We start from the raw sequence: 115343 nt of genomic DNA, 5'->3' as shown, positions 1-115343 counted from the left end.
GACCTGATGCGCGAACTGGGGATCGATTCCTACCGTTTCTCCATCTCCTGGCCGCGGATCCAGCCGGACGGGACCGGAGCGTTCAACCCCGAGGGGCTGGACTTCTACGACCGGCTCATCGACCGGCTGCTCGAAGCCGGGATCGCGCCGATGGCGACGCTGTACCACTGGGACACGCCGCTGCCCCTGGAGCACCGGGGCGGCTGGCTGAACCGTTCGACGGCGGATCGGTTCGCCGACTACAGCGCCGCGGCCGCCGCCCGGTTCGGCGACCGCGTGACGCAGTGGGTGACGCTGAACGAGCCCGCCTCGGTGACCCTGAACGGCTATGCCCTCGGCGTCCACGCGCCCGGCCACGACCTGCTCTTCGATGCCCTGCCCTCGGTCCACCACCAACTGCTGGCCCACGGCCTGGCGGTCCAGGCGCTCCGCGCCGCCGGCGTCTCGGGTGCGGTCGGCGTGACCAACCTGCACTCGCCGGTGCGGCCGGCCAGCGGCTCGATCGCGGACAGGCTGCTGGCGAAGGTCTTCGACCTGGGACTGAACCGCATCTACGCGGACCCGGTCCTGCTCGGCAGTTATCCAAAGCCGCCCCTCGCCGCGCGCCCCTGGTTCCGGTTCCTGAACCGGATCTCCGACGCCGACCTGCGCACCATCCACCAGCCGCTGGACTTCTACGGGCTGAACTACTACTACCCGGTAAAGGTGGCCGCGGGCCACGGAACCGCGGAGAGCCCCGTCGGCACCGCGGAGGCGATGGCGCGGCTGCCGTTCCACTTTGCCGCCTACCCGGAGTACGAAACCACGGGCTTTGGCTGGCCGGTAGCCCCGGACCACCTGGGTCCGCTGCTGCGGGAGATGAAGGACCGGTACGGCGCTTCCCTCCCGCCGCTCTACATCACCGAGAGCGGCGCCAGCTTCCCCGAACCGGACCACGTGGAGGGGCCCGTGCCCGACGCCGGCCGGATCGGGTACCTTGCCGCGCACCTGGACCAGGCCCTGGCCGCGACCGCGCCGGGCGGCGTCGCCGAGGATGTCGAGCTGCTGGGGTACTACGTCTGGACGCTGATGGACAATTTCGAGTGGGCCGCCGGCTACTCGCAGCGCTTCGGCCTGGTCCACGTGGATTTTGATACCCAGGCCAGGACCCCGAAGGAGTCCTTCTACTGGTACCAGGCGCTCAGCCGGGCGCGATGGCGGTAGCCCGGGGTTCGTACCCTGACACCGGCGGCGGCGCTGCCTACCGGTTCTTGTTGGCGCGGTTGATCCGCTTTGCCCGCTCGATCTCATGCCGGAAGTACTTCCTGGCCCACAGGCCTCCCCCGGCGACAGCTACCGCCACCACCAGGAAAATGATCCATTCCATGCCGGACTCCTCTCTCCTCCTGCAACCGTAGCAGGGCTTTAAACAGAACAGCCCCGCTGCGGTGCAGCGGGGCTGTTCCTACCCATTCGGCGGCCGTCAGACGGCCAACCGGGCGGGGATCAAGCTCTGATCAGCAAGAATTACTTGATGATCTTGGTGACGCGTCCCGAACCAACGGTGCGGCCGCCTTCGCGGATAGCGAAGCCGAGGCCCTCTTCCATAGCGATCGGCTGGATCAGCGCAACGGTCATCTCGGTGTTGTCACCGGGCATAACCATTTCCGTGCCTTCCGGCAGGGTGATAACGCCGGTCACGTCCGTGGTGCGGAAGTAGAACTGCGGGCGGTAGTTGGAGTAGAACGGGTTGTGACGTCCGCCTTCGTCCTTGGAGAGGATGTAGACGTTGGCCTCGAAGTCGGTGTGCGGGGTGATGGAACCCGGCTTGACGACAACCTGGCCACGCTCGACATCGTCGCGCTTCAGACCGCGGAGCAGGAGGCCACAGTTCTCGCCGGCCCATGCTTCGTCGAGCTGCTTGTGGAACATCTCGATACCGGTAACCGTGGTCTTCTGGACCGGGCGGATGCCGACGATCTCGACCTCGGAGTTGATGGCGAGGGTTCCACGCTCGGCGCGGCCCGTAACAACGGTGCCACGGCCGGTGATCGTGAAGACGTCTTCGATCGGCATCAGGAACGGCTTGTCACGGTCACGTACGGGGTCCGGAACGGACTCGTCGACGGCTTCCATGAGGTCCTCGATGGACTTGACCCACTCCGGGTCGCCTTCCAGGGCCTTGAGGCCGGAAACGCGGATGACCGGGGCGTTGTCGCCATCGAAGCCCTGCGAGCTGAGCAGCTCACGAACTTCCATTTCGACGAGGTCGAGGAGTTCCTCGTCCTCAACCATGTCAGCCTTGTTCAGCGCGACCAGCAGGTAGGGAACGCCAACCTGGCGGGCGAGCAGAACGTGCTCGCGGGTCTGGGCCATCGGGCCGTCAGTGGCGGCAACCACGAGGATTGCACCGTCCATCTGGGCAGCACCGGTGATCATGTTCTTGATGTAGTCAGCGTGACCCGGGGCGTCTACGTGGGCGTAGTGGCGCTTCTCGGTCTGGTACTCAACGTGGGAGATGTTGATGGTAATGCCGCGCTGACGCTCTTCGGGTGCAGAGTCGATCGACGCGAAGTCACGCTTTTCGTTGAGAGACGGGTACTTGTCGTACAGTACCTTGGAAATGGCGGCCGTCAGCGTCGTCTTACCGTGGTCAACGTGACCAATGGTACCGATGTTAACGTGCGGCTTAGTCCGCTCGAACTTTGCCTTTGCCACAGGTTCCTCCTAGAACGTTTTCAAATGACTTGCCCTTCGCCCGCGCTTGTCGCGGCCGAAACTCCAGCAAGTCTACTTGGGGGGCTTTGGTTTGGTGAAATTGCAGAGTCAGGAACTAATACTAGTGCCTAGCGCCTGTTCGCGCTGGCGGCCGGCCCGGCCTGGCCGGACTGCAGCCGACCGGAATCCGGCCGCCAGCGCCAGGTGAATTCCCTGTGGAGGAAACGCACCCGAGTTATGAAGTTGCTGCGTGCAGTCCGGAGACTACTCGCCGCGGCTCTTCTGGATGATCTCGTCGGCAACTGCCTTCGGGACCTCGGCGTAGCTGTTGAACGTCATGGAGTACACAGCGCGGCCCTGGGTCTTCGAACGCAGGTCACCGATGTAGCCGAACATGCCGGACAGCGGAACGTGCGCGCGGATGACCTTGACGCCCTGGGCATCTTCCATGGACTGCATCTGGCCACGGCGGGAGTTGAGGTCACCGATAACTTCACCCATGTATTCCTCAGGGGTGCGGACCTCGACATCCATCAGCGGTTCAAGCAGGACAGGGTTCGCCTTGCGTGCGGCTTCCTTGAAAGCCATACGGCCGGCGATCTTGAACGCCATTTCCGAGGAGTCAACATCGTGGTAAGCGCCGTCAATCAGCGTTGCCTTGATGCCGACGACCGGGTAACCGGCCAGGACGCCGTCGTTCAGTGCATCCTGGATACCCGCGTCAACAGACGGGATGTATTCGCGCGGAACGCGGCCACCGGTGACCTTGTTCTCGAACTCGTACATCTCGCCTTCGGAAGTGTCCAGCGGCTCGATGGCGATCTGGATCTTTGCGAACTGGCCCGAACCACCGGTCTGCTTCTTGTGCGTGTAGTCGTGACGCTCCACAGCACGCTTGATGGTTTCGCGGTAGGCGACCTGGGGCTTGCCCACGTTTGCCTCGACCTTGAATTCGCGGCGCATGCGGTCCACCAGGATGTCCAGGTGGAGCTCGCCCATGCCGGCGATGATGGTCTGGCCGGTGTCTTCGTTGAGGGAGACCTGGAAGGTCGGGTCCTCAGCGGAGAGCTTCTGGATGGCCGTGGAGAGCTTCTCCTGGTCACCCTTGGTGTTCGGCTCGATCGCAACCGAGATCACGGGCTCCGGGAAGCTCATGGACTCGAGGACGATCTGGTTGGCCGCATCGCACAGGGTGTCGCCCGTGGTGGTGTCCTTCAGGCCGATCGCTGCGTAGATGTGGCCCGCGGTAGCGCCGTCAACCGGCATTTCCTTGTTGGCGTGCATCTGGAACAGCTTGCCGATGCGCTCCTTCTTACCCTTGGTGGAGTTGACCACCTGGGCGCCCGCTTCGACGTGACCGGAGTACACGCGGATGAAGGTGAGCTGGCCGAAGAAGGGGTGCGCGGCGATCTTGAACGCCAGTGCGGAGAACGGCTCGTCAGCGGAAGGCTTACGGGTCAGTTCCTTCTCTTCGTCGCGAGGATCGTGGCCGACCATCGGGGGGACGTCGAGCGGGTTCGGCAGGTAGTCCACGACGGCGTCGAGCATCGGCTGGACGCCGCGGTTCTTGAACGCGGAGCCGCAGAAGACCGGGTAGAGCTCGGAGTTGATCGTCATCTTGCGGATGCCGGCCTTGAGCTCGTCGATCGTGATCTCTTCGCCCTCGAGGTACTTCTCCATGAGCTCTTCGGAGGACTCGGCGACGGTCTCAACGAGGGCCGCGCGGTACTCCTCGGCCTTTTCCTTGAGGTCGGCCGGGATCTCCTGGATCTCGTACTTGGCACCCATGGTGACGTCACCCTTGGAGTCGCCGGGCCACACCAGGGAACGCATGTAGAGCAGGTCGACGACGCCGATGAAGTCGTTCTCGGCACCGATCGGCAGCTGCATGACGAGCGGCTTGGCACCGAGGCGGCTGATGATGGTGTCGACGGTGAAGTAGAAGTCAGCGCCGAGCTTGTCCATCTTGTTGACGAAGCAAATGCGCGGGACGTTGTACTTGTCGGCCTGGCGCCAAACAGTCTCGGACTGCGGCTCCACGCCTTCCTTGCCGTCGAACACGGCGACGGCACCGTCGAGGACGCGCAGGGAGCGCTCAACCTCAACCGTGAAGTCCACGTGGCCGGGGGTGTCAATGATGTTGATCTGGTTGTTCTCCCAGAAGCAGGTCACGGCGGCAGACGTGATGGTGATGCCGCGTTCCTTCTCCTGTTCCATCCAGTCGGTGGTCGACGCGCCGTCGTGCGTTTCGCCGATCTTGTGGTTCACACCCGTGTAGAACAGGATGCGCTCGGTAGTAGTGGTCTTGCCGGCATCAATGTGGGCCATGATGCCGATGTTGCGGACCTTGCTAAGGTCGGTAAGCACGTCCTGTGCCACGGTGTCTCCCTTTCGGATGGACTGCACGTTCGCCGCCGACTCGGTTGAGCCGACGGCGTCCGGGAAGTATTACCAGCGGTAGTGTGCGAAGGCCTTGTTGGACTCGGCCATCTTGTGGGTGTCCTCGCGACGCTTCACAGCGGCACCGAGACCGTTCGAGGCATCCAGGATTTCGTTCTGGAGGCGCTCGGTCATCGTCTTCTCGCGGCGGGCCTTGGAGTAGCCGACCAGCCAGCGGAGGGCGAGGGCCGTGGAACGGCCCGGCTTGACCTCGACGGGGACCTGGTAGGTCGCGCCGCCGACGCGGCGGGAGCGGACCTCGAGGGAAGGCTTGACGTTGTCCATGGCCTTCTTGAGGGCTGCGACCGGGTCGCCGCCGGACTTGGCGCGTGCGCCTTCGAGGGCACCGTAGACGATGCGCTCTGCGGTGGACTTCTTGCCGTCAACCAGCACCTTGTTGATCAGCTGCGTGACCAGCGGGGAGCCGTAAACGGGATCTAGTACTAGCGGCCGCTTGGGGGCCGGACCCTTGCGAGGCATATTACTTCTTCTCCATCTTTGCGCCGTAGCGGCTGCGTGCCTGCTTACGGTTCTTCACACCCTGGGTATCAAGGGCGCCACGGACGATCTTGTAACGGACACCCGGAAGGTCCTTAACACGGCCGCCACGGACGAGCACAATGGAGTGCTCCTGCAGGTTGTGGCCTACACCGGGGATGTAAGCGGTGACTTCAATGCCACCGTTGAGGCGCACACGCGCAACCTTACGGAGAGCCGAGTTCGGCTTCTTCGGGGTCGTGGTGTAAACGCGGGTGCAAACACCACGGCGCATGGGGCTGCCCTTAAGCGCGGGAGCCTTGGTCTTCGAGACCTTAGGCGTGCGGCCCTTGCGGACCAGCTGGTTAATCGTAGGCACTCTCGTGTTCTCCGTTTTATCCGGAGCGGCCGTTGGCGGCCGCTCTCTTGTCGCTGCGCCCCGCCGCTCGAGCTTTGAAGATCTCTCCAGAGCAGCTGAGGCGAAGCCTTAATAGTCGGACCGCATGCACGGGCCCCGGATTCTCATCCTGAAAGGCCCCTAGGCATGCGAAAATGTGGCATACGTTGCACAAGAACCCTGCAAACCGGAAACGTCGTCCTGGTTTAGCTCTTCAGCTCGAAGCTGTTGGCTAAACCGGCGCTCTCATCCACTGCCACAATAACAATTAGTCTCCAGTCTAACATGGACGGCCCCCAGCCCTTAATCGGCGCGGACCGGGGCCTCCACAGCGCCGCCCGCTCCCCCGTCCCTCCCCCCCGACGGTTGCGCCGTCCACGCCGTGACCGGCTTAAACGGAACGGTCCCCCACCGTGTGGTGGGGGACCGTCGCGGGACTGCTAACCCTTAGCGGAAGTCGCTGCCCAGGTCGTAGTCATCCAGCGGGATGGCGTGGAACTCGGGAGCTCCGTCGCCGCCCAGCGAATCGTAGGAGAAATCGCTGAAGGCGCTCGGGCCGGTAAACAGATTGGCCTTCGCTTCCTCAGTCGGTTCCACCGTGACCTCGGTGTAGCGCGGGAGACCCGTGCCGGCCGGGATGAGCTTACCGATGATGACGTTTTCCTTGAGGCCGAGCAGCGGATCGCTCTTGCCTTCCATGGCCGCCTGCGTGAGGACGCGGGTGGTCTCCTGGAAGGAAGCTGCGGACAGCCAGGACTCGGTCGCCAGGGACGCCTTGGTGATGCCCATGAGCTCGGGACGGCCGGAGGCCGGCGTCTTGCCCTCGGAAACCACGCGGCGGTTGGCATCCTCGAACCGGCTGCGTTCGGCGAGCTCGCCGGGCAGCAGGTCCGATTCACCGGACTCGATGACCGTGACGCGGCGCAGCATCTGGCGAACGATAACCTCGACGTGCTTGTCGTGGATACCGATGCCCTGGCTGCGGTACACGCCCTGGACCTCGTCCACCAGGAACTTCTGCGCGGCACGGGGACCCATGATGCGCAGCACCTGCTTGGGGTCGACCGGACCGTTGATCAGCTTCTGGCCAACGCTCACGTGCTCGCCATCCTCGATCAGGAGGCGGGAACGGCGCAAGACCGGGTAGGCGATCTCTTCGGACCCGTCATCGGGGGTGATGACCAGTCGCATCTGGCGCTCGGACTCTTCAATGGTGATGCGTCCGGCTGCCTCGGCAATCGGCGCAACACCCTTCGGGGTACGGGCTTCGAACAGCTCCTGGATACGGGGCAGACCCTGGGTGATGTCGTCGCCGCCGCCGGCGGAAACAGCACCACCGGTGTGGAAGGTACGCATGGTCAGCTGGGTACCCGGCTCACCGATGGACTGGGCGGCGATGATGCCGACGGCCTCGCCGATGTCCACGGTCTTGCCGGTGGCCAGCGAACGGCCGTAGCAGAGCGCGCAGGTGCCGACGCTGGACTCACAGGTGAGTACGGAGCGGACCTTGACCTCGGTGATGCCGGCTGCGAACAGTTCGGCAATGACAACGTCGCCGCAGTCGGTGCCGGCCGCGGCCAGGACGTTGCCCTTGGCGTCGACGACGTCGACGGCCAGGGTGCGGGCGTACGCGCTGTTCTCGACGTTCTCGTCCAGGACCAGCTCGCCGTTGGCGTCGGCCACGGCGATCGGGGTGACGAGGCCGCGCTCGGTGCCGCAGTCTTCTTCACGGACGATGACGTCCTGCGAGACGTCCACCAGACGACGGGTCAGGTAACCCGAGTTGGCGGTACGCAGCGCGGTGTCGGCCAGACCCTTACGGGCACCGTGCGTGGCGATGAAGTACTCCAGCACCGACAGGCCCTCGCGGTAGGAGGACTTAATCGGACGCGGGATGATCTCGCCCTTCGGGTTGGCCACCAGGCCACGGATACCCGCGATCTGGCGGACCTGCATCCAGTTACCACGGGCACCGGAGGACACCATGCGGTTGATGGTGTTCATCGGCGACAGGCTGTCACGCATCGCCTGGGCGATCTCGTTGGTTGCCTTGTTCCAGATCTCGATCAGTTCCTGGCGACGCTCGTCGTCGTCGATCAGGCCCTTGTCGTACTGGCCCTGGATCTTCGCGGCCATGGTCTCGTAACCGGCGAGGAGCTCCGGCTTGGACGCCGGAACCTCGATGTCGGAGATGGCGACCGTGACGCCCGAGCGGGTTGCCCAGTAGAAACCGGCATCCTTCAGGTTGTCCAGCGTTGCCGCCGTGACGACCTTCGGGTAACGCTCGGCGAGGTCGTTGACGATCCGGGACAGCTCGCCCTTGTCGGCAACAGCCTCAACCCACGGGTAGTCCGCGGGCAGCGTCTGGTTGAAGATGACCTGGCCAAGGGAGGTCTCGACCAGCGCGGTCTGACCCGGCTCCCAGCCTTCGGGAGCTTCCCAGCCGGCGTACGGGACGAAGTCGTCGAGACGGATCTTGATCTTGGAGTTCAGGTGCAGCTCGTGCAGGTCGAACGCCATGATCGCTTCCGAGATCGAGGAGAAGACCCGGCCTTCGCCCGCCGAACCGACACGCTTGGTGGTCAGGTGGTAGAGGCCGATGATCATATCCTGCGACGGCAGCGTCACCGGGCGGCCGTCGGACGGCTTCAGGATGTTGTTCGAGGACAGCATCAGGATCCGGGCTTCGGCCTGGGCTTCGGGGCTCAGCGGCAGGTGGACTGCCATCTGGTCGCCGTCGAAGTCGGCGTTGAAGGCGCCGCAAACCAGCGGGTGGAGCTGGATGGCCTTGCCTTCGACCAGCTGCGGCTCGAACGCCTGGATGCCGAGGCGGTGCAGGGTGGGTGCACGGTTGAGCAGCACCGGGTGTTCGGTGATGATCTCTTCGAGCACGTCCCAGACCTGCGGGCGGTAGCGTTCGACCATCCGCTTGGCCGACTTGATGTTCTGTGCGTGGTTGAGGTCAACCAGGCGCTTCATCACGAACGGCTTGAAGAGCTCCAGCGCCATCTGCTTCGGCAGGCCGCACTGGTGCAGCTTCAGCTGCGGACCGACGACGATGACCGAACGGCCGGAGTAGTCGACGCGCTTGCCGAGGAGGTTCTGGCGGAAACGGCCCTGCTTGCCCTTGAGCATGTCGCTCAGGGACTTCAGCGGACGGTTGCCCGGTCCGGTGACCGGACGGCCGCGGCGGCCGTTGTCGAAGAGGCTGTCAACGGCTTCCTGAAGCATGCGCTTCTCGTTGTTGACGATGATCTCCGGAGCACCGAGGTCAAGCAGGCGCTTGAGGCGGTTGTTCCGGTTGATCACGCGGCGGTACAGGTCGTTCAGGTCGGAGGTCGCGAAGCGGCCGCCGTCGAGCTGGACCATCGGGCGCAGTTCCGGCGGGATCACCGGGACGGCGTCCAGCACCATGCCGAGCGGGCTGTTGTTGGTCGTCAGGAACGCGTTGACCACCTTGAGCCGCTTCAGGGCGCGGGTCTTGCGCTGGCCCTTGCCGTTGGCGATGATGTCGCGCAGCATGTCGGACTCGGCCTGCATGTCGAAGGTTTCGAGGCGCTTCTTGATCGCCTCGGCACCCATGGCGCCTTCGAAGTACATGCCGTAGCGGTCACGCAGTTCGCGGTAGAGGCCCTCGTCGCCCTCGAGGTCGGCGACCTTGAGGTTCTTGAAGCGGTCCCAGACCTGCTCGAGGCGCTCGATCTCGGCGTCGGCGCGCTTGCGCACGTTGGCCATCTGGCGGTCGGCGGAGTCGCGGGCCTTCTTCTTGTCCGCGGCCTTGGCACCCTCGCCCTCGAGACGGGCAAGCTCGTTCTCCAGGTCGCGGGCGATCGTGGCGATGTCCGAGTCGCGGTTGTCGATCAGCTGCTTCTTCTCGATGTCGTGCTCAACCTGCAGGTTGGGCAGTTCCTCGTGGCGTGCATCAGCGTCGACGCTGGTGATCATGTAGGCGGCGAAGTAGATGACCTTTTCGAGGTCCTTCGGCGCCAGGTCGAGCAGGTAGCCCAGGCGGGACGGAACGCCCTTGAAGTACCAGATGTGCGTGACCGGGGCGGCCAGCTCGATGTGGCCCATGCGCTCACGGCGCACCTTGGCGCGGGTGACCTCAACGCCACACCGCTCGCAGATGATGCCCTTGAAGCGCACGCGCTTGTACTTGCCGCAGTAGCATTCCCAGTCGCGGGACGGGCCGAAGATCTTCTCGCAGAAGAGGCCGTCCTTCTCGGGCTTGAGCGTGCGGTAGTTGATGGTTTCCGGCTTCTTAACCTCGCCGTAAGACCAGCCGCGGATGTCTTCCGCGGTGGCGAGGCCGATCTGCATGAGGCCGAAGGAGGATTCGCTGGACATAGGGTCCCTGTTCTCTCTTGTTCTCTAAATTCTGAAGTCTTGGGTTACGGGAAGAGGGAGGTCGTCCACGACGGCGGGCGCGGGCCCGCCGTAGTGGACTCCCTGCTAGACCTCTTCTACGGAACTGGGCTCTGCACGAGACAGATCGATGCCCAGTTCTTCCGCAGCCGTGAAGACTGCGTCATCAGAGTCACGCATTTCAATTGTGGTTCCGTCCGTGGAAAGCACTTCCACGTTCAGGCACAGCGACTGCATTTCCTTGATCAAGACCTTGAAGGACTCAGGAACGCCCGGCTCCGGGATGTTCTCGCCCTTGACGATGGCTTCGTAGACCTTCACACGACCGTGGATGTCATCAGACTTGATCGTGAGGAGTTCCTGGAGCGTGTAGGCGGCGCCGTAAGCCTCGAGCGCCCACACTTCCATTTCACCGAAGCGCTGGCCACCGAACTGTGCCTTACCACCCAGCGGCTGCTGCGTGATCATGGAGTACGGGCCGGTGGAGCGCGCGTGGATCTTGTCGTCCACCAGGTGGTGGAGCTTCAGGATGTACATGTAGCCGACCGAGATCGGATCCGGGAACGGCTCGCCGGAGCGGCCGTCAAACAGGCGGGTCTTGCCCGAGGAGTTGATCAGGCGGTCGCCGTCGCGGGTGACGTTGGTGGAGTCCAGCAGGCCCGTGATTTCTTCCTCACGGGCGCCGTCGAAGACCGGCGTCGCGACAGTGGTCTGGCCACTTTCGCGCGGCAGGTTCGGCAGCTGCTTGACCCACTCGGGCTCGCCCTCGATCTTCCAGCCGGTCTTGGCAACCCAGCCGAGGTGCGTTTCGAGCACCTGGCCGACGTTCATACGGCCCGGGACACCCAGCGGGTTCAGGACGATATCAACGGGGGTGCCGTCAGCAAGGAAGGGCATGTCCTCGACCGGAAGGATCTTGGAGATGACGCCCTTGTTGCCGTGGCGGCCGGCGAGCTTGTCGCCGTCGGTGATCTTGCGCTTGGCGGCCACGTAGACGCGGACCAGCTGGTTGACGCCCGGGGGCAGCTCGTCGTCGTTGTCGCGGTCGAAGACGCGGACACCGATCACGGTGCCGGACTCGCCGTGGGGCACCTTCAGGGAGGTGTCGCGCACTTCGCGGGACTTCTCACCGAAGATGGCGCGCAGCAGGCGCTCTTCCGGGGTCAGTTCGGTCTCGCCCTTGGGGGTGACCTTGCCGACCAGGATGTCGCCGGCTTCGACCTCGGCACCGATGTGGATGATGCCGCGCTCGTCCAGGCCCGCGAGGACCTCTTCGGAGACGTTCGGGATGTCACGGGTGATTTCCTCGGCACCAAGCTTGGTGTCGCGGGCGTCGATCTCGTGCTCCTCGATGTGGATCGAGGACAGGACGTCCTCGGCCACGATCCGCTGGGACAGGATGATGGCATCCTCGAAGTTGTGGCCTTCCCATGACATGAATGCCACGAGCAGGTTCTTACCGAGGGCGAGCTCGCCCTGGTCCGTTGCCGGGCCGTCGGCGATGATGCCGCCGACTTCCAGGCGCTGGCCTTCGTTTACCAGAACACGGTGGTTGTAGCAGTTGCCCTGGTTGGAGCGGGCGAACTTGCTGATCCGGTAGTTGGTTTCCGTTCCGTCGTCGTTGAGCACGACCACGAGTTCGGCGGAGACCTCGGTGACCACACCGGCCTTCTTCGCGATGACCACGTCACCGGCGTCGACGGCGGCGGCGCGCTCCATACCGGTGCCGACGAACGGCGCCTCGGAGCGGACCAGCGGCACGGCCTGACGCTGCATGTTGGCACCCATGAGTGCACGGTTGGCATCGTCATGCTCGAGGAACGGGATCAGGGCGGTTGCCACGGACACCATCTGGCGCGGGGAAACGTCCATGAACTCGACGTCGGCGGCGGGAACCAGCACGGGCTCGCCTCCACCACCACGGGCACGGACCAGGACGGTCTCCTCGGCGAACTTCTTGTTCTCGTCGAGCGGCGCGTTGGCCTGGGCGATCAGCACCTCGGCCTCGTCGTCGGCGGTGAGGTACTGGACCTCATCGGAGACGATGCCGTCCTTGACCAGGCGGTACGGGGTCTCGATGAAACCGAACGGGTTGATCCGGCCGTAGGACGCCAGCGAACCGATCAGGCCGATGTTCGGGCCTTCAGGGGTTTCGATCGGGCACATACGTCCGTAGTGCGACGGGTGGACGTCACGGACTTCCATGCCGGCGCGGTCACGGGACAGACCGCCCGGGCCCAGCGCGGACAGGCGGCGCTTGTGGGTCAGGCCCGAGAGCGGGTTGTTCTGGTCCATGAACTGGGACAGCTGGGAGGTTCCGAAGAACTCCTTGATCGCTGCCACCACGGGGCGGATGTTGATCAGGGTCTGCGGCGTGATCGCCTCGACGTCCTGGGTCGTCATCCGCTCGCGGACCACGCGCTCCATGCGGGACAGGCCGGTGCGGACCTGGTTCTCGATGAGCTCGCCGACGGCGCGGATACGGCGGTTGCCGAAGTGGTCGATGTCGTCGATCTCGACGCGCAGCTCGTGGTCCTGGCCGTCGCGCTTGCCCATGAGGGTCTTCTCACCGGCGTGCAGGGCGACCAGGAACTTGATCATGGCCACGATGTCTTCAACGTGCAGGACCGAGGCTTCCTTGTCGCCAAGGGAGCGGTCGATGCCAAGCTTGCGGTTGATCTTGTACCGGCCGACCTTGGCCAGGTCGTAGCGCTTGGAGTTGAAGTACAGGTTGTCCAGCAGGGACTGGGCAGCCTCAACGGTCGGCGGCTCGCCCGGGCGCAGCTTCCGATAGATGTCCAGCAAGGCGTCCTCGCGGGTTTCGGTGGCGTCCTTCTCCAGCGTCGCGCGCATGGAGTCGTACTGGCCGAACTCTTCGAGGATCTGGCCTTCGGTCCAGCCGAGGGCCTTCAGCAGCACGGTGACGGACTGCTTGCGCTTGCGGTCGAGGCGGACGCCGACTTGGTCGCGCTTGTCGATTTCAAGCTCGAACCAGGCGCCGCGGGACGGGATGATCTTCGCGGTGAAGATGTCCTTGTCGCTGGTCTTGTCGGCGGTGCGCTCGAAGTACGCGCCCGGGGAACGGACCAGCTGCGAGACGACGACACGCTCGGTGCCGTTGACGACGAAGGTGCCCTTCTCGGTCATCAGCGGGAAGTCACCCATGAACACGGTCTGCTGCTTGATTTCGCCCGTGTTGTTGTTCATGAACTCGGCCTTGACGTACAGCGGAGCCGAGTAAGTGGCGTCCCGGTCCTTGCACTCGGCCATGGTGTACTTGGGGTCAGCGAACTCCGGCTCGGAGAAGCTCAGGGACATGGTGCCCTGGAAGTCCTCGATCGGGGAGATCTCTTCGAAGATGTCGGACAGGCCCGAGGTGGTGGCGACGCTGAGGTCGCCTTCCTCGACGGCTTTCGCGACGCGCGCCTGCCAGCGTTCGTTCCCGACCAGCCAGTCAAAGCTGTCGGTTTGCAGGGCAAGCAGATTCGGAACGTCAAGCGGTTCGTGAATCTTGGCGAAGGAGAGCCGGCGGGTTGCACCGTCGGTGCTGTCGGCATTGATAGCGGTAGCGTTGTTTACATTAGAGGTGCTCGAGGCGACCAAGAGGGATCCTTCCACAGACCTTCAGGCGTTTTCAGATCTCCCCCGTTATGCACCCTGCGAAAGTGACTCCGCAGTGCTACCAGTCCGGTTCCGCTATATGACCCGGGACCCGCACTGCCCATGCTGGTGCACGTTGTAGACGGCACATTGATGGAGCAGCTGCCAGGCTAAGCCCACCGCTATATGAAGGCTGAAGGTAAACAGGGAAGACGCAAATATCTACGATACGGCAAAGCAACCTACTTGTCTACCCCACTTGCGGCCACAATGCAAGCACGGCCCCCTCCCCCGGCAGCGCGGGCCGGCGGGAGCAAATGGCCCGGTGACGGGGGTCACGATAGCCTAGAAGGACACCGCCACAGATCGGAAGAGATAATCATGAGCAACTCCGCGGACAACAACGATGTTGTCATCCTCGCCGCCGCCCGCACCCCGCAGGGCCGGCTGAACGGGCAGCTGTCCGGCTTCACCGCCGTCGAGCTCGGCAGCCATGCGATCCGTGCGGCCCTGGCCGCCGGCGGAGTGCGGCCGGACCAGGTCGACTCGGTCATCATGGGCCAGGTCCTGCAGGCCGGCGCCGGGCAGAACCCGGCCCGCCAGAGCGCCATCGGCGCCGGCATCGGCTGGAATGTTCCGACCGTGACGATCAACAAGGTCTGCCTTTCCGGCCTCACCGCCGTGATCGACGCCGCGCGGCTGATCCGCAGCGGCGAGGCCGCCGTCGTCGTCGCCGGCGGCCAGGAGTCGATGAGCCGGGCCCCGCACCTGCTGCCGGGGTCGCGGCAGGGCTGGACCTACGGGTCGGTCCAGGCGCTCGATGCCGCCGCCCACGACGGCCTCACCGACGCCTTCGACGGGCAGTCGATGGGCCTGTCCACGGAAAGTAAGAACGTCACCCTCGGGATCGACCGCACCTCCCAGGACGAAGTGGCGGCGGCCTCGCACCAGCGTGCCGCCAGCGCCGCCAAGGACGGCGTGTTCGACGGCGAGATCGCCCCGATCAGCGTCAAGCAGCGCAAGGGTGAACCGATTCTGGTCAACAGTGACGAGGGGGTCCGTCCGGACACGTCCGTTTCCTCGCTGGCCGGTCTGCGCGCCGCGTTCGCCACCGACGGCACCATCACCGCCGGTAACTCCTCCCCGCTCTCCGACGGCGCCGCCGCCCTGGTCCTCAGCTCCCGGCAGTTCGCCGAGGACAACGGCCTGGAGTACCTCGCCGTCGTCGGCAAGCCCGGCCAGGTCGCCGGGCCGGACAACTCTCTGCACTCCCAGCCCTCCAACGCGATCAAGAGTGCCCTGGAGCGGGCCGGGTGGACCCCCGCGGACCTGGACTTCATCGAGATCAACGAGGCCTTCGGCTCGGTGGCCGTGCAGTCCCTCAAGGACCTCGACTACCCGCTGGAGCAGTGCAACATCCACGGCGGCGCCATCGCCCTGGGCCACCCGATCGGCGCTTCCGGCGCCCGCCTGGCCCTGCACGCGGCCCACGAGCTCAAGCGGCGCGGCACCGGCAAGGCGGCCGTCTCGCTCTGCGGCGGTGGCGGCCAGGGCGAGGCCCTGCTGCTGTACCGCGACTGATGAGCGAGCTGGCCTCGGGCGAGGGCCGCGGGGGCGGCGCCGGCAGGAAACGGTTCCTGGCCGACGCCGCTGCCCGCGGCCTGGCCGTTGACCTCGTGGAGCGGCAGGCCGCGGCCAGCCTGGAGGAGGCCGCCGCGATCCTCGGCATCCGCCCCGGGGACATCGTCAAGTCCCTCGTGGTCAAGCGCAAGGACGGCAGCTTCCTTTTTGCCTTGGTCCCCGGCGACCGGCAGATCTCCTGGCCCAAGCTGCGCCAGCTGGTCGGGGTCAACAAGCTCTCGCTGCCTCCCGCCGACGTCGCCCTCGCGGCCACCGGCTACGAGCGCGGCACCATCACCCCGCTCGGCAGCACCACCGCCTGGCCCGTCTACGCTGACGCCGCCGTCGCCGGGCGGCGGATCTCCGTGGGAGCCGGCGAACACGGCTACAGCGCCTTTGTCGACGCGGACGCGCTGGTGGCCGCGCTGGGCGCCGTCGTCGCGGACATCACCGAGCCCCTCTGACTGGTAGCACGCCCGGGTTAACTGCTCCCGAGCCCCCGGCCAGCTGCCTGGCGGGCCGGAATCAGGCGGTCACGGTCAGGGGCTCGCCGTTGACCGTCAGGCGCCAGTTGGCCTGGCTGAACACCGCCGCGTCCAGGGTGCCGCGGTCCACGACGTAGTCGATGATGCGCTGCCGGATTTCCTGCTGGCTGTTCGAGAGGACCGGGGCCGACTTGACCCCGGGGAACCCGCCGCCGCCGCTCTGCCGGTAGTTGTTGATGGCCATGGCGAACTCCATGCCCGCGGGGACGGGCGCGCCGTCGTAGCTCAGGTTGCGGATCCGGTCCCCCACCGGGCGGGCCAGGTCGATCTCGTAGTTCAGCGGCGCGTCCAGGCCGTAGACGACGTCGTAGTTGTAGTCCGGGGTCCCGTTGGGCGCCAGCGCCGTCGCGGCATTGGTGACGTCCGCGGCCCGGGCCGTCGTGCCGCTGACCGCCTTGAAGTACTGCGCCGACCACTCGAGGTAGTCCTTGACCTGCGCCCCGGTGACCTTGATGGACAGCAGGGTGTTGTCGAAGATGTACAGCCCGGCCACGTCCCGGATGGTCAGCGGTCCGGCTTTGACGTCCACCGAGCGGGAGAACGCTGCCGCGATGGACAGCACCGGCAGCCCGGCGGCCGGACCGTTCGCCAGTTCGGCCTTGACGGTGCTCGCCTGGACATAGTTGATCGCATCGATCGCCGCCGAGTCCTCCCAGCAGGCGGTGGCCGTGCTCAGCGGGGCGGTGGACGTGCCGATCACCTGGTTGACGTACTTCACCGTTGCCTCGTGTCCGGCCTGGACGGCGCTGACGACGGCGGGATCGGCGTCGACCGTTTTGGCGTCCAGCAGGTGAGCGTGCGCCGAGGCGACGAGCCACTGACCCCGGTGCTTGACCAGCTCCAGGTCCATGACGGACACGCGCATCCCCCACTTGAGGGGTTCGGTCAGCAGCACCGGCCGGCCGGTGGCCTTGTTGGTGACGAACCGCTCGGGGATCTCCAGGTGGGCATGGCCGACCAGTATAGCGTCGATCCCCGGGACCTCTTCGGCGAGCTGCGTGGAGGCGTTCTCGGGGAAGGGCAAGGCATCGCCGTAGGACGAGCCCGGGGTCGCACCGGAGTGGCTGGAGACGATGACGACGTCGGCGCCCGCGGCCTTCATCTCGGGGATGACCGTCTTCGCCTCCTCCACGATGCCGTTGAAGTCCAGCTTGCCTTGGACGTTGTCCCGGTCCCACAGGGCGCAGCCGGGGGTTACGAAGCCCACAAGACCGACGGTCAGCCAGCCGTTTTCGGTTTTAACCCGCTTGAGGACATACGGGGTGAAAGCGCGGCGGCCGGTGCCGGCGTCGTGCACGTTCGCGCCGAGCAGCGGGAAGTCCAGCTGCTTCTCCCAGGTCCGCAGCATCGGGATGCCGTAGTTGAACTCGTGGTTGCCGAGCCCGACGGCGTCGTAGCCCACCGCGTTCATCGCCAGCGCCATCGGGTGCTTGACCGTCTCGGAGATCGGGTTGACCTTGGCGAAGTAGTAGGCCAGGGGCGTTCCCTGGATCGTGTCGCCGGAGTCGATGGTGAGCGTGTTGGCGGCCCCGCGCTCGGCCCGGACGGCCTTGATCAGGGTTGCGGCCTGGGCGATGCCAACTTTGTTGCCCGCGGCGTCTGCGTAGGGCAGGTCCTTGAAGTAGTCCCAGTTGAAGACGTTGTTGTGCAGGTCGGTGGTGCCGAGCACGGTCAGGGTGAACTGCTTGCGGCCGTTGGCCGGGGTGGCCTGCGCAGCCGGGGCGGAGAGCGCGGCGGCCGCCGCACTGCCGCCGACGAAGGCCGCGGTGAGCATGGCGCGGCGGGAGAAAGCGGTGGAGGGATCAGTCATGGTGGGGGCTCCTTGGTAGCGGCCGGTCGGCACAATGCCACAGTCTAGGGCCGCTGTCCCGCCATGAAAAGAGAGCAGACAATCATTTGTGCTGCGTTCACCCGGTGCACACCGGGGACCGCCGCCGGGGCCCACGAGCCCGCAAACGCAGGAAACCCCGCCCACCGAAGTGGACGGGGTTTCCCGAAGGGCCGGCCCCCGTATCCCGGGGAGCCTTGGCGGGCCGTGTTACTTGAGGGTAACGGTGGCGCCGGCAGCCTCGAGCTGCTCCTTGGCCTTCTCGGCAGCTTCCTTGGTGGCGCCTTCGAGGACAGCCTTCGGTGCACCGTCGACCAGGTCCTTGGCTTCCTTGAGGCCGAGGGAGGTGATGGCGCGAACTTCCTTGATCACTGCGATCTTCTTGTCGCCAGCAGCTTCGAGGATGACGTCGAAGTCGGTCTTCTCTTCAGCCTCTTCAGCAGCGCCGCCACCGGCGGGGCCGGCAACTGCAACCGCAGCAGCGGTAACTTCGAAGGTCTCTTCGAAGAGCTTGACGAACTCGGAGAGCTCGATGATGGTCAGTTCCTTGAAAGCTTCAATGAGCTCTTCGTTGGTGAGCTTCGCCATGGTTGGCGTCCTTCCTATAGTGGTGCCGGTCGGCATGCGCCGTGTCCCCGCACCGGAGTCTGGTTTGTAAGAGAGTTAGTTCTCTTCGGCAGCTGCGGCTTCGGCCGGAGCTTCAGCTTCTGCTGCGGGGGCTTCTTCAGCGGCGGGCGCTTCGGCAGCTGCCGGTGCACCGTTCTCTTCTTCAAGCTTGAGGCGCAGAGCGTCGATGATGCGTGCAGCAGCGGCGGCGGGTGCCTTGAGGACACCGGCAACCTTGGCGAGCTGCAGCTCACGGGACTCGAGTGCTGCCAGGGCAGCAACTTCGCTGGCGTTCAGTGCCTTGCCCTCGAAGTAACCGGTCTTGATGACCAGCTGCTTGTTGGCCTTGGCAAAATCCGTCAGGCTCTTGGCAGCGGCAACTGCGTCACCCTTGATGAACGCGATTGCAGTGGGGCCGGCAAGCTGGCCGTCGAATGCTTCGACACCGGCTTCCTTGGCTGCAATTGCGGTCAGGGTGTTCTTGACGACCGAGAACTTGGTTTCCTGGCCGAGAGAAACACGCAGCTGCTTGAGCTGTGCAACGGTGAGCCCACGGTATTCGGTCAGGACAGCGGCGGTCGATTCCTTGAAATCGTTAGTGATCTCAGCTACTGCTGAAACCTTGCTAGGCGTTGCCATAACCCTCCTTCCGGGGATAATGCCGGTTTGTCCGGGTCCCCGCTCAGGTGAGCTAAAACTAAAAACGCCCCGCGCAGATGCACGGGGCTTGGCTCGACGCGGTCGTACCGCGGAACTTTGCTTCGTTCACCTGCGCCGGCCGCCCTATGTCAGGGTCCTTCGTCCGGAAACCCACGGGGCCTCCCGGCGCGGCTGCAGAATTGAGCCTTGCTTGGGAGAGTGGATTTCCAACAACCGACGGTCTTTGGTTCTCCCAGCTTACGGGACGCCCCCGGCATGCTCCAAATCGGCTCAGCTGACGCTGGGGCGCAGGTCCGGCAGTTCCTTCTGCCAGATGCCCGTCACCCCCGCGGTGGTGAAGCCAAGCTGCTGGTTGACCGTCAGCAGGTAGCGGTTCTCCGGCGCGTTCCAGGTGTAGAGCACCCGCGCGTCCGGGAACTGCTCGGTCAGGCGTTCCATGTTGGCAACCTTGATCAGCAGGCCCAGTTTGTTGCCGCGGTGCTCGGCCAGCACGACGGTATCGTCCTGGAAGACGACGTCGGGGCGCAGCGCCAGCACGCTGATGGTGGTCAGGCCGACGAGGGTACCGCTCGCGAGGTGCTCGACGGCGGTGACCACGGTCCGCCGGCCCTGCGCGATGGCGACCTCCTCGGCCTCGCGCAGGATGCCGCCGTCGAACACCAGGGTCCCGTCCTCGGCGCCCGGGATGCCGTCCTCCCCGGCGCTGTTCTCCAGGGCCGCGACGGCTTCCAGCCACTGTTCCGGGCAGCGGTCCGTCCAGTGGTGCAGCCGGTAGCGTCCCGCGTTGGCTTCCTCCGCCTCGGCCTGCAGTGCGGCAACCAGGCTGCTGTCCAGCGGCAGGGTGCAGGAGCTGAACTGCTCGATGTGCTGCAGGGTGTAGCCGGTGTGCTGGGCGAATTCGACCTCCCGGCTCTTGAGCGGGACGAAGCCCAGGCCGGAGCCGGGGATGAGCTGCCCGGCGGCGCTGTCGGCCAGGGTGGCGGCGGGGTGGTTGGTGTCGATCAGGATGGTGTGCCGGCCTTCGTCCCGGGCCAGGTGCTCGGCGGCCTCCAGCAGTTGCCGTCCGACACCGCGGCCCTGGAATTCGGGAAGGATGTCCAGGGTGAATTCCGCGAGTTCCTGGTTGTCCGCGAGCGGCAGGGCGATGTCCACGGTCCCGATAATCACGCCGTCGACCTTGGCCACCAGGATGACCTGGCGTTCGTAGGGGTCCGCCATCTCCAGGAGCTTCTCGAGCGGGGCGTAGGCGAGGTCGTCACTTCCCCACGTCTGCATCCGGACCTTGCGCCCCACTTCGACGGCGGCGATGAAGTCTGCGGCGTCGTCTCCGTCCAGCGAATCCGGGATCCACAGCTGCTCGACCCGTACCTCGTGCTCCATAGCGGGCATGTTCCCAGCCATCCTGCCGCCCGATGCTCCACCGGCCAATGCGCTACTGGCCGGTGCGGGCCCGGCTCGGGGCCGGGCCTTCAGGGCCAGCATATGCCGGTTCCCGCCCGCATTCCATGCCCTGCCCGGGCGGTTTCGGGTACTCCGGATCAGCCCCCGCCGGCCCCGCCGGCGGCCGGCAGCGTGCGCTGCCATTCGCCGTCCCAGCCGGCGGGCCGGAACCCGAGGGCGACGTTGATGGCGAGCATGTGGTCGTTCTCCGCCGCGTTGAACGTGGTAACGCGCTCGACCTCCGGGTAATCCGTGAGCCGCCGCAGGTTGGCGATCTTGACGAGCATGCCCAGCCGGTGGCCGCGGTGCGCTGCGGCCACGAGGGTGTCGTCCTGGTCGGCGAGCCACGGTTTCCCGGGCGCGAGTTCGAGCACGGTGTACGCCGCCAGCTCGCCGCTGCCGGTGTGGCGGGCGGCCGTCACCAGGGAGACGTTCCCGGCCCTCTTCCAGGTGTCCTCGACGTGCCGCACCCTGGCTGCGTCCCAGGTCTCCTCGTCGTAGCTCAGTCCTCCCGTGGGGGCGTCGGTGCTCATCCTCGACATGAGCTGCGCGAGTTGGTCGACGTACTCCTCCGGGCAGTGGTCGGTCCAGCGCAGCAGTTCATAGCCGTCGGCCCGCGCCAGCGCCTCGCCTTCGAGCCGGTCCAGTTCCGGGGCTGCGGCGGCGAGGTCCAGGCTGCTGTAGCGCTCGACCTGTTCCAGCCGGTAACCGGCGGCGGCGGCAAAGCGGACGCCCCGGGCCGAGGCCGGCACGGCGCCGGTCCCGGTCTGCGGGGTCATCACGTCCGGGCCCTCCGGGTCGAAGTCGGCCGGATGCTCGGTGAAGGTCATCAGGACGGTCCGGCCGTCTGCGCCGGCGAGGGCCTCGGCGTGCTGCAGCAGCGCCCGGCCGATCCCCCGGCCGGCGTAGGCGTTGAGGACGGCGACGTGCAGGAGGGCGCTGGTGCGGTTTTCCTGCTGCTCGAAGCGGACCCAGGATTTGGCCGCCATCTCGCCGTCGACGCGGACGAAGAAGAGCCGCGTGCGGGTGTACGGGTTGTCCCGCCAGTAGCGCAGCCGCCCCGCGGCCGGCGTGGCCCGGTCCAGGTGGCCCCAGGTTTCCAGGGTGAGCGCGTCGCAGAGCCGGCCGAACTCAACGAACTCGGCAGCGTCGGCGGCGTCGAGGGTTTCCGGCAGGTGCAGGGGTTCAATGGCGTAGGCGGCATTCACCGGGTCAGCCTAGCCGCCGCCGGGACATGGAAAAAGACCGCCCCGCCGAGGCGGGACGGTCTTTCTCTGCTTGCGCGGCAGGGCCGCGTCGAGGCTTAGGCCTCGGTCAGGACCTTGGTGACGTTGGGGTCAACCGAGATGCCCGGACCGAACGTCGTGGCGACGGTGGCCTTCTGGATGTAGCGGCCCTTCGAAGCGGAGGGCTTGAGGCGCAGGACCTCTTCCAGTGCGGCGGCGTAGTTCTCGGCCAGCTTCACGGCGTCGAAGGAAACCTTGCCGATGATGAAGTGCAGGTTCGAGTGCTTGTCGACGCGGAAGTCGATCTTGCCACCCTTGATGTCGTTGACGGCCTTGGTGACGTCGGCGGTCACGGTACCGGTCTTCGGGTTCGGCATCAGGTTACGCGGACCGAGGACCTTGCCCAGGCGGCCCACCTTGCCCATGAGGTCGGGGGTGGCGACGGCGGCGTCGAAGTCGGTCCAGCCGCCGGAGATCTTCTCGATCAGGTCGTCGGAACCAACGAAGTCGGCGCCGGCGGCGATTGCGGCCTCGGCCTTGTCACCGGTGGCGAAGACCAGGACGCGGGCGACCTTGCCGGTGCCGTGCGGCAGGTTGACCGTGCCGCGGACCATCTGGTCGGCCTTGCGCGGGTCAACGCCCAGGCGGAAGGCGACCTCGACGGTGGCGTCGAACTTGGACGGGTTGGTGTCCTTGGCGAGGGTCACTGCCTCGAACGGCGCGTAGAACTTCTCCGCGTCGATCTTGGCGGCGGCTGCCTCATATGCTTTGCTGCGCTTTGCCATGCTGCTTTTTCTCCTTGTGCAGTTGTGGTCTGCGGACCGCGCTGGGCCCTGCCACAGTCGGGCATCCGAAGGCTATTGACGGATTTCCGATATTCAATGTTCAGGTGGTGCCGGTCGCCCGGCGGTGCTGTCCGGCGTCGTGGTCGGTTTCCCGTCCCGGCGCCGCGTCAGCGGTGGGTACTAGCCCTCGACGGTGATGCCCATGGAGCGGGCGGTGCCGGCGATGATCTTCGCGGCGCCTTCGAGGCTGGTGGCGTTGAGGTCTTCCATCTTGGTGGAGGCGATCTCGTTGACCTGTGCCTGGGTCAGCTTGGCAACCTTGACGGTGTGCGGGGTAGCCGAACCCTTGGCGACGCCTGCGGCCTTCTTGATGAGCTCTGCAGCCGGCGGGGTCTTGGTGATGAACGTGAAGGAACGGTCTTCGTAGACCGTGATTTCCACGGGGATAACGTTGCCGCGCTGGGCTTCCGTCGCAGCGTTGTACGCCTTGCAGAATTCCATGATGTTGACACCGTGCTGGCCAAGCGCAGGACCGATCGGCGGGGCCGGGTTGGCGGCACCTGCCTGGATCTGCAGCTTGATGAGGCCGGTGACCTTCTTCTTGGGAGCCAATGTAGGGTCCTTCTCTCAATTACGTCCTGGGACACAGGAGCGTGCCTCAGGTGGTTGGCCGCCATGGCGAGGCGGCCGGCCGCTCCAGGGCTGCTAAGCGGGCAGCCCGGGGCGAATTCTGTGGGTGGTGCTAGATCTTGCTGACCTGGTTGAACGCCAGGGTCACGGGGGTCTCGCGCTCGAAGATCGAGACCAGCACCACGAGGGTCTGGGACTCGGGTTTGATCTCGGCGATCGTCGCGGGCAGGGTCTCGAACGGGCCCTCCTTGACGATGACGGATTCGCCGACCTCGAAGTCGACGGCCACGGGAGCCTGGTTCTGCTTGTTGACCGGCTTGCCCTTTTCGGCCTGCTCTTCCTCGAAGACGGGGGCGAGCATGGAGAAGACCTCGTCCAGGCGCAGCGGCACGGGGTTGTGGGCGTTGCCCACGAAGCCGGTGACACCCGGGGTGTGGCGGACGGCGCCCCAGGAGGCGTCGGTCAGGTCCATGCGGACCAGCACGTAGCCGGGGATCCGGACGCGGTTGATGACCTTGCGCTGAGCGTTCTTGATCTCAACGACTTCCTCCATCGGAACCTGGATTTCGAAGATGTAATCTTCCATGTCCAGAGTCTGGATGCGGGTTTCCAGGTTGGCCTTCACGCGGTTCTCGTAGCCGGCGTAGGAGTGGATGACGTACCAGTCACCCTCCTGGCGGCGCAGCTTGGCCTTGAATTCTTCGGCGGGGTCCACGGGAGCGGCAGCGGCGGCGGCGGCAAGGGCGTCGCCCTCCTCGGCTTCCTCGGCGTCGCCGGCAGCGGACTCTTCGACGTCGACGTCGGCTTCAGCGGCGGTCTCGTCGGCGGCGTCGGATTCGGGCGCAGCAGACGCGGCCTCGGACTCTTCCGGGGTTTCCACCACGGCGTCCTGGCTCTTATCCAGCTCAGTCTCAGTTACCTCGAGCTCCTGCTCAGACACTTGGTCTCCTGCTTCCTCATTGCCTAACATGCCTATTTAAATGACTCAATTCCGCACACCCCGCGGAAAGCCCGGATTAGCGGGCGTCCACGCAGTCTGCGGACCGGTCGCCTTAGCGGTCCGTGGCGCCCGTTCCGCCGAAGACCCAGCTCACTCCGGTCCCGAAGGCCAGGTCCAGCAGGGTGACGATCACCATCATGATGACCACGAACACCAGCACCACGAGTGTGTAGTTGATCAATTCCTTGCGGGTGGGTGCGACAACCTTCTTCAGTTCACCGATGACCTGGCGGACGAAGAGTGCAATCCGAGCGAAGAATCCTGCCTTGGGGGCGTTCTTGGCGGGGCGGCCCTTAGAGCTGCTGGCAGCCGTTTCGGTCACCTGATCCTCACTCATCCTTGCGATGTCGGACACCCGGCTCTGGACTGAACCATGGTTGCTGCGCTTGTTCCGGTGAAATCCGGAACAGCTTGCGCAGGGCAGACAGGACTCGAACCTGCAACCTGCGGTTTTGGAGACCGCTGCGCTACCAATTGCGCCACTACCCTATGGATCGAAAACCGGCCAAGACGCGCCTGTTCCGCAGGTTTCCCTGAGGCGCACGCCATCATCGTGTTTTCAACACCGGAGAACCAGTCTACGCAACATCTGCGTCCACGTCGAACCGGCCCGTTCCGCCCTGGCTGCCTGCGGCGTTTTGCACGCCGTGAGGCCGCAAAACCGCGCGGGTCACATTCGACCCCGGCACCCCGGAGGATCCGCAGATCAGCATAGAGTAGATTTCGTCGAATCCCACATCCAGCCCTGAGCTGTACGCGAAGAACGGACCCGCAATGCCTGCCGCCCGCATTTCCCAGCGCATTTCCGCCATAGCCGAATCCGCCACACTGGCTGTCGATGCCAAGGCGAAGGCGTTGAAGGCTGCCGGCAGGCCGGTCATCGGTTTCGGTGCGGGTGAACCCGACTTCCCCACCCCGGACTACATCGTGCAGGCCGCCATCGAGGCCGCCGGCCAGCCGAAGTACCACCGCTACTCCCCCGCCGGAGGGCTGCCCGAGCTGAAGCAGGCGATTGCGGCTAAGACCTTCCGGGACTCCGGCTACAAGGCCGAGGCATCGCAGGTGCTGGTCACCAACGGCGGGAAGCAGGCTGTCTACAACACCTTCGCGACGCTGCTGGACCCGGGCGATGAGGTCATTGTCCCGACGCCGTTCTGGACCACCTACCCGGAAGCGATCCGGCTGGCGGGCGGCGTCCCGGTTGAGGTCTTCGCCGGCCCGGAGCAGGAGTACCTGGTCACCGTGGAGCAGCTGGAGGCGGCGGTCACGGACCGCACCAAGATCCTGCTGTTCGTCTCCCCCTCCAACCCCACCGGCGCCGTCTACACCCCGGAGCAGGTCCGGGAGATCGGCCTCTGGGCCGCATCCCGCGGCCTCTGGGTGGTCACGGACGAGATCTACGAGCACCTCACCTACGACGGCATGCCATTCTCCTCGATCGCCACCGCCGTCCCGGAACTGGGCGACAAAGTGGTCATCCTCAACGGCGTCGCCAAGACCTACGCCATGACCGGCTGGCGGGTCGGCTGGATGATCGGCCCGGCCGACGTCATCAAGGCCGCCACCAACCTGCAGTCCCACGCCACCTCGAACGTCTCCAACATCCCGCAGATCGCCGCCCTTGCCGCGGTATCCGGCCCGCTGACCGCGGTCGACGAGATGAAGGTGGCCTTCGACCGGCGGCGCAAGGCCATCGTGGCCGGATTGAACGCGATCGAGGGCGTGGACTGCCCCACCCCGAAGGGCGCCTTCTACGTCTACGCCGACGTCCGGGCGCTGCTGGGCAAGGAGTTCCCGACGGCGAACGGCCCGGCCCGGCCCTCGACCTCGGCCGAGCTCGCGGCACTGATCCTGGACGAGGTCGAGGTTGCAGTGGTGCCCGGCGAGGCCTTCGGCCCGTCCGGCTACCTGCGCCTCTCCTACGCGCTGGGCGATGAGGACCTCGCAACCGGCGTCGGCCGCCTGCAGGACTTCCTCGGCAAGGCGAAGTAGCAGCCCTCCTACCCCGATGCGCTATCACTTTTAGTCCTCATCAGCAGGTTTTGAGGACCCCAAGTGATAGCGCATCTTTGGGTTAGAGCAGGCGGCGCTCCGCGGCCCAGCGGGTCAGCTCGTGCCGGCTGGAGAGCTGCAGCTTGCGCAGCACTGCTGACACATGGGTTTCGACCGTCTTGATCGAGATGAACAGTTCCTTGGCCACTTCTTTGTAGCTGTAACCGCGTGCGATCAGCCGCATCACCTCAAGTTCGCGGGCCGAAAGCCGGTCCAGTTCGTCGTCGGCGATCTCAGCCGGGGCGGTCCCGAACGCGTCGAGGACGAACCCCGCCAACCGGGGCGAGAAGACCGCGTCGCCGCCCGCCACCCGGCGCACCGCGTCGCTGATCTCGGCCCCGGAAATGGTCTTGGTGACGTAGCCCCTCGCACCGGCGCGAATGACCGAGACGACGTCCTCCGCGGCGTCCGAGACGCTCAGGGCGAGGAAGCGGGTGGTGCCCAGCAGCGCCGCGGAACCGGCCAGGACGTCGCGTCCGCCGCCCCCGAGCCCGCCGGGAAGGTGCACGTCGAGCAGGACGACGTCGGGCCGGGCCGCCGCGATGACAGCCACGGCCTCCTCCACGGTGCCGGCCTCGCCGACGACGAGGATGTCCGGGTCGAGGTCTGCCTTCAGTCCCGACCGGAAGATCGCGTGGTCATCGACGATCACCACCCGGGTGGCCGCGGCCGGCACGGACTCCGCACCGTTGCCCAATGGCTGGTTGCTCACTGTGGTTCCTCTCCGTTGTCGCCGGCACCGTAGGTCCCGTTGCCGTTGTTCCCGGCGCCGTGCGGGGCTGCCGCACCGGTGAGCGGAAGCCGGAGCCGCACCTCGGTTCCGTCGGGGCCGCTGGCAATAGCGGCGGTGCCGCCGTGGCGCCGCATCCGACCCATGATGGATTCCCGGACGCCCAGGCGGTCCGGCGGGATCGAGCCCGGGTCAAATCCCGGCCCGCGGTCCTTCACGAAGGCCTCGGCGGCGTCATCGGTGACTTCCAGGTAGACCGAGACTGCCCCGCCGCCGTGCCGGGCAGCGTTGAGCATGGCCTCGCGGGCCGCCTGGACGAGGGCTTCGGTACGCTCATCCATGCCGCAGTCCCCCACCGTCACGACCTCGACGGCGTGGCCCAGGGAGTCCTCGACCTCGGCGGCGGCCTCCTTGATCCGGTCCGAGAGCTGGCCCGCGCCCCGGTCCGGGTCGCGGTAGAGCCAGCCGCGCAGCTCGCGTTCCTGGGCGCGCGCCAGGCGGACGACGTCGTGCTCGTTGCCGGCCCGGCGCTGGATCAGTGCCAGGGTCTGCAGCACCGAATCGTGCAGGTGCGCGGCGATTTCAGCCCGTTCGGTAGCCCGCACGCGGCCGGCCCGCTCGGCCTCGAGGTCGCGCCAGAACTTCAGGCCCCACGGCAGCAGCACCAGGGCGACGCCGCCCAGCACGGCCACGGACGCCAGCAGGGCCAGCCAGGTCTGTTCCCACGAGCCGGAGCCGGAGACCATCAGCAGCACACCGGCCACCACCAGGCCCAGCCCGGCCGCGAGCCGGGCCCACCCGCCGGCTTGGTCGGCCTTGGCTTTGTCCATGATGCCCGCGCGCCGGGTTTCATCCAGCTGCATCCAGGCGATCGCCGCGCCGCCCAGAATCGCCGCCACCGGAATCAGGGTGCCGAGCGGGACATCAAGGCCCGCAAGCCGCGCGACCAGGATGCCCGCCGCCAGCAGCAGCCCGGCGCCCAGCAGGATTTCCTTGCCATAAGGCATGCCCGGGAGCCGGGGCCGCCAGGTTCCGGGACCGGCCCCCGGTGCGCCGGGGCCGGGTCCGCCGTCGGCCGGTGCGCTCACTGCCGGGGCAATGGGCGACGCCGGCTGCCGGGCGCCGCGTGTCGCGCTCTCATCCGCGGTGGGCACCATGATCCAGAGCCAGGCGTAGAAGGCTACTCCGGCCCCGCCCGCGAGCGCGGCGACCACCATGCCGATCCGGACCATCCGCACCGGCCAGCCGAGGTGGTTGGCCAGACCCGCGCAGACGCCCGCGATGACGCGGTCACCGCCGCGGGTCAACGGCGGACGGGATACGGCTGTTGTCATGGCTCAATCCAAGCACGGGTCGGGGCTTCCCGGAGCCGGATTCGGTCCGAACCGGGGGCCACTCAGGGGCCGTTCAGGGTCTTCCCCAGTAGAGCGGCGGCGCACGGACCGGGAGGATCGAAGTATGAATCCGCACACTCCGCATCCAGATGAGGGCCCGACCGTTCCAGGCGGCCCGGACGACGCTTCGGACACCACGCCGGAGACCCCGGCAGGCCCCACGTCACCCGACGGCTTCGAGGCCACCGGCACCATGCCCACGCCCGCGTCCGGCGGTACCGGCCACGGTCCCGGGGCCACCGCCGGCGACGTTCCGCCGCTCTACCCGCCCGGCGGCCCGTATCCCTCCTACTCGGGTTCGACCCCGCCACCGGCTGCCCCCACCCCGGCGGCAGGGCAGAACTTCTTTGACTGGATCCGCAGCCACGGCATCCACCGGGGCCGCGAGCGCTGGATCGGCGGTGTCGCCAGCGGCATCGCCCAGCGCCTCGGCGTGGACCCCCTGATTGTGCGCGGCATCCTGATCGTGCTGACCGTCTTCGCCGGGGTCGGTGTCCTGCTCTACGGGCTCGCCTGGGCGCTGCTGCCGGAGCCCGACGGACGCATCCACGTCCAGGAGGCAGCCGCCGGCCGCTGGAGTACCGGAATGACCGGGGCCCTGATCACGACGCTCATCGGCTTCCCCAGCCTGGGCGGCGGCGTCTGGGGCTGGGACCGATACGGCTTCGGCGCCTTCGTCTGGACCGTGTTCTGGGTCGGCGGGGCCATCTACGCCATCTACTACCTGACCCAGCGCAACAAGACGCGCGACGCCGCGACGCCGCCCGGCTCCGGAGCGCCGGGGACCCCACCGTCCGGCACCGGCCGGACGTCGCCGGTCGCGGCTGGCTCCCCCGCCGACGCCGGGTACCACCCGGCCACGGCCACCGACGGCGGATACCACCCGGCCACAGCCACAGCCGGCGGCTACCAGCCGGTTCCGGCTCCGGCCGGGGGCAGCTACACCCCGCCGCCTTCCGGCGGATACCGCCCGGCCGCCACGGCCCCGCGCCCCGCCCCGAAGCCCCGCAACCTGGGTCCCGGCACCCCGGCAGTGGCTGTCACCGCCGGTCTCGCCCTCCTGGTCGGCGGCGGGATCAAGGCCCTCGACGCCGCCGGCATCATCTTCCTGGGCGGGGCAACGGACGCTGTGGCCTGGGCGAGCGGCGTCGCCGTCCTGGGGCTGGGCATCCTGGTCTCCGGACTCAGGGGCCGGACCGGCGGCATCCTGGGATTCTTCGCGGTGGTGGCACTGATTATTGGCGGCGTGTTCAATCTCGCCCCCTACGCTGAGCGGGCACGGTTCCAGAACATCGACTGGGTCCCCGCCAGCATCGAACAGGCCCGGGACGGCTTCGAGATGACCGGGGCCACCGGCACCGTGGACCTGACCAAGCTGAACCTGACCGCGCCGCTGGCCTCCGACGTCGTGGTCCGGCTGGACGTGACGGCAAGCAACGTCGTGATCGCCATCCCCGCCACCGTCCCCGTGCAGCTCGAGGCGGACATGACGATGGGCAACCTGAACGACAGCCGAGGCAACCACGGCGGCATCACCACCCAGGAAAACGATTACAACACGGACAAACCCGGCGCCCGGCTGATCGTCAAGGTCTCCGGCACGCTGAGCAACATCACCGTGAGGGAAGGGAACTGACATGAACAGCTATCACCCGGCAGCGGACCTGCCGGACGCGGCGGCCGGCTCCGCGGAGCCCGACGCAACCCGCCCCCGCGTGGGGACCGTGGTGTGGGGCCTGATCATCATCGCCCTGGCCGCATTGACCGTCATCTCCCGCCTGGGCCTGGTGGCCCTGAACGGCACCTACGTGCTGATCGGACTGATGATCGGCGCCGGCGCCGCGCTGGTGGTCGGCGGGCTGCTGTCCGCCCGCGGACGTGACAAAGACACTACGAACGGGAAGTCTTGAACCATGGAAAAATTCTTCAGCATCGTCCGGGGCCTCGGCCTGAAGCGCGGCCCGGAGCGCTGGCTCGGCGGCGTGTGCGGCGGGATCGCCGCCAAACTGAACGTCGACGCCGCCTTCGTCCGGATCGCGTTTCTGCTCTTCGCCCTGCTGCCCGGCCCGGCCTTCGTGTTCTATCTCGCCGCCTGGCTGGTCCTGCCGGACCAGCGCAACGCGATCGTGCTTGAGTCCTTCCTGGAACGGCGGGCCGGACGGCCCTGACCCGCGCCGGAACTTCAGTACCCTCCCGATGCCCCCGCCACCCCGGCGGGGGCATCGGGCGTTCATGCCCATGGCGGTGGACGCGGTTTGTGTCCTGCCCCACATGCGCCAGTACACTTCTAGGTGAGCTCAGCGTGGCGCTCTGCCTGTATACCTTCGAACCAGGATTTGAGCCGAGACATGAAAATTGGAATCCTCACCAGCGGCGGAGACTGCCCCGGACTGAACGCGGTCATCCGCGGCGCCGTACTGAAGGGCATCGCGGTCCACGGCCACGAATTCGTGGGATTCCTGGACGGCTGGCGGGGCGTCGTCGAGGGCGACGTCATCGACATCCCCCGCACGATGGTCCGCGGCATCGCCAAGCAGGGCGGCACCATCCTCGGCACCTCCCGCACGAACCCGTTCGAAAACAACGGCGGCCCCGAGGTCATCAAGGCCCACATGGACCGCCTGGGCATCGACGCCATCATCGCCATCGGTGGCGAAGGCACCCTCGCCGCCGCCAAGCGCCTGACCGACGCCGGCCTGAAGATCGTCGGCGTGCCCAAGACCGTCGACAACGACCTCGACGCGACCGATTACACCTTCGGCTTCGATACCGCGGTGGAGATCGCCACCGAGGCGATCGACCGGCTGCGCACCACCGGCGAGTCCCACCACCGGACCATGATCGCCGAGGTGATGGGGCGGCACGTAGGCTGGATCGCCCTGCACGCCGGCATGGCCTCCGGCGCCCACGCCATCCTGATCCCGGAGCAGAAGGTCTCGATGGAACAAATCACCGAGTGGGTCGTCTCCGCCCGCGACCGCGGACGCGCCCCGCTGGTCGTCGTCGCGGAGGGCTTCGTCCCCGAGGGGCAGCAGGCCCCGCACTCCGAACGCGGGCTGGACACGTTCGGCCGGCCCCGGCTCGGCGGCATCGCCGAACTGCTCGCCCCCGAACTTGAGGCCCGCACCGGCATCGAAACCCGGGCGACGGTCCTCGGCCACATCCAGCGCGGCGGCGTACCCACGGCGTTCGACCGGGTCCTCGCCACCCGCCTCGGCATGGCGGCGATCGATTCCGTGGTCGAGCAGCGCTGGGGCACCATGGTCTCGCTGAACGGCACCGACATCGTGCACGTGGGCTTCGACGCCGCCCTCGGCAACCTCAAGAGCGTCCCCGAGCACCGCTACGAGGAAGCCGCCGTCCTCTTCGGCTGAGCCCTCCCCGCGGGGTGCTCCCGGCGCCGCCCGCCCGGGTTTCCCGGATGCGGGCGGCCGCTGGGTAGGGTTGGTGCATGACTCTTGCGCCCGGTTCCGTCGACATCATCCAGCTCGCCTGGGCCCGGCGCCTGGGGTTCAACGACGGCGCGTTCGCGGCCGCCGGGGGCCGCCGCCTCACCCGGGCCGACGACGCCGCCCGCAGCGTACAGTTCATCCGTCTGTTTGGCAGCTCAGCGCTCGTCGGGCCGCAGTGGGCCCTGGACGCCGCGGCCGGCCTGTCCGATGAGGAACTGGCCCAGCATGTGACTCTGCTGACCCTGAGCCGCGGGCACGGCGGCCACGGGCTCGGGGCCGCGGCGCTGTTCTTCGCCGACGACCTGCCCCTTCAGCAGCCCTCCGAGGAGCTCACCGTCTCGCACGGGAGCCCGGAGGCCATCGAACTCGAGGCCTTGTGCCCGCCGGATGATGTCAACGAGGTCGGACTCGCGGACCTTGAGCACCGCTTCACGATCATGCACATTGACGACGGCCGCCGCACCCCCGTGGCCTGCGGGGCCTACACCGAGTGGGAAGGCCTGCTGGCGCAGCTCGGAGTGCTCGTCGCCCCGGAATGGCGACGGCGCGGCCTCGGGCGGCTCGCGGCGTCGATTGCCGCCCACGAGGCCCTGGCGTCCGGCCTGACACTGCAGTGGCGCACCGACGTGAGCAACCAGGGCTCACTTGCCCTGGCCCGCAGCCTGGGTTTCACCACGGGCGGCATCCACACCAGCGTGCTGCTGGGCTAGCCGGTCCCGGCGGGAGTTCGCCGCGGCGTCGGCCTAGCCGCGCCGGGCCTCGGCATCCGCTGCGACGGCGGGCACGCCCGGTTCCGCCGGGACCGCGGCCGGAGTGCCCCAGGTCTGCTGCTGCGGCTTGGCGAAGAACAGCGCCACGGCGGCGCCCAGCAGGATGACGGCGGCGGGCAGCATGATCGACTGGCCCATCGCGTTCGAGAATCCTTCGTGCAGCGCCTCCGGGAGCTTGCCCCCGAAAGCCATCGGTTCGGCCTTGCCCGCCCCGCCCGGGGCGGCGGGGAGCTCGGCGGCCAGCCGCGCCTGGATGAGCACGGCGATGGCGGCGCTGCCGAGGACCGCACCGATCTGGCGGGTGGTGTTGTAGACGCCGGAGCCGGCCCCCGCCAGGCGCGGCGGCAGGTTGCGGGTGGCGGTGGAGCTCAGCGGCGCCCAGATGCCGGCGTTCGCGAAACCCAGCACCGCGCTCGGCAGCAGGAAAAGCCAGATGGGGGTGTCCGGGTGCATCAGGGTTGCGTTCCAGAACAGGGCAGCGGACATCAGCGTCAGGCCCGCCGCGGTGATGAACTTCGGGTCGACCCGGTCGATGATCCGGCCCACGACGGGCGCGAGGGCGCCGGAGATCACGGCCATCGGGATCATCATCAGGGCGGACTGCGTCGGGGTCAGGCCGCGGACCACCTGGTAGTAGAAGATCAGCGGCAGGCCGAAGGCCGTCACGGTGAAGCCCACGGTGGTGATGCCCACGTTGGCCAGCGAGAAGTTGCGGTCCTTGAACAGGCCCAGCGGCAGGAGCGGCTCGCCCTTGTTGAACCGCTGCCAGGCCACGAAGGCGGCCAGGACGACGACGCCGCCGATGATCAGGCCCCAGACGGTGATCGGGCCGGTGATGGTCCCCCAGTTATAGGTTTCACCTTCCTGGATGCCGAAGACCAGCAGGAACAGGCCCAGGGCGCTCAGCAGCACGCCGGGGATGTCGAACTTGTGCGGGTGGGTGCTGAGGGCGGGCACGTAGCGCAGGGCCAGGAAGAAGCCGGCGATGCCGACCGGGATGTTGATGAAGAAGATCCATTCCCAGCCCAGCCCGTCCACCAGCACGCCGCCGAGGATCGGCCCGACCAGGGTGGCCACGCCCGCCGTTGCGCCCCAGATGCCCATGGCCGCGCCGCGGCGGTCCGGCGGGAAGATCCGGGTGATGACGGCCATGGTCTGCGGCGTCATCATCGCGGCTCCGAGCCCCTGCAGGATGCGGGCTTCGATCAACGTCTGGACATCGCCGGAGAGCCCGCACCACAGCGAGGCCAGGGTGAAGACGGCGAGCCCGGCCAGGTACAGCTTCTTGGGCCCGAAACGGTCGCCCAGGCGGCCCGTGATGAGCAGCGGCACGGCGTAAGCCAGCAGGTAGGCACTGGTCACCCAGATCACCGAGTTGATGTCCGCGTTGAGGCCTTCCATGATCCGTGGGTTGGCCACCGACACGATGGTGGTATCGATCAGGATCATGAAGAAACCTATGACGAGGGACCAGAGGGCCGCCCAGGGCCGCGCGACGTGTTCCATTGGAGCTTCCTTAGGGTGCGTGGTGCCTGCTGAAGTTGTTGGTTGTGCTGCGGTGCTCAGCCGAGGAGCGCCAGGAGGTCGTCCCGGGCGAACATCTGGGCGGCCGCCCGCGCGGAGGGGCTGCCGGCGTCGGGATCGGCGCCGGCGGCAACGAGCGCCTGCACGACCTCCGGGTAGCCCTTGAAGACAGCCCCGGCCAGCGGCGTCTGGCCCCGGTCGTTGGCCGTGTTGGGGTCGGCGCCGTGCGCCAGGATCAGCTTCACCGTGTCCGCGTGGCCGTGGTAGGCCGCGAGCATGAGGAGCGAATCTCCCGCCGCATTGGTCAGCGTGGCGGGGGCACCGGCGGCCAGGTAGCCGCCCAGCAGGGCGGAATTGCCTTCGCGGGCGGCGTCGAAGAGGGTGTGCGCCAGGGCCACGGCCTCATCGTCCGGGGCGGCGGTCCCGCCGTGGTCCGCCGGAGGCGCTGTCTCGCCGTTCACCGCGGGCCCCGGAGGAAGCCGGTCTGGCGGCCGACGACCTGCCCCGCGTCGGGGGCAACGATCAGTTCCTGCGCGGCGGTGTAGGGCTCGTCGCCGTCGAGCACGGTCAGGACCTCGTCGGGGGCGACGGAGCGTTTGATGACGGCCAGGGCGACGGGGCCCATCTCGTAGTGCTGGGCTACGGAGGTGACGGTTCCGACGTTCCGTTCCCCGGCCTTCACGGCGCTGCCGGCGGCGGGCAGGGTGTGCTGGGAGCCGTCCAGTTGCAGGAACACGAGCCGCCGCGGCGGGTGGCCCAGGTTGTGCACCCGGGCGATGGTCTCCTGGCCTTTGTAGCAGCCCTTGGCCAGGTGCACGGCGGTCCGGAGCAGGTCGAGCTCGTGCGGGATGGTCTTGTCGTCGGTCTCGGCTCCCCAGCGGGGACGCCAGGCGGCGATCCGCAGTGCTTCGGCGGCCAGGCTCCCGGCCAGCGGCCGGTCACCGATGGTGGCTTCCAGCTCGGCGGCGGGTACCAGGTATTCATACCAGGGCCTCTCCAGGCCCGGATGGACGTCCTCTGCGGCCACGGCGTAGGAGTAGCCGCCGGGACCGACGTGCGGCCAGGGGTCTTCCCAGACCAGCAGCCCGGACCATTCCGGCACCGGCCGGGTGGATCCGACGACGCCCCACTCGGCGGACACATCGGCGATCTCGACCCGGAGCATGAACTTCATCCGGTTGAGCCAGTCGGCCAGCGGCGCGGCTTCGGCCGCCTCCACGAGCAGCCAGGTGGTGGCGCCGTCGTCCAGGACGCGGGCGTCGAATTCGATCCGTCCCTGCACGCTGAGCAGCAGCAGCTCGGTGGACCGGCCCGGCGCGAGGTCGGTGAGCTGCTGGGAGGACAGCGTGTTGAGCCAGCTCAGTCGGTCAGGCCCGCTGACGGTCACCACGCCGCGGTGGGAGAGGTCGACGACGGCGGTGCCCGCCGCCAGGGCGCGCTGCTCGCGCAGCGGCGCTCCGTAGTGGGCCGCGACGCCGGCGTCGGCCCCGGCAGCTTCGACGGCGCCCGGGCGCGAAAGCAGGGGGCTTGGAGTAGTCATATGAAGTAGAAGTCCTCCGCGCTCAGCGGTATTCCGGGTTTTCGAAGTCGTATCTGGTTCCGGCCTTCCAGGCTTCCGGCAGGTTGCCGTACGCGGGAATGCCGCCGGCGTCCTTGAGCATCCGGGCAAGGTGCAGCAGGTTCCAGGTCATGAAGGTCGTGTTGCGGTTGGTGAAGTCGCTTTCCGGCCCGCCCGAGCCTTCATCCAGGTAACTGGGGCCGGGGCCGACCGCGCCGATCCAGCCGGCGTCGGCCTGCGGCGGAATGGTGAAGCCGATGTGCTGGAGGCTGTAGAGCACATTCATGGCGCAGTGCTTGATGCCGTCCTCGTTGCCCGTGATGAGGCAGCCGCCCACCTTGGGGTAGAACGCCCACTGCCCCTTGGCGTTCAGCTCACCGGAGTGCGCGTAGAGCCGTTCGATCAGCTTTTTCGTCTGCGAGGAATTGTCCCCCAGCCAGATCGGGCCGGCGACCACCACAATGTCCGCTTCCCTGACCGCCGGGTAGAGGGACGGCCAGTCGTCACTTGGCCAGCCGTGCTCGCGCATGTCCGGGTACACGCCCGCGGCGATGTCGTGGTCCACCGTGCGGATCACGCGGGTGGTCACGCCCTGCTTGTCCATGATCGCGCGGCTGATGTCGATCAGCCCCTGCGTGTTGGAGGTCTCCGGGGAGCGTTTGAGGGTGCCGTTGAAGAAGACGGCCTTCAGGTCGCTGTAGGTGCCCGGCTCCGCCGGCGCGCCGCCGGAGCCACTGGAGGTGTCGTTCATGGTGGTGCTCCTTAGGTTCGCTGCGGACCAACGGAAAACCAGTGGGACCCCGGCCTCCGGCCGGCGCGGCGGGTTAAGACACTTTGCTCAGGATCGCGGAGGCGTGGGCTTCCAGGCCGGCGCCCGGCGTGGAGCCCGTGCCGGTGGCGACGTCCCAGCGCCACAGCAGCTGGCCTTCCACCAGCCCGAAAATCCGGGTGGCGGCGGTGTATTCCTTGGAGTGGCTCCCGCGCATCACCATGTCGGTACTGAGTTGGATCTGCGGACCCTTGATTTGCCCGTAGTACAACTCCGAGATGCCGCCGGGATGCGAGATGGACACGGTGATGTCGAAACCGCCGTCGCTGTTGCGCAGCTCCTCCACCTCGTCGGCGCTCTTGAGCACGGGAACGATGTCCGCGGGGATCAGGCCGGGGCCGCCGTCTTCCTCCCGCTGCTTCCGTTCGAGGGCCCAGAACCCGGTCTCGACGGTGAGCGGGCGCAGCTTGACGCCTTCATCGTCCGTCAGCCAGGACTCGGCGCGGTACTGCAGGTAGGGCAGGCCGTTGTGCGTGAAGGACACGTGCTGCAGGAAGTGCTCGGAATCCTCTTCTCCGGCGCCGAGCCGGCCCCGGCCCTCCCACTCACCGATGAGCCAGGACAGCGGAACGATTTCGGGCGTCAGATCGGTAGGAATTTCAATCGGCACGGCAGCTACCTCCGGAAACTACGGATTCTGGACGGTGTTGAGGGGTGGCGTTTACTTCTGGCCCTTGAAGAGCCGGTACACCACGAAGCCGGCGAACCAGGCCATGGAAAGGCCGGCGACGGCGAGCAGGACAAGGAAGAAGATCTCAAATGCAAGTACGGACATGATGCCATCCTAACGCTTAGATAATGAGGAGTTTGTCTATGAAGTAAGCCAGGGAGCCGACCGCCGAGACGGGCGCCAGGCCCATGCCCAGCACCGCCGGCAAGTTCAGGGATGCGCCGCGGATGATCACCAGGCGGCGGAAGCTGACCAGGACGGCGGCGACGACGACGCCGACCAGGGCCGCGGGCAGGACGGCGATGTCGGACAGCACGAGTCCCGCCAGCGGACCGGCCAGCCCGGCGCCGGCGATGCCCAGCGGGGCGACAATCCGGTCCGGCCAGCGGATCAGCCCGGCCAGCAGGGCGATAGCGGCGCTGATCGCGGCGATGAGCAGCATTTCCCGGACCCCGTTGAAACGTGCGGAGGCGATCCAGCCTGCGCCGAGGCAGGACAGCAGGACGCCGGCGCAGGAACCCAGCGTGGACTCCAGGCGCTGGGCCTGGCCGGTGCCGCGGATCAGCTGCATGACGAAGACCGCCATCACGCCGGCGGCCACGAAGGCGGGCGTCCAGTCCAGGAAGCCCGGAGGGGGCAGATAGCTCGCTGCGACGGCGGATCCGATGCCGGGGAGCCCGATCAGCACGGCGAGGGTCTTCTTGGCCGGGATGCCGAGGAAATGTGGCCAGCCGATGCCCACGCAGGCGGCCGTCACGACAGCGACGGCCAGCAGGGCCCCGGGAGCGGCATAGGCCCCGGCGACGATTGCGGCGAGCCCGGCCAAGCCGACGACGCCTACGCTTCGGGACCTCACAGTCCGCTCCCCCCTGTCCGCCTCCAGAGGGCATCCGCGGTGCGGACGCCCATCATCACCTTAGCCACGATCAACCGGTACCTTCGCTCACTGCGGACCGTGCCCGGCCAGCTCGACTCCGCCGGCGGCTACAGGCCCCGACGGTTCAATCCTGCCCTATGTGAACGTTTTGTGTCGCAAAAGGGCCCGGACGGAGCGGCGGGACAGTGTCTGCGAAGTGCCATTTGGGTATACTCAAGGCTCAGCTACGCTTCCTCCGGCAGCCGCAGGCAGGCCACCGTCCGGAAGTACAGTACCGGCCGGTGAGAGCCCGGCTCAGACGCCCAATGATGCGCGGACACCCCTTGGAGGAACCATGTCGCACATCCTGCTCCTGACGAACAGCACCGGGTCATCGGTGGACGTCCTGCCTGCGCTGGAACTGCTTAATCACCGCGTCCACATCCTGCCCGCCGAACCGACGGCACTGCTGGACACCGATCCCTGCGACATCGTCCTGCTGGATGCCCGCAAGGACCTGGTGGGCGCCCGCTCCCTCACCCAGCTGCTGAAGGCTACCGGGCTCAGCGCCCCCCTGATGCTCATCCTGACCGAGGGGGGCATGGCGGCTGTCTCCTCGGCGTGGGCAGTCGACGACATCCTGCTGGAATCGGCCGGACCGGCCGAGGTAGAGGCGCGCATCCGTCTTGGCATCGCCCGGGCCGTCCCGGACCAGGAGGACACGCCGAGCGAGATCCGGGCCGCCGGCGTCGTGATCGACGAGGCGAGCTACACCGCCCGGGTCAACGGCGCCGCCTTGAACCTGACGTTCAAGGAGTTCGAACTGCTCAAGTACCTGGCCCAGCATCCGGGACGGGTCTTCACGCGCCAGCAGCTGCTCACCGAAGTATGGGGCTACGACTACTACGGGGGCACCCGCACCGTGGACGTGCACGTCCGCCGGCTCCGGGCCAAGCTTGGCGCCGACCACGAGAACCTGATCAGCACGGTGCGCAACGTCGGCTACCGGCTGACGCTCGTCCGGCAGCCGGATGAGGAGCTGACCGAAGCCTAGCTCCGCACGCCATACGCTGCGGAACGCAAGAAGCCCCGGACCATGGTCCGGGGCTTCTTCTATAACTTCAGTGGAGGACATACGGGTCGAACGTATCGAGGCCACCCCAGTGGTGGATCCCCCTCATCTTCCGTCCGCGTCCCGGGGCCAGAGCCTCGAACCGATCAGCCGGATGAGTTAACGACTATACGGCCCCACCCCCGATGCCACAAATCGACGGCTCCGCGCACGCCCGGCGGCGTGCGTATAGCCTTGCACCATGAGTCCCGCGCATCCGGAGAACTGGCCAGTCCTCACCGTGCAGGGAGCTGTCGGCGAACAGCTGCTGCGCGACGTCAAGGCCCTCGTGGCCGCGGCGGAGGAATCCGACGGCAACCCGCCGCTGTCCGAGCAGACCCTGGTCACGCTCCGCGCCGGCGACGCCGGCCCGCACACGGTGCTGGCCCTGGCGCTGTACCCGCCGGACTATTCCGGGCGGGACGACGCCGCGACCGGGACCGGCACGCCCGGCACGGAACGCGGCAATGACCTCGCCGGCTTCGCCGTCGTCATCGAAGAATCGGACGGCACGGGCGTACTGGAAGTAGCGGTCCACCCCAGCTACCGCAACCAGGGCGTGGCGGACCGGCTGGTCGGGGAACTGCAAAGGGTGCGCGGCTTCGCGGGGCTGAAGGCCTGGTCGCACGGGAACCATGAGGCCGCGGCCGACCTCGCCGCCCGGTACGGCTACGGCCCGGTGCGCGAACTGTGGAAGATGCGGCTCGCGACGGCCGCCGCGGACCTGCCCGACGTCCCCCTGCCCGAAGGCGTGGGCCTGCGCAGCTTCCAGCCGGGACAGGACGAGGACGGCTGGCTTGCCGCCAACCGCGCCGCCTTCGCCCACCACCCGGAGCAAGGCGGCATGACGCGCGCGGACCTGGCGGCGCGGATGGCCGAGCCCTGGTTTGACCCCGAAGGCTTCCTGCTCGCGGTCGACGCCGCCGGGACCATCCTCGGCTTCCACTGGACCAAGGTGCACCCGCGGCACGGCGAGCACCCGGCGATCGGCGAGGTGTACGCCGTCGGCGTCGTCCCCGCCGCCCAGGGCACCGGGCTGGGGAAGGCGCTGACCGTTGCCGGGATCAGGTACCTGCAGCAGCAGGGCCTGCACGCCGTCATGCTCTACGTCGACGCCGACAACATCCCGGCCGTCGCCCTGTACCACCGGCTGGGCTTCTCGCGCTGGGACATGGACGTCATGTACGCGCCGCTGGAAGGCCGCTAGCCGCGGCTGCGGCCGGGCGCCCGCGGCCGTCGAAACCTGGGGTCATCCGCAGGGGATTCCTTGTAAGGTTGAAGCTAAATCGCGCCAGCCCTAGGAGAGTCCATGCAACGGGAATCCGCCCGGACAGCCACGTCTGAAGCCGCAACGACGGACAAGGCCGGACGTCCCGCGCGGGCCCGGTTCGGTTCCTCAGAGGTGCCCGCCTCCCGGGCCACCCAGGACCGGATCGACATCCCGGAATTCGCGCCGAACCTGGAACCGGAGGGCGACATCAGCCCCGACCGGTTCCTGGACCGGGAACTGAGCTGGCTGGCCTTCAACGCCCGCGTGCTGGAACTCGCCGAGGACCCCAATCTCTACCTGCTGGAACGGGTCAGCTTCCTGTCCATCTTCGCGTCCAACCTGGATGAGTTCTTCATGGTCCGCGTCGCCGGCCTCAAACGCCGCATCGCCACCGGCCTGGCCGTGCCCTCCCCCGCCGGGCTGAGCCCCATGCAGGTGCTGGAGCAGATCGGCGAGGCCGCGCACCGCCTCCAGCAGCGCCACGCCCAGGTTTACGCGGAGCAGATCCGGCCCGCGCTGGCGTACGAACACATCCACCTGATGCACTGGGAAGAGCTCGACGACCAGGCCAAGGACCAGCTCAGCGCCATGTTCGCGGAGAAGGTCTTCCCGATCCTCACGCCGCTGGCCGTGGATCCGGCCCACCCGTTCCCCTACATCTCCGGGCTGTCACTGAACCTCGCCGTCGTCGTCCGCAACCCGGTCAGCGACAAGGAACTCTTTGCCCGCGTCAAGGTCCCGGACCAGCTGCCGCGCCTGATCTCCATCGACGGCCCGCGCGCCGGCTCCGTGCCCGGCCGGGTGGCGCGCTTCATCGCGCTCGAGGAAGTGATCGCCGTCCACCTCGACCAACTCTTTGCCGGGATGGAGGTGCTGGAGCACCACACCTTCCGCGTCACCCGCAACGAGGACGTGGAAGTCGAAGAGGACGACGCCGAGAACCTGCTGCAGGCGCTGGAGAAGGAACTGCTGCGCCGCCGCTTCGGCCCGCCGGTCCGGCTCGAGGTCACCAACGACATCAACCCCAACATCCGGGCGCTGCTGATCCGCGAACTCGGCGTGGAGGAATCCGAGGTCTACTCCGTCCCGGCCCCGCTGGACCTCCGCGGCCTCTCCGTCATCGCGGGGATCGACCGAGCGGACCTGCACTACCCCAAGCACGTCCCGCATACTTCCCGGTACCTCAACGAATCGGAAACCTCCAAGGCGGCCAACGTCTTCGCCGCCATGCGCCGGCGCGACATCCTGCTGCACCACCCCTACGATTCGTTCTCCACCTCCGTGCAGGCCTTCCTGGAGCAGGCCGCAGCGGACCCGAAGGTCCAGGCCATCAAGCAGACCCTGTACCGCACCTCCGGCGACTCCCCCATCGTCGATGCCCTGATCGACGCGGCCGAGGCCGGCAAGCAGGTGCTGGCCCTGGTGGAAATCAAGGCCCGCTTCGACGAACAGGCCAACATCTCCTGGGCCCGGAAGCTGGAGCAGGCCGGCGTGCACGTGGTCTACGGGATTGTCGGGCTTAAGACGCACTGCAAGCTTTCCCTGGTCGTCCGCCAGGAGGTGGACGGGCTGCGCCGGTACTGCCATATCGGTACCGGCAACTACCACCCGCGCACGGCCCGCTACTACGAGGACCTGGGCCTGCTGACGGCCAACGAGCAGGTGGGCGAGGACCTGTCCAAGCTCTTCAACCAGCTCTCCGGTTACGCACCGAAGTCCACCTTCAAGCGCCTGCTGGTCGCCCCGCGCTCGGTCCGTTCCGGGCTGATAGACCGGATCGAAACCGAGATCCGCAACGCCCGGGCCGGGATCGCCGCCCGGGTCCAGATCAAGGTCAACTCGATGGTGGACGAAGCCATCATCGACTCGCTGTACCGGGCCTCCCAGGCCGGCGTGAAGGTCGACGTCATTGTGCGCGGCATCTGCTCGCTGCGTCCCGGCGTGCCCGGCCTCAGCGAGAACATCACCGTGCGCTCGATCCTGGGCCGTTTCCTGGAGCACTCCCGAGTCTTCGCCTTCGCCAACGCCGGCGACCCGGTGGTCTACATCGGCTCGGCGGACATGATGCACCGCAACCTGGACCGCCGGGTGGAGGCGCTGGTGCAGCTCAGCAGCGGCGACGACACCGCCTACGTGCTGGACATGCTCCGCCGGTACCTTGACCCGGAAACCGCCAGCTGGCACCTGGACAGCAGCGGTGAATGGGTCCGGCACCACCTTGCGGAGGACGGCACCGCCCTGCAGGACGTCCAGTCCTGGCTGCTCGCGTCGCGTTCGCGGCAGCGCTCGGCGAGTCTGCGCTAGGGCCGCCGGCAGTGAGCAGCGATTCCCTGGTCGCGGACCAGACCGACCACCCCGGCGAGAAAATCGCCGTCGTGGCCGCCGGCGCCATCCCCTGGCGCATCAAGAAGGACCGGCTGGAGGTCCTGCTGATCCACCGGCCGCGCTACGACGATTGGTCTTGGCCCAAGGGCAAACTGGATCCGGGCGAGACGGTCCCCGAATGCGCCGCGCGCGAGGTGGAGGAGGAGATCGGCCTTCGGGCCCCGCTGGGCATCCCGCTGCCGCCGATCCACTACCACGTGCCCGCCGGGCTGAAAGTGGTGCACTACTGGGCCGTCGACGTCGACGGCGCGGCGCTGCGGCCCGACGGCAAGGAAGTGGACAGCGTCATGTGGTGCGCGCCGGAAAAAGCGGCCACCCTGCTGAGCAACCCCAGCGACCGCACGCCGCTGGAGCACCTTGTCGCCGCCCACGCCCGCAATGAACTCGACACCTGGCCGCTGCTGGTGATCCGGCACGCGAAGGCCAAACCCCGCTCGTCCTGGTCCAAGGCCGAGGGCGACCGCCCGCTGGCCGCCACCGGGACCCGCCAGGCCCAGGCGGTGGGCCGGCTGCTGCAGGCGTGGAAGCCGCCCCGGATCGTGACGAGTCCGTGGCTGCGCTGCGTCGCGACCGTGGCACCCTACGCCAAGGCTGCGGATGCCAAGGTGAAGTTGAACGAGTCGCTGACCGAGCATCTGCACGGGCGCAGTCCGCACAAGACCGCGAACGTCGTCGAGTCGCTTTTCGACAAGGAGCGGGCCGTGGCGCTGTGCACCCACCGGCCCGCCCTGCCAACTGTCTTCGCCCAGCTCGGCCGGCACATGAACTCCCGGCTCCGCGCCCTCCTGCCGGCCAACGACCCCTACCTCAGCCCGGGTGAGATGATCGTCTGCCACGTCTCGCACACCAAGGGCAAGGTCGTGGCCGTCGAGCAGTTCCGTCCCTTCGACGACTAGCATCCTTGACCCCGGAGCCCTGCTGGCCCGGGGTCGAGCCCGACTCAGTAGACTGGAACCGTGAGCATCCCAACGCCTTATGAAGACCTGCTGCGCGATGTCCTGGCGCACGGCACGCACAAGTCGGACCGCACCGGGACCGGAACGCGCAGCGTGTTCGGCAGGCAGCTCCGGTTCGACCTGGCCCAGGGCTTTCCGCTGATCACCACCAAACGCGTGCACTTCAAGTCCGTGGCCGTCGAATTGCTGTGGTTCCTGCGCGGGGAGAGCAACGTCAAGTGGATGCAGGCCCAGGGCGTCACCATCTGGGACGAATGGGCAGACGCCGACGGCGAACTCGGCCCGGTCTACGGCGTGCAGTGGCGCTCGTGGCCCACCCCCGACGGCGGCAACATCGACCAGATCGCAGAGCTGGTGGAGAACCTCAAGTCCAACCCCGATTCGCGCCGCCACATTGTCTCGGCGTGGAACGTGGCCGAACTCAAGGACATGGCGCTGCCGCCGTGCCACGCCTTCTTCCAGTTCTACGTCGCGGACGGCAAGCTCTCCTGCCAGCTGTACCAGCGCTCCGCGGACACCTTCCTGGGCGTGCCGTTCAACATCGCCTCCTACGCCCTGCTGACCTGCATGCTGGCCCAGCAGACCGGGCTTGAACCGGGCGAGTTCGTCTGGACCGGCGGCGACGTGCACATCTACGACAACCACCTCGAGCAGGTGCGCACCCAGCTGGAACGCGCCCCGTATGACTACCCGCAGCTGCGGTTCACCCGCAAGCCGGCGTCCATCTTCGACTACACGCTCGAGGACTTCGAGGTGGTCGGCTACCAGCACCACCCCACGATCAAGGCCCCGATCGCCGTATGACCCCCGAGCCCCATCAGAACAGGGAGACGAGCAGGCCCATGGAACCCGTCGAATACACCGAACAACTGCGCGGCACCGTCACCGGGCTCGGGCTGGTGTGGGCACAGACCAGCACCGGCGTGATCGGCCAGGCCGGCGGCATGCCCTGGCACCTGCCCGAGGACATGCAGCACTTCAGCCGCCTCACCGCCGGGCACCCGGTGATCATGGGCCGCAAGACCTGGGAATCGTTCCCCGACAAGTACCGGCCGCTGCCCGGCCGGACCAACATCGTCATCACCCGGCAGGAAGGCTGGGGCGACACCCCGGAGGCGGAAGGCGCCCTGGCGGTGAAGTCGCTCGACGACGCCCTGCTGGAATCACAATTCGCTCCCGGCCACCAAATGGTCTGGATCATCGGCGGCGGTGAAATCTTCGGACAGTCCCTCGACCTGGCGGACGTCGCCGTCGTCACCACCATCGACACCTCGGCGGAAGGCGACACCTTCGCCCCGGAACTGGGCTACGACTGGGCCGCCGAATCAAGCCTTCCGGCCGACGGCTGGCTGACCGCGGCCAACGGCACCCGCTACCGCATCACCCTGTGGCGCCGGACCGAGGCAAAGTAAATGCTGCGCAGACCCGAAACCCTGTTCGTCCTCGGCTACATGCTGCTGCCGCTACTGGCACTGCTCTCCGCGATCGTGGGCCTGACCATGATCCTGGGCGGCAACAAGATCGCCGGGGCGATTGTGCTGGTCATCGTCACCCAGATCTTCGCTTTTGGTGCCATGGCCGCCCTGCGCCGGCGCAAGAGCGCACTGTTGGCAGAGTCCGACGGCGACTAGCAGCACCGGGCCTCCGGCCCGGACGTGATGGGGAGAACACCCCATCGCGGCATTCCTCCGGCCCGGCTAGATTGGGCCGGTCAGATTCTTTGAACCACAGTGCGTCCGTCCGGGATGAGTGCGGTTTGGCAGCGGCCCGTTAGGCTGTTGCCCGTAAAGGGGGTTGCCAACATGGCAGGAAACTTGTGGGGCGCCGACGTCGCCCAGCTTCGGTCGCTCGCGCAGCACTTCGGCAAGACGTCGGAGACGCTGCTGCAGCAGTCCTCGGTCCTCACGTCCACGATCAACAACAACACCTCCTGGAAGGGCACCGACAGCGCCCGGTTCAAGTCCGACTGGAACGGCACCCACCGTGCCTTGATCCAGCAGACAGCGCGCGCCCTCAAGGAAGAGTCCAAGCGGCTCATGACCCACGCGGACGAGCAGGAGAAGGCCAGTAACGCCGCTCCGGGCTCCGGCGGCGGTCCGGGGTCCTACACCTCCGGGAACGTCGGGGGCCAGGGCCGCGCCGGGAACAACAGCCCCTGGGGACCCGACTGGATCAGCAACTCCGACTCGCCGTTCCGCGGGGGCTGGGACGCTTACAACGGCGTCCTCGGGCTCAAGACGGTGCCATTGGGCCTCCGTGACATCTCCCAGTTCGCCGCCAGATATGGCGATGACGTCGCAGAGCTGTGGCGCAGCGGAAACAAGCTCGACGCCCTCTCCGCGGTGATGCGGGGAGACCTGTGGGAGTCTGCGGCCCGGGCCGACGGAATGCGCGGTTTCTTCTCCGGCACCTCAGACCTGCTGAGCGGGAAGTTCGGGGACTTTGCCCAAATGGCGCGCGGAGCGGATGGCGCTCCCATCAGCGGCCTGAGCAAGTTCGGCCTCAACTCAGCCGGGCACGTCCTCGGCGGGGTCGGCGTCGCCCTGGACGGGCTCGATACCGTGAATGCGATCCGCGAGGGCGACACCGGTGATGCCATGAAATCCGGGCTCAAAACCGCGCTCGGCGTAGGAGCTTTCATGCCGCCGCCCGTCGGTGTCACCTGCATGGTCATTGGCGGTACCTGGGCCGCCGTCGAACTGGTTCCCGGCGCCAAAGACGCCATCGACGGAGCTTTCGACGCCGTCGGTGACTTTACTGAAAGTGCCGTTGAAGACATCGGCGACGGCGTCAAAGACTTCTTCGGTTTCTAACCGACCCCTACTGTGAGGATGACTGACATGACGAGTGCTCCGAGCGCCGTTGACATTTCGTTGGGGCTGGGGGTCGCCGAGATGGCGTACCTGCTGCAGCTCCAAGACACGGAGGCAGCCCGCATCAGTGCGTCCTGGCTGCGCCTGGACGATGAAGCACAAGACCCCGAGGTGGTCCGGGCCGGGCTCTCCGCGCTGATCGCACGGGGGCTGGCAACAGTGGACGGCGCGGCCGTATCCTTCGATTCCCGCCTGGACGCAGTCGCCTACTCACTGGCCACCCCGGCACGCTGGACCCAGATCGACCTCCTGCGCAGCGCTGAGCTGGGAGATTCCGTGCTCCACGTCGAGACGGCCAAAACGAAGTTCCTGCTGCAGCCGCGGACCATGCAGAGTTGGTTCGTGCTGCCCCAGGATGAGGCAATTTCTGCAGAGGCCGCGCAGGCCTACGTCATCCGCGAGCATCTCACAGAACACCCGGATGGCGGGGTCAGGCTCCGGTCGGAGCCGGGCGGCGGCGGCCGGCAGCTCCTCGTCCGCAAGGACCACGACGGCTGGGTTTGTGCGACCGCCGAGAACGACCAGGTGGGAGCCGCCTCGGCTCCGTTGGACGACGCCGGCCTCCTCCAGGAGCTCGGTTCGTGCCGGTCAACAAAGGAGGATCCCCGTGACGGTTGAGTCCCCGCGGCGCCGTTCCGCGCTCTCCCGGCCCTGGTACTTCGGCACGGGAATGGACGATACAGTCCACGCCTACACCCGGGAGGAGTGGGGCATCGGCGGATCCCAGCCCTTCGGTAACTACACCGCCCACACCGTCACCGGCCTGGTCACGGTGACGGCGCTGATGACCATCCCCGCGATCCTGGCTCCGGTGCTGTTGATCGTCGCCATCGCGCGGCTGAACGTTGGCATGGCCCTGCTGTTCCTCGCGTGCACGGTGCTGTTCACCGGTGGATGGCTGCTCGGACTGCGCTCCCTTCGGAGGGAATCCGCCGCAGGCAAACTGCGCCGGCTGAAGGGCCTGCCCAAGCCGCGGTTCGCGGTCACGGACGACCAGGCGCGCCGCTGGTTCGAGGCCCACCCGGCCGGCATACCGCTCACCCGGGAGAATTTCCCGGACAGCAGCTACCCGTTCCCCGGCGAACAGCCGTGACCGGCGGGAAACGACGACAGCGCCTGTGAGCTTCGATCGCGAGCGTGAACGCCGGAACGATGAGGTGCATGCCGACCACAAGGAGGCGCTCGCACGGGGCGAGAAGCGCGTGCTGCGTAGGACCGACACCGGCGACCTGCACAGTTACCGCGCGGACGAAATCGGGTTCTCCCCCGGCCGCGGACAGGCTCAGGTCCGCTCCTGGTGGGGCATGGGCATTCTCAGTGCCGTGATGGGACTGCTGGTCCTCCTTTCCCTGGTGTTGCTGCTCAGCCCCGTGGGCCGGGGAGAGCAGCCGTTCTGGGGCGCACTCTTCCTGACGGCTCTCGGAGGTTTTGGAGCCTGGTACCTCTTCAGCATGGCAAGGGGCGAGTACCGCGCCAAAAAGCTGCGGACAGAGCGGCGGGCACCCGAGCCGGGCGCCGGGCACGTTCCGCAGTAGTTCGCGGGGCCGGGCCGCCGTCACGCAGCCGGGGCTTCAATGAAGCCCCGGCGAGGCCAGGGAAATCGGACCACATCCACGCCATCAAACGGGAGGACCACGTGCCTAAAGACGCGGCAGACCACCAGCACGACGAAGAGATCCGCGCCCGCCACGAACGTGCCGTGGCTGCCGGCGAGAAGCGGCTCCTGACCAGGACCATGGACCGCGGCCGGCTGCATTCCTACGCCGCGGACGAGATCGGCTTTGCCCGCGCCGGGTCCGGCCCGATCGTCACCACTGCGTCCGGGCTAGTTCTCCTGGCGGCCGTGTTCGCCGCCGTGACCGTGTGCTCGGTTTTCCTCGTAGCCGCCCCCACCTCGCGGGGTGAAAGCCCGCTGTGGGGCGCCCTCGTGCTGACCGTGATTGGTGCCGCCGGAGTGCTCTACGCCGTCCGGCTTGCCGCCTCCGAATTCACGGCCCGGCGCATCCGCCGCCAGCGCGGCCTTCCGGAACCGAGCCCGCGGCAGCTGGACTGACGGGGAGCTTGCCCCGGGCGGTGCCGCGCGAGGCGGACGGCCGTGACGTAACCGACTGCGTCCCGTCCGCCGCAAAGTCTAAACTGGGCCAATGACTACAGCAGCAACCCCGTCCGTCGGACTGGTCGGTTGGCGTGGCATGGTCGGCTCCGTCCTGATGCAGCGCATGCAGGACGAGGGCGACTTCGCCAACATCAACCCGGTCTTCTTCTCCACCTCGAACGCCGGAGGCGACGCCCCGGCCGTCGCCGGTGCGGCGGCGGGCGCTGCCGGCAAGCTGGAGGACGCGTACGACGTCGAGACGCTGGCCAAGCTGCCCATCATCGTCACCGCCCAGGGCGGGGACTACACCAAGAAGGTCCACGGCGAGCTGCGCGGCCGCGGTTGGGACGGACTCTGGATCGACGCCGCCTCCACCCTGCGGATGAACGAGGACTCGATCATCGTGCTGGACCCGATCAACCGCGACGTCATCGACGCCGGCCTCTCCGGCGGCGTCAAGGACTACATTGGCGGCAACTGCACCGTCTCCTGCATGCTGATGGGCCTGGGCGGGCTTTTCAAGAACGGCCTCGTCGAATGGGGCACCTCCATGACCTACCAGGCGGCCTCCGGCGGCGGCGCCCGGCACATGCGCGAACTGCTGAGCCAGTTCGGCACGCTGAACGCCGAGGTCAGCAGTGAACTGGACGACCCGGCGTCGGCCATCCTCGAAATCGACCGCAAGGTCCTGGCGCACCAGCGCACCGACATCGACGCCACCCAGTTCGGGGTGCCGCTGGCCGGCTCGCTGATCCCGTGGATCGACGCGGACCTCGGCAACGGCCAGTCCAAGGAAGAGTGGAAGGCCGGGGTGGAGACCAACAAGATCCTGGGCACCTCCGGCGCGGACCGCGTGATCATGGACGGCCTGTGCGTCCGGATCGGCGCCATGCGCTCCCACTCCCAGGCGCTCACGCTCAAGCTCCGCGAGGACCTCTCGGTCGCCGAGATCGAGAAGCTCCTGGACGCGGACAACGAGTGGGCCACCGTCGTGCCCAATACCAAAGAAGCCTCGATGGCGGACCTCACCCCCGTGGCGGCCTCCGGAACCCTCGACATCCCGGTGGGACGCATCCGCAAGCTCGAAATGGGTCCGGAGTACATCAGCGCTTTCACCGTCGGCGACCAGCTTCTCTGGGGCGCTGCCGAGCCGTTGCGGCGCATGCTCAAAATCGCCACCGGCACGCTTTAGCCGCCGGGGCGTTCCAGCCCCAGGAACCGGCGGTATTTCGCGGCCTGCCGCTCAAAGGATTTTTGAGCGGCAGGCCGCAGTCCGTTAACGACGTCGAAAGGCTCCGGCACCACGCTGCCGCGCCGGCCGTTTCCGGGCGCGGACCAGGTTCCAATCACGGCACCGCCGGCCACCAGCGTCTTCTTGAACACGCCGTTGCCGCCGGGCACGACCCGGTCCGCGTGGTGGGCAGGCAGCACCACGGACCGGTCCGTGTAGCCCAGCAGGAACTCATCGAACGCCGGCAGCGCCAGCACACCGCGCTGGGCGGGCAGACCGGCGTCGAGCAGCCCGGCGGTCTCCGGTGAAAGCCAGTACTGGGTTCCCTCGAATTCCAGCTCCACCAGGCAGTCCCGCACCGCGGCCAAAGCCGCCCGGGTTTCGGTGAGCGGAATGCCGGACCACCAGGCGAAATCCCGCACAGTGGCCGGGCCGTGGCCGCGGAGGTATCGCAGCAGCCATTCGGCGACGCCCGCTTCACGGTCCAGGGTCCGCGAGTCCTTGATCCATTCATCGAAGGCCACCACCTGCTGCTGGTTGCCGGCCAGCGGGCCCAGCACCAGCAACCTCTGCTGGCACAGCATGGCCAGCAGGTGGATTCCCCGCTGGCCGGCGGTCGGCTGGCCGGCTTGCTCGAAGGCGCCGAACAGTTCCGCCCGGCTGGCCGGGTTCCCGCCGGCCACCCGGCGCAGCGCAGCTTCGGCGGCGGCGTCGACGTCGGCCGTGGTGATGCCCAGCTCCCGGTGCCGCCCGGCCAGACTCCGGATGAGCCGGCCGGAGGTGAGCTCCAGGACCCACTTCAAGTCCTCCGGTGCCAGCAGGTGCAGGGTCCCCCGCATAGGCCAGGAGCGGACAATTTCGCCACGGTCCAAGGCCGCACGGACCTCGGCCGCGCGTGAGCCCGGAACCCGTTGTCCCACGGCCCACAGCGCCGCTTGCAGGTCCTGCGCCTGCAGGGCCGGCATCGACCGCACCGCGTCCGGCACGGTCCGGAAGCCGGGCCCCGCCAGCCCCTGGGCGGCCAGCCGGAGTCTGCCCAACACGGGCCGGGTCAACCGTGTGCGCACCGTTGCTGCCATGAGCTCATCCTAGGACCGGAGCCGGACACTCCGGCGGCATCCGGCCGCGGGCCCACGCGGCTGCCTCCCCGCACCCTCCCAGCCTGCGCCCAGCCGGCGTGATTAAAGTGGATTCGTGACTTTGGCTGAGACATGGCCGCGCCTGCGGCCCCTGTGCAGGAGGCTGGCCCTACTGGGCTGGGCATCCAGCGCTGCCGGGATGGCAGCCGGACTCGCCATTGCCATCGCCAGCGGAACCCGCCTCTCCCCACTCATGACGACGTTCCAGGCGGTCTCCACCGGGAGTATGGTCCTGGCCATGGCCAGCTTCGTCACAGCGGCGACGCTGCAGCCCCGCTCCCCCGTCCGGCCGGAGAACGACCGGACCGCGACCGATCACGATCCCGCGGCGGAGTTCCCCGCAACGGTGCAAAGCTTCCTGCTCGGCTCGCTGGCCCTGCTGGCCGGCGCCGTCGCCTTCGCCGGTGCCGGCCTGTTGCTGCGGAGCGGTCCCAGCGCCCAGTCGATAGCGTTCTGCCAGGTGTTCCTGCTCGGCGCGGCGGCCTCCGGGTTCACCTTCATGCTCTTCAGCAAGGTCACCCCGCGCCGCAGCGGCGGCTGAACCCGCACCGACGGCTACCGGCGCCGTCGCCGGGGATGTGGCTTAGAGCCCGACGCCGATTAGCAGCGGTTCCGGGTGCAGTTCAATGCCGAAACGTTCGGTGACTCCGCGGCGCACCTCGCGGGCGATGGAGAGCAGGTCCGCGGTGCTGGCGCCGCCGCGGTTGGTGATGGCCAGGGTGTGTTTGGTCGACAGCGAGGCACGGCCGCCGGAGACGCTGCCGGGTTCCAGGCCGAAACCCTTGCCGAAGCCGGCCTGGTCAATCAGCCAGGCGGCGGAGAGCTTGGTCAGCCCCTCGGCGCCTCCGGGGTACCGCGGGGCGTTCTCGGGAAGCCGCGCGGCGACCTCGTCCGGCACGATCGGGTTGGTGAAGAAGGAACCGGTGGAGTAGGTGTCCCGGTCCTCCGGGTCCAGCACCATCCCCTTGGAGCCACGGAGCTTCAGCACTTCCCGCCGGACATCGTTGGCGTAGGCGCGCTGGCCGGGCTCGACGCCGAGCACCCGGGCCAGCTCCGCGTACCGGATAGGCGCGCTCATCCGGCCCAGCGGCAACTGGAACTCGACGGTGAGCACCACGTAGCGCGGGGAACCGTCCACGGTCGCCTGCTTCAGGATCGAATCGCGGTAACCGAACTTCAGCTCGGCGTTGGTGAACGTCCGGACGGCGCCGCGCTCCCGGTCCCAGGTGCGCACCGCCGCGATGGTCTGGGAGACATCCGCGCCGTAGGCCCCGACGTTCTGCACCGGCGTCGCGCCCGTAGCGCCGGGAATCCCGGACAGCGCTTCCAGGCCGGACCAGGCGTGCCTGACGGCGTGGTCCACCAGGGCATCCCAGTTGTGGCCGGCCTGCACGACGACGGATACGCCGCCGCAGGAGTCTTCAGCGTTGACGGCGAAACCCTCGGACGCAATTTTCAGCACCGTGCCGGGGAAGCCTTCGTCGCTGACCAGCAGGTTGGAGCCGCCGCCGATGATCAGCAGCGGCTCGCCGGCGTCATCCGCTCCGCGGACGGCGTCGATGATCTCCGGCTCGGTGCGGGCTTCGACATAATTGGCGGCGGGGCCGCCGACGCCGGCCGTGGTCAGGGCGGAGAGCAGTGTCTGGGTCACCCCTCCAGCCTAGCCGGGTTCCCTGCACCGCCCGAAAGCGCGCCTTCCGCCGGCCGGCGTCTGCACTGTCCGGCGTCTGTACTGCCGGCGTCGGCGCGGTCAGGCGGTCTTGCGGGCCACCGGCGAGAGCAGGAAACTGACCACCAGCATCACCATGACCGCCAGCAGCGAGTGCAGGATGCCGACGTGTTCGGCCAGCAGGCCCAGCAGCGGAGGCCCGCACAGGAACGCGCCGTAACCGATGGTGGAGACCACGGAAACGCGGGCGGCCGCCTTTGCCGGGTCGTCGGCGGCGGCCGACATCCCCACCGGGAAGCCCAGCGACGCGCCAAGGCCCCACACCGCCAGTGCCACGTAGGCCAGCCACGGGACGGGTGCGAAGACGAACAGGCCCAGACCGGCCACGGCGAGCGCGGCGCACCAGCGCATGACGGGCACCCGGCCGAAGCGGTCAAGAGCGACGGTGCCGGCGAAACGGCCCACGGTCATGAACGTGACGAAGAGCCCGTACCCGGCCGCTCCCGCAGCGTCGGACTGGCCGTGCCCGTCGGCCAGCGCCAGCGCCACCCAGTCCCCGGCTGCGCCCTCGGCCAGGGCCAGGCCCAGCACCAGGACCCCCAGCAGCAGGGTGCGGCGGTCGCGCCAGGCCTGGGCGATCTGCCGCTTGCTGTCCAGCGGTTCGGCCGTGCCCTGCGCCGCCGGGCTGATAACCGGCAGCGGCCCGGTGGACGGGTCCTCGAAGGTATCCGTCCCCGACGGGGTGAACTGTGCGTCTTCCACCGGTGTGATGTCGGCACGGAACCAGGCAGCGGCGGTCGCCACGGAGCCGGCCACCAGCACGCCGATCCCGGCCAGGTGCCAGAAGACCGGAACCCCTGCCCCGGCGGACCAGGCACCCACCGCGGCGCCGGCGACGGTGCCCAGGCTGAACGCCCCGTGCAGCCGGGGCATGATGTGCCGCCGCACCGCGCGCTCGACCGCGGCGCCTTCGACGTTGGACGCGGTGTTCCAGCTCGCCGTGCCGAGCCCGACGACGGCGAGGCCCGCCGCCACCGCGAGCGGATTGACCAGCACGGAGGTGCCGAACCCGGCGAGCACCAGTCCGGCGCCCACCATGATGCTGCCGATCCGGATGGTCTGCTTGGAGCCGAACCGCAGCACGATCAGCCCCGAGGCGGATACGGAGACGAAGGAACCCAGCGTCATGCACAGCAGCAGCAGCCCGACGTTGCCCGGGGTGAGGTCGAGTCCATCCCGGATGGCCGGCAACCGGGACACCCAGCTGGCAAAGGCGATCCCGCTGAAGGCGTAGGCGGCCACGACGGCGTTGCGCCAGCGGGTGACCTCCGCCGACGGGAAGGCGCGGACCTTCACTGCAGCGTCACGGAATCAGGCCAGCCTGACGACGGCCTGGGCCTTCATCAGGACCTTCTGGCCGCCCGAGACGACCGTGAGGTCCACGCGGGCGGTGCCGGCATCGGCGTCGAGCATACCGACCGCGGCGCTGACCTCGATCACGGCGCCGGCATCCGGGGTGCCGGTGGTGTCGGCCACCGGGACCGGCTTGCTGAAGCGGGTCTGGAAGTCCACGACGGCGGCCGGGTCCCCGGCCCAGTCGGTGACCAGCTGGACGGCGGCGCCCATGGTTAACATGCCGTGCGCGATCACCCCGGGCAGCCCGACGCCGGTGGCGAACGCCTCGTTCCAGTGGATCGGGTTGAAGTCGCCGGAGGCGCCGGCGTATTTGACGAGGTCCGTGCGGGTGACCTCGATGCGGCGGCTGCCGAGGTCCTGACCGACGGTGAGCTCTGCAAGGGTGGGTTTCATGGCTACTGTCCCTCTCCGCGGACCAGGATGGACGAGGTGGTGGTGGCGACGGCGTCGCGCTGCCCGCCGCCGTCGCGTGCGTCGCCGGTGAGGGCGTAGATTTCGGACCGCGTGGTGATCATGGCGCCGCCTCCCATGGCGCGGACGCCGTCGACGTGCAGTTCGGCGACGAGCCGGTCCCCCGCGGTGATCGGGCGGTGGTGGACGAACCGCTGGTCGGCGTGGACCACGCGGGAGAAGTCAATGCCGGACTCCGGGTCCTCGATCAGCTGCGCGTCCGCGCGCTGGGCAACGATGATCGCGAAGGTGGGCGGAGCCACCAGATCGGCATGGCCCAGGGCCCGGGCGGCGTCGACGTCGAAGTGTGCCGGGTGGGTGGCCTTGACCGCGCGGGCGAATTCGCGGATCTTCTCGCGGCCGACGTCATACACCTCTGCGGCAGGGTAGGTTCGGCCCTGCAGATCCGGATTGATAGTCATGGCTCCAGCCTAGCGCCCTGCCCCGGGGCGGCATTCCCCCGTTACGCCGCCCACGGGCCCTTGCATCCACGCGATATGATGGAACCATCAATTCATAAATCCGCTGCCCGGTTGCCGCCGGGCAGCCAGCCAGGAGAGGGCAGGACCGCCGTGATTTCCGCCGCGCAGACCCCCTTGTACGAGATCAAGGCCAACCTGTTCAAGGCCCTGGCCCACCCCGCTCGGATCAGGGTGCTGGAACTACTGGCAGCCGCCCCGGACACCGCCGCCCCGGTCAGCCACCTGCTGGCGGAGACCGGGCTGGAAGCCTCCCACCTGTCCCAGCATCTGGCCACTCTGCGCCGGCACGGTGTGGTGACCTCGGTGCGGACGGCCAACGCCGTGACGTACCGGCTGGCCCACCCGAAAATTGCCGAGCTGCTCGCCATCGCCCGGATCTTCCTGCTGGACAGCCTGGCGGATTCCAGCGAACAGCTCCGGCTGGCGCAGGAGCTGCCGGCCGCGCCGCTCCAAGGTTCCGCGTCATGACCGCCGCGACGGCTACCCCCGGCACCCGCGGCCGGTTCAGCCGCTTCCTGCCCTCCCGCCGTGACTACGACGGGCTGCGCGGCTCGTGGCGGACGGATCTGCTCTCCGGCATCACCGTGGGCATCGTTGCCCTGCCGCTGGCCCTCGCCTTCGGCGTGAGTTCCGGCGTCGGCGCGGAGGCCGGGCTCATCACCGCGGTGGTCGCCGGGCTGGTGGCCGCCGTCATGGGGGGATCACACGTGCAGGTGTCAGGGCCCACCGGAGCCATGGTGGTGGTTCTGGCCCCCGTGGTCGCCACGCACGGCGTCGGCAGCATCGCTCTGGTCTCCGTGCTGGCCGGGCTCCTCGTCATCGTCCTCGGCATCAGCGGCCTGGGCCGGGCCGTCGCGTTCATCCCGTGGCCGGTCGTGGAGGGCTTCACCCTCGGCATCGCCACCATCATTTTCCTGCAGCAGGTGCCCATGGCCACCGGCACGACGGGGGTGCCGGGCCACAACACCGTGCTGGCCGCCATCGAGAGCGCCGCCAAAGCCACGGCGCCCGCTGTGCTGCAGACCTTGGCCGTCGTGGCGGGTGTCGCCGCGGTGATGTTGTTGTTGCCCCGGCTAAACAAAGCCATCCCGGCCAGCCTGGCCGCGGTGCTGCTGGCCACCGTGGCCGCCGAAATCCTGGACCTGCCCATTCCGCGGATCGGCGCCCTGCCGCACTCCCTTGCTGCACCTTCGTTGCCGGCACTGGACCCTGCGTCCCTGGGCGCCCTGTTCATGCCGGCGGTGTCCATCGCCGCGCTCGCGGCCATCGAATCCTTACTCTCGGCCCGGGTGGCAGCCGGGATGGTCGGCCCGGACGGCCGGCCCACCGGCGCTTACAGCCCGGACCGCGAACTTACCGGCCAGGGCCTGGCGTCGGTGGCGGCGGGCTTCTTCGGCGGCATGCCGGCCACGGGCGCCATCGCCCGGACCGCCGTCAACGTCCGCTCCGGAGCGAAGACCCGGCTGGCGGCGGTGGTCCATGCCCTGGTGCTGTTGGCCATCATCTACGTCGCGGCCGGCCTGGTGGGCCGGATACCGCTGGCGGCCCTGGCCGGGATCCTGATGGTCACGGCGACCCGCATGGTCTCGCGGCAGACCGTGGCGGCGGTGCTGCGCTCCACCCGCGCCGACGCCTTCGTCTTTGTCCTGACAGCGCTGATCACTGTCGCGTTCGACCTGATCGTGGCGATCGAGATCGGGCTGGTCGCGGCGGCCGTGTTCACGTTGCGGAAGTTCGCCTCGCTGAGCGGGGTGCAGCGCGAAGACATCCCGGGACCGGCGGCTCCTGGTGACGCGCACATTGCCGTCCTCCGGCTGGACGGTGCCATGTTCTTCGGAGCAGCGGAGCGGGTCCTTCAGGAGATTAGCCAGGTCAAGGACATCCAGGTCGCGATTATCCGTCTCTCGCAGGTCCGAATGCTCGACGCGACCGGGGCGCACACACTGGTGGACGTCATCTCGGCGCTGGAACTGCGCGGCGTCACGGTGCTGCTTAAGGGCGTCCAGCCGCAGCATCTGGACCTGGTGACCAATGTCGGCGTGATCCGGTCACTGCGGCACCACAAGCACCTGTTCGATACCCTGCCGGACGCTGTGGAGCACGCGCGCAGCCACGTGCTGCGAAACGCGGCCGCTACCGCTTGAGGTTTTTCCGGATCGTCTGGCCGCGGACCACGATCCCGGCGATATGCAGGACCAGACCGAGGCCGATCACAGCCAGGGACGCCAGGGCCAGGCCGCGGTTGCCGGTGTTGTTGCCGACCAGGTTCAGGACGATCCCGGCGGCGATCAGCCCCATGGCGCTGAAAACGAGCACCTTGTAGGTGGTTGACGCGGTAGCCCAGAATTCGTTCAGCACCCAGCCAGTCTACCGGGGTTCAGAACAGCGCCTCCTGGACGGCCGGGACCTCGGCGCCGTAGTCGCCGAGGTTGATCCACCTGGCTTTCAGCAGGCCGAGGTTGACGATGAAGTCGAGGTCGGCCCCGTCGAGCCGGGCCAACGCGATGCTTCCGCTCAACGCGCCGATCCGAAAACCGTGGGCTCCCGTGTCGAGGTCGTGCGGGTACGCGTGCCGGAGGGACGGGGCGCAGGCCGCTGCCATTGCTCATCCACGACGTCGAAGCCGTCACCGCCGGCGCGGGCCAGCAACTCCCGGACCGCCGCGGCGGCCCGGGCGTTCAGGGCCTCCAGGGTGGTCTCCGGCGGCGGCGCGGTGAGCGCGGCGGCCTTCGCGGCCGAGCGGATCTGCTGCGGCAGCCCGGCATCGCGGGTGACCTGGTCCTCCAGGATCCGGACCACCCGGCCGTCGGCGGCCCGGGCGACGTACCGGGCGGTGACCGCGCCCTGCTCCGCCAGCCGGTTCCACTTGCGCAGGTCGGCGGCTGTGCCGATCTTGCTGGCGCCGTTGGCGAAGGTCGCGACATAGAGCCAGTGCGGCTGCATCAGTTAGGCGCGCAGCCCGGGCGGAACGCGTCCGCCGCGGTGGAAGTCGTGGATCAGGCGGGAGTCGTCGACGGCGAAGCAGGGCCCGCACTGCGTGCCGCGCACGGCCGGCGCCCGGTCCGGGCAGCTGAGGTGGTCACGCTCGGCCGGGCCGTGGACCCGGTGGCGGCCGAGGCAGTACCGCCCCGCGGCGGCGACCCGGAAACCCAGCCGGGTCCCGGCGTCGAGCGCCACGTCCGTCACGGCGCCCGCGGGATCCTGCAGCCGCAGCGCCACGCGGCCGGTCTCCGACGCTGCCGTCCCGGCGGGCGCGGGGCCATCCCAAAAGACCCCGTGCACCAGATGGCGGGCATCGGTCACGGGGTCTCCTCGCTGGGGGCTGGATCCGGCTACAGGGCCGGCTGCACCCCAAAGGCTACCGCGAGCTTCATGATCTTCTCCGCGCGGCCCAGGCGCGGCAGGTCGGAGCCGTCCCGGATGACCCGGCCGTTGGCCTCGAAATCGGCCATGAAGTCCGTGGCCCAGGCAACGTCGGACGGCGTCGGGCTGATGACCTCGTTGATGACCGGGGTCTGGTCAATCGCGAGGCAGAGTTTGCCGGTCATGCCCATCATCACGGTGATCCCGGTCTGTTCGCGCAGGATCGGGTGGTTGGTGCCGACCGTGGGGCCGTCGATCGGGCCCGGCAGGTTGCCCACCCGGCTGGCGACGACGAGTTTGGCCCGCGGGTAAGCCATGGCTTCCGGGGTCGCGGCCATACCGGTGTCGCGGCGGAAATCACCGGAGCCGAAGGCCAGCCGGAACGCGCCCTGGGCCTTGGCGATGTTGTTTGCTTCCTCAATGCCGACGGCGGACTCGACCAGCGGGATGACCGGGGTCTTGCCGTCCATGCGGTGGAAGCTCTCGGTGACCTGGTCGGCGGACTCGGTCTTGGCCAGCATGACGCCCAGCAGGCCCGGGGTACCGCGGAGCCCGGCAAGGTCATCTGCCCAGAACGGGCTCGTGGCGTCGTTGATCCGGACCCAGGCGCTGCCGCCGGCGGTCAGCCAGTCCACGACGTGCTCGCGGGCTGCGTCCTTCTGCGAGGGGTCCACCGCGTCTTCGATGTCGAGGATGATGGCGTCCGCGCGGGACTCCGCCGACGGGCCGAAGAGTTCCGGCTTCATGGCGTTGACCAGCAGCCAGGAGCGGGCAATTTCAGCCGGGACGTTGCGTTGGGGCCGGACAATCCCGGCGGTGGTGGTAGACGTCATGACTCTACGCTAGCCGCCCGGACAGGTCAGCTGCCAAGTATTGCTCCGGATCGGGGCGACCAATACGACCAAAATCACCCCGTCCGGGCGGCGCTAGGGGATGTTGCTGCCGCGCGCCGTGATCCAGAGCCGGTACCACTCGGCCCGGGTCATGCCGGCGGCCACCTCGGCGGCGCCGGCACAGGCCCGGATCCGGTCGGGGTTGGCGGTGCCGATGACCGGTGCAATCCCGGCCGGGTGCTTCATCAGCCAGCCCAGCAGGACGGCTTCGCCGGTGGTGCCCTTCGCCGCCGCCATCGCGGCCACCAGCGCGGTGGTGGCCGTCTCGGCGGCGCTCGGGTCCGCGGCAGGCGCGCCCGTGTACAGGCCGCGGGAGAGCGCCCCGTAGGCCTGGAGGCTGATGCCGCGCCGGACGCAGTGCTCCACCGTGCCGTGCGGGAAGCTGTAGTCCGTGCCTTCGGCGTGGTTGACCAGCACAGTGCTTTCCAACCAGGCCCGGGCGGACAGGCTCATCTCCAGCTGGTTGGCCACCACCGGAGTTTCCAGTCGGTCCTGCAGCAGGTCAATTTGCGGCGCCGACATGTTGGAGACGCCCACGGCGCGGATCTTGCCCTCGGCCAGGAGCTGGCCGACGGCGGACGCCACCTCCGCCGGGTCCAGCAACGGATCCGGGCGGTGCAGCATGAGAACGTCGACGTAGTCGGTCCGCAGCCGGGCGAGGCTTCCGTTGACCCGGTCCAGGATCGAGTCGCGGCTCAGGTCGTAGAACGCGTCGAGGCCCTCCTCGCCCAGCCGGATCCCGCACTTGGTCTGCAGCCGGATCCGCTCACGCAGTCCGGGGGTCTGCGCCAGGACCTCGCCGAAGACCGCCTCGGCCTTGCCGTGACGGTAGATGTCCGCGTGGTCAAAGAGCGTGATGCCTGCGGCCAGGGCGGCGTCAACCGCGGCAGCCGCCTCGTCCACCTGGGCGGACGAGTACGGCTCCGCGGACCAGCTGCCGCCCAGGCCCATGCAGCCGTAGATCAGCTCCTGTCCCATGCCGGGCTGGTGCTCCGCGGGGAGCGTCACCGCAGCCAAACAGTGGTGTTGCCCGGCAGCTGGTTGCCCGCCAGCGGTCCGCTGCTGATCAGCACCTCGCCGGCCGGCAGCTCGACGGGGCTGTCGCCGAAGTTGGTCACCGACTGCCAGCCGCCGTGGCGGCGGAAGTGCAGCACGTCGGCGTGGCCGGACTCGACCCATTCCAGCTCCTCGGAGGTTTGCAGCTCGCGGCGCAGCTTGAGGGCCTTGCGGTAGAACTCCAGGGTGGAGCCGTCGACGCCGTCCTGGGCAGCCACGGCGTAGCCGCTGAACCAGGCCGGCTGCGGCAGGTGGGCGCCGCCGTCGCCGAAGCCGAAGGAGGAGCCTTCCGGCGCCCACGGCAGCGGGACGCGGCAGCCGTCGCGGCCGATTTCGACGCCCTTGTTGCGGAAAAAGGTCGGGTCCTGGCGTTCGGAGTCCGGGATCTGGGCGACTTCCTGCAGTCCCAGTTCCTCACCCTGGTACAGGTAGGCCGAGCCGGGCAGCGCCAGCATCAGCAGGGTCGCGGCGCGGGCGCGGCGCAGGCCCAGGTCGACGTCGAGTTCCTCGGCCGGGGCGCCGGCGAGCAGCCAGCCCTTGCCGTCCTGGCCCTTGGCGTGTTTGCCGCCGCCCTTGGGCAGGCCGTAGCGGGTGGCGTGCCGGACGACGTCGTGGTTGGAGAAGACCCAGGTGGAGGAGGCGCCGGATTCGGTGGCCTCGGCGAGGTTGCGGGTGATGATCTCGCGGAACTCCTCGGCGTCGAAGTCGGCCTGCAGCAGGTCGAAGTTGAACGCCTGGCCCAGCCCCTCCGGGCTGGCGTAGCGGGCGCGGCGGGAGGCGTGGACCCAGGCCTCGGCGACGGCGGTGCGCGGCGGGTTGTATTCGTTGAAGACCTCGCGCCACTCGACGTAGATCTCGTGCACTTCGTCGCGGTCCCAGAACGGGTGCGAGCCGTCAACGTGGCCGTCGGCACCGGTTCCGGCCTCGCTGAGCTCGACCCTGGACAGAAGCGGCTCGGTCAGGTCCTTGGTCAGGGCGTGCGCGACGTCCACGCGGAAGCCGTCCACGCCGCGGTCTGACCAGAAGCGCAGCGTCTTGAGGAAGTCGTCGCGGATTTCGCGGTTGGCCCAGTTCAGGTCGGGCTGTTCCTTCGCGAAGATGTGCATGTACCACTGGCCGGGGGTGCCGTCGGGTTCGGTGATGCGTTCCCACGCCGGCCCGCCGAAGACGGACTCCCAGTCCGAGGGCGGGATTTCGCCGTTTTCACCCTTCCCGTCACGGAAGATGTAGCGGTCGCGGGCTGCCGAGCCGCGCGGGGACGCGAGGGCTTCCTTGAACCATTCGTGCCGGTTGGAGGAGTGGTTGGGAACGATGTCCGCGATGAGCTTGATGCCGGCGGCGTGCAGCGCCTTGGACATCTCGTCGAAGTCCGCCAGCGTGCCCAGCTTCGGGTCCACGTCGCGGTAGTCGTCGACGTCGTAGCCTCCGTCGGCGAGGGCCGAGGGGTAGAACGGGGAGAGCCAGACGGCGTCAATCCCGAGTTCCTTCAGGTACGGGACCTTGGCGGTGATGCCCTTGATGTCGCCGAGGCCGTCGCCGTTCGAGTCGGAGAAGCTGCGCGGGTAGATCTGGTACACGGACGCCTGGCGCCACCAGTTCGGGTCGGCGGCGAGGTCGGAACCGGACAGGGTTGCCAGCGTGGCGGTGTTGGACAAGGTGTGCATCCTTTGGGGCCGGGAGCGTTTCGGACAGCGGCGGATCCCGGCGGACCGGAATCTGCTAATTTAGATAGAAGCTAAATCTATTGCCGGATCAATTATGGGTCCGCAGTCATCGGGAGGTCAAGATTCCGAAGCCGCAGGCCGCCGCCACCCCCCAGCTGCTGCGCCGGGTGAACGCCCAGGCCGTGCTGGCCGCCATCCGCGGAACCGACGTCGCGACCGGGACGGAACTGATGGCCCGGACCGGGCTGACGCGGGCCTCGGTGATCGCCGTCTGCGAGGACCTAATCCGCCGCGGCTGGATCCGCGAACTCGACGCGCCCCGCAGGGACTCCCCCGCCGCCAGCCCGCAGAAGGGACGGCCGGCCCGGCGCTTTGAACTGCAGGCCCGGGCCGGCGTCGTGCTCGGGATCGATATCGGGGCGGCCACCACGACGACGGCGGTGGCCGACTTGCGCGGGACCGTCCTGGCCCGGGCGAGCGGCAGCTTCCGCGCCGCGGACATCCCCGCCGCGGAGCGGGTCAGCGTGGTGGACCGCACCTGCCGGCAGGCCCTCGCGGCCGCGGGCGAACCGGCAGGGAAGGTCCTCGCCGTCGGCGCCGGCATCGCCGCCCCGGTGGACCGCCGTGGGAACGTGTTGGCCTCCCAGCACTTCTGGAGCCTGTTCGACGTCGGGCTGCGCGCCGCGCTGCAGGACCTCCACGGCTGGACCGTCCTGCTCGAAAATGATGCCAACCTGGCCGCCCTCGGTGAACGCTGGCGCGGATCCGGCGCCGGCGTCGATGACCTTGTGGTGATCCTGGCCGGCGAGCGCCTCGGCGCCGGGGTGCTGGAGTCGGGCCGGCTGCTGCACGGCAGCAGCGGCGGCGCCGGGGAGATGGGCTTCCTGGACATGGTGGAGGGCGTCGGTTCCAGCGAGGGAATCGCCAGCCTGGCCCGGCGGTGGCAGGCCGCCGGTGGTGGGCCGGCAGCCGGCGGCGTTGCAGATGCCCGCCAGGTCTTCGAGGACGCGGCAGCCGGGGACGCCGCCGCCCGGGCGATCCTGAACCGCCTCGCGGAACGGATGGCCCGGGTCGTCGCCGCGGTCGCCAGCCTGCTCAACCCCGAGCAGGTGGTGATTGGCGGGGCCGTCGCCGACTCGGCCGGAGCGCTCATCCCGGGCATCACCGCCGCCCTGCCACGGTTCACCGCCACTCCCCCGCTGGTGACGGTCTCGCCGCTGGGCGACCGGATCGTGACGGTGGGCGCCGTCCGGCACGCCCTGGACTACGTTGAGGCCAACGCCCTGGAGCTGGAACTGGCCGGCTGACCGCTGTCCGGAGCCGACGTCCTCGGCAGGAGCTGATCCTCAAGATTCGGCAACGATTCGATACCCAAGTCGAAAGTTTGACGCAGGTTTCCTTTTATTGCAGCGTGCCATCCGTAGACTGACCTCACTCTTTGGTCTCTTGCGGCCGTTCAGCCGGACCCCGGCTGGGCGGCGGTCTCATGAAAGAAAAAAGTGAACTCTCTACGGATGAAGACTGCGCTGTTCGCCGCAGTTGCCCTGGCTCTGGCATCGCTCCCGACGACCGGCCTCGCGCCGGCTGTGGCCGAGCTGGCGCCTACGCCGGTCGCGACGGCGACCGCCACCACCTCACCAGAGGCTCCGACGGCCACGCCCATTCCGACGTCGCCCACTGCCACCTCGGCTCCCAGCACCACGCTCCAGCCGACTGAGGACCAGCCGGCCCCGAGCCCTTCCGCCACGGCCGAGGCGCCGCTGACCACGATTGAGTCGCTGCCGGTAGAGGACGGCCAGTCTCCGGTGATCGCCCACACGTTCGAGAACCCGCCCCCGGCGGGCAAGAAGGGCGCACCCGCCGGCGCCGAGGCGCGGTCCCTCACCACGGAGTCCTACTCGCTGGCCCGCTCCGGCGACATCAAGGTTCGGCTGGTCCTAGTACAACTGGCCGACAACAAGGCCACCATTTCGGAATCAGCCGCCAGGGCTTCGATCACGACCAGCAGCAACTACTGGAAGACCATGTCCAACGGTCGCCTGTCGATGACGGTGTCGAAAGTGGAAGCGCGCAACAGCAAGGCGACCTCGACCCAGAGCTACGCGAGCATGATGACCACGATCACCAATGAGATCGGCTGGTCTCCGAGCCCCTACACGGCCCTCGTCGTATTCGTTTCCACGCCCACGCTCTCCGCGGGCGCGTATGGCGCCGGCTGGAGCTATGACGGGACCAGCGGAAAGGTCATCATGCCGCTGCCGGCATCGCTGACCAACAGCGTCCTGACCCACGAGTTCGGCCATGTCCTGGGCCTGATGCACGCCAACAGCCTGCAATGCGGCAGCGGTGCCCAGGACGTCGCCACGAACTCGGACGGAACCTTCGCTGACCGCAGCTGTTACATCCGTGAATACGGGGACAGCCTGGACCTGATGGGCGTCTCGCAGACGATGCAGCCGGCTATCAGCTCCACCCTGTGGGCCTACGGCGGGTTCGGGCGGGGTGACGAGATTGTCGATGCCGGGACTGTCACCGACGTGAAGAAGATTTCCCTGACGGCCTGGGCCGGCACGGCGGCCCGTCGTGCGGTGAAATTCAGGGATGCCGTCAGTGGCGAGGTGTACTTCCTGGAACTCCGGCTGCCGGTCAGCTACGACACGGCCAAGGCCGTGTACCTGAACAGCGGTGTCAAGATCGTCCAGCAGTTCGGGGCGGGCTCGCTGATCCTGTTGCCCGATTCGAAGCCCTTCGACGGCTACTACAACCCCCGCCAGGCCTGGCAGGCCGGGGAGAAGTTCACCACGCACGCCGGGACTCGGGTCAGCATCGACGGCATCTCCGCCACGGCGGCGTCGATCACGGTCGAATCCAAAGCCTCGATCGTCGGCCGGTCCATTGCAGCGACCGCCGACGCCACCCCCGCGCTCGGGAGCGCGACCTCCGCCGTCGTCTGCGGCCTGATCAACGGCGGCTGCTACCGGAGCTTCCAGAGCGGCTCCGTCCACTGGTCTCCGGCCACCGGCGCCGTCGCAACGGTTGGAGCGATCCGGACCGCATGGGGCAGTCTCGGATACGAAAGAGGCAAACTCGGCTACCCCTCGGGCAAGGAGACCTGCGGCCTGATCAACGGCGGCTGCTACCAGTACTTCCAGGGCGGCACGGTTCACTGGTCCCCCGCGAGCGGCGCATTCGCCACGTGGGGCGGCATCCGGTCCACGTGGGCAGGCCTGGGATACGAAARGGGCAAGCTCGGCTACCCCWCCGGCAAGGAGACCTGCGGCCTGATCAACGGCGGCTGCTACCAGTCCTTCCAGGGCGGCACCATCCACTGGTCCCCAGGGCTACCCCWCCGGCAAGGAGACCTGCGGCCTGATCAACGGCGGCTGCTACCAGTCCTTCCAGGGCGGCACCATCCACTGGTCCCCAGCCACCGGCGCCAACGCAACGGTTGGAGCGATCCGGGCCGCATGGGGGAGCCTGGGATACGAAARRGGCAARCTCGGCTACCCCACCGGCAAGGAGACCTGCGGCCTGATCAACGGCGGCTGCTCCCAAGCCTTCCAAGCCGGCACCATCCACTACGCCCCCGGGGCGGGGGCATTCGCCACGTTCGATCCAATCCGCGTGGCGTGGGGAGACAGCGGCTACGAGAACGGGAAGCTGGGGTACCCGATCGCCAACGAGACCTGCGGTCTGATCAATGGCGGCTGCTACCAGGCCTTCCAGGGCGGCACGGTTCACTGGTCCCCCGCGAGCGGCGCATTCGCCACGTGGGGCGGCATCCGGTCCACGTGGGCAGGCCTCGGATACGAAAGGGGCAAACTCGGCTACCCCACCGGCAAGGAGACCTGCGGCCTGATCAACGGCGGCTGCTACCAGTCCTACCAGGGCGGCACCATCCACTGGTCCGCCGCGAGCGGCGCCAACGCAACGGTTGGAGCGATCCGGGCCGCATGGGGGAGCCTGGGATACGAAAGGGGCAAGCTCGGCTACCCCTCCGGCAAGGAGACCTGCGGCCTGATCAACGGCGGCTGCTACCAGTCCTTCCAGGGCGGCACGGTTCACTGGTCCCCCGCCACCGGCGCCGTCGCCACGTGGGGCGGCATCCGGTCCGCCTGGGGGAGCCTGGGATACGAAAGGGGCAAGCTCGGCTACCCCACCGGCAAGGAGACCTGCGGCCTGATCAACGGCGGCTGCTACCAGTCCTTCCAGGGCGGCACCATCCACTGGTCCCCAGCCTCGGCTACCCCACCGGCAAGGAGACCTGCGGCCTGATCAACGGCGGCTGCTACCAGTCCTTCCAGGGCGGCACCATCCACTGGTCCCCAGCCACCGGCGCCTACGCCACCTGGGGCCCGATTCGCGCGACGTGGGGCAGCCTCGACTACGAAAAGGGCAAGCTCGGCTACCCCACCGGCAAGGAGGCCTGCGGCCTGATCAACGGCGGCTGCTACCAGTCCTTCCAGGGCGGCACCATCCACTGGTCCCCCGCCACCGGCGCCTACGCCACTTGGGGCCCGATTCGCGCGACGTGGGGCAGCCTCGGCTACGAAAAGGGACGGCTGGGCTATCCTGCGGGAGCGGAGAGCTGCGATTCGGCCAACACCGCCTGCAGCCAGCGATTCCAGAACGGAACGATCGAGTGGTCTGCCGCGCAGGGCAGCGTGGTCAAACCCTAACGCCGCAATAAAAAGCCGCGGCCGGTCCCCCGTGGGACCGGCCGCGGCTTTTTTATTGGGTTCAGTCGGAACTCTCCAGGGCCGCGGCCAGCGGCAGGGTCCCGTCCCGGAACTCGATGGTGCGCCCGGCCGTCTCCGGCATGCCGAGCACCGCGGCGGCGACGCGAGCCACGTTCGAACGCGAGGTGTTGGTGCCGTCCGAGGTGTCCGAGGGGTTGACGTCGAGCAGCCCGTTGCCCGGGCCGTCGGTCAGGGCTCCCGGGCCCAGGATGGTCCACTCCAGGCCGCTCGACCGGAGGTGGGCGTCGGCAGCCGCCTTGGCCTCCGCGTAGGCGTGGAAACTGTTGTCCTCCGGGACGCCGTGGTCCGGCCCCGCGCCCAGGTAGGACACCATGACGTAGCGGCGGACTCCGGCCTGGCCGGCCGCGTCCATCGACCGGATGGCAGCGTCCCGATCCACGGCGTAGGTGCGTTCCGGGCTGCCGCCGCCCGCGCCGGCGGACCAGACGACGGCGTCGTGGCCCGTGAGCGCCTGGGCGAGCTCCGCCGTCGTCGCCTTTTCGACATCCAGCACCAGCGGCGCGGCGCCGGTGGAGGCGACGTCATCGCGGTGGTCCGGGTTGCGGATGATGGACGTCACCTCGGCCCCGTCCTGGGAGAGGATGGCGGAGAGTTCCAGAGCCACTTTGCCGTGGCCGCCGATGATCGCGATTTTTGTCATCGTCCCATTCTGTCCCAAGCGTGCCGGCCCCGCACCCCCGGCGCCGCCGCCCGCCCGTTTGCTCTCTCACGTGCCGGGGTTTTCACGGCCCGATCGGACCGCGTTCCGTCCTGCCGAAAAGGAGGGTGAGAACATGAACGGATGAGCGCATATAAGGTCGTGGACACCCAGTTCGATCGACAACGGGACGGCGTGTACCTAACGCAAATCATTCACGCCCCGATAAGGCAGCCATCGGGAGGGGTGAAGACTTTCATCCTGAGTGCGTCTGTCAACCGGCAAAAGAGCGACAGGGGATGGTCTAACGGCATGGTGTCTGTCCTAGACTCCGAGGCCGAGGGCTGGGGCGGCATCGTGAGTGTTGGGCGTGATGACGTTGTCCGCCAGGTTCCCTCGCCCAAGGACACCAAGGCCGACCATCAGGCGGCGCTTGAGGCGGTCGCTGCGGGTCTCCTTGAACGAGCTATCCGCGTCCTCACCATCGTCGATTGACTGCTCAGAGAGACAGTGATTCTTTCGGGAAGAATCGGCCCATTATCCGACCCGGTGGCTATAATCAGAAAGACCCCCGGAAACTCGCGAATTCCGGGGGTCTTATCTGGTAGCGGTGGGGAGGCTCGATCTCCCGACCTCACGATTATGAGTCGTGCGCTCTAACCAACTGAGCTACACCGCCACGAATGAGAAAAACCTGCGTCAAGCCGGTCAAACCGCCTTGACGCAGGCCCTCATTCAGAGCCCCCCACCGGAATCGATCCGGTGACCTCGTTCTTACCAAGAACGCGCTCTACCACTGAGCTAGGGGGGCAACGAGTAAATACTCTACCGGAAGATTCGGCTCCCAACAAATCGGCCGGGGTCCCCCGGCGTCCGCCGGAAAATCCCTGACTTTCCGCGGGTTCCGGGGCGTCCGAAGGGCCCCGCCGGGCTGCTTCGCGGGCGCCCGACCGACGGATGTGACGAAGCCGACTTCCGGCGCCATGCAGCCCGGCCTGGCCGGGGCGGAGCGCCACCCCGGCCGCCTCGGTTCCGGCACCAGATGCGGAGCCTTAAACGCAGGACGGGCCGGCTCAAAGCTGAGCCGGCCCGACCTTTTTAGCCTAGGTGCTGCTGGTTACCACTTGTTGCGGGGCTTGAAGCCACCCTCGTGGCGGGGCTTGCGGGTGTCGGAGCCAACGCCGCGCTCGCCCCGGTCGCTGTAGGAGCGGCCGCCGCGGTCAGCGGAGGAACGCTCGCCGTCGTGCTTGCGGAACTCACGCTTGAAGCCGCCGCTGCCCTTGAAGTTGCCGCTGCCGCCGGAGTAACCGCCGCGCTCGCCCCGGTCGCCGCCACGGTTGCCCTGGTACGCGCCGCGGTCGCCGGAGGGCTTGCGGCCGTTGTCCAGCTCCAAGTGGATCAGCTCGCCGCCGATCCGGGTGCGGGACAGGGCGCGCAGCTGCTCGGGGCTCAGGTCGGCCGGGAGCTCCACCAGGGAGTGGTCCGAGCGGATGTCGATGCCGCCGATCTGGGCCGAGGAGATGCCGCCTTCGTTGGCGATGGCGCCAACGATGGAGCCCGGCATGACGCGCTGGCGGCGTCCGACGGCGATCCGGTAGGTGGCGTTGCCCTCGGTCAGCTGGCGGGACGGGCCGCGGGAGCCGAAGCCGTCCTTGGAGCGCTCGCGCTTCTGGTACTCCGGAGCCGCGGGCAGTTCCTTGACCAGGAGCGGCTGGCCGCCCTGCGCCATGACAGCCAGCGCGGCGGCGATCTCGGCGGCCGGCACGTTGTGCTCTTCCTCGTAGGAGGAGATCAGGTCACGGAACGCCGCGACGTCCTCGGACGCCAGGGTTTCGGTGATCTTGTCCGCGAACTTGCCCAGGCGCAGGGTGTTGACCGTCTCGGCGGTGGGCAGGTGCATCTGCTCGACCGGCTGGCGGGTGGCCTTTTCGATCGACCGCAGCAGGTACTTCTCGCGCGGCGTCATGAACAGGATGGCCTCGCCCGAGCGGCCTGCACGGCCGGTGCGGCCGATCCGGTGCACGTAGGACTCGGTGTCGTGCGGGATGTCGTAGTTGATGACGTGGCTGATGCGCTCCACGTCGAGGCCGCGGGCCGCGACGTCGGTGGCGACCAGGATGTCGATCCGGCCTTCCTTGAGCGCGTCGACGGTGCGTTCACGCTGCTGCTGCGGGATGTCACCGTTGATGGCGGCAGCCTGGAAGCCGCGGGCACGCAGCTTGTCGGCCAGGTCCTCGGTGGCCATCTTGGTGCGCACGAAGGCAATGACGCCGTCGAACTCTTCGACCTCGAGGATGCGGGTCATGGCGTCGAGCTTGTGCGGGCCCATGACCTGCAGGTAACGCTGGCGGGTGTTGGCGCCGGTGGTGGTCTTGGACTTGACCTGCACCTCGGCCGGGTTGTTCAGGTACTGCTTGGACATCCGGCGGATCTGGCCCGGCATGGTGGCGGAGAACAGGGCGACCTGGCGGCCCTCGGGGGTCTGCTGGAAGATCTGCTCCACGTCATCGGCGAAGCCCATGCGCAGCATCTCGTCGGCCTCATCCAGCACCAGGTACTGGAGTTCGGACAGGTCCAGGGAACCCTTGGCGATGTGGTCGATCACGCGGCCGGGGGTACCGACAACCACCTGGGCGCCGCGGCGCAGGCCGGCCAGCTGCGGGCCGTAGGCGGAGCCGCCGTAGACCGGGAGGACGGTGAAGTCGTCGATGTGCTTGGCGTAGGAGGTGAAGGCCTCGGCGACCTGCAGCGCGAGCTCGCGGGTCGGGGCCAGGACCAGGGCCTGGGTCTTGCGGGACGGGCCGTTCAGGTCGTGGAGTTCGGCCAGCCGGGACAGGGCCGGCACTGCGAATGCTGCAGTCTTGCCGGTACCGGTCTGGGCCAGGCCCACGACGTCGCGGCCTTCGAGCAGCAGCGGAATGGTGGCTGCCTGGATCGGGGACGGCTTTTCGTAGCCGACGTCCTGCAGGGCGGCGAGCACGCGGGCGTCGATGCCGAGATCGACGAAGCGGACGCCTTCCTCGTCGTCACCGGCGGGGGCCTGGGCCGATGCGGCTTCGGGGGCGGTTTCGGCGGCCGGCGTAGCGGCGGCTTCAGTCTCGGTGGTCTGGGTCTCGACGTCGGCCGGGGTGTTTTCGGTGTCGACGGAGTTGTTGTGATTTTCGGGCATAGGGGACTCTTCCTCATCCATAGGGGCCAGGCGGCACAACCCGAGGTGAGCGGAGCCGCAGTACGTGTGACACGCTTTCGCCGGGCAAACATTGACCGGCCGGTCACATAGAAGTCCGGCGCTTTCGCAATCCCATGGCAGGACTTCCCGCTGCATCTCTTGGCTGCTATCCCAGCAGTCTGTACAGCGTTTTCTTTAGCCGGCTCTCCCTATGAAAATGCCCGCATCACATTAGCGGGCCCCAACACTTACCAGTCCTGCCTCAAAAATTGGGCAGGAATAAGGGATTTCCGGAGTGGGGGATAGTTCAAGTGTAGGGCATGCGGCGGCGCCCGTGCCAACGCAGCGGCCTGCAGCGGCGGTGAGCTTGCGCACACCCTGCGCCGCAGGTACCTACTCCCCCGTCCTGGCCTGCAGCTTCGCGAACGCCTGCTGGTAGTCCGCTTGCAGCCGGATCAGCCCGTCGGCGTCGGCGTCGCGGAGCGCGTCCATATCCTGCACGGTGGGGTCGGAGAACCACTTGCCGACGCTGACACCGTGGGCCGGGACATACGTCCGGTGGATGTGGTCCCCGGCCTGGATGCTGCCGGTGCGCACCACCCGCAGGTACGCGCCCACCCGGCCGGCCTCAGTGAACCGCTTCACCCAGTGGGGCTCGTTCATCCGGCGTTGGAAGGTTGCGCAGGGCACCCGCGGGGAGGTGACCTCAACCTCCACGTCCAGCCCGATCCTCCAGCGTTCCCCGATCACCGCCGCGGTGGCGTCGAGCCCGGCAATCCGCAGGTTTTCCCCGAAGTAGCCCGGCGGGATGTCGCGGCCGAGCTCGGCGGCCCAGTAGTCGGCGTCGTCCTGGGAATAGGCGTACAGGGCCTGGTCCTCGCCGCCGTGGTCGTAGCGGTCAGCCTGCAGATCGCCGCGCAGGCCCAGCCGGTGGACCTTGACGGGCCCGTCCACGGGCCGCTTGTCGATCGCGGTCACGCCCAGCCTTCCCTCGTCGCTGAGCAGCTGGTGCACGCAGCAGACGGCCAGGACGGTGGCGGTATTCATGGCACCAGTGTAGGCCCGCGATGCCCGGGCGGCTGGAGGACGGCGGGCGGCGTTCCTGCCCGGTTACTTCGCCGCCGGCCGCCCCGCCGGGTCGCGACACCGGCGTGTCCGCCACGATCCGCGGGCCGGCCCGGAAGTAACCGGGCGGGAAGGTCCGGCCCACCGCCCGCACCGCGCCGTAGGATGCTCCAATGAGCAGTGTGGGAGCAACCGACGTGTCCGATGTCCTGGCGATCGACGCCCTGCTGAGCGCCGAGGAACTGGCCACGCGGGAGAAGATCCGCGACTTCACCCGCCAGCGGATCCGGCCCGGGATCGCCGACTGGTACGACCAGGGCATTTTCCCGCTCGAGCTGGCCGCCGAGCTGGGCGAACTCGGTGTCCTGGGCATGCAGCTGCAGGGCTACGGCTGCCCGGGCCGTTCCGCCGTCGAATACGGGCTCGCCGCCATGGAGCTGGAGGCCGGCGACTCCGGCATCCGCACCTTCGTCTCGGTGCAGGGGTCGCTGGCCATGACCGCCATCCACCTGTGGGGCTCGGAAGACCAGAAGCTGCACTGGCTCCCCCGGATGGCGGCCGGTGAAGTGATCGGTTGCTTCGCCCTCACCGAACCCACGGCCGGCTCCGATCCGGCTGCCATGCAGACGACAGCCCGCCGGGACGGAAGCGGGGACGGAGCCGGCTGGATCCTGGACGGGGCCAAGCGCTGGATCGGACTCGCCTCGGTGGCCGACGTGATGGTGGTCTGGGCCATGACCGACGACGGCGTCCGCGGCTTCCTGGTTCCAGCCGGGACGCCCGGCGTCACGGCGGTGCCGATCGGCGGGAAGCTGTCCATGCGCGCCTCGATCCAGTGCGATGTCACGTTCGACGGCGTCCGCCTCGGCCCCGAGGCGCAGCTGCCGGCCGCCCGCGGTCTCCGCGGCCCCTTCAGCTGCCTGAACGAGGCACGCTACGGCATCGCGTGGGGTGCGATGGGTGCCGCCCGCGACTCCTACGAGGCGGCGCTCGCCTACGCGCAGGAGCGGCTGCAGTTCGGCAGGCCGCTTGCCGGCTACCAGCTCACCCAGGAGAAGCTGGTGAACATGCTGGTCGAAATCCAGAAGGGCACCTTGCTGGCGCTGCAGCTGGGCCGGCTCAAGGACGCCGGGAAGCTGCGGCCGGAACAGATTTCCCTGGGCAAGCTGAACAACGTGCGGGAGGCAATCGCCATTGCCCGCGAGGCGCGCACCATCCTGGGCGGGAACGGCATCACCCTCGACTACTCGCCGCTGCGGCACGCCGCGAATCTGGAGTCAGTACGGACCTACGAGGGCACCGACGAGGTCCACACCCTGGTCCTGGGCCAGCACATCACCGGGCTGGCCGCGTTCCGGTGAACCCGAGATGACACGTCGCGGCAGTGTCGTTGCGGAACACTGCCGCGAGCTGCCACCTCGGCGGGGGGCTCGGACTCGGCGGGGTGGTCGGGAAGCGTCAGGCGGAGAAACCGCCGTCGGCCTTGACCAGCTGCCCGGACACCCAGCGGCCCTCGGGCGAGAGCAGGAATGCCACGGTCCCGGCCACGTCGGCGGGGGTGCCGAGCCGGCCGCCGGGCTGGCGCCGGGACAGTTCCTCGCGCAGCGGTTCGTCCATCCAGCCGGTGTCCACCGGTCCCGGGTTGAGGGCGTTGGCGCTGATGCCCTGCGGCCCCAGCTCCCGGGCGGCCGCAATCACAATCCGGTCCAGGGCTCCCTTGGACGCGCCGTAGGGCAGGTTGAAGGCCGTGTGGTCGCTGGTCAGGGCGACGATCGCGCCGCCCTCGGCCGGTGCCCGCCGGGCGAAGGCGGCAATCAGCTGCCAGCTGGCGCGGGTGTTGACAGCGAAGTGCCGCTCAAAGCTCTCCAGGGTGGTATCCAGGATGCCGGAGTCCACGGATTCGGCGTGGCTGAGCACGAGCCCCTGGAGGGTGCCGGCTTCGGCGGCGGCCGCGGCCATCAGCCGATCGACGCCCTGCGGGTCCTCAAAGTCTGCGGGCACCGCCGTCACGGCGGCGCCGGTCGCCTGGAGCTCCGCGGTGAGGCGTTCGACGTCGTCCGGCTGGACGCCCCAGGGCATCCGGCTGTCATAGTCCTGCCAGTACGTGAGCACCAGGTCCCAGCCGTCCGCCGCGAGCCGCCGGGCCACGCCGGCGCCGATACCGGCGAGGCGGCCGACGCCGGTCACGAGGGCCGTTTTCCGCTGCGCCGGGCGGCCGGCGGGGGCGGCAGCTCCGGAGGGGGTCGGGGTGGAAGTCATGGCCCCAGCCTAGCTGTACTGCTCCGGGCTAGGACGCGATGGGAACCGGGGCCGGGTGGGCGGCGTCCTTGCGGATGGTTGCGCTGATGACGGCGGCGATGGTGCACATGGCGGCCGCGGCGAACCAGGCGTAGGTGTACTGGCCGGTGGCGTCCCGCACGGCACCGGCGGCCAGCGCTGCCGCGGCGGCACCGAGCTGGTGGGCGGCGAAGACCCAGCCGAAGACCACACTGCCGTCCGCTCCGAATACCTGCCGGCAGATCGCGGCGGTAGGCGGGACGGTGGCCACCCAGTCCAGGCCGTAGATGACGACGAACACGATCATGCTGGGCTGGACCTCGGCGCTGAGCAGCAGCGGCAGGACCAGCAGCCCGATGCCGCGGAACTGGTAGTAGACCGCCAGCAGGATCCGCGGGTTGAACCGGTCGGTCAGCCAGCCCGAGGCGATGGTGCCGAGGATGTCGAAGATGCCGACGACGGCGAGCAGGCCCGCTGCGGTGGTTTCGGCCATGCCGTGGTCGTGCGCGGAGGGGATGAAGTGCGTGCCGATCAGCCCGTTGGTGGTCGCGCCGCAGATGGCGAAGCCTGCCACCAGTGCCCAGAACGTCCGGACCCGGCTGGCGCGCTTGAGCACCTGGAGCGCCCGGACGGCGGCGTTGGGGCGGGGACCGGCGGCCGGCTGCCCGGCGCCCTCCTGCGCGCCTGCCGGCTCCGCGTCACCGGCGGGCTCGGCGCCGTAAGCCAGCGCCCCGACGTCGGCCGGTGAGTTCTTCAGGAACTTCAGCACCAGCGGAACCACCGCGAGGGCGCCGGCCGCGATCAGCAGGGACGCCTGCCGCCAGCCGGGCTGCTGGGCGAGGGCTGCGATGAAGGGCAGGAAGACCAGCTGGCCCGCGGCGCTGCCCGCAGTGAGGATGCCGATGACGAGCCCGCGGCTCTTCACGAACCAGGTGTTGGCGATCGTCGCGGCAAAGACGAGGGCCATGGAGCCCGTGCCGAGACCGATCAGCAGCCCCCAGGTCAGCAGGATCTGCCAGGACTGGTTCACCAGGACGGTCAGGGCGCTACCGGCTCCGATCAGCACCAGCGCCACGGCGGTCACGGCACGGATGCCGAACCGCTCCATCAGGGCCGCCGCGAACGGCGCGGTGAGGCCGAACAGCACGAGGTTGATGCTGACGGCGGTCGATAGGACCGTGGTGGACCAGCCGAATTCGTTTTGCAGCGGCACCATGAGCACGCCCGGGGCGGCGCGGAAGCCCGCAGCGCCGACCAGGGCCAGGAAGGCGACGGCCGCGACGGTCCAGGCCGGGTGGAGCCGGCGGCCGGGCTTCGGCCGACGCGGGGTTTGGGTCACAGTCATGCTGCGGTTCCCTTCGTGCGGCTGGTCCGGCGGTCCGGCGCCGCTGTCCGGGACTCCCGCGGGGCGGTGGCCAGCGGCACCGGATCAGCGGTCCGGGTAAGGCTGTGCCAGCTGGTGTTCTCCGCAGTGAGCCGTTCGCCGCAGGCAGTGCAGCGGTCCGCGGAGGAGGTCCGCTGGCCGCAGCCGCTATGGATGACGAACATGTGCGCCTGGTCCGACGGCGCGGGGAGGTGCTTTTCGGACCAGAGCACGACGGCGTTGAGCACCGGGAGGGCGTCCTCGCCCTTGGGCGTGAGCACGTATTCGGCCCGGCGCCGGCCGCCGTCGTCGTAGGGGCTGCGGGTGAGCAGGCCGGCGTCGACCAGGGCCGCCAGGCGCCGGGTGAGGACGGAATCCGCTACCCCGAGGCGGGCCTTGATGGCGTCGAAGCGGCCGTTGCCGAAAAAGACCTCACGCAGGACCAGCATGCCCCACGGGTCGGCGAGGATGTCGAGGCCGCGGGCTAGGCTGCAGGTGCGCGCGGACCAGTCGGATCGAAGTGCCATACCCGCAGGCTAGCTGACTCTCTTGAAGAAAGCCAGCGCGAACGAACACTTGACGCCCTTTCCAGCCGCGGGGAAGGGCGCCAAGTGTCCGTTCGCGCCCCACCCGAGGGCGCCAAGTGTCCGTTCGCGCCCCACTCGAGGGCGCCAAGTGTCCGTTCGCGCGGTGGAGGTTAGGGTCGCTGGCGCAGCGCGGAGCGGGAGGGCCGGTAGGCCAGCGCCCAGTACCCCAGCATCGCGATGCCGCAGACCACGCCAAGGCTCGCGACCGTCAACTGCCACTGCGTGATGGGGTCTTTGCCCCACTCATGCGCCCCGGCCAGTACCGCGAGGTACTTGGGCGTGAGGTAGAACGCGACGGCGGACGCGGCCACGATGATCCAGCCGGCCACCCGCATTCTCCCCTGGCGCGAGGGAACCCGGTGGATCGCGAAGCCCATGCAGGGCAGTGCCACGGCCATCCAGACCCAGTGGTGCGACCAGGACACCGGACTGATCAGCAGCATCAGCACCGCGGTGGCGGAGACGGCCACGAAGTTTTCCTCCGCCTCGACCGCCCACCTGATCACCAGCGCGGCGACGGCGGCCAGGCCCAGCGAGATAGCCAGCCAGATCACCGAGGTCAGGGTCGAGTCCGGCATGCCCAGGTGAAGCAGCAGGCCCTTGACCGACAGGTTGTCCACATAGCCAGGGACCCCGATCCGGCCGGTGTCCGGCAGGATCCTGGTCCAGAAGGTCAGCGACGCCGCGGGCAGCACGGCCCAGGTGAGCGCCACCGAGCCGAAGAAGCCGGCCGCCATCCAGCCGAGGGCCTTGAAATCCCGGCGGACCAGGAAATAGAGGCCGAAGGCCAGCGGGGTCAGCTTGATCCCCGCCGCGATGCCGATCAGCAGGCCGGCCGGCCAGCGGAGGCCGCCCGCCCGCGCCTTCGTATAGAGCGCGAAGTCGGCGAGGATCAGGCCCATCAGGATGATGTTGATCTGGCCGAAGTCGAAGGTGTCGCGCCACGGGCCCATCAGCAGGATCGCCGCGGTGCCGGCGAGGGTGACCGACCGGAACCGCCAGTCGGCGGCAGCGTCGCGCCAGCGGACCAGGCCGAAATAATGCCGGGTCAGCCAGGCGGACACGACGGCGGCGCCCAGCAGCGCGGTGCCGATGAACAGGAGGCTGCCGGCGCCCTGGCCCAGGGCGGCGAGGGCGGCGAAGAGCAGGGCGGCGAACGGCGGGTAGGTGAACGGAAGGCCCTCGCGCGGGGCGTAGAGCTCGTTGATCCCGGTTTCACCAGCCTGCAGGACCCGGGTTCCGCCGTAGAAGTAGACCTCGAAGTCGTTCATCAGCGGGATGTAGGCCGAGTAAAGCACCACCAGCGCGGCCACGACGGCGGCGGCGCCCGCCGCAGTCGCGACCAGCCCGCGGGTGGCGGAACCGGCCCGGGTAGTAACGGTCACCGGAGGCTAGCTGCCCGTCTGGATGCGCGCGAAGGCCTGCTCGAGGTCCGCGATCAGGTCCTCGACGTCCTCGATGCCGCAGGAGAGCCGGATCAGGTTCTCCGGGACAGCCAGTTCGGTGCCCTTGACCGAGGCGTGCGTCATCTCGGACGGGTAGTTCATCAGCGACTCGATCCCGCCCAGGGATTCCGCGAGGGTGAACACGGAGGTGGACTCGGCGACCTTCCGCGCGGCCGCCTCGCCGCCCTTGAATTGCACGGAGATCATCCCGCCGAACTTCTTCATCTGCTTCTTCGCCAGCTCGTGGCCCGGGTGCGAGGGCAGGCCCGGGTACAGCACGGCCTCCACCTCCGGGCGCTGCAGCAGCCATTCGGCCACGGCCTGGGCGTTGTCGCTGTGCCGGTCCATCCGCACGCCGAGGGTCTTCAGCCCGCGGGTGGTGAGGAAGGCGTCCATCGGCCCGGACACGGCGCCGACGGCGAACTGGACGAAGCCGATCTTCTCCGCCAGCTCCGTGTCGTTGACGATGATCGCGCCGCCGACGACGTCGGAGTGCCCGCCGATGTACTTGGTGGTGGAGTGCACGACGACGTCGGCGCCGAGCGCCAGCGGGTTCTGCAGGTACGGGGACGCGAAGGTGTTGTCGACGACGAGGAGGGCTCCGGCGTCGTGGGCCACCTTGGCGAGGGCTTCAATATCGGTGATCTTCATCATCGGGTTCGACGGCGTCTCGACCCACACGAGGCGGGTCTTGCCGCCGCTGGTCCCGCCCGCCGCGACGGCGGCGGCGACGGCATCGAGATCGGACATGTCCACCGGGGTGTTGCCGATCCCCCACTCCCCCAGCACTCGGCTGATCAGCCGGTAGGTCCCGCCGTAGGCGTCGTTGCCGAGCACGATGTGGTCTCCGGGGCGGGTCAGGGCCCGGATCATCGAGTCCTCGGCGGCCAATCCCGAGCCGAAGGAGAAGGCGTGCGAGCCGCCTTCGAGCGCGGCGAGCTGTTCCTGCAGGGCGTCCCGGGTGGGGTTGCCGCCGCGTCCGTACTCATAGCCGGAGCGCAGCACGCCGATGGCTTCCTGGGCGTAGGTGGAGGAGAAGTGCAGCGGAGGCACCACGGCACCGGTGCGCGGTTCGAAGGCCTGGCCGGCGTGGACGGCGCGGGTGTTGAAGCCGGCGGCCTGGGCGGAAGAGCGTTCTGGCGTGGACATGGGACTCCTTGAACTGGTCAGTTGCTGAGGTAGGCGAGGAGGTCGTGGCGGGTCAGGATGCCCACCGGCGCGCCGACAAAGGTCACCATGAGGGTGTCGGTGTCGGAGAGGAGTTCCCGGGCGGTGGAGATCGATTCGAGCGAACCGATCACCGGCAGCCGCGGCTCCATGTGTTCGGAAATCTTGTCCGCGAGGTTCGCTTCGCCGCGGAACAGCTTGGCGGTCAGGGTGCGCTCATCGACGGCGCCGAGGACCTCGCCCATCACCACGGGCGGTTCCTGGGACAGCACCGGGATGTGCGAGACCCCGTATTCGTTCATGATGTTGATGACGTCGCGGACGGTTTCGTTCGGGTGGATGTGGACCAGGTCCGGCAGCTCGCCGGTCTTGGCCTTGAGTACCTCGCCGACGGAGGCTTCGTCGCCGCCGGGGAGGAACCCGTAGGAGCGCATCCACTGGTCGTTGAAGATCTTGGCCAGGTAGCCGCGGCCGGAGTCGGGCAGGATCACCACGACGACGGCGTCCGCCGGGAGGTCCTTGGCGGCCTGCAGCGCGGCTACCACGGCCATGCCGGAGGAACCGCCGACAAGCAGCCCCTCCTCGCGGGCCAGGCGGCGGGTCATGGCGAAGGAGTCGGCGTCGCTGACGGCGATCACCTCGTCCGGGACGGTCTTGTCGTAGTTCGCCGGCCACATGTCCTCGCCGACGCCTTCCACGAAGTAGGGCCGGCCGGTGCCGCCGGAGTAGACCGAGCCGGCCGGATCGGCGCCGATGATCCTGACCACGCCGCCCTCGGCCTCCGGCCGGGCCGCGGAGACTTCCTTGAGGTACCGGCCGGTGCCGGTGATCGTGCCGCCGGTGCCGGCGCCGATCACGCAGTGCGTGATCCGGCCGTCCGTGTCCGCCCAGATTTCCGGGCCGGTGGATTCGTAGTGGCTGGCCGGCGCCGCGGGGTTGGAGAACTGGTCCGGCTTGTAGGCGCCGGGGATTTCACTGACCAGGCGGTCGGAGACGCCGTAGTAGCTTTGCGGGCTGTCCGGGGCGACGGCGGTGGGCGTCACCACCACCTCGGCCCCGTAGGCCTGGAGAACGGACCGCTTGTCCTCGCCGACCTTGTCCGGGACCACGAAGATGCAGCGGTAGCCCTTCTGCTGCGCGACCAGGGCCAGGCCCACGCCGGTGTTGCCCGACGTCGGCTCCACGATGGTGCCGCCGGGGAGCAGCTTGCCGCTGCGTTCGGCGTCTTCGACCATCTTCGCGGCGATCCGGTCCTTGATCGACCCGCCGGGGTTCAGGTATTCCAGCTTGACCAGGACGGTGGCGGCGATGCCGTCCGTCACGTGGTTGAGTTTGACGAGCGGCGTGTGGCCGATGAGGTCCAGGACGGACTGGGCGTACTTCATAGCTACAACGCTACCGCCTCCGGTGGCGCAGGCCGGTCCCGTCGCCCGTGCCGCCCCGCGGGTGCGAGGATTAGCCGGTGAAGCGAAGAGCCTGGCGGACGGCGTTGAAGAGCTACCTGGTCCCCGGCGGCATGTTCCTGGCCGGGGCCGCGGCGCTGGCCGCCGGATGGCTGCCCTGGCCCGCGTTCGAGGAACTCGCCGGCCGCACGGTGCCGGTGCTGGGCTTCGTGGTGGCGATGTCGCTGGTCACCGAACTGGTGGACGACGCCGGCCTGTTCCGGGCGGTCACGGACCGGCTGGCCGCTCTGGGCCGCGGCCGGGTCCTGCTGTTGTGGCTGCTGGTCATCGCACTGGCCTGTGTCTCCACGGTGTTCCTGTCGCTGGATACGACGGCGGTGCTGGTCACGCCCGTCGTCGTCCTGCTGGCGGTGCATGCCCGGATCCCGCCGCTGCCGTTCGCGCTGACCACGATCTGGCTGGCGAACACGGCGTCGCTGCTCCTGCCGGTCTCCAACCTGACCAACCTGCTGGCCCAGTCGCGGCTGGGCCTGAGCCCGGCAGCTTTCGCCGCCCTGGTCTGGGCGCCGGCGCTGGCGGGAATCCTGCTGCCCCTGGTCCTGCTCTGGCTGGCCTTCCGGAAGGACCTTCGGGGCCGGTACGGTCCGCAGCCGATGCACCGGGTGCGCGACAAGGTGCTGCTGTACGCCTCCGCCGGCGTGATGGTCCTGCTGCTGCCCGCCCTGGTCTCCGGGATCCCGGTGCACGTCCCGGCCGCGGCCACCGCGGCAGTCCTGCTGGGGCTTTTCCTGTGGCGGCGGCGTTCGGCGCTGCGCTGGTCGATGGTACCGTGGCGGCCGCTGCTGCTCACGGCGGGGCTGTTCATGGTGGTGGAGGCGCTGCACGCCAACGGGCTGACCAGGGCCCTCGCGTCCGCCGCCGGCACCGGGGAGGGGCTGACCGCGCTGCTGCAGCTCGCGGCGCTTGGCGCCGGCGCGGCCAATACGGCCAACAACCTGCCGGCCTACCTGGCGCTCGAACCGCTGGCCGGTTCGCCGGTGCGGCTCGCTGCCCTGCTGATCGGGGTGAACCTCGGGCCGCTGGTGACCCCGTGGGCCTCGCTGGCGACGCTGCTCTGGCACGAACGGCTGCGGGCCCTCAACGTCGACATCCGCTGGGGCGGCTTCGCGCTGGCGGGCCTGGCCGCCGTCGTCCTGACCGTCCCGGTGGCGGTCGTGGCCCTCTGGCTGACCAGCGGCATGCACTGACCCCGGTCAGGCGCCGATGTCGTTACCCGGCGCCGCGGTGCCGGCGGCGGTGTCCCCGGCTGCGGGCTGGTCCGCCGGCGCAGCGTTTTGCCACAGCCCCACAATGTTTCCTTCTGTGTCCTTGAAATAGGCGTTCCACCCGGATCCCGGCACCTCCATTTTGCCGCGGTGGACCGTTCCGCCCCCGGCCTCGATCCGGGCGAGCGCCGCGTCAATGTCGTCGACGTCGACCGTCACAACCGGCGCGGTCAGCTCGCCGCGGCGGAACAGGCCCCCGTTGATCGACCCGGACACGGCGGGCCTGCCGTGCTCGTCCATCGGCGTGGTCAGCGCCAGGCTGTACTCCATCTCCGGCATGACCTGGAACCCCCAGCCGAACACCGAACTGTAGAACTCCCGGGCGCGGCCTTCATCATCCGCGGGAAGTTCGAAATGCACCACTCCACCGGCCATTGCACTGGTCCTTTCCGTCGCCCATCCGCCGCCCTCCCGGCGGATCCGGTCCTGTCCCCCGCCGGAGTCTAGCCCCGCACACCTTCGGCGGTAAGGGCCATCGGGTCCGGCGGCTCCGGAGCCGGCGGCCCCCTGTCCGGCCGGCGTCGGTCCCGCGTGGGAAAATGGTCCGATGAGCAGCGCAGAACTTCCCGCCGCGGCAGCCGACGCGGCGGACGCCTCGCTGCAGTGGCACCCGGGCGGGCCCTACGATCTGCTGCAGACGCTCGGCATCCTCCGCCGCGGCCACGGCGACCCCTCCATCCGGGTCGGCCCTGACGGGCTCTGGATGGCGTTCACGACGGCGGCGGGGCCTGCCACGCTGCGGCTCTCCCCCGCCGGCCCCGCCTCCGCACCCTGGGTTCAGGCCCGGGCCTGGGGACCCGGGGCGCGCCGGGCGGTGGACGCGGTTCCGCGCCTGCTGGGGGGCGACGATGACTGGACCGGCTTCGACGAACCGGGCTTCAAGGCCACCCTCCCGCCGCTGGTGGCCGAGGCCCGGCGCCGCAACCCGGCCGTCCGGTTGCCCGCCACGGGCCGGATGATCGATGCGCTGGTGCCGACGATCCTTGAGCAGAAGGTCACGGTGATCGAGGCACGCCGGGGCTACCGCTACCTGATGTACCGGTTCGGGACTGCGGCACCCGGTGCCGGCAGCGTCGCGCCGGCGAACCTGATGGTCCAGCCCACCCCCGAACAATGGCTGCGCATCCCGTCCTGGGAATGGCACAAGGCCGGGGTCGGTCCGCAGCGATCGGCCACCGTCATGCGGGCCCTGCGCTCCGCCGCCGCGCTGGAGCGGCTGGCGCCGCTGCCCGCCGGCGAGGCCGCGGCGAAACTCCAGACCATCCCCGGAATCGGCATCTGGACGGCGGCGGAGGTGGTGCAGCGCACCCACGGCTGCCCGGATTCGATCGCCGTCGGCGACTACCACCTGGCCGCCTACGTCGGGGCCGCGCTCACCGGCCGCCGGACCGACGACGCCGGCATGCTCCGGCTGCTGGCGCCCTGGGCCGGCCACCGGCAGCGCGTCGTGCGCCTGATCGGTCTCAGCGGGTTCCGCAAACCCGTCTTCGGCCCGCGGATGACCATCCAGGACCACCGCGGCCACTGACGGCCGCAGACCCGCCAACGCCGGACAGGGCCGCCAGCGATCCGGCGTCCCAGGTACTCGAGTACGCCGGGAGGACCGCAGGTACGCCCGCGCCCCATAAACGAGTAGCGGCCACGCCTGCCGCCCTTTTCCGGGCTGCGTAGCCTTGGGAGAGGTCGTGGACCGACTGCCGGGGCCGCGGGGATACGGGTAACCCCGGCAGCCGGCGGAAATCGAGGCATGCATGGTCGGGAGCAGCGGCCAGCCGGCGCGGCGGACCGTCATCGGAGCCGCACTGGCCGGGCTGGCGGTCGCAGTCACGGAGGCGTATACCGGCGCATCCCGCGGGCCCGCGCCGGTTTCCCTCGCAGCGGGATCAGGGTCTGCCGGCGCAGGCCCCGCGGCCGCCGCAGGCCCGTCGGCCGGAGCAGGGTCCGTCGGCGTCGGGGAGCCCCGGCTGGCCAAACTGCAGGGGGAAGCCGTGGCGAAGCGGCGCCCCCGGCCGGTGCTGGAAGGCTTCCTGGGGCAGCACGCCTCCACCGCCCGGCAGCGCAAAGTGGACGTCTACGTGAACGCGACGGTGGGCAGTATCCGGATCCGGGCCTACCGGATCGGCCACTACGGCGGCGAGGGCCAGCGCCTGGTGTGGACGTCCGGGCCGGTCACGACAATCCGGCAGCGGCCCTACAAGCTGCAGCGGAAGACGAGGATGGTGTCCTGCCCGTGGAAAGTGACGACAACGGTCGACACCACCGGCTGGCCGGACGGGTTCTACTACCTGGCCCTCCGCGGCGGCGCCGCCCGGGAACACCGGATCCCGCTGGTCGTCGAATCCGGCTCGGTCACCGGCAAGGCGGTCCTGGTCTTCAACGACTGCACCATGCAGGCGTACAACGCCTGGGGCGGGTACTCCCTCTACGCCGGGCCGGGCAGGGCAAAATCCGCCCGCTCCTACAAGGTCTCCTTCGACCGTCCCTACCGGAACTTCGAGGAAGTGGAGAAGCGGAACGCGCCGCTGGTCCGCGCCGCGGAAGCCATCGATGACCCGCACCTGGAACTGGCCTACACCACCGAGGCGCGGATCACCGGGAACTCCAGCCTGGTGAACGGGGCGGCCGCCGTCATCTTCTCGGCCCACTCGGAGTACTGGTCGCCGGGCCTGCGCCGGACCGTGGAGCGCGCCCGCGACCGGGGCACGAACATCGTTTTCTTCGGGGCCAACAACGTCTACTGGCGCACCCGGCTGGAGCCCTCGGCCAGGGGCAAGAACCGGATCCTGGTGTGTTACCGGAATGCCAAGCTGGATCCGTACCGGACCAAACGTCCGGCGGCCGTGACGACCCAGTGGCGCCAGGGCCCTGCCGCCCGGCCGGAATCGACGCTGACCGGGTCGGTCTATGGCGACCTCCACGCCACCGGGACGTTCACCGTCTCGGATCCGGGGTTCTTCGCCTTCGCCGGCACCGGCGCAGTACGCGGGGCGACCTACGCGGGCCTGACATCCGGAGAGACGGACCGGGTCTTTCCAGCCGGCAAACACCGCCGCTTCACCTACCCCAAAAACCTGCACATCTTTGCCCACTCGCCGCAGTCCGGCCAGCACGCGAGGCACGGCTGGTCCGACTCGACGTTCTACACCGTCCCGTCCGGGGCCGGCGTCGTCAACATGGGCACTCTGGACTGGCTGCAGGCCCTGGGCGACGCCGCCGTGCCCGCCCGTTCCCGGGCGTTCGCGCTGCGTGTCACGCAGAACATCATCCGCGAGGCAGGCCACGGCCGGCTCGGGCAGCGGGGCGTCCGACCGGGCCCGTGGCACAGGGCCACCGACGGCGTCCGCGCCGGGCGGCAGGGCCCGACGCCGGCCTAGGACTCCGCCGGCCCCTCGCCGTGGAGCCGGGCAATGGCTTCCTGGCGCATGTCGACCTTGCGGATCTTGCCGGAGACGGTCATCGGGAAGTCCGCCCGGACGTCGACGTAGCGCGGGATTTTATAGTGCGCCAGCTTCCCGCGGCAGAAGGCCGCCAGCGCGGCGGCGTCCAGGGCCGGGGCCCCCGGTTTGAGGATGACGCAGGCCATCAGTTCCTCGCCGTAGCTCGCATCGGGTACGCCGATCACCTGCACATCCTGGATGTCAGGGTGGGTGTAGAGGAACTCCTCGATTTCCCGCGGGTAGATGTTCTCGCCGCCGCGGATCACCATGTCCTTGATCCGGCCCTCGATCGCGAGGTAGCCGTCCTCGTCCATCCGGGCCAGGTCCCCGGTGTGCATCCAGCCCTCGGCATCAATGGCCTCGGCGGTCTTGTCCGGCTGGTTCCAGTAGCCCTGCATCACCGAGTAGCCGCGGGTACACAGCTCACCGACTTCGCCGCGCTGGAGGACCTCGCCGCTCAGCGGATCGACGATCCGGCTCTCCAGGTGCGGCATGGTCCGGCCGACCGTCTGGGTGCGCTGGGCCAGGGTGTCCCCGTCCCGGGTCATGGTGGAGACCGGGGACGTCTCGGTCATGCCGTAGCAAATGGCGACGTCGCGCATGTTCATTTCGCTGATCACGCGGTTCATCACCTCGATGGGGCACAGCGACCCGGCCATGACACCGGTGCGCAGCGTGGAGAGGTCGTAGAAGGCAAAGTCGGGCAGTGCCAGCTCGGCGATGAACATGGTCGGCACGCCGTAGAGCGAGGTCCCGCCGAAGTCCTGCACCGCCTCCAGCGCGGCCGCCGGGGAGAAGCCCCGGCCGGGGATGATGGTGGCGCACCCGTGGCTGAACGCGGCAAGGTTTCCGATCACCATCCCGAAGCAGTGGTAGAACGGCACGGGCAGCACCACCCGGTCATGGTCGGTGTAGTGGAGCAGCTCGCCGATCGAGTACCCGTTGTTGAGCAGGTTGTGGTGGGTAAGGGTCGCGCCCTTGGGAAAGCCGGTGGTGCCGGAGGTGTATTGCAGGTTGATCGCGTCGTGCGGATCCAGCTCCGCCATTCGCGCCTTCAGGGCCGCGTGCGCGACGTCGTCGGCCCGCCGGAGCAGCTCCGCGTAGGTGCGCTCGGCCTCACGCTCCGGGACTCCGGCGGTGAGGCCGGGCAGGCCCGCGTCGGGCAGGAACACGAGCTCGCGCAGCTCCGGGCAGTGCGCCAGCGCCTGCCGGACCATGCCGGTGTAGTCGCTGTTCTTGTCCGAGGGCGCCGCCACCAGCATGCGCATGCCGTTCTGCTGGACGACGAATTCAAGTTCGTGGCTGCGGTAGGCGGGGTTGACGTTGACCAGGATCGCCCCGATCTTGGCCGTGGCGTACTGCAGGATGGTCCACTCGGCGCAATTGGGGCTCCAGATGCCGATCCGGTCCCCCTTGGCCACGCCGAGCGCCAGCAGAGCGCGGGCGAGCCGGTCGACGTCGTCGTTCATCTTGGTGTAGCTCCAGCGCCGCGCCTCGCCGCCCGGCACCGCGGCCGCCTCGATCAGCGCGTCGTGCAACGGGAACCGGGCGACAATGCGCTCGAAATGGTCGCCAATAGTTTCATCAAGCAGCGGAACGTCAGTGTCCCCGGCTGTATACGCAAGCATGGTGCGACGCTACCAACCGCCCGGCGGGTTGAGAAGACTAAAGCGTGGATGTCCTAGGAAATCTTCCGGTCATTTTCCGGCGCCGCGACGGCCGCCGGGTAGGGTAAAACCCATGAGCGAACCCATCGACCTGCAGGCAACTTTCATCCCCAACGAAGGCGAATTCTTCCGTGTGAAGCTCGCGCTCGAAATTGCGATCGACGAGGTCGTCAACGAGCCCGGCTGCATCCGCTACGAACTGACCGAGGCCAGCGAGGACAAGCTGGTGTTGACCGAGCGCTGGGCCTCGCAGGAGGACCTGGACAGGCACTCCAAGGGCACGGCGGTCCAGGACCTCAACGAGTCGCTGAGTGCACTGCTGGCCGAGCCGGTCACGCTGGAAAAGCTCTAGGTCCAGGCGACCGGCCGGCCCTCGGCTGGCAGCACCAACGCGGGGTCCCGCCGCGCCCGCACCCCGTCAGGGGAGGGCGCAGCGGAACCCCGCGTTTTTCGTCTGTGTGTCTGTGTGGTCCGGCTCAGGCGTCCGGGATCTGCGAGCCGTCCTGCTGGGCGGCCGCGGCCTCTGCCTGGGAGCGCGCCACGTGGGCGTGGACTTCCTCCATGTCCAGGGCCTTGACAGCGTCAACGACCTGTTCCAGCTGCTGGGCATTCAGCGCGCCCGGCTGGGAGAACACGAGCACCTTCTCACGGAAGGCCATCAGGGTCGGGATCGAGGTGATGCCGGCCTCGGCGGCGAGCTGCTGCTCCGCCTCGGTGTCCACCTTGGAGAAGACGACGTCGGGGTGCTTCTCCGACACGGCCGCGTAGGTGGGCCCGAACTGCTTGCACGGGCCGCACCACTCGGCCCAGAAGTCTACGAGGACAATGTCGTTGTCCTCGACGGTCGCTGCGAACTGTTCACCAGTAATGTCTACGGTTGCCATGGGTCAACGGTACGCGAGCACTCTCCGAAAGTCCCCCGCGTTTCGCTCTTGGCACATCCGCCCGGTCTAGGCCCAGGCGTGCGGGGCGGGGCGGCGGGCGCCGGGCAGCGCGTTGGTTTCGCGCCACTCGTGGATCCATTCCGGCAGCGTCAGGCCGGCCGGAGGGGCGCCGAATTCGAGGATGATCTCTTCCTGGCTGACCGGACGGCCCTTGTGGACCAGCCGGGTGGCGATGTAGGCGCGCGCGTAGATTTCGCCGTCGACCACCATCCGCTGTTCGAAGTAGATGGCCTTCTCGTCCAGGCCGATGATTTTCGTTTCAATCGTGTACTGCTGCCACAGCTGCAGGGAGCGGCGGAAGGCGATGGTTTCCCCCGCCACCACCGGCGTCCAGCCGCGGCGGCGGATGGACTTCCAGGTGCCGCTGCGCGCCATGAGGTCGAACCGGCCCAGGTCCATCAGGGACAGGTACATGCCGTTGTTCACGTGCATGGCGATGTCGATGTCCGTGGGCAGGACGCGGAGCGGAAGGGACGAGGTCTCCCAGATGCTCAACGGCGAGCGCCGGGCGGAGCGGAAGAGCAGGAGGAGGGTGCGGAGCAGCAGGTGCATGCGCTTCATGTTACCCGCGAGTAACAACACTGCCAAGGCTTGCGCGCCTACGGGGCGGACAGCACGGCCACCGTGGCTTTCCGGCCGGAGCCGCGGATGGACCAGCAGTTACCGGCGCCGATCACCTCCAGGTCCTCGAGCTCCGCGTGGGGCAGCACCAGTGCGGTGTTTTCGTCGATGGCCACGGCCCGGTCCACCAGGCCCTCCGCGACCGCCGCGACGGCCCGGCTGAGGGTCCCCGCCTGCGCCGCGTGCACATCGACGGCGAACGGCACCAGGCCCAGCCCCTCGCGGACGTCGAGTTCCTCGAGGCCCTCGGAGCATTCCTCCGAACACACCGCGATCCCCCGGACCCGGTAGCCTCCCACCAGGGCACGGCCCGGCGCTACCATCGCCCCGGCCGAGAACCCCAGATAGGGCACGCCGTCGGCGGTCGCCGCCCGGATCGCCGGGCCGGAGCCGGTCAGGCCGGCGAGGTATTCGGGGGTCGGGCCGCCGCCGACGATGATGCCGTCGACGCCGGTGAAGGACGCCTGGTCGGCCGGGGCGTTGCGGCCCAGCAGGACCGGCATCGGCCGGCAGGGGATGCGGCTTTGCAGCGGGTCCAGGTAGGCCGGCAGGGAATACTCCGAACTGCCGTCCCGGTCAAAGAGCACGACGGCGATCCGGGGCGCCCGGGCTCCCCCGGCACGGTGCCGGACGTCGTGGACGAAGCGGTCGAAGATGCCCGGGGTGGTTACGGTGTCGGGGCCGCCGCCCACCAGGATGATGCTCATGGTCATCACCGTACCCGCGGGGCTCATCCCCGTCTGCAGCTCTCAGCCTGCAGCGACGAGTTCGACCTCGAAGCCGTCCGAGTTCACCAGGTAGGCGGCGAAGTGCCCGGGGCCGCCGGCGTGCGGATACCGCTCCGGGAACAGCTCGGTCCAGCCGTGGCCGGGGGCGTCGGCTGCCAGCGCATCCACCTGCGCCGGTGTTCCGGCGTGGAAGGCCAGGTGGTTCAGTCCGGGTCCGGTCCGGCGGTGGGTCCGGCCGGTGAGGTCCGATGACTCCTCGACGACGATGTAGGTCGGTCCCAGCCGCCAGCTGCGCCCGAGGGGCCAGCCCTGGTACTGCTCGTGGCCGAGCCGGGTCAGGAGCCAGCCCCATTCGTGCCGGGCGCGTTCAAGGTCCGGTACCCACAACTCGACGTGGTGCAGCGCGCCCAGGGAACTCTCAGCCACGGCCCGGGCCCTGCACGGGCGGGTGCAGGATGCGCTGGAACAGGACGTGGTCCTGCCAGGCCCCGGCGATGTGCAAATAGTCGGGGGCCAGCCCGATCTCCTGGAATCCGGACCGCCGGAGCACCGTCTGGGAGGCGGCGTTGTGCGGCAGGGTGGCGGCCTGGATCCGGTGCAGGCCCAGCGCTGCGCGGGCGGCGTCCAGGACGTGGGCGACGGCGGCCGTGGCGACGCCCTGGCCGTTGTAGTCCCGGTCCACCCAGTAGCCGAGCTTGGCGCTGAGGAACGGGCCACGGACGATCCCGCTCAGGGTCATCGCCCCCACGGCACGGCCGCCGGCCAGCATGATCCACGGGACACCGGTGCCCGCGGCGAACATGCCCAGCTTGCCGCGGATGTTCGAGCGCTGGCCCTCCGCGGTGTAAAACTCCGGGGCCCGTACCGGCTCCCAGGGGGCAAGGTGGTCCTGGTTTCGCTGGTAGGCCGCGCCCAGCCGTTCGGCGTCGGACTCCCGAAGAATCCTGATCCGCACACCGGCGGGCAACTCCCCCGCCAGCGCGTCCGGGTTGTCGGTCATCACTCCCCTGCCTCCTCCCGGTCAGCGGTTTCCTGTCCGCCGGCGTCGTCCCCGTTGCCCGCGAGCGCGAGGATCATGCGCTCCATCCGGGCGAGGCCGGCAAACCGGCCCGCGTTGTCCGTGACCAGGAGCGGTTCAAACCGCGTGGCCTTGGGCCGCGTCATGGCACGTGCCAGGGCCTCGCTGAGCGGGGTATCGAGGTTCACCCGCATGCCGGGGTGTACGACGCCGAGCGCGGAGGCACCGGCGTCGAGCACCGCGACCGGCCGCAGGTGCTCCCCGAGCAGCACGACGGCGTCCAGCGCCGGATCGGCGGCGAAGGCCTCGGCCGCCTGCGGGACGCTGGCCGCAGCGGCCGCCGCTTCGACGACGTCGCGGACCACGGACTTGTGCAGGGCCGGGCGGGCGCTTGCCATCCGGTGCGCCACGTCCAGGTCGATCCCGGCCCACGGCGGGGCGGGCCGGGCGAGGTAGTAGCCCTGCACCAGCGGGACGCCGAGCGCCACCAGGGCATCCAGTTCTTCGGAACGCTCGACGCCTTCGGCGAGGATCCAGGCGTCCACCCGGCTGGCGAATCCGCCCAGCATCCCGATCAGGGCCCGCTTCGCCTCGTCGCGGTCGACGTCCTGCACCAGGTCCCGGTCGATCTTGATCAGCGCCGGCCGCAGGGCCAACAGATGGCGCAGGCCGGCATAGCCTGCCCCGGCGTCGTCGACGGCGATCAGGGCGCCGGCGGCGCGCAGCTGGTTCAGGTCCGGCTCCAGCTCGACGTATGAATCGATCGGCGTCTGTTCGGTCAGTTCCACGATGAGGCCGCCGAGGCTGCCCTCCTCCCGCCAGACGCTGCGGATACTCTCGGAGGTCAGGAGTTCCGGGGAGACGTTGAGCGTCAGAAAGCAGTTCGCCGGCAGCGCCGGGCGCGCCTTGAGGGCAGTGCGGAGCGCGGCGGCCTCAAGCTCGGCCGACCGTCCGTGGGATCGGGCAGCGGCGAACCACACCTCGGGGTTCTTCTCCGCGTAGCCGGGGAACCGGGCGAGGGCTTCATAGCCCACCACCGTGCCGCGCGCGGTGTCGACAATCGGCTGGTAGGCCGCCGCCAGCCCCTCGCCGCGGCAGGCGGACTCCAGCAGGCGGTCCCAGTCCGCGGGCCCGGGTACCGCGCCCGCGGACGGCATACCGCCGGCCGGAGGACTCAACTAACCGGGCGGATCGCTTTGTGTACCGCGTCGACGAGGTCCGCGGACAGGTCCGTCAGTCCGTGCGCGGACGCGGCGTGGGCGCCGACCTGGACCAGGATTTCGTCGTCCGTGCTGCAGACCCAGCGGGCTTCGCAACCGGGGACCACATCACCGCATGCAAACGACTTCACTTCAGCGCTCCTTCAAGCTCAACCATTAACGGCCCAACCCTACTCTGCGGTAGGGCCGGTGGCAGCGATTGCTTCAGGGTGTCGCACTGGCCGGCGGCCCCGCGCACACCAGCGCCGACCCCGCCTCCTGCCCGGGTATTTGGCCGGGTATCTCGCCGGCGGGACGCCCGGCCAGCCAGGCCAGCGCCTCGTCCCGGGAGGTGAAGTAACCCTGGGGACAGTCGTTGCCGCGGCGCATCCACGCCGCAACCACCCGGTCCACATTGGATTCGCCGACCAGCGCCACAGCGGAAACGAAGCGGCTTTCCAGGAAGTGGTTCCGGGCCCCGGCCGACACCTTGACGTCGCTGATGTCAATCAGCAACGGCAGCAGGCGCCCGGCGCTGATTTTGGTAACGGCAAGGACCGACTCGACGGCGTCGGCGGCCTCGAGCACACTGCCCGGCGCCCACGTCAGCCGGAAAACTCCGTCCTCGGCCAAGCCGAGCACTCCCTTACCGCCTGCCAAGACCAGCTCCATATGATTTCCCTCCTGCGACAGAGTAGCGCTTCAAGGGCCTCGGCGTGACGTCCGCCACAGTGCGGTCACCCAGATGACGGGCGCGCCGTCGCCCCGGATGCTCCGCGCCGGCCGGACCGGGCGGGGGGCACGGCGGGGGGCACGGCGGGGGCTCGGATTCGCGACAAACGCTGGAAGGACATGAAAAAGCCCCCGGAACCGATGGGTTCCGGAGGCTTTTCGAGGGTGGCAGATGAGGGATTCGAACCCCCGTAGGCGTTGCCAGCTGATTTACAGTCAGCCCCCTTTGGCCGCTCGGGTAATCTGCCGAACTTCAAAAGAAGATCACTCGCGGCTTCCGTGTCGGAACGCCTGTTTCCAGTCCGTTCCGCTTCCAGCAACCGCGGGCAAGACAACTTTACAGAACTTCGCCCGAAGAATCGAATCGGCGCCGCAGCGCCCCGCACGGCCCGGATTCCGGGGGCAGGAATCAGGATTCGCCGAGGATCCGGCCGGCCAGCCTGGCTTCGAACTTCGCCGCCTGTTCGGGCGTGACCTGGTTCAGTCCGACGGCCCGGGCCAGGTCCGCATGCACCCCGTCCAGCCGGACGGCCGCGCCGGCTGCCGGGCTGAGGATGACGGACGCGGCGAGCGCGGCTGCGGCCACGGAGCTCGCCGCGGCCGCGGTGCTGCCCGTGACATAACGGACGGCCTTGCTGTTCATGGGGGTGCCTTTCCAACGGCGCTTTCAACGTCTTCAACCCTGCCGGGCCAAGCTTCGTTCCCGCCGGGGTTCAGCTTTGAGCCGACTGTGAGCCCCCGGGCACCGGCGCCACCTTCACATCCGCGGCATCCGTACTAGGCTGGAATGCAGAAAACACCGCCCTCCCGGAGGGCGTCCGGACAACCACCAGGAGGACAGTCATGGCAGGCGAATCCACATTCGACGTCGTCAGCAAGGTCGACAAGCAGGAAGTCGCCAACGCGCTGAACCAGGCGCAGAAGGAACTGGCGCAGCGCTACGACTTCAAGGGCGTCGGCGCCGAGGTCGACTTCAGCGGCGAGAAGATCCTGATGAAGGCCAACTCCGAGGAACGCGTTCTGGCGGTCCTGGACGTGCTGCAGTCCAAGCTCATCCGCCGCGGCATCTCCCTGAAGTCCCTGGACACGGGCGAGCCCTACGCCTCCGGCAAGGAGTTCCGCCTGGAGGCCACCATCAAGGAAGGCATCGCCCAGGACCTCGCCAAGAAGATCAACAAGCTGATCCGCGACGAGGGGCCCAAGTCCGTCAAGTCGCAGATCCAGGGCGATGAACTGCGCGTGACCTCCAAGTCCCGTGACGACCTGCAGGAAACCATGGCCCTGCTGAAGAACTTCGAAGAGGCCGACCTGCAGTTTGTGAACTTCCGCAGCTAGGACCGGACTTACGCGGCCGACGCGAACCGCGCACGGGCCGCAGCAGAAGGGCTGCCGCCACCGGGATTCCGGTGGCGGCAGCCCTTCTGCGTTCCGCGACGCAGCGTGAACCCCCGGTCAGCCCAGCGGCCGGCCTGCCATCCGCTCCAGCCGGCTGATCCGGTCGCTCATCGGCGGGTGGGTGGAGAACATCCGGGCCATGCCGCCGCCGCGGAACGGGTTGGCGATCATCAGGTGCGAGGCGTTCACCAGCCGCTGGTCCTGCGGCAGCGGAGCCAGCTGCACGCCCTGCTCGATCTTGCGCAGCGCCGAGGCGAGCGCCAGCGGATCGCCGGTAAGCGCCGAACCGTCCTCGTCGGCGTCGTACTCCCGGGTCCGGGAGATTGCCATCTGGATCAGCGACGCCGCGAACGGGGCCAGCAGCGCCATGGCGAGCAGGGCCAGCGGATTGCCGTTGCGGCGGTCACCGCCGCCGCCGAAGAACAGCAGCATCTGGCCAACCGAGGTGATCACGCCGGCGACGGCGGCGGCCACTGAGGAGGTCAGGATGTCCCGGTTGTAGACGTGCATCAGCTCATGTCCGAGGACGCCGCGCAGTTCCCGGGCGTCGAGCAGCTGCAGGATGCCCTGGGTGCAGCAAACCGCCGCGTTCTGCGGGTTCCGGCCGGTGGCAAACGCATTGGGCGCCAGGGTCGGAGAGATGTAGATCCGCGGCATCGGCTGGTTGGCACGGACCGAGAGCTCCCGGACGATCTGATGCAGTTGCGGGGCCTCCGCCTCGGTCACCGGATATGCCTGCATGGAGCGGATCGCGATCTTGTCGCTGTTCCAGTACCCGTACGCTGTGGTGCCGACACCGATCAGCGCCATGATCCAGATCGGCGCCGAGCTGCGCATGCTTGACCCGATCAGCGCGCCCAGCCCCAGCAGTACCGCCCAGAGCACGCCGAAGAGGGCCGCCGTCTTCAAGCCGTTGTGATGATTGTGCACCGATCCTCCTGCTGCCACATTCCTGACGCCGCCGGCGCTGGCGCCGGCCTCCGGGACATCCCCGTGGGCACCCACTTGAGGAACGAACCGCTACGGAACCGGGTTCCGCGCGTCGTACGCCAAAAACCCGGACTGCCAGCGCGCCACGAGCCACGCCACCACCGCACACAGCACTCCGCCCGCGAGCAACACCCAGCCCTCACTGAGCAGTGTAGTGGCGCCGCCGGCCAGCATGTCCCCGATCCGGGGGCCGCCCGCCACGACCACGACGAAGACCCCCTGCAGACGCCCGCGAAGGTGGTCCGGGGCAGCTGATTGCAGGATGGTGGTGCGGAAGACGGCGCTGACCGAGTCGGCGATGCCTGCAAGCGCGCAGCAGATGGCGGCCGGCACGAGCCAGAGCGTGACCCCGCCGGCCCCGGAGCGCCCGGCGAGGACGACGACAAGACCCAGACCCGCGATGGAAGCGCCCCAGGCCATGACCGACCAGACCACTGCGGCGCCCTGGGCGCGGACGGCGCCGAGGGGACCGGAGAAGAGCCCGGCCAGGAAGGCGCCGACGGCGGTCGCGGCCAGCAGGACCCCGACTGTCGCCTCACCGCCGCCGATCATGAGCGCGCCGATGGCCGGCAGCAGCGCCCGGGGCTGGGCGAGGATCATGGCCACCAGATCGATCACGAAGGTCATCCGCAGGTTCGGGCGGGTGCCGAGGAAGCGGAACCCCTCCACCACGGAGCGCAGTCCGGCCCGGTGCGCGGCGTGGTCCGGCGGCATCGGGGGCAGCTTCAGCAGCGCCCAGACGACGAAAACGAAGCTGGCCACATCGACCGTGTAGGTCCAGGCGAACCCGATCGTGGCGACCAGCACGCCGGCCAGCAGCGGTCCGGCGGTCATGGAGAGCCCGATGCTGATCATCGACAGGGCGTTGGCGGCGGGCAGCAGTTCCTTGCGGACCAGCACCGGGATGATGGCGCTGCGGGCCGGCTGGTTGATGGCCTGCGCGCCGCTCTGCACCGCGACCAGGGCATACAGGAGCCACACGTTCCCCAGCTGCAGCCAGGCCTGCAGCGCCAGGCCGGCGGTGGTCAGCCACAGCACCGCGGAGGCGAGCAGCGCTACCTGGCGCCGGTCGTGCGCGTCCGCGATGGAGCCGCCGAGGAGGCCGCCGAAGACCAGGGGCACGAGGGCGAAAATGCTCAGCAGCCCCACGTAGAGGCTGTCCTGGGTGAGCCGGTAGACCTCGAGGCTGACGGCCACGAGGGTGAGCTGGCTGCCCAGGGCAGAGGCGGCGGATCCGAGCCACAGGCGGCGGAATGCCGGGCTTTCGCGTAGCGGCGTGATGTCCGCCAAGAATTTCCCCACCCGGCAACTCTAGTGCGGTCCCGGGCAGCTAAGCCCCGCCTTATTGTGAACAACTAAAAATAAGTGCTTGAATGGGGCCATGACGGAAACGATGGGCAGCCACGAAACATGGGCCGCGGCCCTGCGTGCCCACGGCCGCCGGGTGACCAAACAGCGGCTGGCCGTGCTGGCCGCCGTCGAACGCCATCCGCATTCGCCGGCCGAGGGGATCCTCGCCGCCGCCCGCGAGGAACTGCCCGAACTGACCGCCCAGTCCGTCTACGTGGTCCTCGGCGACCTGACCGGGCTGCAGATGCTGCGGCGCTTCGAGCCGCCCCACTCCCCCGCGCTGTACGAGACGCGGGTGGGCGACAACCACCACCACGCCGTCTGCATCAGCTGCGGCCGCGTGGAGGACGTCGAGTGCGCCGTCGGCCATGCGCCCTGCCTGACACCACACTGGGACGCGGGCGCCAAGCCCATGACCATCCAGATCGCGGACGTCCTGTACCAGGGCATCTGCGAGGACTGCCAGCGCAGCCAAACACTTCCCTCCGACCGTACCTAAGTTAGAAACAGAAATAGGAGCATGATGACCCAGAACATCTCTGCGCCCGCCGTGTCCACGACACAGTCCGGCGCCCCCGTCACGTCCGACGCCCATTCGCAGGCCGTCGGCGCCGACGGCGCGATCATCCTCACCGACCACTACCTGGTCGAGAAGCTCGCCCAGTTCAACCGCGAGCGCGTGCCGGAGCGCGTCGTGCACGCCAAGGGCGGCGGCGCGTTCGGTACCTTCAAGACCACCGAGGACGTCTCCAAATACACCAAGGCGGCGCTCTTCCAGCCGGGCACCGAGACGGACATGCTCATCCGCTTCTCCTCCGTCGCGGGCGAGAACGGCTCCCCGGACACCTGGCGCGATCCGCGCGGCTTCGCCGTGAAGTTCTACACCACCGAGGGCAACTACGACCTGGTCGGCAACAACACCCCGGTGTTCTTCATCCGCGACGGCATCAAGTTCCCGGACTTCATCCACTCGCAGAAGCGCCTGCCGGGCACCCACCTGCGCGACGCGGACATGCAGTGGGACTTCTGGACCCTCTCCCCCGAGTCCGCCCACCAGGTCACCTGGCTCATGGGCGACCGCGGCCTGCCGGCCTCCTGGCGCGAAATGCAGGGCTACGGCTCGCACACCTACCAGTGGATCAACGCCGAGGGCGAGCGCTTCTGGGTCAAGTACCACTTCAAGTCCAACCAGGGCGTGCACTCCATGACCGGCGACCAGGCCGAGGCCCTCGCCGGCTCCGACGCGGACTTCTACATCCGCGACCTGTCCGAGAACATCGCCGCCGGCAACTTCCCGTCCTGGGACCTGCACGTCCAGGTGATGCCGTACGAGGACGCCAAGACCTACCGCTTCAACCCGTTCGACCTGACCAAGGTCTGGCCGCACGCGGACTACCCGCTGGTCAAGGTCGGCACCATGACGCTGGATAAGAACCCGGAGAACTACTTCGCTCAGATCGAGCAGGCCACCTTCGCGCCGTCGAACTTCGTGCCGGGCATCGCCGCGTCGCCGGACAAGATGCTGCAGGCCCGCATCTTCTCCTACGCCGACGCGCACCGCTACCGGGTGGGCACCAACCATGCCCAGATCCCGGTCAACCAGCCCAAGAGCCAGGTCAACAACTACAGCCAGGACGGCGCCGGCCGCTACCACTTCAACGCCCCCTCGGTTCCGGTCTACGCGCCGAACTCGGTCGGCGGCCCTGCTGCCGTGGAGCCGCAGAGCCCGGCCGGCGGCTGGGAGAACGACGGCGAGCTGACGCTCTCGGCGCACTCCCTGCACGCCGAGGACAGCGACTTCGGCCAGGCCGGCACGCTGTACCGTGAGGTCTTCGACGACGGCGCCAAGGCCCGCCTGCTCGAGACCATCACCGGCGCCGTGGGCGGGGTCAAGAGCCCGGCCATCAAGGAACGCGCCATCCAGTACTGGACGAATGTCGACGCCGAACTCGGCGCCAAGCTGCGCGCCAACCTCGGTGCCGCCGCTGCCGGCGTCGCCACCTCGGACGCCGAAGCCGCCAACAAGATCGGCTAGTCTTCCCGGCATAAAAGGACACCCCGCCGCGCAGTTGCGTGGCGGGGTGTTCGTGTCTCTGCCTGCGCCGAGTCGTGTAACGCCCCAGGGCATGGCAAAATTGGGGGGCCCGCGGAATCTCTGGTTTCGCAACGTGGCATTCCGACAGCAAATTCCGAGTGATTACCATGGCCAACGGAGGCGCCCCGCGCCCGGCCACCAGAGCTAAGGACATCATGAGCGTCGCCGAACAAGTGCGCACCGACAATGCAGGCGTCCAAGCGACTGGCAACGGCCTACGCGGACGTCGGACGTTCCGCGCTGACATCCAAGCCCTCCGCGCGCTTGCCGTCACCCTCGTGGTACTCAATCATCTTTGGCCGGGCCGCATGACCGGAGGTTACGTTGGCGTCGACGTCTTCTTTGTAATTTCCGGTTTCCTCATCACGTCCCACCTTCATAAGGAGTTGGAGGCGTCGGGGAGGATCCGGCTGGGGCAGTTTTACGCCCGGCGTATTCGTCGGCTCCTCCCGGCGGCCCTTTTGGTACTCGCGGTCGGACTCGGAGCGTCCTGGATGTTTCTGCCAAACTCTCGATGGACCGACACGGCCCTCGAAGTCTTGGCCAGCACCTTCTACGTTGAAAACTGGGCCCTCGCCGCGAAGTCAATCAACTATTCGGCATCGACAGCATCTGCAACCGTTGCCCAGCACTACTGGTCGCTCTCGGTCGAGGAGCAATTTTACCTCCTCTGGCCACTGTTGCTCCTGGGTCTGTTTTGGATAGCCGCCCGGCGCCGAATCCCCGCCAGACGCGTGCTGGTTGCCGGCGTTTCCGCCGTGATAATAACGGGGCTGACCGCCTCTGTCTTCACGACGCAGGCAACTCCCAGCCAGGCCTATTTCGTTACCCCCGTCCGGGCGTGGGAGTTCGGTGCGGGTGCCTTAGTGGCACTCGGGCTGGGCAGGGTGCTGCTTGGTACCACAGCGGCAAAGTGCCTCGGGTTACTTGGACTTCTGGCTATCGTAGTTTCCGCCCTGGCTTTCGACAGTGAGACACAGTTTCCAGGATGGCTGGCTGCCCTTCCGGTCGCCGGCACATCCCTCGTGATCTTGGCCGGCAACGGCGGCCGACGGCCGGTCCTGAGACGACTGGTCGGCTCCTTGCCTGTCCAGCACATCGGAAGCATCTCCTATTCGCTCTATTTGTGGCACTGGCCCGTTATCGTCCTTTCCCCATTCATACTCGGACGCACGCCAACGGGCGTGGACAAAACCTTGATCCTCGCTCTCGCACTTGTCTTGGCTTCAGCCACCAAGGTGCTTGTGGAGGACCGCGCGCAAGCATCCCGGTTCCTAAACACCTCGGCACTCCGAACCGTGACAGCCATGAGCGTAGCGATGGTACTTCTTGCGGGACTCTGCTTCGCCCAGGTCCGAGCCTACGAGCAGCAGAGCGCGCGCGATGATCAAGCCGCGGCAGCCGCGGCACTGGACCCCTGCCACGGCCCTGCTGCTCTGCTGCCGAAGACCTCCTGCGAGGGGAAGTTCGGTCCGGCCGCCTCGACGGGTAGCCCCAACGCAAAAAAGTACTGGACAGTTCCCCCCGAATGCGGCTCGGCACGGGAAGAGCTGATGTCCAGCGATAAGAAAACGCACTACGTCTGCGACTTCTCAGCCGGCAAAAGGAACCCAAGCATTGTTTGGCTGGTCGGCGATTCCCATGGCCAGCACTGGCAGGGAGCGGTCTTTGCGGCCGCCAAGAAACGACATTGGATCGTCAAAACCGCATTTACCGGCGGGTGTCCAGTGGCAGACGTCCAGTTCGTCGGCTACGACGGTCACACCGAGCGGGGACCCGCCCAGAAGTGCATGGACTGGTCCCGACGCGTCACGGCGGCCGTTGCCACCGACAGCCCCGCCGCGGTCTTCACCTCTATGTTTTCCAGAGAGCAACACGTCGACGATGGGTCCGGGAGGCCGGAAGCGGAGCAGTTCGCCGCAGGTCTGCATAAGACCTGGCAAAAGTGGACTGCAACCGGGGCGAGGGTTTATGTACTCGCGGATCCCCCTTTGAATGGAGCCGTGCGCGACGCCGACTGCACCCTGATTCACGCCGCAAACCCTGCGGAGTGCGCTGTTTCGCGGTCAGTTGCCCAGCCTCCCGATCCGCTCGTGGAAGCCGCGAATTCCGCCAACGACCGAAATGTCCGGCTGCTGGACCTTACGGACTACTTCTGCAACGCGGAGAAGTGCTTTACGGTGCTCGGCGGTGTGGAGGTCTATTACGACGCGAACCATATGAACCGAGAATACAGCGACCTGCTTGGCCCCATCCTTCTGGACAAGATGGGCTCAGGAGTGCCGTAAGCGCGGAGCCGCCTTTGGGGGCAGTCCAGAGGAACCGGCACTGATCAGACACCCCGCCGAGGGAAACCGCGGCGGGGTGTCTTGCTTTGGATACCCAGGGGGCGTCGGCTAAGCGCCGCTTGCTCCGGACCGGCCGCCCCGTCGGCTCCGGACCCCGGCCCGCCCACACCCGCCGTCGGGTTTCCGCCGGGGTTCCGGACACGCGCGGCGGTTACGGACGACGGCGGCACGGGCCCGGGGTGCGGCCGTCCGTTTCCCCAGCCCAAACGAATCAACTGGTGGCCGCGGCGGGCCGGTGTCCCTTCTTGGCCAGCTGGATCTGCTCGTAGACGTGGTGGCGGAGCTCGGTGAAGCGGGGCAGCGACCGGGTCTCCAGCTGGTCTCGCTCGTCCGGCAGGTCGATGACGATGTCCTCCTGCACCACCGTCGGGGAGCTCGAGAGGATGATGACCCGTTCGCCGAGGTAGACGGACTCGTCGATGTCGTGGGTCACGAACAGCACGGTCACGCCCAGCTTCTTCCAGACCGTCCGGATCAGGTCCTCCAGGTCCGCCCGGGTCTGGGCGTCCACGGCAGCGAACGGTTCATCCATCAGCAGGACCTCGGGCTGGTAGGCGATGGCCCGGGCGATCGCCACACGCTGCTGCATGCCGCCGGAGAGCTGCCAGGGGTAGGAGCGGGGGACGTGCGCCAGGCCCACTGCTTCGAGGGCCTCGTCGACCAGCCGGTCGCGTTCGGCCTTGGGGACGCCCTGGTTCTTCAGCGGCAGCTCCACGTTGTCCCGGACCCGCATCCAGGGGAACAGCGAGCGGCCGTATTCCTGGAACACGACGGCCATTTTCTTCGGCGGCCCGGAGACCCGCTTGCCGTCGAGCAGCACCTCCCCCTCGGTGGGCGCCATCAGGCCGGAGATGCACTTGAGCAGGGTGGTCTTGCCGGAGCCGGAGGGGCCGACCAGACAGGCCAGTTCCCCGGCCCGCAGATCGAAGGTCAGGTTGCGCACGGCCTCGATGTCGCCGCCGTCGGTCTGGTAGACCTTTTTCAGGCCGCGGACGGAGAGCATTGCCTCCGGCGCGGGGCGGGTGGTGTCAGGCTGCATTTTCTACCTCTTTCTGGCCGTGGTACCACCGCAGGATGTTGCGTTCGGCCCACTGGAAGATGAACGACATGGCCACGCCCAGCAAGCCGAGCACCACAATGCCGGACCACATCTCCGGGATGGCGAACGAGCGCTGGAACTGGACGATGGTGAAGCCCAGTCCCGAGGACGAGGCAAACATTTCTGAGATGACCATCAGGATCAACCCAAGCGAGAGCGACTGCCGAACGCCGGCGAGGATCTGCGGGCTGGCCGAGGGAAGCACCAGGTACCGCACCCGGGCCCAGCCGTCGATGCCGTACGTGTGGGCCGAGTCAGAGAGGACCCCGTCCACGGCACGCACGCCTTCGATGGTGTTCAGCAGGACCGGCCAGACGCAGCCGGAGATGATGACCGCGATCTTCATGGAGTCGGTGATGCCCATCAGCAGGATCAGCACCGGGACCAGGACCGGCGGGGGGATGGCGCGGAAGAATTCGAGCGTGGGTTCAAGCAGGGCCCGGAGCCAGGCGACCGAACCGATCAGCACCCCGCCCACGACGCCGATCACAATCGCCGCGACGACGCCGATCAGGAGCCGCGCGATGCTGGGCAGCACGTCCGAGAAGAACCGGGGTCCGAACCAGACTTCGCCGAACTTTTCGACCAGGGCGGCCGGGGTGGGGACGAAGAAGTTGACGGAGCCGAGGGTTGACGCCCACCAGGCCAGGACCAGCAGGGCCGGCAGTGCCAGCACGTACGCCAAAGTTTTCAGCGCTTTCATACGACCACCTCGGAGCGGACAGAGGAATGCCAGGACAGGGTCTTCTTTTCGATGAACCGCATCAGGACGTTGATCAGCACGCCGATCAGGCCGGTGGCAAGCACCAGGGCGTACATTCCGGAGATCGCGCCGCCGGACTGGGCGAGGGCGATCTCGCGGCCCAGCCCCGGCGAACCGATTACGAGTTCCGCGGTAATGGCCAGGACCAGCGCCACCGTGGCGGCGAGCCGGATGCCCGTCATCAGGTAGGGCAGGGCCGTGGGAAAGACGACGTAGCGTATCCGCGCCATCCAACCCAGTCCGTACGTCCGCGCGGTGTTGCTGGCGACCATATCGACGTCGGCCACGCCGTAGAGGACCTGGATCAGCACCTGCCAGAAGGCGGCATAGGTGATGAGCATGAGCGAGGACTCGATTTTCACGCCGAACAGCAGCACCGCCAGCGGGATCAGGGCCACCGACGGGATCGGGCGCAGGAACTCCACCGTCGAGTTGGTGGCCTTTCGCAGGAAACTGCTCGAGCCGATGATGAAGCCCAGCAGCACGGCCAGTGACACCGCGATGATCAGGCCCAGGAACCAGGCCTTCATCGTTTCGCCGACCGACACCCAGAACGCGGTCAGGCCGAAATCGAGGGCCAGCGCGGCGATGACTTCGCTGGCCGGCGGCAAGAAGCGTTCGTTGATGATGCCCAGCCGGGGAATGAGCTCCCACGTGGCCAGGAACCCCAGGATCCCGGCCACTCCCAGGAGCCGCTGGACCGGCAGGCCGCGGCCGGGCCGGCGGCCCCGTCCCGCACCAGGGACGGGACCGCCGGACGCACGAGCGTCGGAAGTCACGGAACTCACGGAAGCAGGTCGCCCGCGTTCGGGGCCTTGCTCAGGGTGCCGTACTTGGCGGCGGCGTCCCCGAGGGTCTTGAACGCGTCCTTGTTGAACTCGACCCGGTAGCGCGGCAGCACCATCTTGGCGCGCGTGGCTTCGTCGATCTTCGTGTAGGTCCCGACGATGTCCCGGACTTCCTGCGGGTGGGTCTGGGCATACTCCAGGGACTTATTCATGGCCCGGGTGAACTTCTGGGTCAGCTCGGCCTTGTTCTTGATCGTGTCAGCCTTGGTGAAGTAACCGGCGATGTCCAGCTCAGGGCTCATGTCGACGAAGTTCGAGGACACGACCTTGCCGCCGTCGGCTACGGCCTTGGAGAGGAAGGGCTCCAGGATCCAGGCCGCGTCCACCCGCTTGTTGGCCAGGGCGGCGGGGGCATCCGGGAAGGCAACTTCCACGAACTTCACGCTGGCGGGGTCGCCGCCGGCCTTTTCGATGACCGACTTCACCGTGGTGTCACCGATGTTGGACAGGTTGTTCACCGAGACCGTCTTGCCGGCCAGGTCCTTGGCGGAGGTGATGGACGAGCCGGCCGGGACGACGACGCCGCCGATGTCCTTGCCCTTCTCGCCGGTGGTCGAGGCGCCGTTGGCGACGAACTTGAGGTCAAGGCCCTTGTCCTTGGCAACCATCACAGAGATCAGGTTCGAGAACGCGAAGTCGAAGCTGCCGCTGACCACGCCCGGAACGATCGCGGCCCCGCCGGTGGCGGTCTGGATGTCGAGCTGGATTCCTTCGTCCTTGAAGAAGCCCTGCTTGCTGCCCAGGTAGATGGGGGCGCAGTCGACGATCGGGATCACGCCGACGCTGACTTTGGTGAGGTCGCCCCCGCCCGCGGCGCCGCCGGAGGCGCTGCCGCCGGTGGAGCTCGGCGACCCGCTGCCACAGGCCGAGAGTGCCAGGACCGAGGCGGCCGCCAGCACGGTGATAATACGACGTTTCATGTTCACTCCTATGTGCGCACTGGCCGCGGGAAATCAAGCCCCCCAGCCTTGATGTTCGTATATTGAACAAAGGTTCAAAATATCGACTATCCCCACCATACTGTGATGAGGCCCACAATAGGGGCATTGTTACGCATTAGTGATGGCCGGCTTGGCGGGGGCGCCGCGCGCGACGGCGGCAGGGTCCGAACGACGTCGTCCGGTGCCTGAGCACGCAAAAGGCCGCCCACGGCCGGTCCGGCAATGCCGGTCCGGGCGCGGGCGGCCCTCGTCGATGCTCGCCCCCGAGGGGGCATGGTTACGGTTTGGTCAGCGTCTCCGTGCCGCTGTCCTGCGCCGGGGCGGCGGACGGTGCGGTCTCCGCCGCAGCGCCGGGTCCGTTGACAGCGGCCCGGGCCTCGGCGAACTTCTCGTTCAGCCGGGAGTGTCGCTGCCCGTAGGCGAAGTAGATCGCGATGCCGATGACGAGCCAGATGGCGAAGAAGATCCAGGTCTCCACCGCGAGGTTGGTCATCAGGTACAGGCAGAGCACGGCGGAGACCACCGGCAGCACCTTGCCGAAGGGCACCCGGAAGGCCGGCTTCAGGTCCGGACGCTTCCGGCGGAGCACCAGGATGCCGAGGCTGACCATCACGAACGCCGACAGGGTGCCGATGTTGATCATTTCCTCGAGCAGGTCCACGTTCGTCAGCCCGGCCACCAGGGCCACGGCCGTGCCGCAGATGATCTGCAGCCGCGCCGGGGTGGCCCGGATGGTGCTGGTGCGGGACAGCGAGCGCGGCAGCAGGCCGTCGCGGCTCATGGCCAGGACCACGCGGGAGAGGCCCATCAGGAGCACCATGATGACCGTGGTGAGGCCCACCAGGGAGCCGAAGGCGATGACCTTGGCGGCGTCGGTGTTGCCCACGGCCTCGAAGGCGGTGGTGAGGGTCGGGTTATCCGCCTCGGCCAGCTTGGTATAGGGCACCATGCCGGTCAGGGCCAGCGAGACCAGGATGTAGAGCACGGTGACGATCGCCAGGCCGCCGAAGATGCCGCGCGGCAGCGTCTTCTGCGGGTTCTTGACCTCCTCGGCGGAGGTGGCGACGACGTCGAACCCGATGAACGCGAAGAACACCAACGCGGCGCCGGCGAAGATCCCGAGGGTGCCGTACTGGGCGGGGGCGGCGCCGGTCAGGAAGCCGAAGAAGGACTGCTTGAGCACGTCGGCCGTCCCGGTGCCGCCGGTGGGCTCGGAGGTGGGGACGAACGGGGTGTAGTTTTCGAACTTCACGTAGGTGAACCCGACCACGATCACAAAAAGGACGACGGCGATCTTGATCAGGGTGAAGACGTTGCCGACACGGGCCGACAGCTTGGTGCCGAGGACCAGGAGCACGGTAAAGACCGCGACGATGAGGAACGCGCCCCAGTAGAGGTCAACGCCGCCGACGTTGACGGCCGGCGGGACGTCCAGGCCCATCAGGGCGAAAACCTTGCTGAGGTAGATGCCCCAGTACTTGGCGATAACGGCCCCGGCGGTGAACAGTTCCAGGATCAGGTTCCAGCCGATGATCCAGGCCAGCACCTCCCCCATGGTGGCGTAGGTGAAAACGTAGGCGGAGCCGGCCACGGGGATGGCGGTGGCGAACTCGGCGTAGCACATGATCGCCAGGGCGCAGGTGACGGCAGCGATGGCGAAGGAAACGGTGACGGCGGGGCCGGCGAAGTTGGCGGCTGCTTTGGCGCCGACCGAGAAGATCCCGGCGCCGACTGCGACGGCGACGCCCATGATCATCAGGTCCCAGGTGCTGAGCGAGCGCTTCAGCTTGCGTCCGGGCTCATCGGCGTCGGCGATCGACTGCTCAATGGTCTTGGTCCGGAATAGGTTCATAGGAAGATCCAAAATCTCGGTAACAGGGTTGAAACGGACCTATCCATAGTAGTGTCCATCCACTGGACGGCCGCTTTTATCCCACATCGTGAGACGGTCGCCGCCGGATCCCGAGCGAACGGACACTTCGCGCCCTTCAGGCCGGGCCTGAAGTGTCCGCTCGCGCGCTTCCGGCCGGGCCTGAAGTGTCCGCTCGCGCTTCCGGCCGGGCCTGAAGTGTCCGTTCGCGCTTCCGGCCGGCGGGTCAGACGGGCCAGTCCATCAGGGTGGACCGGATCAGGAAGCGCTTCCCCTCCGGCGCCTCCACCGAGAATCCGCTCCCCCGGCCGGGAACGACGTCGACGGTCAGATGGGTGTGGCTCCAGTAGTTGAACTGCTCCCTCGACATCCAGAACTCGAGCGGCTGGGCCTCGGGGCCGTCCGCGATGTCGAACCGGCCCAGCAGCACGTCAGAGTCACCGGTCAGGAACTCCCCCGCCGGGTAGCACATCGGCGCGGAGCCGTCGCAGCAGCCCCCGGACTGGTGGAACATCAGCGGTCCGTGCTGGAGCCAGAGCTTGCGCAGCAGCTGGACAGCCTCCGCGGTGAGCGCCACCCGGGAGAAGTCTTCGCCGGGAAGCGTGACGGCGGCGTCGAGTGGGACCTGGGTCATCGGGGCTCCTCGGGGTTGTGGGGAAACTGAAAAGGCGGGGCGGACCCTACCGGTCCGCCCCGCCGCGTCGGCCTAGAAGAAGCCGAGCTTGTTCTCGTTGTAGCTGACCAGCAGGTTCTTGGTCTGCTGGTAGTGGTCCAGCATCATGGCGTGGTTCTCGCGGCCGATGCCGGAGGACTTGTAACCGCCGAACGCGGCACCGGCCGGGTAGGCGTGGTAGTTGTTGACCCACACCCGGCCCGCCTGGATCTCGCGGCCGGCGCGGTAGGCGACGTTGCCGTTGCGGGACCAGACGCCGGCGCCGAGGCCGTACAGCGTGTCGTTGGCGATGCCCATGGCGTCGCTGTAGTCGCTGAACCGGGTCACCGAGACCACCGGACCGAAGATCTCCTCCTGGAAGATCCGCATCTTGTTGTGGCCCTCGAAGATGGTCGGCTGGACGTAGTAGCCGCCGGCGAGGTCGCCGGAGAGCTCGGCGCGGGCGCCGCCGGTGAGCGCCTTGGCACCCTCCTGCTTGCCGATGTCGATGTAGGAGAGGATCTTCTCGAGCTGGTCGTTGGAGGCCTGGGCGCCGAGCTGGGTGTCGGTGTCCAGCGGGTTGCCCTGGATGATCTTCTGGGTGCGGGCCAGCGCGTCGGCCATGAAGGAGTCGTAGATGCCTTCCTGGACCAGGGCGCGGGAGGGGCAGGTGCAGACCTCGCCCTGGTTGAACGCGAACAGCGTGAATCCCTCGAGGGCTTTGTCGTAGAACGCATCGTTGCTGTCCGCGACGTCGTTGAAGAAGATGTTCGGGCTCTTGCCGCCCAGTTCCAGCGTGACCGGGATCAGGTTCTGCGACGCGTACTGGCTGATCAGGCGGCCGGTGGTGGTCTCGCCGGTGAAGGCGATCTTGCGGATCCGCGGGCTGGAGGCGAGCGGCTTGCCGGCCTCGACGCCGAAGCCGTTGACCACGTTGACGACGCCGGCCGGCAGCAGGTCGCTGATCAGCTCCATCAGCACCAGGATCGAGGACGGGGTCTGCTCGGCCGGCTTGAGGACGACGGCGTTGCCGGCGGCGAGCGCGGGGGCGAGCTTCCAGACGGCCATCAGGATGGGGAAGTTCCAGGGGATGATCTGGCCGACGACGCCGAGCGGCTCGTGGTAGTGGTAGGCGGTGGTGTCGTCGTCGAGCTGCGAGAGCCGGCCTTCCTGGGCGCGGACGGCGGAGGCGAAGTAGCGGAAGTGGTCCGCCGCGAGCGGGATGTCGGCGTTCAGCGTCTCGCGGATCGGCTTGCCGTTGTCCCAGGTTTCGGCGACGGCGAGCAGTTCCGTGTTCTCATCGATCCGGTCGGCGATCTTGTTCAGGATGGCGGCGCGTTCGGCCACCGAGGTCTTGCCCCAGGACGGTGCCGCCTTGTGGGCGGCGTCCAGGGCCAGTTCGATGTCCTCGGCGGTGCCGCGGGCGACCTCGCAGAACGCCTTGCCCGTGACCGGGGTGATGTTTTCGAAGTACTGGCCCTTCACCGGGGCCACCCACTCGCCGCCGATCCAGTTTTCGTAGCGGTCCTTGAAGGTGACCTTCGAGCCCTCGGTACCGGGCTGTGCGTAGACAGTCATTGCTAGCTCCTTTGCTGTGCAACAGTGGCGGGAGCGGCCGGTGTGCTGCGGCCGCTGCTGACGCCAGCCTAGGAGCGCGGAGGTTGCAGGCAGGTTGCAACCGTGTGACCCGGCTCACGGCCGCGTGCCGGACGGTCAGCCCCGCTGCTACTTAGCTCCGCGCCGCAATACCTATGGACACCGCCGGAGCCCGCTTCGATACTCAGCGGGACGCCGCATGCTGTTGCGGCGTGGGCGTCCGACAACTCGCCACGACGCTCACACCTTCTCCGAGGGGGCTCCTGGCATGGTGGTACAAAGGGCAACACAAGCGATCGGAAAATGCGTCCGCACAGTGTCGGCCATTGCGTTGGCGACGGCGATGGCCGGCACCTTCGTCGTCTCGCAGGCCGTCCCGGCGGCTGCGGCGACGACGGGCGGGATGGTGATCTCCGAACTGAACTATCATTCCGGATCGGACCTCGACACCGACGACTTCCTGGAGCTGACCAACACCTCCGGCGCTCCGCTGGACATTTCGGGGTGGTCCTTCACCGCCGGCGTCACTGCGGTCTTCGCAGCCGGCACCGTGGTGCCCGCCAGCGGCTACTTCGTGGTGGCCAAGGACGCCGCGCAGTTCCAGACAACGTACGGGTTCGCCCCGAACGCCGTTTACGGCGGCAACCTCAGCAACGGCGGCGAAGCGGTCACGCTGGTCGACGGCGCGCTGAACGTCGTGGACACGGTCACCTACGCGGACGTTGCGCCCTGGCCGTCCACGCCTGACGGGACGGGACCCACCCTCGAACTGCGTGACCTGACCCTGGACAACTCCCTGCCCGACAGCTGGGGCGCAAGCCTCGCCGCGAAGGGGACTCCGGGCGCCAGGAACTCGGTCGACGGGACCGGGCCTGCGCCGGTGGTCACTGAACTCGCGGCGGCCCCGGCGCGCCCGGCCGCCGGCCAGCCGGTGGCTGTTTCGGCCCGGCTCCGGGCCGGTTCCACGGCCCAGCTCACCTACAAGGTGATGTTCGGCGCCGACGTCGTCGTGCCCTTCCTCGACGACGCGGCCAGCCCCGGCGGGGCCGGGGACGGCGTGTACTCCGGGACCATCCCCGGGCAGGGCGCAGGCAGCCTGATCCGCTACCGGATCGATGCCTCCGCCGACGGGAAAGGCTACTCGGAACCGGCGGCCGGCGACTCGGTGCGCTACCGCGGCGTGGTGGTCCTGAACTCCGCGGTCAGCAGCTCGCTTCCGGTCATCGAGTGGTTCATGGAGGACGCCGTGTACGACGACATCCTGGCCAACCACCGTTACGACAAATTCCAGGGGGCGGCCGTCTGGTCCTACAACGGCCAGGTCGTCGACGGCGCCCTCATGAGCGTGCGGGGCAACTCCTCCCGCAGCAATGCGAAGGTGAGCTGGAAGGTCGAACTGCCCAAGGGGTACGTCTTCGACCTGGGCGGCAAACTGCCCTATCCGCTCGATGAATTTGCGCTCCAGAACTACGCGGACAACTTCGCCGACGTCGGGTGGGCGACCGTGAAGGCGGCCGGCAACCGGTCCCTGAACATCCTCCCCGTGCGCACGCAGCGCAACGGCACCTTCTGGAGCCTGGGCCGGATCATGGAGACCGAGGACGGCCGCTGGCGGGACGACCAGGGGGTATCCAACTGGGCAATCTACAAGGGCGACGGCGGCAGCGTGAGCGCAACGTCATCACCGACCGCGCTCGAGGATTCGGGCTGGCTGGACAAGAAAACCCGCAAGGATGAGGACTTCTCCGACGCGTGGTCCCTGTCCAACGCGGTCGACGCTTCGCCCTCCGCGGCGCAGCAGGCGTGGATTTACCAGAACGTGAACGTCCCGGAACTGGTCAACTACATGGCGATCAACTCGATCATCCGGCACCAGGACAGCGGCTGGTACAACTGGTGGCTGGCTCGGGACACGGACGGAACCGGCCGCTGGGAGATGTGGCAGTGGGACCTGAACTGGATCTTCACTACGCCCGAGTCGGACGGCAAGGGCGTCTTCCTGACCCCGGATACGTCGAACAACTTCACGCAGGCCATGCTGGCCTACCCGGAGATCAGGGAGATGTTCTTCCGGCGGTTGCGCACCCTGGCCGATCAGTTCCTTCCGGCCGGTCAGTATGAGGCACAGTGGGACGCGATTTCGGCCCAGACCACGCCGGACTGGAACCTGGACCGGGCCAAGTGGGGCGGCTACACGCCGGCGTCGGCACGGACCGCCTTCCTGGCGGGCCTGGCCGACCGGCGCAACACCATCAACGGCAACACAGGTCCCGGGCTGCCGGTGCCCACCACCCAGGCGGCCGACGCGACCGTGGTGGTCAATGAGATCCAGTACCACCCGGCCGGAAGCGGCGGAGAGTTTATCGAGCTGGCGAACCCCGGCACCACGGCCGTGGACATTTCGGGCTGGACGATCGATGCGGTCGGCCTGAAGATCCAGCCCGGCACGGTGGTCCCGGCTGGCGGCCGCGTGGTCTTCGTGGCCAACGACAAGGCGTTCCGTGCGGCCTACACCGGGGCGAACCGCTTTGTCGGCGGCACGTTTGCCGGCACCCTCGACGACGGCGGGGAGGCCGTCGTGCTGCGCGCCGGCAGCCGGGTGGTGGACTCCGTGACGTATTCGAACCAGGCACCCTGGCCGACGGCCGCAGACGGCACCGGCCCCTCCCTGGAGCTGAGCTCGCCGACGGCGGACAACTCGGTCGCTTCGAACTGGGCGGCGGTGTCCACCACGGGCGGCACACCGGGCCTGGCAAATACGAAGGGGACGCCGCCAGCGAATGTGGCTCCGGTTGCGGCGTTCACCAGCGGGGTGAGCGGGCTGACGGCCAMCGTGAACGGGGCCGGTTCGACGGACTCGGACGGAACGATCTCCTCGTACGCCTGGGACTTCGGCGACGGCAGTACCGGGACCGGGGTGACGGCGAACCACGCCTACGCCGCCGCCGGAACCTACACGGTCACCCTGACCGTGACCGATAACGGCGGCGCGAAGGACACGGTCAGCCATCCGGTGACTGTCACCGCACCGCCGGCGGGCGAGGTCCTGGCCCAGGACACCTTCACCCGCACGATCAGCGGCGGCCTGGGCACAGCGGAAACCGGCGGCCCCTGGACCCTGTCCGGGACGGCATCAAACTTCGCCGTCAACGGCAGCGCCGCCACCATATCCAGCCCGGCTGCCTCCAACCGCTACGCCTACCTTGACGGTGTTTCCTCCACCGACACGGAAGTGCGGGCAACGATCGGCTTCAACCGGCCGACCGCCAGCAGCATCTACACCGGCCTGCTCGGCCGGCGGGTCGGAGCCGACACCTACGGCGCACGGGTGGTGGTGAACTCCGCCGGAGCCGTAAGCCTGCACCTGACCCGCAGCACGAACACCAACATGAAAGCCGCGACAATCTCCGGACTGACGTTCAACACCGGAGACCGGCTGCAACTCCGGCTGCAAGTCACCGGAACCTCACCCACCACCATCCAGGCCAAGGTCTGGAAGACCGGAACCACGGAACCGGCCAACTGGCAACTGACCACAACCGACAGCACCGCCGCACTGCAGACCGCAGGAGGAATCGGCATCTACAGCTACCTCAGCACCACCGGAACACCCACCCCGCTGACCGTCAGCTTCGACGACCTCTGGGCCGGGCGCATCAACTAGTACACCCCAGGAAAAGGAAGTCCCCGCCGGCGCGAACGCCGGCGGGGACTTCCTTTGTGTGCACCGGCTGCGGTGCGGCGCGGTTCAGGCGCTGAGTTCCGTCTCGAGCCGCTCCAGGTCCGCGACGACGGCGGACCGCTTCGGTGAGCGCGGCGGCAGCAGCTTCAGCGCCGTGGTACGGACCTCGACGTCGTCCCGCGCCTCGGGCAGCTGCGCGTATTTCAGGAGCGATTCGGCGCTGCCGTCCGTCAGGACCGCCTCCCGCAGCAGCCGCGAGACCCGTCCGCGGAGTTCGGTGACGCCGGGGGCTTCGGACCGGGGCAGGACTGCCCCGCGGTAGATTTCCAGCGCGATCCGGTGTGCCCCGCGCTGCAGGCAGCTGAGCACCTGGCCGAAGTCCGGCATGAGGTCCACCCGAAGCCGGTAGGGACGGGACTCCGGGACAGCATCGGGGTTGAGCTGCAGCAGCACCTTGCGCAGCCGCACCATTTCGGCGCGCAGGGTCATGGTGGATCCGTCCCCGGGGTAGAGCAGCGCGCTCAGTTGCTCGGCGGACAGGCCGTTCGGGTGGGCGCTCAGCAGGGCGAGGATTTCGCTGTGCCGGGCCGAGAGGGTGACGGTGCCGCCGTCGAGGCTGAGCACGGCCTGGTCGCGCCCGAGCAGCTGCAGGCTGTTCCGGTACAGACTGCCGGGACGGCCCGGGACCGCGGCCATTGCCGCCGCCGTCACGGAACCGCTGCCGGCAACGGCCGCCGCCGGCCGGCGTCGTGCCGGTGAAGCGTGGCGGGCAGCCGCCAGCTGGAGGCGTTCGACCCGCAGGTGCGCCTGGGCTGCGGCGACGGTCGCTTCGACCAGGGAGAGGGTATGCGGCGCGACCGCGGATTCGGTGCCGGTGATGTCAACGACGCCCAGCAGCGCGCCGGAGTCCGGGTCGTGGAACGGGACGGCGGTGCAACTCCACGGATGCACGGAACGTTTGTAGTGCTCGGCACCGGCGATCTGGATGCCGCGGCCCAGGGCCAGGGCGGTGCCCGGGGCGCTCGTGCCCACGGTGGCCTCGGACCAGTCGGCGCCGGGGACGAACATCATCCCCTCGGCACGGCGCTGCATGGCCGGGTCCCCCTCGACCCACAGCAAGCGGCCCACCTCATCCCCGACGGCCACCAGCATGCCGCTGTCATGGCTGGGGAGGACCAGCAGCTTGTGGATCACCGGCATGATCGCGGCCAGCGGATGCTGCCGGCGGTATTCCTCGAGTTCCTCGCGGTCCATGGCCAGGGGCGCTTCCGGGTTATCCGGGTTGGCGTGCAGCTGCGCGGACCGTTGCCAGGATTCACGGATCAGGCTCCGCAATCCCGGCACCTGCACCAGGCCGGCGCCCAGGGAGCCCAGCTGCTCGTGCCCGGCGCGGGCGTAGGGCTGGCGGGCTTCCGGGTCCAGGCCGGCGCCGGAAGCGCGCACGGCTGTCGGCTCGACCGAATTCCTCATTGAACTCCCATTGACGGGCACCTCGCGGCGCGCGACAACGGCACCGACGTTTTCATCGAGTGTACGGGGCGTTCCGGACCCCCGCCAGAGCCTCGCCGGAAGCGGAGGCTGCGGGGTCAGCCGCGGGAGATCCGGATCATTTCGTCCCGCGGCACGACCTTGATGCGTTCGCGGATGACGCCGTCGGATCCGTCCGCCGCGGACCACTCCGCGCCGAGCTCCAGCTCGTGCGCGTCCAGCCGGTTCCAGCCCTCCCAGGTCGTGTATTCGATGCCGCGCGCCTCCAGCAGGTCGATGATGGCCTGCGGATCGGGGTTCTGGGCCGGCGGCAGGGTCAGCCGGTCCTCGAGCAGGAAGCCGATGGTTTCGAGGGCGTCGCCCTTGGTGTGGCCGATCAGGCCGACCGGCCCGCGCTTGATCCAGCCGGTGGCGTAGATGCCCGGCACGGGCTTGCCGTCGGCGTCCAGCACGCGGCCGCCGTCGTTGGGGATGACGCCGCGCCGCGCGTCGTATTCCAGCTCCGCCAGCGGCGACCCGTGATACCCGATGGCCCGGTAGACCGCCTGGACCGGGTAGTCCACGAATTCGCCGGTGCCCTTGGCGTTGCCCGTGCCGTCCAGCTGCATCCGTTCGAACTTGATCCCGGCTACCTTGCCGGGGTGCGCGGCGTCGTCGTAGATCTCGACGGGGTTGTGCAGGAAGTGCAGGTGCAGCCGCCGGGAGGACGGCTCCTCGGCCTCCGCGTGCTCCTCGACCAGCCAGTTGCCGAGGGTGTTGACCATGGTCTTGATCTGGTTGTTCGTCCGGATCGCTTCGTCGGAGGCCTCGTCGAACTCGAAGTCTTCCGGGTAGAGGACGATGTCGACGTCGCGGGCGTGGCTGAGTTCCCGGAGTTCCAGCGGGGTGAACTTCACCTGGGCCGGGCCGCGGCGGCCGAAGACGTGCACGTCGGTGACGGGCGAGGCCTTCAGCGCTTGGTAGACGTTGTCCGGGATTTCCGTGACCAGCAGGTCGTCGGCGTGCTTGACCAGCATCCGGGCCACGTCCAGCGCGACGTTGCCGTTGCCGATCACGGCGATTTCCTTGGCCTCCAGCGGCCAGTCGCGGGGCACGTCCGGGTGCCCGTCGTACCAGGAGACGAAGTCGGCGCCGCCGAAGGAGCCCTCAAGGTCGACGCCGGGGATGTCCAGGTCCGCGTCCTTGATGGCGCCGGTGGCGAAGATGACGGCGTCGTAGAAGGCGCGGAAATCATGCAGGGTCAGGTCCCGGCCGTAGGTGACGTTGCCGAGGAAGCGGATGTCGCCGCGGTCCAGGACCTTGTGCAGGGCGTTGACGATGCCCTTGATGCGCGGGTGGTCCGGGGCGACGCCGTAGCGGATCAGGCCGTAGGGTGCCGGGTACGCCTCGAACAGGTCGATGCTGACTTCGAAGTCGCCGTCCTTGACCTCGTTGGACTTGGTCAGGATGTCCGCGGCGTAGACACCGGCCGGTCCGGCGCCGACGATCGCAACGCGGAGGGGACGCTTGGACGGAGTTTGAGGCGAGGTTTCGGCCGAGTTGGACACCGGGAGCCCTTCTGAAGCAGGTCGCGTGCGCCGGCGGATCAGCGCACAGGCCCCCATTCTAAATGTCCCCGGCCGGCCCCGCCCGCCCGATGTGGCAGAGAACGCACCCCGCCCGGTGTCCGGCGGCAGGAATAGCGGAACAGGGGGTGGTGTTATTGATCCTGTGCCTATCTCCGACGGACCTACCGCCCCCGCTGCCCTGACCTCCCCGGAGGCTCCCCCGCGCGCCGCCGCGCCCGCCGCGGTGGACAAGGACACGACGACGGGCATCCTCTTCGGCATCGGCGCCTACGGCCTGTGGGGGCTGCTCCCGCTGTACTTCTTCGTGCTGCACCCGGCCTCCGCCGTCGAGATCGTGGCCAACCGGGTGGTGTGGTCCCTGGTCTTCTGCGCCCTGCTGATCACTGTGACCCGGACCTGGCGGGTGATCGGCGCCGCGTTCCGGAACCGCACGGTGATGGGGCCGCTTGCCCTGGCCGCCGGCCTCATCGCGGTGAACTGGCTGACCTACACCTACGGGGTGACTACGGGCCAGGCGGTTGAGACGTCACTGGGCTACTTCATCAACCCGCTGGTGTCCGTGCTGCTGGGCGTGTTCGTGCTGAAGGAGAAACTGCGGCCGCTGCAGTGGGCCGCCGTCGGGGTCGGCTTCGTCGCCGTCGGCGTGCTGACCTATTCCTACGGGAAACTGCCCTGGATCGCTTTGACCCTGGCGTTCAGCTTCGGCCTTTACGGCTTCGTCAAGAAGCGCGTCGGGCCCCGCGTGGACGCGATCACGAGCCTCTCCGTGGAGACCATCGTGCTGGCCCCGCTTGCCGGCGTCGTGATGGTGGTGCTCGCCGTGACCGGCGCGGCCACTTTGACCACCAACGGCGCGGGGCACTTCTGGCTGCTGGCCGCGTCCGGTGTCATCACGGCCGTGCCGCTGCTGT

Annotated in this window: 104 protein-coding genes, 4 tRNA genes and 2 pseudogenes (2 of these 110 cut by a window edge); 41 read left to right on the top strand and 69 right to left on the bottom strand. The window is 68.4% G+C overall.

The features are described from left to right. A protein-coding gene (locus tag ASG71_RS06195; RefSeq protein WP_056738575.1) for a GH1 family beta-glucosidase crosses the window boundary here: on the top strand, nt 1–1203 show its 3' portion. The gene continues 225 nt to the left of window position 1, outside the view; the window shows 1203 of its 1428 coding nt (coding positions 226–1428); its start codon lies off the left edge, out of view; it ends in the stop codon at nt 1201–1203. Nucleotides 1204–1240: 37 nt separating this feature from the next. Here ASG71_RS06195 and ASG71_RS17080 read toward each other — a convergent pair whose 3' ends face one another. The 7 genes from ASG71_RS17080 to rpoB form a co-directional block, all read right to left on the bottom strand. After that, nucleotides 1241–1366 (bottom strand): hypothetical protein, encoded by a 126-nt coding sequence (locus tag ASG71_RS17080; RefSeq protein WP_268760362.1) that lies wholly within the window; start codon nt 1364–1366, stop codon nt 1241–1243. Between the two features lie 140 nt (nt 1367–1506). Beyond that, nucleotides 1507–2697, bottom strand: coding sequence for an elongation factor Tu (tuf, locus tag ASG71_RS06190; RefSeq protein ID WP_056737804.1), 1191 nt, complete (start codon nt 2695–2697; stop codon nt 1507–1509). Between the two features lie 264 nt (nt 2698–2961). Next, nucleotides 2962–5076, bottom strand: coding sequence for an elongation factor G (gene fusA, locus ASG71_RS06185; protein ID WP_056737803.1), 2115 nt, complete (start codon nt 5074–5076; stop codon nt 2962–2964). A 69-nt stretch (nt 5077–5145) separates the two neighbouring features. Then, nucleotides 5146–5616, bottom strand: coding sequence for a 30S ribosomal protein S7 (gene rpsG / locus ASG71_RS06180; protein WP_026531948.1), 471 nt, complete (start codon nt 5614–5616; stop codon nt 5146–5148). 1 nt (nt 5617) lies between these two features. Beyond that, nucleotides 5618–5992 (bottom strand): 30S ribosomal protein S12, encoded by a 375-nt coding sequence (rpsL, locus tag ASG71_RS06175; protein WP_003803830.1) that lies wholly within the window; start codon nt 5990–5992, stop codon nt 5618–5620. 465 nt (nt 5993–6457) lie between these two features. Next, complete coding sequence (locus tag ASG71_RS06170; protein ID WP_056737802.1) at nt 6458–10357, bottom strand: DNA-directed RNA polymerase subunit beta'; 3900 nt, start codon at nt 10355–10357, stop codon at nt 6458–6460. Between the two features lie 105 nt (nt 10358–10462). Then, nucleotides 10463–13978 (bottom strand): DNA-directed RNA polymerase subunit beta, encoded by a 3516-nt coding sequence (gene rpoB / locus ASG71_RS06165; RefSeq protein WP_056737801.1) that lies wholly within the window; start codon nt 13976–13978, stop codon nt 10463–10465. A 378-nt stretch (nt 13979–14356) separates the two neighbouring features. Here rpoB and ASG71_RS06160 point away from each other — a divergent pair, with 378 nt between their 5' ends. Both ASG71_RS06160 and ASG71_RS06155 read left to right on the top strand, forming a co-directional pair. After that, nucleotides 14357–15556, top strand: a complete 1200-nt coding sequence (locus tag ASG71_RS06160; protein WP_056737800.1) for an acetyl-CoA C-acetyltransferase — start codon at nt 14357–14359, stop codon at nt 15554–15556. Further along, nucleotides 15556–16059: an aminoacyl-tRNA deacylase gene (locus ASG71_RS06155; protein WP_157366249.1), complete on the top strand. Its 504-nt coding sequence runs from the start codon at nt 15556–15558 to the stop codon at nt 16057–16059. The genes ASG71_RS06160 and ASG71_RS06155 overlap by 1 nt, the downstream gene beginning before the upstream one ends. 61 nt (nt 16060–16120) lie before the next feature. Here the strand turns inward: ASG71_RS06155 and ASG71_RS06150 are convergent, their stop codons facing one another. The 10 genes from ASG71_RS06150 to ASG71_RS06105 all read right to left on the bottom strand — a co-directional run bounded on the left by ASG71_RS06150 (nt 16121) and on the right by ASG71_RS06105 (nt 24804). Next, nucleotides 16121–17950 (bottom strand): bifunctional metallophosphatase/5'-nucleotidase, encoded by a 1830-nt coding sequence (locus tag ASG71_RS06150; RefSeq protein WP_056737799.1) that lies wholly within the window; start codon nt 17948–17950, stop codon nt 16121–16123. A gap of 228 nt (nt 17951–18178) precedes the next feature. Then, nucleotides 18179–18556, bottom strand: coding sequence for a 50S ribosomal protein L7/L12 (rplL, locus tag ASG71_RS06145; protein WP_056737798.1), 378 nt, complete (start codon nt 18554–18556; stop codon nt 18179–18181). A 75-nt stretch (nt 18557–18631) separates the two neighbouring features. Then, nucleotides 18632–19213, bottom strand: coding sequence for a 50S ribosomal protein L10 (gene rplJ, locus ASG71_RS06140; protein WP_056737797.1), 582 nt, complete (start codon nt 19211–19213; stop codon nt 18632–18634). Between the two features lie 291 nt (nt 19214–19504). Next, nucleotides 19505–20614: a GNAT family N-acetyltransferase gene (locus tag ASG71_RS06135; RefSeq protein WP_056737796.1), complete on the bottom strand. Its 1110-nt coding sequence runs from the start codon at nt 20612–20614 to the stop codon at nt 19505–19507. 158 nt (nt 20615–20772) lie between these two features. Further along, a complete protein-coding gene (locus ASG71_RS06130; protein WP_056737795.1) occupies nt 20773–21882 on the bottom strand; it encodes a GNAT family N-acetyltransferase in 1110 nt (369 codons plus the stop codon). Nucleotides 21883–21977: 95 nt separating this feature from the next. Further along, the gene (gene rplA, locus ASG71_RS06125; protein WP_056737794.1) at nt 21978–22685 is read right to left on the bottom strand and encodes a 50S ribosomal protein L1; all 708 of its coding nucleotides are present in this window, start codon (nt 22683–22685) and stop codon (nt 21978–21980) included. 180 nt (nt 22686–22865) lie between these two features. Then, nucleotides 22866–23297: a 50S ribosomal protein L11 gene (gene rplK / locus ASG71_RS06120; protein WP_003803853.1), complete on the bottom strand. Its 432-nt coding sequence runs from the start codon at nt 23295–23297 to the stop codon at nt 22866–22868. Nucleotides 23298–23427: 130 nt separating this feature from the next. After that, a complete protein-coding gene (nusG, locus tag ASG71_RS06115) occupies nt 23428–24255 on the bottom strand; it encodes a transcription termination/antitermination protein NusG (RefSeq protein WP_056737793.1) in 828 nt (275 codons plus the stop codon). A 112-nt stretch (nt 24256–24367) separates the two neighbouring features. Then, nucleotides 24368–24652: a preprotein translocase subunit SecE gene (gene secE / locus ASG71_RS06110; RefSeq protein WP_056738571.1), complete on the bottom strand. Its 285-nt coding sequence runs from the start codon at nt 24650–24652 to the stop codon at nt 24368–24370. A 79-nt stretch (nt 24653–24731) separates the two neighbouring features. Next, a tRNA-Trp gene (locus ASG71_RS06105) sits at nt 24732–24804 on the bottom strand. A gap of 285 nt (nt 24805–25089) precedes the next feature. Here ASG71_RS06105 and ASG71_RS06100 point away from each other — a divergent pair. Further along, nucleotides 25090–26307: a pyridoxal phosphate-dependent aminotransferase gene (locus ASG71_RS06100; protein ID WP_056737792.1), complete on the top strand. Its 1218-nt coding sequence runs from the start codon at nt 25090–25092 to the stop codon at nt 26305–26307. Nucleotides 26308–26389: 82 nt separating this feature from the next. Here the strand turns inward: ASG71_RS06100 and ASG71_RS06095 are convergent, their stop codons facing one another. Both ASG71_RS06095 and ASG71_RS06090 read right to left on the bottom strand, forming a co-directional pair. Next, complete coding sequence (locus tag ASG71_RS06095; protein ID WP_056738569.1) at nt 26390–27022, bottom strand: LuxR C-terminal-related transcriptional regulator; 633 nt, start codon at nt 27020–27022, stop codon at nt 26390–26392. 53 nt (nt 27023–27075) lie between these two features. Then, nucleotides 27076–28431 carry an ATP-binding protein gene (locus tag ASG71_RS06090; protein WP_056737791.1) on the bottom strand — a complete coding sequence of 452 codons (1356 nt, stop codon included), beginning with the start codon at nt 28429–28431 and terminating at the stop codon, nt 27076–27078. A 124-nt stretch (nt 28432–28555) separates the two neighbouring features. Here ASG71_RS06090 and ASG71_RS06085 point away from each other — a divergent pair, with 124 nt between their 5' ends. The 5 genes from ASG71_RS06085 (at nt 28556) to ASG71_RS06065 (ending at nt 32653) form a co-directional block, all read left to right on the top strand. Continuing rightward, nucleotides 28556–30127 carry a PspC domain-containing protein gene (locus ASG71_RS06085; RefSeq protein ID WP_056737790.1) on the top strand — a complete coding sequence of 524 codons (1572 nt, stop codon included), beginning with the start codon at nt 28556–28558 and terminating at the stop codon, nt 30125–30127. 1 nt (nt 30128) lies between these two features. Continuing rightward, a complete protein-coding gene (locus ASG71_RS06080; RefSeq protein WP_056737789.1) occupies nt 30129–30401 on the top strand; it encodes a hypothetical protein in 273 nt (90 codons plus the stop codon). A gap of 3 nt (nt 30402–30404) precedes the next feature. Continuing rightward, nucleotides 30405–30659, top strand: a complete 255-nt coding sequence (locus ASG71_RS06075; RefSeq protein WP_056737788.1) for a PspC domain-containing protein — start codon at nt 30405–30407, stop codon at nt 30657–30659. Between the two features lie 180 nt (nt 30660–30839). After that, nucleotides 30840–31865 (top strand): 6-phosphofructokinase, encoded by a 1026-nt coding sequence (locus tag ASG71_RS06070; RefSeq protein ID WP_056737787.1) that lies wholly within the window; start codon nt 30840–30842, stop codon nt 31863–31865. 77 nt (nt 31866–31942) lie between these two features. Further along, a complete protein-coding gene (locus tag ASG71_RS06065; protein WP_056737786.1) occupies nt 31943–32653 on the top strand; it encodes a GNAT family N-acetyltransferase in 711 nt (236 codons plus the stop codon). Between the two features lie 33 nt (nt 32654–32686). On the opposite strand, the gene ASG71_RS06060 is transcribed toward ASG71_RS06065, so the two are convergent. The 6 genes from ASG71_RS06060 to ASG71_RS06035 form a co-directional block, all read right to left on the bottom strand. Next, nucleotides 32687–34219, bottom strand: a complete 1533-nt coding sequence (locus tag ASG71_RS06060; protein WP_056737785.1) for a DHA2 family efflux MFS transporter permease subunit — start codon at nt 34217–34219, stop codon at nt 32687–32689. A 56-nt stretch (nt 34220–34275) separates the two neighbouring features. Continuing rightward, nucleotides 34276–34698: an ankyrin repeat domain-containing protein gene (locus ASG71_RS06055; protein ID WP_056737784.1), complete on the bottom strand. Its 423-nt coding sequence runs from the start codon at nt 34696–34698 to the stop codon at nt 34276–34278. Beyond that, entirely contained in the window at nt 34695–35777 is a 1083-nt protein-coding gene (locus tag ASG71_RS06050) for a YgfZ/GcvT domain-containing protein (protein ID WP_056737783.1), read from the bottom strand. Before ASG71_RS06050 ends, ASG71_RS06055 begins: the two co-directional genes overlap by 4 nt. 22 nt (nt 35778–35799) lie before the next feature. Then, nucleotides 35800–36546, bottom strand: a complete 747-nt coding sequence (locus tag ASG71_RS06045) for a flavodoxin family protein (protein ID WP_056737782.1) — start codon at nt 36544–36546, stop codon at nt 35800–35802. A gap of 73 nt (nt 36547–36619) precedes the next feature. Next, a complete protein-coding gene (locus ASG71_RS06040; protein WP_056737781.1) occupies nt 36620–37234 on the bottom strand; it encodes an FABP family protein in 615 nt (204 codons plus the stop codon). Between the two features lie 181 nt (nt 37235–37415). Beyond that, the gene (locus ASG71_RS06035; RefSeq protein WP_056737780.1) at nt 37416–38150 is read right to left on the bottom strand and encodes a hypothetical protein; all 735 of its coding nucleotides are present in this window, start codon (nt 38148–38150) and stop codon (nt 37416–37418) included. Nucleotides 38151–38505: 355 nt separating this feature from the next. Here ASG71_RS06035 and ASG71_RS06030 point away from each other — a divergent pair, with 355 nt between their 5' ends. The 13 genes from ASG71_RS06030 (at nt 38506) to asd (ending at nt 50032) form a co-directional block, all read left to right on the top strand. Continuing rightward, nucleotides 38506–39204: a winged-helix domain-containing protein gene (locus ASG71_RS06030; RefSeq protein ID WP_056737779.1), complete on the top strand. Its 699-nt coding sequence runs from the start codon at nt 38506–38508 to the stop codon at nt 39202–39204. A gap of 259 nt (nt 39205–39463) precedes the next feature. After that, the gene (gene mshD, locus ASG71_RS06025; RefSeq protein ID WP_056737778.1) at nt 39464–40468 is read left to right on the top strand and encodes a mycothiol synthase; all 1005 of its coding nucleotides are present in this window, start codon (nt 39464–39466) and stop codon (nt 40466–40468) included. A 102-nt stretch (nt 40469–40570) separates the two neighbouring features. Further along, nucleotides 40571–42835 (top strand): RNA degradosome polyphosphate kinase, encoded by a 2265-nt coding sequence (locus ASG71_RS06020; protein WP_056737777.1) that lies wholly within the window; start codon nt 40571–40573, stop codon nt 42833–42835. Between the two features lie 11 nt (nt 42836–42846). Then, the gene (locus tag ASG71_RS06015) at nt 42847–43812 is read left to right on the top strand and encodes an NUDIX hydrolase (protein ID WP_056737776.1); all 966 of its coding nucleotides are present in this window, start codon (nt 42847–42849) and stop codon (nt 43810–43812) included. A 60-nt stretch (nt 43813–43872) separates the two neighbouring features. Continuing rightward, nucleotides 43873–44676 carry a thymidylate synthase gene (locus ASG71_RS06010; RefSeq protein ID WP_056737775.1) on the top strand — a complete coding sequence of 268 codons (804 nt, stop codon included), beginning with the start codon at nt 43873–43875 and terminating at the stop codon, nt 44674–44676. A gap of 38 nt (nt 44677–44714) precedes the next feature. Next, the gene (locus ASG71_RS06005; protein WP_056737774.1) at nt 44715–45284 is read left to right on the top strand and encodes a dihydrofolate reductase; all 570 of its coding nucleotides are present in this window, start codon (nt 44715–44717) and stop codon (nt 45282–45284) included. Beyond that, the gene (locus tag ASG71_RS06000; RefSeq protein WP_056737773.1) at nt 45285–45503 is read left to right on the top strand and encodes an NF038396 family protein; all 219 of its coding nucleotides are present in this window, start codon (nt 45285–45287) and stop codon (nt 45501–45503) included. Nucleotides 45504–45674: 171 nt separating this feature from the next. Next, entirely contained in the window at nt 45675–46685 is a 1011-nt protein-coding gene (locus ASG71_RS05995) for a WXG100 family type VII secretion target (RefSeq protein WP_157366247.1), read from the top strand. A gap of 27 nt (nt 46686–46712) precedes the next feature. Next, nucleotides 46713–47363, top strand: coding sequence for a hypothetical protein (locus ASG71_RS05990; RefSeq protein WP_056737771.1), 651 nt, complete (start codon nt 46713–46715; stop codon nt 47361–47363). Next, nucleotides 47353–47838, top strand: coding sequence for a hypothetical protein (locus ASG71_RS05985; protein WP_056737770.1), 486 nt, complete (start codon nt 47353–47355; stop codon nt 47836–47838). Before ASG71_RS05990 ends, ASG71_RS05985 begins: the two co-directional genes overlap by 11 nt. Before the next feature lie 25 nt (nt 47839–47863). Next, nucleotides 47864–48280 (top strand): hypothetical protein, encoded by a 417-nt coding sequence (locus ASG71_RS05980; RefSeq protein WP_056737769.1) that lies wholly within the window; start codon nt 47864–47866, stop codon nt 48278–48280. A 101-nt stretch (nt 48281–48381) separates the two neighbouring features. Then, nucleotides 48382–48798 carry a hypothetical protein gene (locus tag ASG71_RS05975; protein ID WP_235563942.1) on the top strand — a complete coding sequence of 139 codons (417 nt, stop codon included), beginning with the start codon at nt 48382–48384 and terminating at the stop codon, nt 48796–48798. A 91-nt stretch (nt 48799–48889) separates the two neighbouring features. Further along, entirely contained in the window at nt 48890–50032 is a 1143-nt protein-coding gene (gene asd, locus ASG71_RS05970; protein ID WP_056737768.1) for an aspartate-semialdehyde dehydrogenase, read from the top strand. Here the strand turns inward: asd and ASG71_RS05965 are convergent. Beyond that, complete coding sequence (locus ASG71_RS05965) at nt 50029–51150, bottom strand: winged helix DNA-binding domain-containing protein (protein WP_056737767.1); 1122 nt, start codon at nt 51148–51150, stop codon at nt 50029–50031. The genes asd and ASG71_RS05965 overlap by 4 nt on opposite strands. A 199-nt stretch (nt 51151–51349) precedes the next feature. Between ASG71_RS05965 and ASG71_RS05960 the strand changes: the two genes are divergently transcribed. Continuing rightward, the gene (locus tag ASG71_RS05960; RefSeq protein ID WP_235563941.1) at nt 51350–51751 is read left to right on the top strand and encodes a hypothetical protein; all 402 of its coding nucleotides are present in this window, start codon (nt 51350–51352) and stop codon (nt 51749–51751) included. A 42-nt stretch (nt 51752–51793) separates the two neighbouring features. Here ASG71_RS05960 and ASG71_RS05955 read toward each other — a convergent pair whose 3' ends face one another. From ASG71_RS05955 to ASG71_RS05940, 4 genes are all read right to left on the bottom strand, one after another. Beyond that, the gene (locus tag ASG71_RS05955; protein WP_056737765.1) at nt 51794–52861 is read right to left on the bottom strand and encodes a UDP-N-acetylmuramate dehydrogenase; all 1068 of its coding nucleotides are present in this window, start codon (nt 52859–52861) and stop codon (nt 51794–51796) included. Between the two features lie 99 nt (nt 52862–52960). Continuing rightward, nucleotides 52961–54235, bottom strand: coding sequence for an MFS transporter (locus ASG71_RS05950; protein ID WP_056737764.1), 1275 nt, complete (start codon nt 54233–54235; stop codon nt 52961–52963). A 15-nt stretch (nt 54236–54250) separates the two neighbouring features. Next, entirely contained in the window at nt 54251–54688 is a 438-nt protein-coding gene (locus ASG71_RS05945; RefSeq protein ID WP_056737763.1) for a MaoC family dehydratase, read from the bottom strand. A gap of 2 nt (nt 54689–54690) precedes the next feature. Continuing rightward, nucleotides 54691–55167 (bottom strand): FAS1-like dehydratase domain-containing protein, encoded by a 477-nt coding sequence (locus ASG71_RS05940; RefSeq protein WP_056737762.1) that lies wholly within the window; start codon nt 55165–55167, stop codon nt 54691–54693. A 150-nt stretch (nt 55168–55317) separates the two neighbouring features. Between ASG71_RS05940 and ASG71_RS05935 the strand changes: the two genes are divergently transcribed. After that, a complete protein-coding gene (locus ASG71_RS05935; RefSeq protein WP_056737761.1) occupies nt 55318–55695 on the top strand; it encodes an ArsR/SmtB family transcription factor in 378 nt (125 codons plus the stop codon). Next, the gene (locus ASG71_RS05930) at nt 55692–57371 is read left to right on the top strand and encodes a SulP family inorganic anion transporter (RefSeq protein WP_056737760.1); all 1680 of its coding nucleotides are present in this window, start codon (nt 55692–55694) and stop codon (nt 57369–57371) included. Before ASG71_RS05935 ends, ASG71_RS05930 begins: the two co-directional genes overlap by 4 nt. Here ASG71_RS05930 and ASG71_RS05925 read toward each other — a convergent pair. The 5 genes and pseudogenes from ASG71_RS05925 to ASG71_RS05905 all read right to left on the bottom strand — a co-directional run bounded on the left by ASG71_RS05925 (nt 57361) and on the right by ASG71_RS05905 (nt 62194). Next, nucleotides 57361–57585 carry a DUF3188 domain-containing protein gene (locus tag ASG71_RS05925; RefSeq protein ID WP_056737759.1) on the bottom strand — a complete coding sequence of 75 codons (225 nt, stop codon included), beginning with the start codon at nt 57583–57585 and terminating at the stop codon, nt 57361–57363. The genes ASG71_RS05930 and ASG71_RS05925 overlap by 11 nt on opposite strands. A gap of 19 nt (nt 57586–57604) precedes the next feature. Beyond that, nucleotides 57605–58530: pseudogene (locus ASG71_RS17175) on the bottom strand (DUF2797 domain-containing protein). Between the two features lie 29 nt (nt 58531–58559). Next, complete coding sequence (locus ASG71_RS05915; RefSeq protein ID WP_056737758.1) at nt 58560–59423, bottom strand: HpcH/HpaI aldolase/citrate lyase family protein; 864 nt, start codon at nt 59421–59423, stop codon at nt 58560–58562. A gap of 93 nt (nt 59424–59516) precedes the next feature. Beyond that, nucleotides 59517–60461, bottom strand: coding sequence for an aldo/keto reductase (locus ASG71_RS05910; RefSeq protein ID WP_056737757.1), 945 nt, complete (start codon nt 60459–60461; stop codon nt 59517–59519). Nucleotides 60462–60487: 26 nt separating this feature from the next. Further along, nucleotides 60488–62194, bottom strand: a complete 1707-nt coding sequence (locus tag ASG71_RS05905) for a glycoside hydrolase family 13 protein (protein ID WP_056737756.1) — start codon at nt 62192–62194, stop codon at nt 60488–60490. An 89-nt stretch (nt 62195–62283) separates the two neighbouring features. On the opposite strand from ASG71_RS05905, the gene ASG71_RS05900 reads away from it, so the two are divergent. The 4 genes and pseudogenes from ASG71_RS05900 (at nt 62284) to ASG71_RS17160 (ending at nt 66882) form a co-directional block, all read left to right on the top strand. Then, on the top strand, nt 62284–63510 hold the full coding sequence (locus ASG71_RS05900) for an ROK family protein (RefSeq protein ID WP_235563940.1): 1227 nt from the start codon (nt 62284–62286) through the stop codon (nt 63508–63510). Nucleotides 63511–63717: 207 nt separating this feature from the next. Beyond that, a pseudogene (locus tag ASG71_RS17170) lies at nt 63718–65529 on the top strand (M43 family zinc metalloprotease); the annotation flags it as partial. A gap of 43 nt (nt 65530–65572) precedes the next feature. After that, nucleotides 65573–66478, top strand: coding sequence for a hypothetical protein (locus ASG71_RS17165; RefSeq protein WP_414826662.1), 906 nt, complete (start codon nt 65573–65575; stop codon nt 66476–66478). Further along, the gene (locus ASG71_RS17160) at nt 66376–66882 is read left to right on the top strand and encodes an LGFP repeat-containing protein (RefSeq protein WP_414826661.1); all 507 of its coding nucleotides are present in this window, start codon (nt 66376–66378) and stop codon (nt 66880–66882) included. Before ASG71_RS17165 ends, ASG71_RS17160 begins: the two co-directional genes overlap by 103 nt. A 61-nt stretch (nt 66883–66943) precedes the next feature. Here ASG71_RS17160 and ASG71_RS05880 read toward each other — a convergent pair whose 3' ends face one another. Continuing rightward, nucleotides 66944–67603 (bottom strand): SDR family oxidoreductase, encoded by a 660-nt coding sequence (locus ASG71_RS05880; RefSeq protein WP_056737752.1) that lies wholly within the window; start codon nt 67601–67603, stop codon nt 66944–66946. Nucleotides 67604–67912: 309 nt separating this feature from the next. Between ASG71_RS05880 and ASG71_RS16575 the strand changes: the two genes are divergently transcribed. Beyond that, nucleotides 67913–68095 carry a hypothetical protein gene (locus tag ASG71_RS16575; protein WP_157366243.1) on the top strand — a complete coding sequence of 61 codons (183 nt, stop codon included), beginning with the start codon at nt 67913–67915 and terminating at the stop codon, nt 68093–68095. 107 nt (nt 68096–68202) lie between these two features. Here the strand turns inward: ASG71_RS16575 and ASG71_RS05870 are convergent. The 4 genes from ASG71_RS05870 to ASG71_RS05855 form a co-directional block, all read right to left on the bottom strand. Further along, nucleotides 68203–68279: transfer RNA gene (locus ASG71_RS05870), tRNA-Met, on the bottom strand. 60 nt (nt 68280–68339) lie between these two features. Next, a tRNA-Thr gene (locus tag ASG71_RS05865) sits at nt 68340–68411 on the bottom strand. A 306-nt stretch (nt 68412–68717) separates the two neighbouring features. Then, a complete protein-coding gene (locus tag ASG71_RS05860; RefSeq protein WP_056737750.1) occupies nt 68718–70769 on the bottom strand; it encodes a DEAD/DEAH box helicase in 2052 nt (683 codons plus the stop codon). A 393-nt stretch (nt 70770–71162) separates the two neighbouring features. After that, entirely contained in the window at nt 71163–71816 is a 654-nt protein-coding gene (locus ASG71_RS05855; protein WP_056737749.1) for an MOSC domain-containing protein, read from the bottom strand. A 191-nt stretch (nt 71817–72007) separates the two neighbouring features. Between ASG71_RS05855 and ASG71_RS05850 the strand changes: the two genes are divergently transcribed. Further along, the gene (locus ASG71_RS05850) at nt 72008–73195 is read left to right on the top strand and encodes an acyl-CoA dehydrogenase family protein (protein ID WP_056737748.1); all 1188 of its coding nucleotides are present in this window, start codon (nt 72008–72010) and stop codon (nt 73193–73195) included. 97 nt (nt 73196–73292) lie between these two features. On the opposite strand, the gene ASG71_RS05845 is transcribed toward ASG71_RS05850, so the two are convergent. From ASG71_RS05845 to ASG71_RS05820, 6 genes are all read right to left on the bottom strand, one after another. After that, the gene (locus ASG71_RS05845; RefSeq protein WP_056737747.1) at nt 73293–74093 is read right to left on the bottom strand and encodes an SDR family oxidoreductase; all 801 of its coding nucleotides are present in this window, start codon (nt 74091–74093) and stop codon (nt 73293–73295) included. Nucleotides 74094–74121: 28 nt separating this feature from the next. After that, entirely contained in the window at nt 74122–75456 is a 1335-nt protein-coding gene (locus tag ASG71_RS05840; RefSeq protein WP_056737746.1) for an MFS transporter, read from the bottom strand. Then, nucleotides 75453–76001, bottom strand: coding sequence for a winged helix-turn-helix transcriptional regulator (locus ASG71_RS05835; protein ID WP_056737745.1), 549 nt, complete (start codon nt 75999–76001; stop codon nt 75453–75455). The genes ASG71_RS05840 and ASG71_RS05835 overlap by 4 nt, the downstream gene beginning before the upstream one ends. Nucleotides 76002–76171: 170 nt before the next feature. Then, the gene (locus ASG71_RS05830; protein WP_056737744.1) at nt 76172–77446 is read right to left on the bottom strand and encodes a glycosyltransferase 87 family protein; all 1275 of its coding nucleotides are present in this window, start codon (nt 77444–77446) and stop codon (nt 76172–76174) included. Between the two features lie 6 nt (nt 77447–77452). Further along, complete coding sequence (locus ASG71_RS05825; protein WP_056737743.1) at nt 77453–78655, bottom strand: cystathionine gamma-synthase; 1203 nt, start codon at nt 78653–78655, stop codon at nt 77453–77455. 17 nt (nt 78656–78672) lie between these two features. Continuing rightward, complete coding sequence (locus ASG71_RS05820) at nt 78673–80058, bottom strand: cystathionine beta-synthase (RefSeq protein WP_056737742.1); 1386 nt, start codon at nt 80056–80058, stop codon at nt 78673–78675. A gap of 77 nt (nt 80059–80135) precedes the next feature. Between ASG71_RS05820 and ASG71_RS05815 the strand changes: the two genes are divergently transcribed. After that, entirely contained in the window at nt 80136–81323 is a 1188-nt protein-coding gene (locus ASG71_RS05815) for an SLC13 family permease (RefSeq protein WP_235563939.1), read from the top strand. A 6-nt stretch (nt 81324–81329) separates the two neighbouring features. On the opposite strand, the gene ASG71_RS05810 is transcribed toward ASG71_RS05815, so the two are convergent. Next, nucleotides 81330–81776: a VOC family protein gene (locus ASG71_RS05810; protein WP_056737740.1), complete on the bottom strand. Its 447-nt coding sequence runs from the start codon at nt 81774–81776 to the stop codon at nt 81330–81332. Nucleotides 81777–81948: 172 nt separating this feature from the next. On the opposite strand from ASG71_RS05810, the gene ASG71_RS05805 reads away from it, so the two are divergent. Both ASG71_RS05805 and ASG71_RS05800 read left to right on the top strand, forming a co-directional pair. Then, nucleotides 81949–82929, top strand: coding sequence for a DNA-3-methyladenine glycosylase family protein (locus ASG71_RS05805; protein WP_056737739.1), 981 nt, complete (start codon nt 81949–81951; stop codon nt 82927–82929). Nucleotides 82930–83152: 223 nt separating this feature from the next. Next, entirely contained in the window at nt 83153–84775 is a 1623-nt protein-coding gene (locus ASG71_RS05800; protein ID WP_056737738.1) for a N,N-dimethylformamidase beta subunit family domain-containing protein, read from the top strand. Here ASG71_RS05800 and ASG71_RS05795 read toward each other — a convergent pair. Further along, nucleotides 84772–86466 (bottom strand): AMP-binding protein, encoded by a 1695-nt coding sequence (locus ASG71_RS05795; protein ID WP_056737737.1) that lies wholly within the window; start codon nt 86464–86466, stop codon nt 84772–84774. The two genes, ASG71_RS05800 and ASG71_RS05795, sit on opposite strands and share 4 nt — an antisense overlap. Nucleotides 86467–86578: 112 nt before the next feature. Here ASG71_RS05795 and ASG71_RS05790 point away from each other — a divergent pair, with 112 nt between their 5' ends. Continuing rightward, nucleotides 86579–86857, top strand: a complete 279-nt coding sequence (locus tag ASG71_RS05790; protein ID WP_056737736.1) for a putative quinol monooxygenase — start codon at nt 86579–86581, stop codon at nt 86855–86857. Between the two features lie 124 nt (nt 86858–86981). On the opposite strand, the gene trxA is transcribed toward ASG71_RS05790, so the two are convergent. From trxA to ASG71_RS05745, 10 genes are all read right to left on the bottom strand, one after another. Continuing rightward, nucleotides 86982–87389, bottom strand: a complete 408-nt coding sequence (gene trxA / locus ASG71_RS05785) for a thioredoxin (RefSeq protein WP_056737735.1) — start codon at nt 87387–87389, stop codon at nt 86982–86984. 66 nt (nt 87390–87455) lie between these two features. Next, nucleotides 87456–88001, bottom strand: a complete 546-nt coding sequence (locus ASG71_RS05780) for an acyl-CoA thioesterase (protein ID WP_056737734.1) — start codon at nt 87999–88001, stop codon at nt 87456–87458. A 47-nt stretch (nt 88002–88048) separates the two neighbouring features. Beyond that, complete coding sequence (locus ASG71_RS05775; RefSeq protein WP_056738564.1) at nt 88049–88777, bottom strand: Type 1 glutamine amidotransferase-like domain-containing protein; 729 nt, start codon at nt 88775–88777, stop codon at nt 88049–88051. Nucleotides 88778–88819: 42 nt separating this feature from the next. Further along, entirely contained in the window at nt 88820–89224 is a 405-nt protein-coding gene (locus ASG71_RS05770; protein ID WP_056737733.1) for a VOC family protein, read from the bottom strand. After that, nucleotides 89217–89798 carry a GNAT family N-acetyltransferase gene (locus tag ASG71_RS05765; RefSeq protein ID WP_056737732.1) on the bottom strand — a complete coding sequence of 194 codons (582 nt, stop codon included), beginning with the start codon at nt 89796–89798 and terminating at the stop codon, nt 89217–89219. Before ASG71_RS05765 ends, ASG71_RS05770 begins: the two co-directional genes overlap by 8 nt. Next, nucleotides 89798–90973, bottom strand: coding sequence for an EAL domain-containing protein (locus ASG71_RS17075; RefSeq protein WP_056737731.1), 1176 nt, complete (start codon nt 90971–90973; stop codon nt 89798–89800). The genes ASG71_RS05765 and ASG71_RS17075 overlap by 1 nt, the downstream gene beginning before the upstream one ends. Before the next feature lie 17 nt (nt 90974–90990). Beyond that, on the bottom strand, nt 90991–91167 hold the full coding sequence (locus tag ASG71_RS16275) for a DUF1059 domain-containing protein (RefSeq protein WP_082574910.1): 177 nt from the start codon (nt 91165–91167) through the stop codon (nt 90991–90993). 73 nt (nt 91168–91240) lie between these two features. Then, the gene (locus ASG71_RS05755; RefSeq protein WP_157366239.1) at nt 91241–91675 is read right to left on the bottom strand and encodes an STAS/SEC14 domain-containing protein; all 435 of its coding nucleotides are present in this window, start codon (nt 91673–91675) and stop codon (nt 91241–91243) included. 238 nt (nt 91676–91913) lie between these two features. Beyond that, nucleotides 91914–91995: transfer RNA gene (locus ASG71_RS05750), tRNA-Tyr, on the bottom strand. 161 nt (nt 91996–92156) lie between these two features. Then, on the bottom strand, nt 92157–92390 hold the full coding sequence (locus ASG71_RS05745; protein WP_056737729.1) for a hypothetical protein: 234 nt from the start codon (nt 92388–92390) through the stop codon (nt 92157–92159). A 200-nt stretch (nt 92391–92590) separates the two neighbouring features. Here ASG71_RS05745 and ASG71_RS05740 point away from each other — a divergent pair, with 200 nt between their 5' ends. Continuing rightward, nucleotides 92591–93082 carry a YajQ family cyclic di-GMP-binding protein gene (locus ASG71_RS05740; protein ID WP_056737728.1) on the top strand — a complete coding sequence of 164 codons (492 nt, stop codon included), beginning with the start codon at nt 92591–92593 and terminating at the stop codon, nt 93080–93082. A 117-nt stretch (nt 93083–93199) separates the two neighbouring features. On the opposite strand, the gene htpX is transcribed toward ASG71_RS05740, so the two are convergent. Both htpX and ASG71_RS05730 read right to left on the bottom strand, forming a co-directional pair. After that, nucleotides 93200–94072, bottom strand: coding sequence for a zinc metalloprotease HtpX (htpX, locus tag ASG71_RS05735; RefSeq protein WP_056737727.1), 873 nt, complete (start codon nt 94070–94072; stop codon nt 93200–93202). Between the two features lie 90 nt (nt 94073–94162). Next, on the bottom strand, nt 94163–95434 hold the full coding sequence (locus ASG71_RS05730; RefSeq protein ID WP_056737726.1) for an MFS transporter: 1272 nt from the start codon (nt 95432–95434) through the stop codon (nt 94163–94165). Nucleotides 95435–95513: 79 nt separating this feature from the next. Between ASG71_RS05730 and ASG71_RS05725 the strand changes: the two genes are divergently transcribed. From ASG71_RS05725 to ASG71_RS05715, 3 genes are all read left to right on the top strand, one after another. Next, nucleotides 95514–95981 (top strand): Fur family transcriptional regulator, encoded by a 468-nt coding sequence (locus ASG71_RS05725; RefSeq protein ID WP_056737725.1) that lies wholly within the window; start codon nt 95514–95516, stop codon nt 95979–95981. A gap of 24 nt (nt 95982–96005) precedes the next feature. Further along, complete coding sequence (locus tag ASG71_RS05720) at nt 96006–97517, top strand: catalase (RefSeq protein ID WP_056738562.1); 1512 nt, start codon at nt 96006–96008, stop codon at nt 97515–97517. Between the two features lie 215 nt (nt 97518–97732). Further along, entirely contained in the window at nt 97733–99865 is a 2133-nt protein-coding gene (locus tag ASG71_RS05715; RefSeq protein WP_082574908.1) for an acyltransferase family protein, read from the top strand. A 271-nt stretch (nt 99866–100136) separates the two neighbouring features. Here the strand turns inward: ASG71_RS05715 and ASG71_RS05710 are convergent, their stop codons facing one another. The 7 genes from ASG71_RS05710 to ASG71_RS05680 all read right to left on the bottom strand — a co-directional run bounded on the left by ASG71_RS05710 (nt 100137) and on the right by ASG71_RS05680 (nt 107676). After that, the gene (locus tag ASG71_RS05710; protein ID WP_056737724.1) at nt 100137–100964 is read right to left on the bottom strand and encodes an ABC transporter ATP-binding protein; all 828 of its coding nucleotides are present in this window, start codon (nt 100962–100964) and stop codon (nt 100137–100139) included. Further along, on the bottom strand, nt 100954–101727 hold the full coding sequence (locus tag ASG71_RS05705) for an ABC transporter permease (protein ID WP_056737723.1): 774 nt from the start codon (nt 101725–101727) through the stop codon (nt 100954–100956). The genes ASG71_RS05710 and ASG71_RS05705 overlap by 11 nt, the downstream gene beginning before the upstream one ends. Next, nucleotides 101724–102566, bottom strand: a complete 843-nt coding sequence (locus ASG71_RS05700) for an ABC transporter permease (RefSeq protein ID WP_056738558.1) — start codon at nt 102564–102566, stop codon at nt 101724–101726. The genes ASG71_RS05705 and ASG71_RS05700 overlap by 4 nt, the downstream gene beginning before the upstream one ends. 5 nt (nt 102567–102571) lie before the next feature. After that, nucleotides 102572–103555, bottom strand: a complete 984-nt coding sequence (locus ASG71_RS05695) for an ABC transporter substrate-binding protein (protein WP_056737722.1) — start codon at nt 103553–103555, stop codon at nt 102572–102574. Nucleotides 103556–103853: 298 nt separating this feature from the next. Continuing rightward, nucleotides 103854–105428: an amino acid permease gene (locus tag ASG71_RS05690; RefSeq protein ID WP_056737721.1), complete on the bottom strand. Its 1575-nt coding sequence runs from the start codon at nt 105426–105428 to the stop codon at nt 103854–103856. 244 nt (nt 105429–105672) lie between these two features. Further along, nucleotides 105673–106080, bottom strand: a complete 408-nt coding sequence (locus ASG71_RS05685) for a DUF779 domain-containing protein (protein WP_056737720.1) — start codon at nt 106078–106080, stop codon at nt 105673–105675. Between the two features lie 72 nt (nt 106081–106152). Continuing rightward, nucleotides 106153–107676, bottom strand: coding sequence for an aldehyde dehydrogenase family protein (locus ASG71_RS05680; protein WP_056737719.1), 1524 nt, complete (start codon nt 107674–107676; stop codon nt 106153–106155). A 334-nt stretch (nt 107677–108010) separates the two neighbouring features. On the opposite strand from ASG71_RS05680, the gene ASG71_RS05675 reads away from it, so the two are divergent. Beyond that, complete coding sequence (locus tag ASG71_RS05675; RefSeq protein WP_162254042.1) at nt 108011–111358, top strand: lamin tail domain-containing protein; 3348 nt, start codon at nt 108011–108013, stop codon at nt 111356–111358. A gap of 84 nt (nt 111359–111442) precedes the next feature. Here the strand turns inward: ASG71_RS05675 and ASG71_RS05670 are convergent, their stop codons facing one another. Next, a complete protein-coding gene (locus tag ASG71_RS05670) occupies nt 111443–112846 on the bottom strand; it encodes a helix-turn-helix domain-containing protein (protein ID WP_056737717.1) in 1404 nt (467 codons plus the stop codon). Nucleotides 112847–112962: 116 nt separating this feature from the next. Beyond that, nucleotides 112963–114411: an FAD-dependent oxidoreductase gene (locus ASG71_RS05665; RefSeq protein WP_056737716.1), complete on the bottom strand. Its 1449-nt coding sequence runs from the start codon at nt 114409–114411 to the stop codon at nt 112963–112965. 169 nt (nt 114412–114580) lie between these two features. On the opposite strand from ASG71_RS05665, the gene rarD reads away from it, so the two are divergent. After that, nucleotides 114581–115343, top strand: the 5' portion of a protein-coding gene (rarD, locus tag ASG71_RS05660) for an EamA family transporter RarD (RefSeq protein ID WP_414826660.1). 233 nt of this gene lie beyond the right edge of the window; 763 of the gene's 996 nt are visible here — the first part of the coding sequence; it begins with the start codon at nt 114581–114583; the stop codon falls past the right edge of the window.

It is taken from the genome of Arthrobacter sp. Soil763 (genome assembly GCF_001428365.1).
Lineage (GTDB): Bacteria > Actinomycetota > Actinomycetes > Actinomycetales > Micrococcaceae > Arthrobacter.
Note: the sequence above shows the minus strand (reverse complement) of the source record. Positions and strands in the feature narration are given on the sequence as shown.

Bases quoted from the DNA above. Each gene is read 5' to 3' on its own strand.
- ASG71_RS17080 (WP_268760362.1), bottom strand. From the start codon at position 1,366: ATGGAATGGATCATTTTCCTGGTGGTGGCGGTAGCTGTCGCCGGGGGA.
- rpsG (WP_026531948.1), bottom strand. From the start codon at position 5,616: ATGCCTCGCAAGGGTCCGGCCCCCAAGCGGCCGCTAGTACTAGATCCC.
- ASG71_RS06170 (WP_056737802.1), bottom strand. From the start codon at position 10,357: ATGTCCAGCGAATCCTCCTTCGGCCTCATGCAGATCGGCCTCGCCACC.
- ASG71_RS06160 (WP_056737800.1), top strand. From the start codon at position 14,357: ATGAGCAACTCCGCGGACAACAACGATGTTGTCATCCTCGCCGCCGCC.
- ASG71_RS06155 (WP_157366249.1), top strand. From the start codon at position 15,556: ATGAGCGAGCTGGCCTCGGGCGAGGGCCGCGGGGGCGGCGCCGGCAGG.
- ASG71_RS06150 (WP_056737799.1), bottom strand. From the start codon at position 17,950: ATGACTGATCCCTCCACCGCTTTCTCCCGCCGCGCCATGCTCACCGCG.
- rplL (WP_056737798.1), bottom strand. From the start codon at position 18,556: ATGGCGAAGCTCACCAACGAAGAGCTCATTGAAGCTTTCAAGGAACTG.
- rplJ (WP_056737797.1), bottom strand. From the start codon at position 19,213: ATGGCAACGCCTAGCAAGGTTTCAGCAGTAGCTGAGATCACTAACGAT.
- ASG71_RS06135 (WP_056737796.1), bottom strand. From the start codon at position 20,614: ATGGAGCACGAGGTACGGGTCGAGCAGCTGTGGATCCCGGATTCGCTG.
- rplA (WP_056737794.1), bottom strand. From the start codon at position 22,685: ATGGCAAAGCGCAGCAAAGCATATGAGGCAGCCGCCGCCAAGATCGAC.
- secE (WP_056738571.1), bottom strand. From the start codon at position 24,652: ATGAGTGAGGATCAGGTGACCGAAACGGCTGCCAGCAGCTCTAAGGGC.
- ASG71_RS06100 (WP_056737792.1), top strand. From the start codon at position 25,090: ATGCCTGCCGCCCGCATTTCCCAGCGCATTTCCGCCATAGCCGAATCC.
- ASG71_RS06090 (WP_056737791.1), bottom strand. From the start codon at position 28,431: ATGACAACAGCCGTATCCCGTCCGCCGTTGACCCGCGGCGGTGACCGC.
- ASG71_RS06085 (WP_056737790.1), top strand. From the start codon at position 28,556: ATGAATCCGCACACTCCGCATCCAGATGAGGGCCCGACCGTTCCAGGC.
- ASG71_RS06080 (WP_056737789.1), top strand. From the start codon at position 30,129: ATGAACAGCTATCACCCGGCAGCGGACCTGCCGGACGCGGCGGCCGGC.
- ASG71_RS06075 (WP_056737788.1), top strand. From the start codon at position 30,405: ATGGAAAAATTCTTCAGCATCGTCCGGGGCCTCGGCCTGAAGCGCGGC.
- ASG71_RS06070 (WP_056737787.1), top strand. From the start codon at position 30,840: ATGAAAATTGGAATCCTCACCAGCGGCGGAGACTGCCCCGGACTGAAC.
- ASG71_RS06065 (WP_056737786.1), top strand. From the start codon at position 31,943: ATGACTCTTGCGCCCGGTTCCGTCGACATCATCCAGCTCGCCTGGGCC.
- ASG71_RS06060 (WP_056737785.1), bottom strand. From the start codon at position 34,219: ATGGAACACGTCGCGCGGCCCTGGGCGGCCCTCTGGTCCCTCGTCATA.
- ASG71_RS06050 (WP_056737783.1), bottom strand. From the start codon at position 35,777: ATGACTACTCCAAGCCCCCTGCTTTCGCGCCCGGGCGCCGTCGAAGCT.
- ASG71_RS06045 (WP_056737782.1), bottom strand. From the start codon at position 36,546: ATGAACGACACCTCCAGTGGCTCCGGCGGCGCGCCGGCGGAGCCGGGC.
- ASG71_RS06030 (WP_056737779.1), top strand. From the start codon at position 38,506: ATGTCGCACATCCTGCTCCTGACGAACAGCACCGGGTCATCGGTGGAC.
- mshD (WP_056737778.1), top strand. From the start codon at position 39,464: ATGAGTCCCGCGCATCCGGAGAACTGGCCAGTCCTCACCGTGCAGGGA.
- ASG71_RS06020 (WP_056737777.1), top strand. From the start codon at position 40,571: ATGCAACGGGAATCCGCCCGGACAGCCACGTCTGAAGCCGCAACGACG.
- ASG71_RS06005 (WP_056737774.1), top strand. From the start codon at position 44,715: ATGGAACCCGTCGAATACACCGAACAACTGCGCGGCACCGTCACCGGG.
- ASG71_RS06000 (WP_056737773.1), top strand. From the start codon at position 45,285: ATGCTGCGCAGACCCGAAACCCTGTTCGTCCTCGGCTACATGCTGCTG.
- ASG71_RS05995 (WP_157366247.1), top strand. From the start codon at position 45,675: ATGGCAGGAAACTTGTGGGGCGCCGACGTCGCCCAGCTTCGGTCGCTC.
- ASG71_RS05990 (WP_056737771.1), top strand. From the start codon at position 46,713: ATGACGAGTGCTCCGAGCGCCGTTGACATTTCGTTGGGGCTGGGGGTC.
- asd (WP_056737768.1), top strand. From the start codon at position 48,890: ATGACTACAGCAGCAACCCCGTCCGTCGGACTGGTCGGTTGGCGTGGC.
- ASG71_RS05965 (WP_056737767.1), bottom strand. From the start codon at position 51,150: ATGGCAGCAACGGTGCGCACACGGTTGACCCGGCCCGTGTTGGGCAGA.
- ASG71_RS05960 (WP_235563941.1), top strand. From the start codon at position 51,350: ATGGCAGCCGGACTCGCCATTGCCATCGCCAGCGGAACCCGCCTCTCC.
- ASG71_RS05945 (WP_056737763.1), bottom strand. From the start codon at position 54,688: ATGAAACCCACCCTTGCAGAGCTCACCGTCGGTCAGGACCTCGGCAGC.
- ASG71_RS05940 (WP_056737762.1), bottom strand. From the start codon at position 55,167: ATGACTATCAATCCGGATCTGCAGGGCCGAACCTACCCTGCCGCAGAG.
- ASG71_RS05930 (WP_056737760.1), top strand. From the start codon at position 55,692: ATGACCGCCGCGACGGCTACCCCCGGCACCCGCGGCCGGTTCAGCCGC.
- ASG71_RS05915 (WP_056737758.1), bottom strand. From the start codon at position 59,423: ATGACGTCTACCACCACCGCCGGGATTGTCCGGCCCCAACGCAACGTC.
- ASG71_RS05910 (WP_056737757.1), bottom strand. From the start codon at position 60,461: ATGGGACAGGAGCTGATCTACGGCTGCATGGGCCTGGGCGGCAGCTGG.
- ASG71_RS05880 (WP_056737752.1), bottom strand. From the start codon at position 67,603: ATGACAAAAATCGCGATCATCGGCGGCCACGGCAAAGTGGCTCTGGAA.
- ASG71_RS16575 (WP_157366243.1), top strand. From the start codon at position 67,913: ATGGTGTCTGTCCTAGACTCCGAGGCCGAGGGCTGGGGCGGCATCGTG.
- ASG71_RS05860 (WP_056737750.1), bottom strand. From the start codon at position 70,769: ATGCCCGAAAATCACAACAACTCCGTCGACACCGAAAACACCCCGGCC.
- ASG71_RS05855 (WP_056737749.1), bottom strand. From the start codon at position 71,816: ATGAATACCGCCACCGTCCTGGCCGTCTGCTGCGTGCACCAGCTGCTC.
- ASG71_RS05850 (WP_056737748.1), top strand. From the start codon at position 72,008: ATGAGCAGTGTGGGAGCAACCGACGTGTCCGATGTCCTGGCGATCGAC.
- ASG71_RS05845 (WP_056737747.1), bottom strand. From the start codon at position 74,093: ATGACTTCCACCCCGACCCCCTCCGGAGCTGCCGCCCCCGCCGGCCGC.
- ASG71_RS05840 (WP_056737746.1), bottom strand. From the start codon at position 75,456: ATGACTGTGACCCAAACCCCGCGTCGGCCGAAGCCCGGCCGCCGGCTC.
- ASG71_RS05835 (WP_056737745.1), bottom strand. From the start codon at position 76,001: ATGGCACTTCGATCCGACTGGTCCGCGCGCACCTGCAGCCTAGCCCGC.
- ASG71_RS05825 (WP_056737743.1), bottom strand. From the start codon at position 78,655: ATGTCCACGCCAGAACGCTCTTCCGCCCAGGCCGCCGGCTTCAACACC.
- ASG71_RS05820 (WP_056737742.1), bottom strand. From the start codon at position 80,058: ATGAAGTACGCCCAGTCCGTCCTGGACCTCATCGGCCACACGCCGCTC.
- ASG71_RS05810 (WP_056737740.1), bottom strand. From the start codon at position 81,776: ATGGCCGGTGGAGTGGTGCATTTCGAACTTCCCGCGGATGATGAAGGC.
- ASG71_RS05805 (WP_056737739.1), top strand. From the start codon at position 81,949: ATGAGCAGCGCAGAACTTCCCGCCGCGGCAGCCGACGCGGCGGACGCC.
- ASG71_RS05800 (WP_056737738.1), top strand. From the start codon at position 83,153: ATGGTCGGGAGCAGCGGCCAGCCGGCGCGGCGGACCGTCATCGGAGCC.
- ASG71_RS05795 (WP_056737737.1), bottom strand. From the start codon at position 86,466: ATGCTTGCGTATACAGCCGGGGACACTGACGTTCCGCTGCTTGATGAA.
- ASG71_RS05790 (WP_056737736.1), top strand. From the start codon at position 86,579: ATGAGCGAACCCATCGACCTGCAGGCAACTTTCATCCCCAACGAAGGC.
- trxA (WP_056737735.1), bottom strand. From the start codon at position 87,389: ATGGCAACCGTAGACATTACTGGTGAACAGTTCGCAGCGACCGTCGAG.
- ASG71_RS05780 (WP_056737734.1), bottom strand. From the start codon at position 88,001: ATGCACCTGCTGCTCCGCACCCTCCTCCTGCTCTTCCGCTCCGCCCGG.
- ASG71_RS05775 (WP_056738564.1), bottom strand. From the start codon at position 88,777: ATGAGCATCATCCTGGTGGGCGGCGGCCCCGACACCGTAACCACCCCG.
- ASG71_RS05765 (WP_056737732.1), bottom strand. From the start codon at position 89,798: ATGACCGACAACCCGGACGCGCTGGCGGGGGAGTTGCCCGCCGGTGTG.
- ASG71_RS17075 (WP_056737731.1), bottom strand. From the start codon at position 90,973: ATGCCGTCCGCGGGCGCGGTACCCGGGCCCGCGGACTGGGACCGCCTG.
- ASG71_RS05745 (WP_056737729.1), bottom strand. From the start codon at position 92,390: ATGAACAGCAAGGCCGTCCGTTATGTCACGGGCAGCACCGCGGCCGCG.
- ASG71_RS05740 (WP_056737728.1), top strand. From the start codon at position 92,591: ATGGCAGGCGAATCCACATTCGACGTCGTCAGCAAGGTCGACAAGCAG.
- ASG71_RS05725 (WP_056737725.1), top strand. From the start codon at position 95,514: ATGACGGAAACGATGGGCAGCCACGAAACATGGGCCGCGGCCCTGCGT.
- ASG71_RS05720 (WP_056738562.1), top strand. From the start codon at position 96,006: ATGACCCAGAACATCTCTGCGCCCGCCGTGTCCACGACACAGTCCGGC.
- ASG71_RS05715 (WP_082574908.1), top strand. From the start codon at position 97,733: ATGAGCGTCGCCGAACAAGTGCGCACCGACAATGCAGGCGTCCAAGCG.
- ASG71_RS05710 (WP_056737724.1), bottom strand. From the start codon at position 100,964: ATGCAGCCTGACACCACCCGCCCCGCGCCGGAGGCAATGCTCTCCGTC.
- ASG71_RS05705 (WP_056737723.1), bottom strand. From the start codon at position 101,727: ATGAAAGCGCTGAAAACTTTGGCGTACGTGCTGGCACTGCCGGCCCTG.
- ASG71_RS05695 (WP_056737722.1), bottom strand. From the start codon at position 103,555: ATGAAACGTCGTATTATCACCGTGCTGGCGGCCGCCTCGGTCCTGGCA.
- ASG71_RS05690 (WP_056737721.1), bottom strand. From the start codon at position 105,428: ATGAACCTATTCCGGACCAAGACCATTGAGCAGTCGATCGCCGACGCC.
- ASG71_RS05685 (WP_056737720.1), bottom strand. From the start codon at position 106,080: ATGACCCAGGTCCCACTCGACGCCGCCGTCACGCTTCCCGGCGAAGAC.
- ASG71_RS05680 (WP_056737719.1), bottom strand. From the start codon at position 107,676: ATGACTGTCTACGCACAGCCCGGTACCGAGGGCTCGAAGGTCACCTTC.
- ASG71_RS05670 (WP_056737717.1), bottom strand. From the start codon at position 112,846: ATGAGGAATTCGGTCGAGCCGACAGCCGTGCGCGCTTCCGGCGCCGGC.